Source organism: Pseudomonas sp. 8209, from assembly GCF_028682105.1.
Lineage (GTDB): Bacteria > Pseudomonadota > Gammaproteobacteria > Pseudomonadales > Pseudomonadaceae > Aquipseudomonas > Aquipseudomonas palmensis.
Genome location: NZ_JANIAH010000009.1, coordinates 114558 through 227680 on the forward strand (window position 1 = coordinate 114558; position 113123 = coordinate 227680).

A 113123-nucleotide genomic window follows, 5' to 3' on the forward strand; every position below is an offset into this window, starting at 1 on the left:
CGCGACCAGGAACACCCGGTCTGATAGCGGGTCGCGCCATTCGCCGGCAAGGCCGGCTCCTGCAGGGGACGCAACCGTTGCAGGAGCCGGACTTGCCGGCGAAGCTTTAAGTTTGCCCCGGGCTGTGCACAACCGTACACTGCGCCGCGTTTTGTCCGGGGTTAACCACAATGCTGTTTCTGATCCGCATGCCCCTCCTGGGCCTGCATTTTGTTCTGGTGGGCATACTGGGTGTGCTCATCGGCCTGTGTCGGCCTTTCAACCCCGACAACAGCCGCGTGTTCGCGCGCCTGTATGGCTGGCCCGCCACCTGGCTGATGCGCCTGCAGGTACAGGCCGAAGTCGGCCCGCTGTTCGACCAGCCCCCGGGCTGCGTGATCGTGGCCAACCACCAATCCAACCATGACCTGTTCGTGCTCGGTCACGTGGTGCCGCCGCGCACGGTGTGCATCGGCAAGAAGAGCCTCAAATGGATCCCCCTGTTCGGCCAGCTGTTCTGGCTGGGCGGCAATGTGCTGGTCGATCGCAGCAACGCCTACCAGGCCCGACGCGCCATGCAGACCACCACCCGCACCCTGCAGGAACAGGACACCTCGATCTGGGTATTCCCCGAGGGCACGCGCAACGCCGGCGATCGGTTGCTGGCCTTCAAGAAGGGCGCGTTCCACATGGCCATCGAAGCCGGCGTGCCCATCGTGCCGGTGTGCGTGAGCCGCTACGCCAGGCGCCTGAACCTCAACGGCTGGCGCAAGCAGAAGGTGATCATCCGCTCGCTGGCGCCGATCTCCACCACCGGCATGACCCACCAGGATGTTCCCGCCCTGGCCGAGCAGTGCCGCGAACAGATGCAGCGCTGCATCGACCTGATGGAAAAAGAACTGCAGGCCAGCCGCGCAGTTGCCGATTTGTCGTAGTCATACCAAGCTAGGGGCATGACAACGGGGGAAAGGCACAACCATGGGTCGAGTCGTAGCGGCAGCGGTCTACAGCGCCGGTAGAAAAGTCACCAACATCAGCCTCGACGAGGGCGCCGAGTGGGCCAGCAAACCGGGGCACTTCGTGTGGATCGGTCTGGAAGAGCCCTCCGCGCAGGAACTGGCCAATCTGCAGCGCCAGTTCAACCTGCATGAACTGGCAATCGAGGATGCGCTGGAAAAGCACAGCCGGCCGAAGCTTGAAACCTTCGGCGATGCCTTGTTCATCGTGACCTATTCGCCGGTACGCCAGGACGGCAGGCTGGAGTTCATCGAAACGCATATCTTTGCCGGCAACGGCTACATCATCACCTGCCGCAACGGCCACTCCAAATCCTATGCCCTGGTACGCCAGCGATGCGAGGCCCGGCCGCTGCTGCTCGAGCACGGCGAAGACTTCGTGCTGTATGCACTGCTCGACTTCGTCACTGAAAACTACCAGCCGGTGAGCGAGGCGATTCACAGCGAGATCGAAGAGCTGGAAAACAACGTACTCAGCAGTTCGCTGCAGGAAGACGATATCCGCCGCCTGCACGGCCTGCGTCGCGACATCCTGCGCCTGCGCCGCTATGTGGCACCGATGGTCGAGATCAGCGAAGAGCTGCAGCGCCTGGCCTTCCCGTTCATCGACAAGAACATGCGCCCGTATTTTCGCGACGTGCAGATCCACGTGACGCGGCAGATGGAAGACCTGTCGAGCATCCGCGACATCGCCAGCCAGACCATCGAGATCGGCATGCTGCTGGAGTCGTCACGCCAGAGCATCACCCAGCGCAAGTTCGCCGCCTGGGCGGCGATCCTGGCCTTCCCCACCGCCGTGGCGGGCATCTACGGGATGAACTTTCAGAACATGCCGGAGCTGAGCTGGCACTACGGCTACTTCACCGTGCTGGGGGTCATCGCCCTGGGCTGCACGGCACTGTTCGCCAGCTTCAAGCGCTCCGGCTGGCTGTAGGCCTCAGGCCGCGCTGCCCTGTGGCTTGTGCGCGACAAAGCGCATCATCCACTCGGCCACCGTGGTGCCCTGGTGTTGCTGGTCGAGGCTGGCCACGCCCTTGCTGTAGACCTCCGGGCCCAGGTGCTGCTGGCGCAGCTCGAGCAAGGCACGGGAATAGTCGTGGATGAACTCGGGGTGGCCCTGGAAGCACAGCACCTGGTCGCCAATGTGATAGGCGGCATAGGGGCAGAAGTCGCTGGAGGCGATCACCGTGGCGTTTTCGGGCAGCTGGGTAACCTGGTCCTGGTGGCTGATCAGCAGGGTCAGTTCCTCCACCTGCGGGCTCATCCACGGCGCCTTGGCCGCCATCACGTAGCGGTGGGTTCCCACCCCCCAGCCCTGGTGCGCGCGCTCGCTGCGCCCGCCCAGCAACAGGGCCAGCAACTGGTGGCCGAAGCATACGCCCAGCAGCTTGTCGCCGCGCTTGTAGCGGTCCAGCAGAAAGGTCTTGAGCCTGGCGATCCACGGGTCGTCGCCAAACGAGTCGGCCTTGCTGCCGGTCACCAGGTAGGCGTCGAACACCTCGTCGTCGTCGGGGTATTCACCGTTCATCACGTTGTACACGCGAAATTCGGCGGCAATCGGCTGATGGGTGAACAGGTGCTCGAACATCCGTCCGTAGCCCTGATACTGATCGACCAGCTCGGGTCGCAGGACATCGGTTTCCAGGATGCAGATGCGTAACGACATAGATTTAGTCCCGAACGACATGAGGCACAAAGTGTCGCTAGAGCCTGCCGCGAATGGCGCTCGGAGGCAAGTGTTCACTCGGACGAACGGTCACACTGTGTAGGCCATGCCCCGGAGCGCACGCACGTGTCTAGCTGAAGGGATGGTCGCCGGATGGCCCTTGGCCTCATAGCCGTAGTGCCTTAGAACCCACCATTTAATACGAAAGCGTTCTAAAACACGGGTGACGTTGACCCTAAGGTTAGTTGTATATCGAAGCAAAGCAGGTCCGATGCGGGGGCAACGCGGACATTTCGACAGCGCTCGCGGGTTATCACGGACCCTGGCCAAGGACGCCACACGGCATTCAGGAATAACAACAAAAAGGCAGACCGCCATGTTCAAGCACTCCAAAGTACGTCAAGCCGGCCTCATCCTCTTCGCCACGACGCTGCTGCTGATCGTGCCCAACCTCACACGACTGTTCGGCTGAAGCCCACCCGTTCTGTAACCAGGCATCATCGCAACGCTGGTGTATCCTGCCGGCCTGAATGGTTGGAGAGCACCCGATGCGTCATTGCCTTGCCCTGATCCTGCTGTTGAGCCTGCCCCTGCACGCCGCACAGCTGACCCTGAACCTGGGCGGCGCCGAGCGCCAGTGGAGCACCGCTCAACTGCTGGCTCACCCGCAGGCGCGGAATATCCGCATCGACGGTGACGTTTCCTACAAGAAGACCATGCACTACCGCGCCGTGCCCATGGTGGCGCTGCTGGAGGGCGTAGCCCCCGGCGATCATCTGCAGGCCGTGGCGCTGGATGGCTTTGCCGCCGAACTGCCCGCTGCCCCGTTGCTCGGCAACGGCCCGGCACGCGCCTGGCTGGCCATCGAGGACCCCGCCCACCCATGGCCAGCCCTGAGCAAGGGCAAAGGCAGCGCCGGGCCCTTCTACCTGGTGTGGACCCAACCGCAGGCAGGCCGGATCAGCCCCGAACAATGGCCCTTCCAGCTTGCCACCATTCGCCGCCTGGCCCCTGTGGCATCGCGCTTCCCGGCACTGCTGCCAGACCCGCAACTGCGTGAGGACGACCCGGTCAACCTGGGCTTTGCCGTGTTTCAGAAAAACTGCCTGGCCTGCCACCGACTCAACGGTGCCGGCGATGCGCAGTTCGGGCCCGACCTGAACCTGCCCTTCAACCCCACCGAGTACTTCCAGCCGACGTTCTTGCGCCGTTACATCCGCAACCCGCAAAGCCTGCGCCAGTGGCCACAGGCGCGCATGCCCGGCTTTGCCGAAACGGTGATCAGCGACGCAGAACTGGACCAGTTGCTGGGGTACCTGGCGCACATGGCCAGCCGCAAGCGGTCCGGGGTGGAAGTACCCTGAAAATGGATGGGGGCGGCATGGCCGCCCCGCGGATACACAGGTTCAGGCCAGCAGTCGCTCCTGCTTGACGCCCCAGCCCTGTATCTGGCCGCCCAAAGGGGAAACTGCCAGCTCGAAGTCATGCTCGAACTCGCCAATGCCGCCATAGGTGGCGAACATCAGTTTGCTCAACTCCAGCTGCCACCCCTCGTCGCTTTCGCGTACCTGGGTGTTGATCGATTCACCACGAAACTTGCCTGCGGCCCTGCGCGCCCGCTCCTCGTCCGGGAACACCGCATAGAACTCGATGGGATGGATCTGGGCAAAATCGAAACCGCCTTCTTTCATGCGGCGTAGAACCGTGCTGCTGATGTCCTCATACGGGCTGCTCATGAATCGTCCTCCTCGTCGCGATGGATAGACTTTCAGCGCATTACGCACTGACCCACCCTGCCAAACGTGGGTGGGCAACTCGAGCGGATGTAGCGGATGCAGCGATGGTTTAAGGGAAAAGGGCCGGCTGGGTAAATAACCCGTGACCCTGGCTGCAGACTAGCGCCAATCACAAGGGTATGCCAGTAGCGCGAGCGCTCAGGGCTGTTCTTTGATTTCCTTGATCTCCACGCCGCTGTCCTGCTTCAGCCATTCGGCAGTGGGCATCGACACGCGGCCCTCGAAATCATTGAGGTCCGCCTTGTCCACGACAGGATAGAGGTGGGCGCGAATCACCCGAGCCGCCTCTTCGATACTGGGCTGCTGCTCGGCGTCAAACGACAGCGAGGTCCTTTCGCCTTTCTGGTCAACAAAGGTAATTACCCACGCTTTCATTGGATTCTCCTCAGTAACGCGACTCAGGGTGAATCAGCCTTACCTTCCGTTGACCCCGCGCCTGGGCGGTTGTTCAGTCGGCCTGCGGCGCAAAACGATGGCCGCCCGGCAGCGCCCGGATGCTTTTCAGGGTCTGCAGCATATCGACGCGGGTGCGCTCGAACGCAAGCTGCGGCTGGGAATGATCATCGAGCACCGTCAGCCCTACGCCAGGCTGGTATCCAGTGGGCGGAGCGTCGCCGTCGAGCGTGAACGTTTCGTAATCCACCGGTTTGTGGTACGCATCATAGGCCTTGTAGCGCGCACCGCGAAGGTTGCCGTCGAGGGCGCCGACAAGCACGCGCAGCGGGCCGAAGATATCGGTCTGGACGAGCGTTGGAAACCGCCTGGAGATCACCTGCTCCAACAGCTTCGGCATGAAATCGGCGTCTTTCCTGATCTCGCGCCCCATGCTCAGGCGGTGCAGCAGGTTCGGGTTGCCCACGGGGTTGAAGCCCAGCGTTATCGAATGATGCGGGGCGCCATCGTCGGCAATGAACCCGAACGGCAGGCAAAAGCCGCGCTGCTGCGGGATTTCGTATTGCTCGCGGGTTCGAAAGGCCGCCAGCAAGGCACGTGCCCTGGGCTCGACACGTTCCAGTGAGACCGGTACGCCGGCAGCGTCCGACCCTGCATGAAATACAAAGCGATAGATGCGCTGGTTACGCCAGAGATGGGCCGTCATCTCACCCGGCACCCAGTCGGCGAACGTATCTGCAATCCCCAGGTCCAGAAAGCGCTCTTGCTCGAACAATGCGTCGGTCGGCCACTTGGCCTGTTCCTCGAGATAAGCTGCGCGTTCAGCCTCCAGTTTGACGGTGGGGCGCCCCGTGGCCGAGAACTCGCGGATCATGTCGTTGAGTACGAACAACTCGGTGCTCACCCAGTTGATTCGCGTAATGGTGTCGTCCAGGGCGCGATGCTGTTCAAGCAACGCGGAATAGTCTTCGTCGTCAGCCTTTTTTGCATCGATCTGGGCTTGCAGCGCGTCGATCTGCGCACGTACCACGCGTGTTTGCGCCGAACCGCGATCAGGCCCGTGGATAAGCTGCAGGCGATCGAAGACATTGCGATCCGTCACGGGGCTGACTTCGATCTTCACCAGGTAGGTCTGCTCGGGTGTCACGCCCTCGCCATACATGATCTGCTGGCCACCCGGGGCGATGGTTGGGCGCACGGGGTCGAAGTCCGGCTTTTGCCAGTAGCCCCCGGCAAGGTGCCAGGCAATCTCCTTGGGCACATCGAACTGCACCCGCCCCATGCACTCGGTACGCCAACCCGGCGGCGTCTGGTAATCCGGCTCACCCAGCGCCGACAGGGGCGCTGCCAGCAACGCCAGCCACATCCAGCTCATGTGTAACGACTTCATGTACGTTTCCTTTTCTGTGCCACTTGCGGTGCGTTCGGCAGGGCCTGCACCTGCCCCAGTATCTCGACGGCTTCTGTCTCCAACAGCTTCAGGCTCAGGCCGTCGCGGCTGTGCAACTGGTCCACCTGCAGGATCATCGAAGGAACGGGCGTGGCGCCTAGGTGCGCTGCGCGCAGCTGGAATGTTTCGCGGCGATCCGTTTCGTGTTCGAGGTACCACTTGGTCAGCGTGGTGGTTTGCAGGATGGTCATCTGCCCCAGCCGGAACTGGCGTTCCGGCAGTTGCTCAAGTACGGGGAAATCAGCGCGATCGAGCGACAGGTCGGCGGCCCGCCGGGCCTCGAACTGCTCGCGCAGCGACTGGCTGGCCACCTGAAGGTCGTAGCGGACCGCCTCCTGGTGCCGCCCGAACCACGCGGCGCGCACCACATAGGGGGCTGTGCCGTCATCGGCCAGAAAGCCGAACGGCAGGCATATACCCGGTTGCCGAGGCACTTCGAAGGCGGCGCGTGGACGCAAGGCGGCGAGCACACGGCGCACATGCGGGTCCAGCCGCTGCAGCACCTGCTCGTTGCTCACTCCACGTTCGATGTAACCGAAGTTGAGCTTGTAGACGCGCGACTGGCGCCACAGCACCACGGTCAACCCATGCTCGTTGTACACCGCATAGCCATCCTCCAGGGCAAAGTCCGGCAGGACTTGCCACTTGAAGCGATCGGAGACGGGGTACCCCGCGTCTTCACGGTTGAGCCGCTCAAGCCGCGCCTGCAGCGTGTCCACTGGCCAGCCCTTGCCCGCGAAATCGGCGATCATCGCCTCGAGCGACGCCCGTTCACCAGGGATCTTGTCGATGCGCTCGAAGGTGCGCGCTAGTGCCTTGTACCGTTCGTTCAAGGCGTAGTACTCGCTCGGCTTCTGGGCCTTGAGGTACGGGGTCATCAGGTTCCCGATGCGTGTCTGCTCGGCCATGATGAACTCGCCCTGCGCATTGGCCCGGCTCAGGACCAGACGATCCTTGAGGCGGTCGTACAGCTCACGGGTAGTGAGCGGGCTCACATCGATGGTGACCAGGTGCGATTCCCCGGAGAACTCCGGCGCGCCGTAGTCGGCCTGCCACGTATCGCCACCAGGCATGAAGCGGGCGAACGGCTCGCCCAGGCGAAGACCGCTCATTTGCCACTCCAGGCTGGCCGGTACCACAAAGCGCGAGCGCCCTACACATTCCTGAGCCATCTGGGGCGCAGGCGATACGGCATCAGCCACCGCCTGGATCGAATGGCACAGGCAAACCAGCAACACGAACACACGCACGCAAACATCCTTTTTGCGGGACCGCTGTCGGCCCCTCTTGCTGAGGCGCGTGATTTGAGCACCCACGGCCCGAAAAGCCAAGACCCCGGCAAGCCGGGGTCCTGGTCAGTGCAACAGCCCGTGCGTCATTGCGGCGTGCTGTGGGTCACGCCGGCAGTGTTGTCCAGCAGGCTCTTGGTCGCGGTCTGGATGTAGGACTCCAGCTTGCGGCTCAATTGTGCCTGGTCCGGGCTTTCGATCACCTCGGCCTTGAAGTTGGCCCCAAGCTGGTAACGGTACATGCGCGGCGACATGTCCTTGGACTGGATCAGAATGCGATCGCCCTGCACCAGGCCGACGATCTGCTCACTGCCCGATGGCTTGATCATGCCGATGCCTTCATCGCCGGCCGGCAGGTTGAGCAGGTCACGCCCCCAGCACTGATGACGGGTTTCGCCCCCCAGTCGGCCCATGATGGTCGGCACGATGTCGACCTGGGTGCCCACGGTGTGGCTGACCGCACCGAACTTTTCCTGGATGCCCGGCGCAATCAGCAGCAGCGGCACGTTGAAGCGGCCCAGGTCCAGTTCGGTGACCTGCTGGGCATTGCCGAAGCCGTGGTCGCCGACGATCACGAACAGGGTTTCCTTGAAGTACGGCTCCTTGCGCGCCTTCTCGAAGAACTGGCCCAGCGCCCAGTCCGAGTAGCGCATGGCGGTCAGGTGCTCGTTCAGGCGGCCCTGGTCGGTCACCGGCTGCACCGGCAGGTCCTTGGGCAACGCATACGGAGTGTGGTTGGACAGGGTCTGCAGCAGGGCATAGAACGGCTTCTTGCCATAGTTGTGCGCAAGCTCCTGTGCACCGCGGTCGAACATGTCCTGGTCGGACACCCCCCACGTCGGGTCAGAGAACACCGGGTTGACGAAGTCATTGCGGCCGATGAAGGTGGTCATGCCCTGGTTGCCGAAGAACCCGGACTGGTTGTCCCAGGCGAAGTCGCCGTTGTAGACGTACACGTCGTCATAGTCACGGGCGCTGAGCAGCGCCGGCAGGCCGGACAGCTTGTGGCCGCCTTCCGGCGTCTGCATCAGGTATTCGAAGCCTGGCAGGTTCGGGAAGCAGGCCATGGTGGCGAACATGCCCTGGTGGGTATGGGTGCCGTTGGAGAAGAAACGGTCGAACAGCAGACCTTCCTTGGCCAGCTTGTCGAAGTACGGGGTAATGTTGGTGGTACTGCCCAGCGCGCCCACCGAGTGGCCGGCGAAGCTCTCCATCAGGATTACCACGACGTTCTTGATCGGCAGGCTGTTGGCCGCAGGCGGGGTGAAGTCACGGCGGATCGCCGCGCTGTCGGCATCCACCAGCTGGTCGTGCTCGGTCAGGATCATGTCGCGCACGGTCTGCTGGGCCTGGCTCTGGTCGAGGGTGGCCTTCCAGATGTTGCCGCGGTCTTCGCCAAAACGGCTGTGGGCGGCGTCGATCAGGGTCAGGGTGCCGTTAAGGCCCAGCTGATTGACGAAATTGGAGTCGGTAGTGAACGCGTCCCCCCAACGCATCGGCGGGCCCTGGCGCAAGGTGCCACGGGCGGCGATCACAGCCACCAGCAGGATCACCACGAATACCGCGCCACGCAGGTACCAGGGCGCCACGCTGCGCAGGCCGGCGACGTTGCTGGAGTACTCGCCGCGCGGGCGGGTAAGACGGTCGATGCCCTTGAACAGCAGGCTCAGCACCCAGGTGCCAAAGGCCCAGGCCAGTAGGTAGCGCACCACCGGAAAGCCGTACCAGAGCATGCTCAGAACGGTCTTGGGGTCTTCCTTCACATACTGGAACACCAGGCCGTTGAGGCGCTGGTGAAACTCGCGGTAGAAGTCCATCTCCATCAGGCCGAGGAACATCACCACGCTGGAAGCCAGGGTCAGCCATACGCGAAACAGGCCACGGGCGGCCATGGCGCGAGCGCTGAGGATCGCCAGCAGCAGCGGAATGCTCAGGTACACCACCACGCGCAGGTCGAAGCGCAGGCCGTTGAGGAAGCCTTCGGCGACGGTCGAGAGTGGGGTGTCGCCGATCATGTCGCTGTTGTAGAGCAGCAGCGCCAGGCGCACGAGGCTCAGCATCAGCATGATCACCAGGCCGCACAGCAAGGTATAGGCGAGGTGTGATTTGAGCGTTGGTTGCAGCAACGGGCGCGAAGCGGCTCGCTGATGACTCAAGGCATCCGTGTTAGCCATGGACAGGAAGATCCCTAGGGTTCAGATTTTTATGAGGGCCGGGACATTGCGTGGCCCTTGGACGAACGGAAATTCGCGCGCGGATTGTCAGCAATCGAATGTGAAAATTATGTTGAAAACCGCGCCTCGAACAATAGCTCAGTGTTCGGGTATCGTGTGGGCCAGACATGCCCGGAGCCACTCACCATGTACTTTCGCTACCACCCCAGCCCTATCGACCAGTTGCTGCTGGCCGGTGATGAACAAGGTCTGCACCTGCTGCACATGGACAGCGCCCACCCCTGGCAACTGGCCGAAAGCTGGCAGCCGGCGGGCGCGCAGCTGGATACGGTGGCGCGACAGCTCGATGAGTATTTCGAAGGTCGGCGCCAGCGTTTCGAGCTGCCCCTGGCGCCACGGGGTACCGAATTTCAACGTGCGGTGTGGTGGGCGCTGCAGCAGATTCCGTATGGCACCACCACCAGCTATGCACAACTGGCGCAGCGCGTCGGGCGACCGAAGGCAATACGCGCGGTAGGCACGGCCAACGGCGCCAACCCGGTGGCGGTGATCGTGCCGTGCCACCGGGTGATTGGCAGCGACGGCAGCCTGACCGGGTTTTCAGGTGGCCTGGAGCGCAAGCAGCAGTTGTTGCAGCTTGAGGGCGCCTGGTTGATCTGAGCCGCCGCATCGCCGGGCAGGCCCACGCCCACAAGAGCCTGGACTGGCGCTACAGCCTAACGTTGCCCCGTGGCCCGGCAATCGCCCAGATGATAAGGCCCAGCACCGGCAGCAGCAGGATCAGCAGGATCCACAGCACCTTGGCCCCGCCACTGGCGCCGCTCTTGATCACGTTGATGATCGCCCAGATATCCAGCGCCAGAATGACCAGCCCCACCAACCCATTGAACGTCGACCCCATGGTGATACTCCCATGATTGAAACTGCCTTCAGCGTAGCTGGCTATCGGCCCCATAGCGGCGAACCGCTCGTCGCACACGCCGCGCAGTGATTACACTCGATTGATCGACTCCGTACCACAGAGGCCTCCATGCCACCCGCCCAAAGCTCCGCCAACGCCAACCCGACCTCCCTGCGCAGCGCCTGGCTGCACCAGGTTCAGGCCACCCCATGGCTCAGTGCCGGCCTGGCCCTGAGCCTGCTCGCCGTGCTCGGCCTGCTGGTCGCCAGTGCCTGGAACGCGGTGCACGGCGACAACAAGGACAACCTGCACATGGCCCTGCTCGGCGGCCTGGCAGGGTTTGGCGCCACGGCGCTAGGCGCGGTGCTGGCGGTGGTGCTGCGCGACGTCAGCGCCCGCTCGCAGGATGTGATGCTCGGCTTCGCCGCCGGCATGATGCTCGCCGCCAGTTCGTTTTCGCTGATTCTGCCGGGCCTGGAGGCTGCGCGTGAAATCACCGGCAACGGGCCTTTCGCGGCCTTGACCGTGGTGGTCGGCATGGGTCTGGGGGTGCTGCTGATGCTGGGCCTGGACCGCTTCACGCCCCATGAGCACGAAAGCACCGGCCCCTGCGGCCCACAGTCGGAACGCATCAACCGGGTGTGGCTGTTCGTGCTGGCGATCACCCTGCACAACCTGCCCGAGGGCATGGCCATCGGCGTGGGCTTTGCCAACGGCGACCTCAACGTGGGCCTGCCGCTGACCACCGCCATCGCCATCCAGGACATTCCCGAAGGCCTGGCCGTGGCACTGGCGTTGCGCGCCACCGGCCTGTCCAACCTCAAGGCTGCGCTGGTGGCGGTCGGCTCGGGGCTGATGGAGCCGATCGGGGCAGTGATCGGCCTGGGCATTTCCACCGGTTTTGCCATCGCCTACCCGGTGAGCATGGGCCTGGCGGCCGGGGCGATGATTTTCGTGGTATCCCACGAGGTGATCCCCGAAACCCACCGCAATGGCCACCAGACCTCGGCCACCCTGGGCCTGATGGGCGGCTTCGCGGTGATGATGTTCCTGGATACCGCGCTGGGCTAGACGTGTACCGCGACCCGCAGCGCCTCCAGGGCAGGCGCCGCGGCGATGCCGACCTCGGCGCACAGCTCCAGCACCCGCGGCACGTCGTTGCCGTACACCAGCACCATCTGCAATTCGTCGTCCAGCAACTGGCTGATGTTGACCAGGGTGTAGCCGCCGTTTTCCTTGTTCATGCTGCCCATCTGCACCTGGATGCGGTTGAGTGCCGTGAGCGGCTCGACCTTGACCAGTTGCTTGGGCTTGATGTTGAAGGCAACGTCCTTGCCGAACGAGTCGGTGATCTGCTGGAACAGGTCACTGTAGGTGTCGGCCTGGAACAGCACGGTATCGGGCAGGCTGCCGATCACCACCCACTCCCCCAGCGGAATCGGGAAGGTGTCGTCGTAGTTGATGTCGGGGTTGGCCGCCAGGAACGCCTGCGGGTCGGCATAGGCCTGCGCCGCTTCGTCGGCGATGCGCTCGATTTCGGCGTCCGGAAGGCAGCCGGAGCTGATTTTGCCGATGAGTTCGACCAGTTGGTTTTTCATGCGGGGGCCCTGCGAGGCGAAAAAAGTCGCCAAGGATAGCCGCAAAAGCCCCCTGGCAGTTAGCCGGCCAGCGCCTGCAACTGGGCGACGGTGTCGGGTGCGCCCATGGTTTGCGCGGCAACCAGTGCGGTGGCGCCCTGCGCGTCGCGGTGATTGGGGTTCGCGCCCTTGCCGAGCAAGTAGGTGACGATGGAGGTGCGGTTGAACATCGCGGCCAGCATCAGCGCGGTACGGCCATCGGCAGACGCTCCATCGATCAGCGCGCCCTTCTCCACCAGCAGCTCGATCATCGCCTGGTTGCCCTTGAAAGCGGCACCGGCAATCGGCAACTGGCCCTTGTCATTGGCAATCTGCGGGTCTGCGCCGTGCTCAAGCAGCACCCTCACCGCTTCAAGGTGGCCGTGGTAGCTGGCAAGCATCAGCAGCGTGTCGCCGTTGCCATTGCGAAGGTTGACCGGCAGGCCCTTCTCCAGCAGACGGCCAAGCATGTCGGCGTCCCCCTTGCGCGCCCGATCGAACACTTCTTCGGCAAAGGCTGCGGCTTCATCGTCGTTCATCGGGGTGGGGGTTGGGTGGTCGGTCATCGGGAACCTCCTGGCTGCGGTAGAGCCCAAGTCTTTGTCAGGGAAGGCTTTGGGTCAACCTCGCAAATCCCATGAGGACGACAGAGCAAATCTATTGGCCGCAAGGCACTGCAAAATGCACTGTGCAAATTGCACGACCATGCAGAATGCACGGCACCCCTTCTGTACGCTAACTTTAAGTCATTGTTTTATAAGCTTTTTTTAATCAAGGAAAACTGGCACGGTCGCTGCACCTATCACTTCATGTCTGCCACACAACAGTCAGGAGCTGATATGGACCTCATCCAGCAAAAATTCGCCTCGGTATTTTCCGCCTACGACGTCACCACCCAGGCTCGCCCTGATGGCGGTGTACTGCTGACGTTGCGCGCCGCCGACGGCAAACAGGTCAAGCGCTCGATTTCGTATGGCCAGCTGCACAGTGCCGAGCAACTGTCGTGGGCGATCAGCGCGATCCGCCGCGACCTGGCCGAGCAGGCCAGCGAGCTGCCGGTGATCTCGATGCTGCAAAGCCAACAGCGGTTCGCACTACCGACCTATCGCTGAATCGCGTAGCGGCCTTTGCTGGCAAGCCAGTGCCCACAGGATCATCCTGGTTCCTGTGAGCGCTGGCTTGCAAGCCAGTGGCCTCGGCGTGATCAATCGTCCAATCGCGCGTAACGCTCGGCCAGCTTCTCCCCCGTGAACTGCGCCACCACCCCTTCAGGCCGATTGAACAGTCGCACCGCCACGAAGTGCGGGTTGTCCCCGCCATCGATCCATACCCGCAACCCCGCCGGCACCACGATCAGATCCCCCTTCTCGCACACCACCGCATGCACGTACTCCCCTGCCCGCACGCTGACCAGGCTGCGCCCGGCTGCGAAGAAACGCACCAGGTCATCCGAATACACATGTTCGTCCAGCAGTTCGCTCATCGGATCGCCACTGGCGCTGATCACGTCGACGGCGCGGTAACCGCCTTCGTGTTGCAGCCGGTCGATCTGCACCTGGTAGGCGGCCAGCACACCGGCCTGGCCAGCATCGGCCTGCACAGGCGACTGCGCCGTCCAGCGCTCGAACCTTATTCCCTGCTCGGCCAGTGTCGCGGCGATGTCTTCAAGGTGGGTCAGCACCTTGTTGGGAATGTCCGGGGTGGACTGGTGAAACACGCTCAGGCTGCTCATGGGGCCTTTTCCTCTGTCATTCGAAACGCGATGATAACGGCTGCGACCAGTGCCGCGACGCTGGCAATACTAAAGGTGATGGTGGCGCCCAGGGCGTTCCAGCTGTAGCCCGAATACAGGGCACCCAGCGCACCGCCGGTACCGGCAAGGGCCGCATACAGCGCCTGCCCCTGGCCCTGCTGGCGAGCGCCGAAGCTGCGCTGCACGAAGGCGATGGCGGCCGCGTGAAAACTGCCGAACGTGGCGGCGTGCAGCAACTGGGCGAACAGCAGCACGCCCGGATACTCGGCAAAGGTCCCCAGCAGCCACCAGCGCAAGGCCGCCAGTAAGAGGCTCGCCAACAGCACCCGACGCAACGAGAACCGCGCCAGGATCCAGCTCATGGCCAGGAACATCAGCACCTCGGCCACCACCCCCAGCGCCCACAACATGCCGATGGTGCCGCGGGCATAGCCCAGGCGCTCCAGGTGCAGGGTGAGAAAGGTGTAATACGGGCCGTGACTCAACTGCATCAATGCCACGCACACGTAGAACGCGGCCACGCCAGGGCTGGCCAGTTGCCTGAGAAAGCCGCCACCATCGCTGCGCTCGTGCTGGCCTGGCGGCTGGGCATTGGGCACCCACAGGCTGGCCAGCACGATGCCGGCCATGATCGCCACCAGCGCCACCGGGTAGATGTCCAGGCTCAACCATTCGAACAATCGCCCCAGGGCCACCACGGTGAGGATGAAACCGATCGACCCCCACAGCCGCACCTGGCTGTAGCGCGCAGTCTGACCTTGCAGGTGGGCCAGGGTGATGACCTCGAACTGCGGCAGTACCGCATGCCAGAAGAACGCGTGCAGGGCCATTACCAGCGCCAGCCAGGCGTAGCTCTTGGCCACGAAGATCAACGAGAAGCTGGCCAGGGTGCACAAGGCCCCCAGACGCACGATCAGCAGGCGCTGGCCGCTGCGATCGCCCAACCAGCCCCACAGGTTCGGTGCCACGCAGCGCATCAGCATGGGGATGGCCACCAACTCGCCGATGCGCGCGCTGGAAAACCCCAGGTGATCGAAATACAGCGCCAGAAACGGCGCTGTCGAACCCAGCAAGGCGAAATAGAACAGGTAGAAGCTGGACAGCCGCCAGTAGGGAATCGGCGCCACGGCTCAGCGGGCCGTGGCGTCGACGTCGGGCAGGTGCACTACAGCTGGCCCAGCACCGGGGTGGCTACCCGCACATCGGCGTTCTGGCCGCGGTGGCGCAGCAGGTGATCCATCAGCACGATGGCCATCATCGCCTCGGCGATAGGGGTGGCACGGATGCCGACGCAGGGGTCGTGACGGCCCTTGGTGATGACCTCCACCGGGTTGCCATCCACATCGATGGAACGGCCCGGGGTGGTGATGCTGGAGGTCGGCTTGAGTGCCAGGTGCGCAATGATCGGCTGCCCCGAGGAGATGCCCCCCAGGATGCCGCCGGCATTGTTGCTGAGGAACCCTTCGGGGGTGAGTTCGTCACGGTGTTCGGTGCCGCGCTGGGCCACGCTGTCGAAGCCGGCACCGATCTCCACGCCCTTGACCGCGTTGATGCTCATCAGCGCATGGGCCAGCTCGGCGTCGAGGCGGTCGAAGATCGGCTCGCCCAGGCCGGGCATCACGCCTTCGGCGACCACGGTGATCTTGGCACCCACCGAGTCCTGGTCACGGCGCAGCTGGTCCATGTAGGCCTCCAGCTCCGGCACCTTGTCCGGGTCGGGGCTGAAGAAGGCGTTGTGCTCCACCGACTCCCAGGTCTTGAACGGGATTTCGATAGGGCCCAGCTGGCTCATGTAGCCGCGGATGCGGATGCCCTGGGTGGCCAGGTACTTCTTCGCGATGGCACCGGCAGCCACGCGCATCGCGGTTTCACGGGCCGAGCTGCGGCCGCCGCCACGGTAGTCGCGCTCGCCGTACTTGTGGTGATAGGTGTAGTCGGCGTGGGCCGGGCGGAACAGGTCCTTGATCGCCGAGTAGTCCTTGGACTTCTGGTCGGTGTTGCGAATCAGCAGGCCGATGGCGCAGCCGGTGGTACGGCCCTCGAACACGCCAGAGAGAATCTCGACCTCGTCGGGCTCCTGGCGCTGAGTGGTGTGCCGGCTGGTACCGGGCTTGCGCCGGTCCAGGTCGTGCTGAAGATCGGCCAGCGAAAGCTCCAGGCCCGGAGGGCAGCCATCGACAATGGCGACCAGCGCCGGACCATGGCTTTCGCCAGCGGTGGTGACAGTGAACAGCTTGCCGTAGGTATTGCCGGACATGCAGGGCGCTCCGCGTTCAGCCTGATTTTTAACTGGATGGTAACAAGGCCAACCAGTATACGCAGGGTATACCCTTAGATCACCTCCAGGCGCGAACCTAATGCCGCCGGACGAGTCAAAACGCCACCTCCTCGCTAATGGCCTGATGATGCTGCGCACGTTCGCCCTGTTGTTCCTCCTGTTTACCGGCCTGGCCCAGGCCGCGGCCCCCACGGTACTGCAACGACCGATCAGCCTGGTGACCGACGACGGCACCCTGCAGGGCAGCCTGCTGTTGCCGCGCAGCGACACGCCGCCACCGGTGGTGCTGATCATCGCCGGCTCCGGCCCCACCGACCGTGACGGCAACAATCCCGCCGGCGGACGTATCGACAACCTCAAGCGCCTGGCCCTGCTGCTGGCCAACAACCGCATTGCCAGCGTGCGCTACGACAAGCGCGGGGTGGCCGCCAGCCGCGCGGCAACCCCCGACGAGCGCAACCTCAGCGTCGAGCGCTATGTGGCCGATGCCGTTGCCTGGGGCCATCTGCTCAAGGCCGACCCGCGCTTCGGCCCGCTGATCGTGCTGGGTCACAGCGAGGGCGCACTGATCGCCAGCCTCGCGGCCGAACAGGCCGGCGCCAGCGCGGTAATTTCAGTGGCAGGCAGCGGGCGCCCGGTCGATCAGGTGCTGCGCGAGCAACTGGGTGAGCGCCTGCCGGCGACCGAGCGGGCCCAGGCCGTACGCCTGATCGAGCAGCTCAAGGCCGGCCAGCCCAGCACCCAGGTACCGCTGCACCTGCGCGACGTGTTTCGCCCCAGTGTGCAGCCGTACCTGATCTCGCTGTTTCGCCAGGACCCGGCCGCCGCCTTCGCCCGCCTCCACTTGCCGGCGTTGATCGTGCAGGGGCGCAACGACGTCCAGGTCGAGGTCGAGGATGCCGAGCGCCTGCACGCTGCCAAGCCGGACGCCGAACTGGCACTGATCGACGGCATGAACCACATGCTGCGCATCAGCCCGCGTGAAATGAGCCAGCAGCGCGACAGCTACAACAACCCCGAGCTGCCCCTGGCCAGTGCCCTGGGCGAGCGGATCGTCGAGTTCATTCGTCGATTGCCGGCGGCATGAAGCGAATTGGCGCAAATTGTGTCTCCAGTCTTGCGCAAAGCGGCCGATAAGCCGGTGCAGGCGTCGCCCTTGCGACCCGCCTGCTGTGCACAAAAGGACCGCCGTGATGACTGAAGCCACCCCCCAGGACGCCCCAGACGCGACCGACGAATCGCCAGCCCCGGAAGCGGCCCCGCTGCCCTGGGCGGACGTTGTGCCCGAGCATTTCCAGATGCTGCGCCTGTCCCCGCAGCCCACCGACCGCAACACCGGCGCGCGGCCGCTGCGCTTCGTGCAGTACGGTTATGCCGAACGGCACAACAAGACCCACAGCCTGCTGCGCATGGAAGTGCGCCTGCCTGGGCAGAAGGTGCGCAAGGAGCAGAATCGCCTGGATATCTGGGTGGACCATGAGTTGCACCAGATCAAGATCGGCCCCGACAGTGGCTTGCAGATCGAGCCGGTCAGCCGTGGCCTGGGGCGCTTCCTGTTGTCGCAGGCGGTGCACTGGGTACAGCGCAAGTGGTCGCACTACCGGGTCGAGGGCATGGCCCTGGCCAACAAGGACGCACTCAACGAAGACACACGCCTGCGCCGCGACCAGGTGCTGCGCAGCCATGGCCTGGAGGTCGAGTACGCCGATGCGCAGCACCTGAAGGGGCGCTGCGTGGAAGTCCAGGCAGGTCAGCTCAAGGGTGGCTGGAATACCGACAAGGTGCAGAAGGTAGACATCCTGGATGCTGCGGGCATGCTGCAGCAGGCCGAGCAGAACCTGCAGGAGAAGGAAGCACAACTGCGCGAGCGCGATGAGCGGGTCAACAAGTACCGCCGCGAAGACAGCGGGTTGCGCTTCACCATCACCTGCCTGGTGGCCTTTGCGGTATTCCAGGCCGGGCTGCTGATCTGGATTGCCACCAACCGCTGAAAGCGTTGCGGGTCAAGCCCGCCCCAACACGGCAATGCGGCCCTGTTGGGGCGGGCTTGACCCGCGACAGGCTTGAACCCTGTATCCCTTACACCCGCGAAGCAAACAGCGCCTGATGCTGCCGGCATTGTTCGGCCGTGAGCATGAACACCCCGTGCCCGCCACGTTCGAACTCCAGCCAGGCGAAATCCACCTCCGGGTACAACTGCTCGACATGCACCTGGCTGTTGCCGACCTCGACGATCAGCAGGCCCTTCTCGGTCAGGTGATCCGCCGCCTCGGCCAGCATGCGCCGTACCAGGTCCAGACCGTCATTGCCGCAGGCCAGGCCCAGCTCCGGCTCGTGGTGGTACTCCTGGGGCATGTCGGCGAAATCCTCGGCATCGACATACGGCGGGTTCGACAGGATCAGGTCGAAACGCTGCCCCGGCAACCCCTCGAACCCATCGCCCTGCACGGTGAACACACGTTCCTCAAGACCATGGCGCTCGATGTTCTGGTTGGCCACTTCCAACGCCTCGAACGACAGGTCGGCCAGCACCACCTCGGCCTCGGGGAACACGTCGGCGCTGACGATGCCGATGCAGCCGGAGCCGGTACACAGGTCGAGAATGCGCGCGGGTTCGGCAGCCAGCCATGGCTCGAAGCGTTTTTCGATCAGTTCGCCGATGGGGGAGCGCGGGATCAGCACGCGCTCGTCGACGATGAACGACATGCCACAGAACCACGCCTCGCCAAGCAGGTACGCGGTCGGCACGCGTTCTTCGATACGTCGCTTGAGCAGGCGCTGCAGCTTGACCAGCTCGTCGTCTTCAAGACGGCAATCGAGATAGGCGTCGGCCACTTCCCATGGCAGATGCACCGAACCCAGCACCAGCAGGCGTGCCTCGTCCCAGGCGTTGTCGGCGCCATGCCCGAAAAACAGCCCCTGCTCATGAAAACGGCTGACAGCCCAACGGATGTGGTCGCGCAGGGTGCGCAGGCGGGAAGTGATCACGGGCAGACTCCTTTAAAGACGACCGGCAATTCTAACAGCCTGGAACACAAATGGGCCCGCCAATACGCCTCTGGCCGCAATTGTGCTCATGCCTGCAGGCCGCTATCCACGCTGCATGCACGCTAAGCCATTCACATAAGTCGCCAAGCAGGGGACAATAGGTGAAAAGCCCTATCCAAAGGAGCCCCTGATGTCCGTTCCAACGACGATGTTCCACCTCAGCGGTCGCGGTTATCCGCCGGCCAAGCTGAGCAACGCCAGCCTGGTGATTATCGATGCGCAAAAGGAGTACCTGAGCGGGCCCCTGGCGCTGTCGGGCATGGACGAAGCGGTGGCCAACATCGGCAAACTGCTCGAGGCTGCACGCAAGGCCGGCCGGCCCGTGGTGCATGTGCGCCACCTGGGCACCGTGGGTGGCCTGTTCGACCCACAGGGCTCGCGCGGCGAGTGGATTCCGGGCCTGGAGCCGCAGGGCGATGAAGTCGTCATCGAAAAACGCATGCCCAACGCCTTCAAGAACACCACCCTGCACGAGACGCTGCAGAAGTACGGCCACCTGGACCTGATCGTGTGCGGCTTCATGAGCCACTCCAGCGTCAGCACCACCGTGCGCCGCGCCAAGGACTACGGCTATCGCTGCACCCTGGTCGAAGACGGCTGCGCCACCCGCGACCTGCCGTTCAAGGACGGCGTGATTCCGGCCGCACAGATCCAGCAGAGCGAAATGGCGATCATGGCCGACAACTTTGCCTGTGTTGCACCCGTCAACAGCCTGATCTGACCACCCGACAGGCAAGTGGAACCACTCTGGGGCGTTCGGGTCCAACCCCGGATACCCTTTGAGGAAAGTCGGAATGAAGTTATCCAGTTTCGACGCCAGGCGCCTGCGTCCCCGCGAACAACGCAATTGGGGCGCACGCCTGGCCACGGCGTTCTCGGCACTGCTGGCGATACTCGGCGTGCTCCTGACCATGGCCGGCGTCGCTGGCCTGCTGGGCCATGCCGAGGCGCTGGGCGAGCTCAACAACAATCGCCCCGGCGCTGCCGTGGTGCTGGGCCTGGGCTTGTTGTCGCTGTACCTGGGCGTCTGGTCCTGGCGCCGCAGCCGGTTGCGCCTGCGCCGTGCCAGGGGGCTGAACCTGTCGCCGCACCTGATGAAGAAACACGATTGACTGCAACCCTGTGGGGAGTCGCGTAAACTGCGCCGCCCAGGCGGAGGCTTACATGCAAGACGACGATTTTTCCCTGTTCAAGAGCCAGATGCATGGCGTCAAGCCGATCCGGCATGATCGCGCCGACACCGGCAAACCCAAGGCTGACCGCAAGCAGCTGGCCAGCCTGCGCCAGGCCGCGACCGTGCGCAGCGACCAGACGGTGATCGACGGCCTGTCCGATCAGTTCGTCATCGACGTGGGCCCGGAAGACGACCTGCACTGGAGCCGCGATGGCGTGCAGGAAAGCCAGATGCGCAAGCTCAAGCTTGGCCAGATCGGTTTCGAAGGCAGCCTGGACCTGCACGGCATGACCGTGGAGAAAGCCCGCGAGACCCTCTGGGCATTCCTGGCAGAGGCCACGCGCTTCGAGGTGCGCTGCGTGCGAGTCACCCACGGCAAGGCGGTGCGGCTCGATGGCAAGCGTCCGATGATCAAGAGCCACGTCAACACCTGGCTGCGCCAGCATGCCCAGGTACTGGGTTTTACCTCGTGCCAGGCGCGTCACGGCGGCACCGGCGCGGTGTATGTCATGCTCAAGCGGACCATGCTCGAAGGGCGTGACGAGTAACGCCGCGCTTGCAGCGCCGTCACAGCCGCCGTACCCTTCGCTTTTGCGATAAATCCCACAGGTAGATCCATGTCCCTGGAACAGCACTACACCGCGATTCTCGGCCAACTCGGCGAGGATGTTTCCCGCGAGGGCCTGCTCGATACGCCCAAGCGGGCTGCGAAGGCCATGAAGTACCTTTGCCGCGGCTACGACCAAACCCTGGAAGAGGTGACCAACGGCGCCTTGTTCAGCTCCGACAACAGCGAAATGGTCCTGGTCAAGGACATCGAGCTGTACTCGCTGTGCGAACACCACATGCTGCCGTTCATTGGCAAGGCGCATGTCGCCTATATCCCGAGCGGCAAGGTGCTGGGCCTGTCCAAGGTGGCGCGCATCGTCGACATGTACGCTCGCCGCCTGCAGATCCAGGAAAACCTCAGCCGCGAGATCGCCGAGGCGGTTCAGCAGGTGACCGGCGCGCTGGGCGTGGCCGTGGTGATCGAAGCCAAGCACATGTGCATGATGATGCGCGGTGTGGAAAAACAGAATTCGTCGATGATCACCTCGGTGATGCTCGGCGCCTTCCGCGACAATGCTGCCACCCGCAGCGAGTTCCTCAGCCTGATCAAGTAATCGGCCGAGGTTCTGCGAGCCGACCTGCCCAGGTCGGCTTTTTTCATTGTGAGGAGTTGCCATGATCGTCAAAGCACTGCGGGTTGGCCTTGGCCAACTGATCGTCTTCCTCGACTGGGTCAGCCGCCCGAGCAAGCTCAAGCGTGATGCGGCCGCCCAGGCGAATGTCGAGCAGCAGGCCAAGGGGCTGAGCCTGTATCAGTTTCACGCTTGCCCCTTCTGCGTGAAGACCCGCCGTACACTGCACCGCCTGAACGTGCCGGTGGCACTGCGTGACGCGAAGAACAACGAACAGGATCGCCAGGCCCTGCTGGAGCAAGGCGGCAAGATCAAGGTGCCGTGCCTGCGCATCGAGGAAGACGGCAAGACCACCTGGATGTACGAGTCCAAGGTGATCATCGACTACCTGAACCAGCGGTTCTCGGCGGTCTGACAGCGCTTGGCCGGCAGGGCTGCTCCCTGCCGGCAAAACACCATCAATCGATCATGGGCACATGCCGCGGATGCGAGGCCACGCGTTCCAGCCAGGCGCGAATCTTCGGGTAATCATTCAGCAGGAAGCCGGCTTCGTGGGCCACATGGGTGTAGGCATACAACGCCACATCGGCAATCGAGTACTGGTCACCGACCAGGTAAGGTGTTTCCTGCAACTGTTTCTCCATCACCTTCAGCGCCTTGTGCCCGCCCTTCTGCAACGACTTGTATTCATCGACACGATCTTCGGGCATGCCCAGATAGAACTGGATGAAACGTGCCACGGCAATGTAGGGCTCATGGCTGTACTGCTCGAAGAACTGCCACTGCAGCACTTGCGTACGTAAACGCGGCTCACTCGGCAGGAACAGGCTACCTTCGGCGAGGTAGTTCAGAATGGCGTTGGACTCCCACAGATAACTGCCGTCCTCCAACTCCAGCACCGGCACTTTGCCGTTAGGGTTCTTGACCAGAAACTCAGGGCGCTCGGTCTCGCCATTGAGGATGTTCACGGGACACCATGTGTACGGAATATCAAGCAAGTGCAACATCAGCTTGACCTTGTAGCAGTTGCCCGACTGGTAATCCCCGTAGACCTTGTACATTGTTCCCCCCTCTCCAAAGCTGAAACGAAACCGCCGTCCATAGTTGGCGACTGTACGGTTAAATGCAATGGTTGCTGTATGGCAAAACTCGCCCTATCGCAGCGTAGTCTGAAAAACCCGCTTACACCCGCACAAGGATTACTGCATGCCTGACGCCACCACTGCGCCAATGCGTCCGCTGGCCGACACCTCCCCCTCGGCGGTGGTCGCCGGTTTCATTGCCATGCTCACGGGCTATACCAGCTCGCTGGTGCTGATGTTCCAGGCGGGCCAGGCGGCCGGCCTGACCACCGCGCAGATTTCCTCGTGGATCTGGGCGCTGTCGATCGGCATGGCGGTATGCAGCATTGGCCTTTCACTGCGTTATCGCACGCCCATCACGGTCGCCTGGTCGACCCCCGGCGCAGCCTTGCTGATCACCAGCCTGGGCGGCGTGAGCTATGGCGAGGCAATCGGCGCCTACATCACCTGCGCCGTACTGGTGGTGATCTGCGGGCTCACAGGCAGTTTCGAACGCCTGGTACGGCGCATTCCGGCATCGCTGGCCGCGGCCCTGCTGGCCGGCATTCTGTTCAAGATCGGCAGCGAGATCTTTGTTGCGGCCCAGCATCGGACCGCCCTGGTGCTGGGGATGTTCTTCAGCTACCTGCTGATCAAGCGGTTGTCGCCGCGCTATGCGGTACTGACCGCGCTGGTGGTGGGCACCGCGATCGCCGCAGTGATGGGGTTGCTGGACTTCAGCGGCTTCCACCTGGAGGTGGCGACACCGGTATGGACCACGCCGTCGTTCTCGCTGGCCGCGACCATCAGCATCGGCATCCCCCTGTTCGTGGTGGCGATGACTTCACAGAACATGCCGGGTGTGGCGGTGCTGCGTGCGGACGGGTACCAGGTACCTGCCTCGCCGCTGATTTCAGTGACGGGCCTGGCCTCGCTGCTGCTGGCCCCGTTCGGCTCGCACGGCATCAACCTGGCGGCCATCAGCGCCGCGATCTGTACCGGGCCGCATGCCCATGAAGACCCGAGCAAGCGGTACACCGCGGCGGTCTGGTGCGGGATTTTCTATGGCATTGCCGGCGTGTTCGGCGCCACCCTGGCGGCACTGTTCGCCGCGCTGCCCAAGGAGCTGGTGCTGTCGATTGCCGCACTGGCGCTGTTCGGCTCGATCATGAACGGTCTGACGGTGGCGATGAGCGAGGCCAGGGAGCGCGAGGCAGCCTTGATCACATTCATGGTCACGGCCTCGGGCTTTACGCTGTTCTCGATCGGCTCGGCGTTCTGGGGGATTGTGGCGGGGGTACTGACGCTGATGATCCTGAACTGGCGCAAGGCTGCCTGATCGACACGGGAGGGCCTGGCCCTCCCCTGCCCCACCCGCTAGATAGCGGTGGCACCACCATCGATTGCCAGAGCCTGGCCAGTGGTGAATGCCGCACCGTCGCTGCACAGGTACAGGACCGCTGCAGCGACTTCCTCGACCTTGCCCACGCGGCCGACCGGGTGCATGGCGGCGGCGTATTCAGCCTTGCGTGGATCGGCCTCGTAGGCACGGCGGAACATGTCGGTGTCGATCACCGCCGGACACACCGCATTCACCCGGATCAGTTTCTTGGCGTACTCGATGGCGGCCGACTTGGTGAGCCCGATCACGGCATGTTTGGATGCGCTGTAGATGCTCATCTTGGGCGCAGCCCCCAGGCCGGCGACCGATGCGGTGTTGACGATCGCACCGCCGCCCTGGGCGAGCATCAGCGGCAACTGGTGCTTCATGCACAGCCACACGCCCTTGACGTTGACGCCCATGATCGCATCGAACTCGGCTTCGCTGCCGTCGGCCAGGCGCCCCTGCTCGATTTCTATACCGGCATTGTTGAAGGCGTAGTCCAGACGACCGTATGCCTCGACAGTGCGCGCCATCAACTGCTGCACGTCCTGCTCGCGGGTAACGTTGCAAGGTACGAACAGTGCCTGGCCGCCGGCGGCCTGAATCAACCCGACCGTGTGTTCGCCACCGGCGACGTCCAGGTCTGCCACCACAACCTTCAGGCCTTCGGCGGCAAATGCCAGCGCCGTGGCCCGGCCGATGCCGGCGCCGGCCCCGGTGACCAGGGCAACCTGGCCGGAAAAAGTCATGCTCATCGATAACTCCCGCAACGTAGTGAGGACAATGGCGGGAGTCTAGTCATCGGCGGTGGCTCCTGGGCAGCATCATCAGGCACGCAGTGAACACACCATCGAACCGGGTGATTTTAGCTGCTAGGCTCAATCATCCAGATGGATCAATCACCATTCGCCACAAGGCTGGACCTTGCCGATTTGCCGATGCAGGCCTATCAACAGGGTTTGCCTTCCAGAGAGAACCTTGCCATGACTGACAGGACCAACCGCCGCTTCGTGCTTGCCAAGCGCCCCACCGGCGCAGTGACACGTGATGACTTTACCTTTGAAACCGTGCCTGTGACCGAGCCTGTCGAGGGACAGGTAGTGGTGAAGAACCTGTACCTGTCGCTGGACCCGGCCATGCGCGGGTGGATGAACGAGGGCAAGTCCTACATTGCGCCTGTGGGTATCGGCGAGGTCATGCGAGCACTGGGTGTCGGTGAAGTGGTGGCGTCCAGGCACCCTGACTATGCCGTGGGTGATACGGTGAGCGGAGCCCTTGGTGTACAGGATTACTTCATTGGCGAGCCCAAGGGCCTGCATAAGGTCGACCCTAGGCTGGTACCGTTGCCACGCTATCTCTCCGCCCTGGGCATGACCGGAATGACGGCCTACTTTGCCCTGCTGGAAGTGGGTGAGCCCAAGACGGGCGAAACCGTGGTGATCTCGGGTGCAGCGGGAGCGGTCGGCAGCATTGCCGGGCAGATCGCCAAGCTCAAGGGCTGTCGTGTGGTCGGGATTGCCGGCGGCGAGCAGAAATGCCGCTACCTGGTCGATGAACTGGGCTTTGACGGGGTTATCGACTACAAGGCCGAAGACGTACTGGAGGGACTCAAGCGCGAGTGCCCAAAAGGGGTGGATGTGTACTTCGACAACGTCGGCGGGGACATCCTCGATGCAGTGCTCAGTCGCCTGAATTTCAAGGCGCGGGTGGTGATCTGTGGTGCCATCAGCCAGTACAACAACAAGCAGGCGGTCAAGGGCCCGGCCAACTACCTGTCGCTGCTGGTAAACCGCGCGCGCATGGAAGGTTTCGTAGTGATGGACCATGTGGCCAAGTACGGCACCGCAGGCAACGAAATTGCCGGCTGGCTGGCCAGCGGCAAGCTTAAGAGCAAGGAGGATGTTGTCGAGGGGCTGGAGACCTTTCCCGAAGCGCTGCTGAAGCTGTTCAGCGGGGAAAACTTTGGCAAGCTGGTGTTGAAGGTATAAGGGGAACGACTTCGCCAGCAAGGCTGGCTCCTACAAGGAGGAGCCAGCCTTGCTGGCGAAGGACCGAGTCGCTTAGCCGCGAATTTCGGCTACCACTGCTGCCAGCGCTTGAGCAGGGTCAGCCGCCTGGCTGATCGGGCGACCGATTACCAGGTAGTCGGAGCCGGCGTCCAGCGCCTGGCGCGGGGTAAGGATACGACGCTGATCGTCCAGGGCGCTGCCGGCAGGACGAATGCCCGGAGTCACCAACTGCAACGACGGGTGCGCGGCCTTCAGGGCCGGGGCTTCCAGGGCGGAGCACACCAGGCCGTCCATGCCGGCCTTCTCGGCCAGGGCGGCCAGTCGCAGCACCTGCTCCTGCGGCTCGATGTCCAGGCCAATACCGGCGAGGTCTTCACGCTCCATGCTGGTCAGCACGGTCACACCGATCAACAGCGGCTGTGGCCCGCTGCGCTGGTCCAGCACGTCGCGACAGGCTGCCATCATGCGCAGGCCGCCAGAGCAGTGCACGTTGACCATCCACACGCCCATTTCGGCTGCGGCCTTCACGGCCATGGCGGTGGTGTTGGGGATATCGTGGAACTTGAGGTCCAGGAACACTTCGAAGCCCTTTTCACACAGGGTTTCAACGATGCCCGACGCACTGCTGGTGAACAGCTCCTTGCCGACCTTGACCCGACACAGCGCGGGGTCCAGCTGATCGGCCAGTTTCAGGGCGGCGTCACGGGTAGGGAAATCCAGGGCGACGATGATAGGCGTCTGACAGGCGGACATGGGCAGGCTCTCTGGGCAAGTCGAAATCGGCGCGCATTGTAGCCGATGCGCAGTGCCAATGGGGGCCGGTGATCGCGAATTCGCCCCCAGGTGGTGGGCCTCTTATACTTGAACCATCGACGCTCGTGTCGAGTCCAACATCACAGAGGCGGCGCCATTCGCCGTCGATAAGGAGAAGCTCATGCCCTGGTATGCCTGGTTGATCTTGCTGGTTGCCATCGGCTCGATTGTCGGTGGTTTGATGATGCTGCGTGATACGGCGAAGAAGCTGCCCTTGACCGAAGAGCAACTCAAGCGCGTGCATGAGCGCAATGCCGAAGCCGATGCCAAGGACGCGCAAGACCGATAAGCGTGGCGCTTCCCCGCCTTCTGCAGGCGCCGGGGGCCCATGCCATTTGATGATAAAAACGGATCGAGCATTGCCCGACCCGCCCCTCCTCAGGTCACTTGACCGCCAGTTTGTCCCGGTTGCGCTCGATCAGCGCCTGGCCGATCCCCTTCACCTCCAGCAACTCATCCACTGACTCGAACGCGCCGTTGGCTTCGCGGTAGGCCACGATCGCTTCAGCCTTGGCCTTGCCGATACCTGCAAGCGACGACTGCAGTGTCGCCGCATCGGCAGTGTTCAGGTTGACGGTGGTTGAGGCGAGCGCTGCGCTGACTGTAGTGACTGGCAAGTCGCCTGCGGCCTTGGTGGCCGCCGCAAACGACGGCAGCGAGAACGCGCTGAGCAGCGCGAGCAGCAGAGAAACAAGAAAGGTATTGCGCATAACGGTGGCACTCCTTGGTGTGTGAGCTTGCTAAGGCAGCGATTCCTTGGCTGCCTGTAAAACCTAGCGGGTGGTTGCTCGCACATCCAGAGTCAATAGCAAATCGATTAAAACAAGATGTGAAAAATATGTAAAAATCTGTAGGAAATGTTACATTTCGGCGACCTAATAGCAATTTGCCACAGGGTGTAGTACTGGTGCTTGACGATAGCAAGAGCCTGCTGGATGGTTACCCATTTACCTTTAAACATCAGCGCTCAACCTTCCACCTGAAGGTGCCGTTCAATTCGGTGGTAGCCCAGGCTTTCGAGCAACTGCTCAGCCTGAACGATCTGGCGAAACGCACAAGCGCCCCGATTGCCGGCAGCGCTGGCTCTCTGTTCGCCAAACGTCAAGTACTCGAGACCTTCCCGAAAAAATTCCGCTTTGCCCGCGGTGCGCGCAAACGCTGCGGCATGTACGATTGGCCGATCGAAGAACTGCTCAACACTTCGGAGGCGCATCGCCGCGGCGCGCGCGTCCCAGCCGTGGTGGGCTATGGCTACACCAAATCCAGGCTGGGCCTGGTGAAAGATTTCTTTATCATTACCGAGATGCTGCAGGGCTACACGGATGGTTTCCAGTGGATGCAGTCAAAGCCTGAAGAAATCCACCGAGTGATAGAAGCGTCCTTTGAGTTGTTGTTTTCGCTCAACAGCAACGGCATCTATCATATGGACCTGTGGGCGGCGAATGTCATGATTAGCAACGATGGGACAGCCCCGACCTACGCGATCGATCTAGAGAACTGCTTTGCGCAAAACACTGAGTGTCTTAGCGAAACTCTTGGATTCCAATTCGGATTCTTCTACAGACGCGAGGTTTACAGGTACATCACCGAAGCGGCCTATGACGCCTTGGTCGAATCAGCCCTTGCCGCATACGCTGGTGTTGACCCAAACCGTTTCGAACAGGTGTACAAGCAGAGCAAGCACCTGGACGTGGGCCGCAAGGAGCGTCGTTTTTTCTTCGGCCCGGTTTCGTCACCAACCAGGCCTCGCATCTAAAATGCTTGCTATCAGTGCATGGCAGGCCAGATAACCTTCACCCGAGTACCGAATTGCACCACACCTCCACCAGTGCGCACCTGCGTTCATTTGACCTCAACAACGCAGGGCGCGATTTCATCGTAGGCGACATCCATGGGCACTTCGAGCAGCTCGAGGCGCTACTGTTGCGCCATCGCTTCAATCCCAGCCTCGATCGCGTGTTCTGTACCGGGGATCTCATTGATCGCGGCCCTTTTTCCGAACAGGCCGTGGATTGGCTGAAGCATCCCTGGTTCCATGCGGTGCGAGGGAATCACGAACAGATGGTTCTCGATCACGCAGCAGGCACGGGCGACGCCGCCAGACACGCGCGAAATGGCGGCGCATGGTTCTATCAGCTTGACGCAAAGCGCCAGCAGATTGTGATCGATGCACTCGCTAAACTGCCCATGGCCATTGAAGTTGCAGTGGGTAATCAACGAAAAATCGGCGTGATTCACGCCGAGCTGCCCGGCTGGGAAGACCAACTGGACTGGAACAGCGCTGTGGCACTGCTGTGCTCCGAGCACACCCCCACGCGCCTTGCGGCATACCAGCAAGCCATGTATTCAAGGACCAGGATAACTCGACAGGACCCGACCCCGATCAGCGGAGTCGAGCGTCTGTATGTAGGGCACTCGACCGTACCGGGGATAACGGAACTGGGCAATGTCGTCTATGTCGATACCGGCTGCTCGTTCCCCGATGGGGCTTTGAGCGCCGTGCAACTACGCATAAAAGGCTGAAGCTGCCTATCATGTTGCAGCCCAGGGGATGATAAGCGCCTGGCTACAGGTTCACGGCTCCAGGCGGCGCTGCTGGTGAATCCAGTCGACGATTTCACCATCGGGCGTGTAACCGCTTACCGTTTCGCGCAACAGCTGACGAACTCGCGTGTAATCATCCTCGGCAAGAGCCGCCAACAATACACTAAGGCGCTCCTTAAGCTCGTCCCACGGCAGATGGTCTTCCTGAGCACTCATGATCATCGGGTGGCGGGTAGAGACCACCTCATCGCCTATAAGCAGTTCTTCGTACAGCTTTTCCCCAGGGCGCAGTCCGGTGAACTCGATAGCGATATCTCCGCGAGGATTACCATCGGATTTGATGCTCAGGCCTGAGAGGTGAATCATTTTTTCTGCCAACTCGACGATCTTCACAGGCTCCCCCATGTCCAGCACGAACACATCCCCGCCCCGCCCCATTGAACCTGCCTGGATAACAAGCTGTGCAGCTTCCGGGATGGTCATGAAGTAACGCGTGATCTTGGGGTGAGTGACCGTCAACGGGCCACCGGATTGGATTTGCCTGTAGAACAACGGAATTACCGAACCCGAAGAGCCAAGCACATTGCCGAAACGCACCATAGTGAAACGCGTCTTGTTGACATGCGACACATTGCTGCTGTCTTCGAACAAGACTGGCGCCAGCTCACGACTCAGCGCCTGTAACGTCATTTCGGCCAACCGCTTGCTGCTGCCCATGACATTGGTGGGGCGTACTGCCTTGTCAGTTGAAATCAGAACGAAGTTGGCAACCTGCGCCTGCAATGCTGCTTGAGCGGTATACAACGTACCGATTACGTTGTTCAGCAGCCCTTCCGACACATTGTGCTCAACCATCGGCACATGCTTGTAAGCAGCCGCATGATAAACCGTCTCGACATGCCAGGCCTTCATTACGTCGAGCAACTGCACCGGGTTTCGTACGCTACCAAGAATGGGCAGCAACCGCGTGGATAGCGAACCTCGCGATACACGCTGCTCCAGCTCCGAGAGGATGCTGTACAGATTGAACTCGCTATGCTCGAACAGAATCAGCACCTTGGGCCTGAGCATCAGGATCTGCCGACACAGCTCCGATCCAATCGACCCTCCGGCCCCCGTGACCATGACTACCTTTGCGCTGACGCAACGTTCAAGCAGGTCATCCTGTGCTGGTACGGCATCTCGGCCCAGCAGGTCGGCAATATCCACTTCCTGCAGATCTTCGACTTTTACCCGGCCGCTGGCCAAGTCCATGAAGCCGGGAACGCTGCGCACATGCAGCGAAAGCCCCTCGAGGAAGCCCAGGATTTCACGTCGGCGAGCACGTGTCGCGGAAGGAATAGCAAGCAGCACCTCCTCTACACCGGTTACCTCGATCATTTTCTCGATATTGTCAGGTGTATAGACCGTCAATCCAGAGATCACCCGATCGGCAATACTTGCATCGTCGTCGATAAAGGCCACAGGTCGCATCAGCTTGCCCATGCGCAAAGCGGCAATCAATTGATTGCCTGCGGCGCCTGCTCCGTAGACGGCTACCTTGGGCAGACCACCGTTGCGATTGGTAAAAGGCACATGTTGCGTGGCGGCAAACCAGTCACCAAGAAAATACTGGCGAACGGCCAGGCGCAATCCGCCCACCATTACCAGGCTCAGCCACCAGTAATTGAAAATGATCGAGCGCGGCACGATGCGTGTGTGATCGCTGTACCAGTAAACAATCACCCCCAGCACCAATGCAGAGAGGCTGACGGCCTTGAAGATTGCGACCAATGCGTCATTGCCGAAATAGCGCATCACCGCCCGATACATGCCAAAGTAGACAAACAGGGGGATGGTCACGATCGGGGCGCATGCAAACAGCCACAGGTGCGCCTTGATCGGCGCAACGTACTCATCAATACCCAGCCGGACGATGAACGCCAGCCAAAGCGCAACCCACACCACCAGTACATCCACAAGCATTTGAAGCAGGCGCTTGCGGCGCCTCGGCAGCGCCAACAGTGAGGCTCGTAACTGTTCCATATCACCTTCGAATACTTTGTAACGTGTTGGGCAAGACCATCTGCTTGCACACTGCTGCGGTCAGACTGCTTGAACAGCCCATGGCGCAAAAACGCACCCACAGCTCAGGCCGCAGCGCTGCGTGCCTGCCTTGATTGAGCATAAATCCAGCATGCCCAAACCAACTCAATCCCCTCGCGCGCCCACTGGCTCCGTCGATGACAGGCTCTCCAAGGCCAGCAGCGCCGCGCTCCAGTCTTCAGGGGTATCGATATCAATTGACTCGAGGTTGTCGTAAACCATCATCGGCACCGTGCCGGGCAGCACGAAACGCCTGTGCTCACGTAGCACATCGGGGGCAATCAGGTAGATCGAACCGCTGAGCGTCCAAGCAGGCTCAAGGTCCTGGGACCTCCTGGAGAGATTTTCCCACCCCAGAAAAGGCTCCATGGAATCGCCTTCGAGCCTGAAGCACCAGGCGGGGTGCGTGCTGGCGGCACACACACTGACCAGCGGGCGAGAGACATCTTCCCGGAACAGTGCGACCGCTCGGCGTATCGACTCTGCAGTGCGAAACGGAGATGTAGGCTGCAATAGCAACACTCCATCTACCTGACCATGATCTGACTCATATACGTCGAGAGCATGCAGTACAACGTCGACACTCGTCGCTGTATCCGTGGCCAGGTGCGCAGGCCTCAATCCCGGCACGCTTGCGCCGAAGGCCTGCGCAACAGCGCCGATCTGAGCATCATCGGTCGAAACCAGCACTGCACAGGTCGCGTCGCTTTGCAACGCAGCCTCGATAGTCCAGCCAATTAACGGCCGCCCACCCAGCAACTTGATATTCTTTCCGGGCAACCGCTTCGAGCCGCCTCTGGCCGGTACTACTGCAAGAATCTTCATTGCATTGCCACAAAGCTGGAAAGGATAGAAAGACCTATCTTGCCACTCTTTTCGGGATGGAACTGTGCGCCCCACACATTATTGTGGCCTATCACGGCAGCAACGAAAGTGTCGTCATGCTGGCAATTGGCAATCCGGTGGGAAGGATCGGTAGGAACAGCCATGTACGAATGGACGAAGTAAACCGCACTGTTTTCAGGATTGACCGATGCCAATGGGGTTTGCTCCCAGCTCGTTCGGCCTGACGGGAATGTGAGGCTGGACCAGCCAATATGAGGCACCTTCGAGCGCTGCCCATTGCTGTCGAGGGTAGGGATAGGCTCGACCGCCCCTGGAATCAAACCCAGCCCAAAGGAGTGACCATGCTCGCAGCTGCTATCGAGCAGCAATTGCATGCCCAGGCAGATACCCATCAGCGGCCGCCCGGAGCTTGCGAACTCGATAATCGCCTGGTGCATGCCATTGGCAGTCAGGTTGCCCATGGCATCAGCAAAGGCACCCACACCAGGTAGCAGGACTTTGGTGGAGTCTTTTAACCTGTCTGGATCAGACACCACGTTGACCGTAGCGCCGCAATGCTCGAGCGCCCGTCGGACGCTGAACAGGTTGCCAACGCCATAATCAATAACCGTAACAACTTCACTCATAGGACCGCACCCGTACACCAGCAGCAGAAACGTCACGCCGAATATCAGCGATGCAAGCACGTTGGTAATGCAGGATGTCAGCCATAGCCACGGCGTCCGCCCCCGCCCCCACCACACTGATCGCATGCGCGGAGCTGCCCATGCCGCCACTGGCGATCACGGGAATGTCCACAGCCTCGGTAACAGCCGTGACCAGTTCAAGGTCGAACCCCTTGCGTGTTCCTTCACGGTCCACGGAAGTCAACAGCACTTCGCCAGCACCGAGCCGAGCCGCTTCACGCACCCACTCCAATAGATCCTTGCCAGTGGATTCGCGGCCGTTATCGGTAAATACTTCCCAACGCTGCATACCCACGCTTTTGGCCTCGACCGAAAGTACCATGCACTGGCTGCCGAAACGGCGGGCGATCTCGGTAATCAATCCCGGCCTGGCAACGGCGGCAGTATTGACCGCCACCTTGTCGGCGCCACAACGCAGCAGATGCGCAACGTCATCCACCGACCGTACGCCACCACCGACAGTAAGGGGAATGAACACGTTTCTTGCCGTGTTCTCGACCAACTCACTCAGGCTGTTGCGCCCATAAAGGCTCGCAACGCAATCCATGTAGATAAGTTCATCGATACCCTGCTCGTAATAGCGTATGGCAAAATCGTTAGGCACACCGATTTTGCGTAGCCCTTCGAGGTGAATACCCTTGATCAGGTCCTTGCCTTTTACATCGAGTCGGGCAATAAGCCGGGTGTTACTCATTCAGCGTTGCCCTGCGGAGCCCAAGGGGTGTAGCGAAGTTTCCACTCACCATCGACAACATGCCAAAGGTGCGGCGAGCGGAACTTGTCGCAGGTTGCCAAGAACTCTTCACGCGTCATGCTGATGTAATCTAGAAACTCTTTTTCATAGCGTGAAGGGTATTCCCCCTCATAACGCTGCATCAGCGCGATTGCTTCGTCCTTGTCGATGTGATGATTACGAATCTCTTGGGCGGAATCCATCATCGTACGGCCGACACCGAACTTGATCCAGCGTGTGAAATAGAAGAAACCATCAACCTTGTCATCGAGGCTGTTGTATTTGGAGTAGGTGCCTTCGGTACGTACCGGGTTGGCCTCGAAACCGGTGTGCTCCACCGCGTAGTAGTAGGCTTCCTGAGGGACCCACTTGGTGTAGTACCCCAGGTACTTGAAGTCGATACCTTTCTTCTCGAGTACGTCGGGCGCCATTGGAAGGTAGCTGGCCAGGTCGACCATAGGCACGCCGTCGTCAAGGTATTCACCAATGGCTTTGCCACCCAGGTATACATCGCGAATGTCCTTGTCGCCCAGGTAGTCGAGCGAGAAACCTTCACTTTCCACTTCCTGATTTTTCGCGGCATAGCTGGAGGTCTTGTGAGAAATCTTCTCACCGTACTCACCCGGCATTTCCCCGTAAAAAATCAGTGGAATATTAAACTTGGCGGCCATTTTAGCCACAAATGTCTTCTGGCCGAGGATGAACGGCTGAAACGGGTGTAGCAGGTTGATCGTAGCATTGCGGGTCAGCAAACGATGGATCTTACCGTTGGGCGTGTACAGGAAGTTGTCAAAACCACCAACGTGCAACCAATTCTGAAAGTTCTTCCAGCCGATATCGGTATACAGGTGCGGGGACCAGGTCACGGTCAGTGGATTCATGCCGTACTTGTACTTCAAAAGGTGGGACTGCATCGCGCTGTCCTTGCCACCGCTACCGCCCACGATGCAGTCGTAGGAGCCGTCGTTCTTGCGGTACTGATTGCACAGTTCCACAAGCTCGCGCTCGCGCTCGGCCCAGTCGATTTCACCTGTTTCCTTGAGCTTGTTGAAGTTACAAGCATGGCACACGCCATTTTCGTCAAAGCTCAGTGTTGTCTTGGTTGAGCTATGACTATGCGCATACTCGTTGCTCGACATCGGCTGCTGGTTGGACATGTTGCAGATTTTGCAAAACTTGACATCCCGCGGCAGGCCGTAAAAAACCTCAAGCTCGCCTTTGGGCAGAGAAAACTTCGAAAGATCAAAAGACGCGCTAGGGGAAATCTTCAACGCAACTCTCCAATAAAATTCAACAATTAGACAGGATACTTATTACGAGCCAGTTGCAGGTCGTCAGGACGTCCCACATCAAGCCAAGGCTCGTGCATCGGGTATGCAATCGTACTTTCGCCCTTCTGCTGGACACGCTCGAACAGCGTAGGCATGTCGCATTGACCGCCCACAACCAGCTCGTCAAGTGCTGCAGGGTCCAAGACGTAGATACCGGCATTCACATGAGTTTTATAGATAGGCTTTTCATCAAAACCGACGATTTTGATGCCCTCCGTACGAATCACCCCGAATGGGTTCTGCCACTCATGAAGCCTAACTGCCATTGTTGCCAACGCTCCATGTCTCAGGTGAAAATCAAGAATTTCACCGTAGCGTATATCACTCAATACATCGCCATTCGTTACAAGGAACGGCAGGGTTGGGCGCGGCGACAACAAACTGATAGCGCCCGCAGTGCCAAGAGGTGAGTCCTCATGAAGGTAAGTGATCTTCACCCCCCACTTGTGGCCGTCTCCAAAATAGTCCTCGATCATATGCCCGAGGTAATGCACAGACACAATGAAATTGACGAAACCATCTGCCTTCGCGCGCTCGATAATCAACTCGAGCATGGGCCTGCCGCCCACCGGCAACATGGGCTTGGGACAGTCTTCGGTGAGTGGCAGCAAACGCTTGCCCAAGCCACCGGCCATGATCACCATTGTGTTTTCGCGTTCAGCAGGTTCCAGCACTTCATCCCACAGGTGCAAGCCTACAACGCGACGTTCTGCATCTATGATCGGTAGTTGATGGACCTTGTTGGCTTGCATCAGGTGCAGAACCATATCGCGCGCCATCTCAGGCGGCACAACCAACGGGCTGAGCGCCATGATCTGCTCCACAGGGCTGCCGAGTTCAAGCCCACGCAGCAAGCCGCGCCTGACATCACCGTCGGTGACACTCCCTTGCAGGCGACCTTGCGGACAAACGACGAGCGCGATTTGCAACCCGGAAGCATCCAGGTTGCTGATCGCCTGCTGAATACTCGAGCCCTGGGCAAGCAACACTTTGCGCCAGAGTTGCTGATCTAGTGGTTTCATGTTTTTTCTGGCCGACTCACATATTTCGATTCATGGATTCGTACTGACGCACTCGTTACCACATGACCTGCGGGTAGGTCTTTGACCAAGGTAGCATCCGCTCCGACGATACCGTACTGACCTATCGGTACGCCTTGTATGGTGACGGAGCCGGCTCCGATGAAGGACTCACTTGCCACGCTGACAGCTCCACACAGCACTGCGGATGGGGGACAGGATATGGCTGCCAAGTATACAGTCGTGATCGATCCTGACCCCAACGACAACACCTGGGCATGCCCACCTGCCCCGAGCAGAAGCACCGGACGCGATGTGCCATCCATCAGCGCCGTCGTCATTCAACTGCCTCGCCGGCTCGATAGTCGCGCGAAGCCTCTATACCGACCATTCCCCACAAGGCAGTAGCCGGCAGCCCCCCGCCGCAACGCGCGGTGGCCAGGTCAGTACGAGAAAATCGCTCACCGGCTGCGATATCACGCGTAACCACCACTTGCTGACGTGCGGCTTTACGTGTGTCCCACTCACTGGGCTGCGGTGACTTTGAGGACGAGCCCAGCGCTTGCTCCAGACCGCGGATCTGCGCAACCATCTCGGCGAGCTCGGTCGGCTCCAGAGAAGCCTTGTGATCCGGGCCAGACATCGTTCGGTCCAACGTGAAGTGTTTTTCAATCACTTTCGCGCCGCGGGCGACAGCTGCCAACGGAATCAACAAGCCCTGGGTATGATCAGAGTAACCGACTTCTAGGCCAAAGGCGTGTTGCAGGGTATCCATCGCCCGCAGGTTCACTTCCGTAAGCGGCGTTGGATACTGCGAGGTGCAGTGAAGCAAGGTCACATGCCCCTTCAGGCGCTCCCTCACCTGGGCTTTGCTCCAGCAACGCCAAACCTGATCCATGCCCAGAGGCTCCTGATCATTGACCAAAGCGTGCGCAATGATTGCCAGCCCCTGCTCGACCTCACTCAATGTCGCCATACCAGTGGAAAGAATCAGTGGTTTGCCCGTACGCGCAAACTGCCACAGCAGCGGGCCATTGGTCAGCTCACCGGATGGTATCTTGAAGAACGGTATGTCCAGCGTACACAGAAATTCGAGGCTGTCTGTATCGAAAGCAGTACTGATGAATTCGATTCCCTTGGCCTTCGCATGCGCCTGCAGGTCCGCATGCCAGGCTCTGGGCAATTCCAATTTCTGAAGCATGGCCAACTGACTTTCAGCCGCATCGGTGGTCTTCTGCTGATAAAGCGCCTTGGGTGCAGTGGCCGATGCCAGCTTCCGAGCATCGAAGGTCTGAAACTTTACCGCGTCCGCGCCTGCTTGCGCGGCCAACTCGACCAATTGAAAAGCCAGGTCGCGCTGCCCATTGTGGTTTACGCCGGCCTCGGCGATAACGTATATGCCTTCCTCGTTTAATTTTGTCATACGTCAACTCAAATCATGAAATGACTTGTGAACTGAGACGTCACAAGTTTCGAGGATCTGCACGATCTGCTTGGCAGCATCGCCTTGTCCATAAGGGTTTTCAACTTGCTTGCAAGCGGCTGAAAAAGGTTCACTCAACGCCGTTTCAAGGGCGGCGACGATACACGCTTTTTCCGGTAGGCAATGGACGACGGACTCTGCACACAGACGACCTTGCTGGCGCGCACCGATATTCACGGTCGGCACACCGAAGGACGGCACCTCAATGAGCCCACTGGACGAGTTGCCCACAACCGCTGCGGCCTTGCCCACTACGCTGAGATAACGGCGAAAACCCAGCGACGGGATCGCCAGTACACGACCGGCATTGGAGGCCGCGTAATCTTCAATCATGGGAATGAGACCCCGTCCGCCATTATCGGCGTTGGGATAGGTGAGCACTACACCGTAATCGGAAAATTCGTCCAGTGCTCCCAGTAGCGCAGCGAAACTGGAAACAGGGTCTTCCTCCAGAAGCGTTACCGGATGATAGGTCACCAGCAGAAACGGCGAGTTGAAATCAAACGACAACGTCTCTGCCAGCTCAGGCTCGGACAGAACGGGCGTGCGCTTGATATGATCCAGGCCCACCGCCCCTACATTGAACACACGCTCTGGCGCTTCGCCCATCTGGATGACGCGTTGGCGATAGGGGTGCGCCGCGACGAAATGCAGATAGGCCATCTTGCTTATGGCGTGACGAATCGCGTCATCATAGGCCCCTTCGGTAACCTCACCACCATGCAGATGGGCAACCGGAATTCGCATGATCAAGGCAGCCTGAACGATACTCAGTGCCTCAAACCTATCGCCCAACACCACTAGGACGTCAGGCCGCAGTCGATCAAGTGCATCAGCGAAACCCAGCGTACCCAGGCCCATAGATTTGACCGTACCGACATCGGTGTTGGATGACAACAGCATTTCGACCTTGGCGTCGATGACGAAACCATCGTCTTTAATCTGCTGCCAGGTATTACCAAACTCCGGAGACAGGTGCATGCAACTAACAATAACCTGCAGTTCCAGCGACGAACTGGCCTGGATCTCCTTCATCAGCCAATACAGAAGGCCGTACTCTGCCCTTGTACCGGTGAATACGGCGATGCGCCGACTCATGAAGCTGCCCCGGCGGGCACGCTGCTGGGCAGGTTCACCACCCTAGCCTCAAGCCACTGGGCATTGCTCAAATCCCCGGCGATGCACTCGCGGTAAGCCGGCAGATGATTCATCAGGCGCCATATCGGGCGCGTCATCACACCGCTGTCATTGGTGGCCTTGAGCAGCGCATCCCGTTGCTCCAAATCCTGGCAGACAACCGCATTCAACCAGTAATTGGAACGACAGCCCTCGGGCTCGAGCACAAATTGCAAGTCGCTACCGGCCAGTTCGTCAGCGTAGCGCATCGCCAAAGCGCGCTTGGCCTCTAGGAATGCGTCGAGTTGCTCGAGCTGGGCACAGCCCAAGGCCGCGTTGATATTCGGCAAGCGATAGTTGTAGCCCACTTCATCATGCACGTATTCGTAGGGATGTGGCTGCTTGGCGGTTGTGGTCAAGTGTTTGGCCTTATCCCCGAGAGCCTCGCCTGCCAACAGCATGCCCCCGCCACCGGTGGTGATGACCTTGTTACCGTTGAAGCTCAGGGTGCCGATCAGACCGAAGGTGCCGGTATGCTGCCCCTTGTAGGTGCTGCCCAGCGATTCAGCAGCATCTTCGACCAATGCAAGCCCCCAGCGACGACACACATCGACCAACTCATCCAGGGCAACCGGATGACCGAAGGTGTGCATCGGCAAGCAGGCCCTGATGACTCGTTCATCCTTTTTCAGACGGCACTGGCCGTCGGCATCGATAAACGCCTCGGCCTCAAGCCACACTGCGAGCGCCGATGGAGAAAGCCCCAGAGTTTCGCGGTCCACATCCACAAACACCGGCTGTGCCCCACAATAGGCGATGGCATTGCAGGTAGCCACAAACGTCAGCGACTGGGTAATCACCAGCTCACCGGGTTTGACACCCGCGAGCAACAACGCGATGTGCAGCGCAGCGGTGCCATTGACGGTTGCAACTGCCCGCGGGCTTCCGGTGTAGCTCTGCATGTCACGTTCGAAGCGATCAACAAAGGCACCTACGCTGGAGACAAACGTAGACGTGATTGTATCGGCTACATACTGCTGCTCGTTGCCCCCAAATACCGGCGCGTGCAACGGTATGAATTCATTGGTGCGATATTGTTCGCGTACAAACCTGACAAGCGAGTCGAACATACCGAACCTCAAACGTTATAGATATTGGCTTTGTATTTGGCAAGATTCTGTGGCTGCGAGAACCATTCCACCGTCTTTTCCAGACCCTGGCGAATGGAGTACTCAGGCTTGAATCCGGTCAAACCATGAATCTTGGAGTTGTCACACCACAGACGGAAAACCTCGGACTTTTCTGGACGAATGCGCTGATCGTCCGTCAGAAACTCGACGTCACTGCCCATCAGCTCACGGATCAGACTGAGGGTGTCACCAACGGAAATCTCGAAATTGGAACCGATGTTGACGGTTTCACCGATCGCACGCTCGCAACGCGCAAGCTCAAGGAATCCTCGGCAAGTGTCAGCAACATAGTTGAAGTCACGAGTAGGGGTCACGTCGCCCAGCTTGATCTGCTTCTGGCCGGCGGCGATCTGACTGATGATGGTCGGAATAACTGCCCGAGCAGACTGGCGAGGGCCATAGGTATTGAACGGACGAGCGATGGTCAACGGCAGATCAAAGGCATTGAAAAAGCTCATCGCCATCGCATCGGCACCAATTTTTGACGCACTGTAAGGCGATTGTGCCTGAAGCGGATGTTTCTCATCGATCGGCACATACTGTGCGGTACCGTACACTTCGCTTGTGGACGTGTGAATGATGCGCTTGACGCCGTTCTCCAGCGCAGCCTGGCAGATGTTCAGGGTCCCTTTGACATTGGTATCCACGTAGCTGTCAGGGGCAACATACGAGTATGGAATGGCAATCAGTGCCGCTAGGTGAAAGACAATATCCACATCTTTTGTAATGTGCTTGCAATAGTGAGGATCCCTCACGTCGCCGTTAAGCACCTCAATCTGCGAAAGACAGTCAACGTCTTCAAGCCAGCCCCAATAGTTGAATGAGTTATATTGGGAAAGCGCCTTAACCTTATAACCTTCACGCACCAGCAACTCGGTCAAATGCGAGCCGATAAATCCGTCAGCGCCGGTCACCAAAACTGTAGTCATCGTTAAACCCTTAAAGTCTCTTTCCCTGACACTTGCTCAGGGGCGACAAAGATATGAATGTACCATCGAAGAAGCTCGCCAAGGGACCTTGGCGCAGCGACTCAACTGATCGTAAGATGCTGCCTGATCGGCACCCCATGCGACCCGTCGCCCCTGCTTGCTCGAGAGAGCTCAGCGGCCGGGACGTCCAGGGCCATGTCGCCATGCAAGGCTCACCAATAACCCTGCTGCCGCGGCTCCAGCACCAACGCTGCACAAAGCATCAAAAGCGAGCTTTATGCAGCACAAAATTTTCGAACCACTATACACAAAGACAGAACGCTTCTCCATTGCCCCGCTCTGTCAACCTACCCCACGGAGCGGTAGAGGGCTTACGCGAGAGCAATAGGAGCCCTGGATAACCAGACCCTATACCCCGCCCAGTAGCGATGATTGCCTGAGTAACTGTCCAGTTAAAACAACTATCGACCAGGCTCATCCCAACCAACGAAACATTCACCCAAATGGATCACATCGCTTATCAGACCACCCTCGACGCATCACCGATTGCGCACGACACCCAATATCTGGAACTTCCTAACGCAAGAGCGATTACTTCCACCATGGGGTTTTCGCTAGAAGAACCCCACCGAAGCCGAGCAGGCAAAATGCCGCGATGGAGCCTGCGCACTCGAGCCTAGAGACCATCCACGACCTACCGACCACTTTCAGGCAACGAAGGCGCCTGCGTCTTGGCGACCACAGGCACCGCCATTGAAACCTCTTGTGAAAGATGAAGGCGACGCACGACAAGCACATTTCGCATAATCGCCAGAAAAATGCCGAAGACGCCACCTACTACCAAGCCCATCAATATCACTATCAACTTTTTCGGTTGCACTGGCGCCACTGGTACCACCGCAGGCTGATCAATGCTTACCAATCGCATGCTGCTAGCGTCCGCTCCCATACCCTCAAGTCGCGCTCGCTCGGCACGCAACGACTCGATTCCTTTAAGGAACAGCTCGTCATTATCGCGCTTGCGCAATATTTCAACCTCGCGATTATTGGCGAGCACCAAGAGCTGCTTGCGAATCTGTGCAACCTTGGGATCCGAAAAATCGTCCGACTCGCGACGTCGCATTACCTGACGCTCCGCCTCCAGTGCATCTACACCCATGAAGTACAGAGGGATCTGCTGGTTGGTGACCTCGGTTCGATTGATCGTACCGGAGGAATCGCTATTGGCCATGGAAGAAGGCGTTGAAGGCCTCTTCAAACCCAGGGAGCGCGCTATTGTGATGGCCTCATTCAACTGGGCAATACGATCCTCCCTCAGCAACTTGAGCTGGGCACGCAACGCCTTCAACTCATCCTGCAACTGGGCGCGCTTCAGACGATCAGCCTCTAGCAACTCGGCGATTCGCCCCTGCTTCGTAGCATCATAGTTACTGCGTGCAGCAGCCAGCTTCGCATCTACTTCAGCCAGCCGATTGCTGACGATAACCTTTAGGTCGTCAGAAATGTGTCGGCGCTCGTTATCAATTGCGTACTCAATCAATCCGTTGAGCGCGTCAGGGCCATTGATGCCTTGCGGGTAGCGCATCTGCATACTTACGCTTGTGGAGAACGCGGCGGGCTTCTGAACGTCCGTCTGCACCTTCATCTGCAGATCGCGGTTGAACCTCTCGAATGCGTGCGCTGGTGCACCGTAGGCCCCAACAAACTGCTCTTGCAACTGCGGGTTAGCCTGATAGAAGCCAAGGCGGACCTCATAGGAATCCACAGCAGAGGCAACCCGCATCAGTGCCTCATCCGGCGACAGCGAGTAGACACCTGAACGATTCAACGCATCCAGATCATTCAGTGGAACAGAGCGCAGCACTGCACTGGTTTCATACTCTGGCGTGGCTGTAAAAGCGTAAATGGCCCCCAGCGCAGCGAACACCAGCGAGGAAGCGACGATCAATTTTTTCTGCTGCCAGACCACCTGGGCGGTCGCCAGAAAATCAAATTCACCTTGTGCGATGACCGGGGGTATACGGGAAACACTTGTCACATTTAAACCTGCTCTGGCTGATATACACGTACCGTGTCTGACAGACAAGCACCTATACACTACCGGCGAACTCGCCGAATAGAGCCACTGGGCACACTGCCGCGTCAATTTGCATGCATTGTGCCACCTAATCGCGCCGTGCTCCATACAGGACGCGTCAAGCGCCCTTCACCTAGGAGCGTACGCCGCGATTACTCAACCATACATACTTCAACAGTGCCAAGATCATCCCCAAGAATAGACCAACCAAAACACCCAGCAGGATGATCAACGCCTTCTTCGGACTGACCGGCATATCAGGCGATTCGACCCCTCCATCCTGCCGATAGACTTCTACAGTGGCCGGATCGATAGCCAACGACTGATAGAATTCGAAATCAGCCTGTTGCTCACGCAATTTGGATATAAAAGGATCGTCCGAACTCCGCCGCTCCAAATTATTGATTTCCGCCTCCAGCGCCTCGCTTCCCCGCATATAGGTCAGCGCCCCGTCCATATTTGCAGAAAGCTCCTTGGCGATATCTCCACTGATGATCGGCGGTCTTACCAACCCAATGGACTTGGCGATAATCAGCGCCTCCTTGAGTTGCGCAATTCGGTCCTCTCGCTTGTGCGCCCCAGTCTCGCGCGCCAAGGCAATCTGCCGCTCAAGGTTATTTGCCTTGACCATAGCGTCAGCCTTCACATCCTTGAGCACCTCGCTTTTCGCTCGCTCTCCTGCCATTTGCACATAGCGCATCGCCCACTGTGCAGCCAAGTGCGGGTCAGATAGCTTGACAGCAACAGAGTAACGCCCGGGTGACTCGGGATTCACAAGCTCTAACACCAGCACCTTGCTCATCTGGTTATAAAGGTCATCCTGGGAACGCCGCCCCTCTCGCTGAGCCAACCAAGGCAGGTAATTCGATTCGAAAAACTCACGACGCAATGACTCGGACTGCAACACACGCGAGTACACACCCGCAATGTCTTTTACTGACAGCATCATCAACCCCGAGCTACCACCGCGACCGTAGTTGAGATGAGCAATATCATTCTGGGTGGGAGGCTGCACAAACACCTTGGCTTCGTAGATCGGAGTAACCAGCATGCTGTACGCCACAGCAACTGCCCCTACCAGAAGTGTCGTCACGAGAACCAATAGCCTGTGCCGCCACAATCGAGCCATCAGCTCCACAAGATCAATTTCATCATCTCTAATCACTCGCTCACGGTCGCTGGACATTTATTTTGTGGTTCCCTGGGTCCATTTTCTTTTGAAACCAACCATTTAGATTGGAAGGTCAGTAAACGGCAGATGGCAAAATGATGTCATTGACATATAATTCTTTAATAAATCATAGCTTAGTGACGTTTTTGGCAACCTGCCTGGTGACGACGACATTTTCTTTACGCGCATGCGGCACCGATGCAGAGGCATCTGATAAGGCAACATTCAGATAAGTTCCCAGCGCAAAAGCAAAAGCCACAACACTACTTTCACCCACCTGGCTCACATGCCGACGCACAATGGCAATACTTGGGGCAGTACGTAGCCGGCATCGAGATCAGCATGTGCCAGCATAATCTGCTGCAGCATGACGGTTGAAAGCATGATCAATCGCCAGATGAATGCGAGGTAGACAGCGGGCCCGAGCGGCCATCCCGCGGATACCGATGCGCAAACAAAAAGAGAGCAGAAACAGAGAGGAAGGAGGGCTTGATAATAGGCTGAAACGCCATAGAAAGCGCGGTGATGAGGAATCGAGAGTAAAACATGCGCGGCCCATTCCAGGGTATTCAATGGAGCGCCATTACCCCATAAAAGATCGCCGCCGCCACGTGGCATCTTCGCTCAAAAGCTGTAGGAAGATTCTGCATTTTACAGCCAGGTGGGCTGCGTTACCGACTCATACGCCTAGCACGACTTCTGGCACGCACTGCAACATATGCCCCCATCACCGGCCCAACCAGCAACCCACCCACCAAGGCAACCAGCACCACAACCGACAACGGCAACGCCGGCGCAGCCCACCCAAACAGCACCAATGCCACCGACTGCTGGTTCTCCAGCACAAACAGCAGCACCACCGCCGCAACGGCCAGCACCACCAGCGCCAGCACTACACGCTTGAGGTTACGCATGACTTGCTCCTTGCTCAGCGGCCATCATGCGCCCTCCTCCTCATCGTTGACCCGATCACGCAACTCTTTACCGGGCTTGAAATGCGGCACGAACTTGCCGTCCAGACTCACCGACTGCCCCGTCTTCGGGTTACGACCCAGGCGCGGCGCCCGGTAATGCAGCGAGAAGCTGCCAAAGCCGCGGATCTCGATTCGATCCCCTGTAGCCAGGCACTGGGACATCTGCTCAAGCATGGTCTTGATGGCCAGCTCCACATCCTTCGATGAAAGCAGCCCTTGATGGGTGACAATACGTTCGATCAGCTCCGACTTCGTCATATTTTTCCCTTCTTTATCAAGCAGCTAGATCATTGCTTACTCTGTTTGTAGCACGCCCTAGCTGATTTGAACAGGGTGGTTCTTGACTTAATAAAATTTTCAAGATTTGCACACAAAGGTGACAAGTGAGTGCCGCTGCCCGCAGGTGAGGCGGGGCAAGGGATTGGCGCATTTGCTTCGCCCTGACGTGGACGAATCCGCCCTGGCGGAACACAGGAAGGCATGGGACCCCCTGCAGACTCATCCGCAAACAGACATGAATCGCAGGCACAAAAAAGGGCGACCGAAGTCGCCCTTTTTAATGATCAAGCAGAACTCAGTTCTGTTTGGCCATTGCTTCGCGCAGCAGTGCAGCCATGGTGGTATCGGCGGCAGCTTCCGGAGCGGCTTTCAGGCTCTGGATTGCTTCTTTCTCTTCAGCATCGTCTTTCGACTTGATGGAGAGGTTGATTACGCGGCTCTTGCGGTCAACGCTGATGATCTTGGCTTCAACTTCTTCGCCTTCCTTCAGGACGTTACGCGCGTCTTCAACGCGGTCACGGCTGATTTCGGAAGCTTTCAGAGTGGCTTCGATATCGTCGGCCAGGGTGATGATAGCGCCCTTGGCGTCAACTTCTTTAACGATACCTTTTACGATAGCGCCTTTGTCGTTGACAGCAACGTAGTTGGAGAACGGATCGTCTTCCAGCTGCTTGATACCCAGGGAGATACGCTCGCGCTCTGGGTCAACCGACAGGATGACGGTGTCCAGCTCGTCGCCCTTCTTGAAGCGGCGTACGGCTTCTTCGCCCACTTCGTTCCAGGAGATGTCGGACAGGTGAACCAGACCGTCGATGCCGCCGTCCAGACCAATGAAGATACCGAAATCGGTGATCGACTTGATGGTGCCGGAGATCTTGTCGCCCTTGTTGAACTGGCCAGAGAAGTCTTCCCATGGGTTCGACTTGCACTGCTTGATGCCCAGGGAGATACGACGACGCTCTTCGTCGATGTCCAGAACCATGACTTCCACTTCGTCGCCGACTTGTACGACTTTCGAAGGGTGGATGTTCTTGTTGGTCCAGTCCATTTCGGAAACGTGTACCAGGCCTTCCACGCCTTCTTCCAGCTCTGCGAAGCAGCCGTAGTCGGTCAGGTTGGTGACGCGCGCCATGACGCGGGTGCTTTCTGGGTAACGTGCCTTGATAGCAACCCATGGGTCTTCGCCCAGTTGCTTCAGGCCCAGCGAAACGCGGTTACGCTCACGATCGTACTTCAGTACCTTGACGTCGATCTCGTCGCCAACGTTGACGATTTCCGACGGGTGCTTGATACGCTTCCAGGCCATGTCGGTGATGTGCAGCAGGCCATCAACGCCGCCCAGGTCAACGAATGCGCCGTAGTCGGTGAGGTTCTTGACGATACCTTTGACTTGCTGGCCTTCCTGCAGCGATTCCAGCAGAGCTTCGCGCTCGGCGCTGTTTTCGGCTTCCAGGACACTGCGACGGGAAACGACAACGTTGTTGCGCTTCTGGTCCAGCTTGATGACCTTGAATTCCAGCTCTTTGCCTTCGAGGTGGGTGGTGTCACGCACAGGGCGGACATCAACCAGGGAGCCCGGCAGGAACGCACGGATACCGTTAACGTCGACAGTGAAGCCGCCTTTAACCTTACCGTTGATAACGCCCTTGACCACTTCTTCGGCGGCGAAAGCTGCTTCCAGAACAATCCAGCACTCGGCGCGCTTGGCTTTTTCACGGGACAGCTTGGTTTCGCCAAAGCCGTCTTCGACCGCGTCCAGCGCAACGTGAACTTCGTCACCGACCTTGATGGTCAGCTCGCCAGCTTCGTTGTAGAACTGCTCGAGCGGGATGACGCCCTCGGACTTCAGACCGGCGTGGACAGTAACCCAGTCACCGTCGATATCGACAACGATACCGGTGATGATCGCACCTGGTTGAAGGTTGAGGGTTTTCAGGCTTTCTTCAAAGAGTTCTGCAAAGCTTTCGCTCATTTTAATTCCTGTAGATTAGGGCGAGACATACGCCCATCAGCCACATTCCAGACAATGTGGGTTTCGTTCATATAAAGGGAAAGCCTGCAGGACGTTGACTGGTGCCCCTGCATGCCGCCCTGTATCAGGCGATATCGCGAAGTGCGATCTCGCTTCTGATGCGTTGCAACACCTGCTCGATGGACAATTCCGTGGAATCCAGCTGGATTGCATCGGCCGCCGGCTTGAGCGGGGCCACTGCGCGCTGGGTGTCGCGCTCATCACGCGCACGTATCTCATCTAGCAGACTCGACAGACTAACATCATCGCCCTTGCCCTTCAACTGCAAGTAACGACGACGCGCCCGCTCCTCGGCGCTGGCCGTGAGGAAAATCTTCAAGGGCGCGTCTGGAAACACCACCGTCCCCATGTCGCGCCCATCGGCGATCAGGCCGGGCGACTCCTGAAACGCCCGCTGGCGCTGCAGCAGCGCATCACGCACCGCCGGCAGCGAAGCCACCATCGATGCGCCAGCGCCCACGGTTTCGGTACGGATCACATTGCTCACATCATCCCCCTCGAGGATGATCTGCTGCAACTTGCCCGGCTCGGCGGCGATGAACTGCACGTCCAGATGGGCGGCCAGCTTGACCAGCAGCTCTTCATTGGTCAGGTCGACACCGTGGTTGCCGGCGGCGAATGCCAGGAGGCGGTACAGAGCCCCGGAATCCAGCAGCTTCCAGCCCAGCTCGCGGGCCAGCATGCCGGCAACGGTACCCTTGCCAGAACCGCTAGGCCCGTCGATGGTGATGACCGGTGCCAGCGCGTTCACGACTTGCCCTCTTCAGCTACGCGGATGCCGACTTCGGCACACAGCGCGAGGAAGTTGGGGAACGAGGTGGCGACGTTGGCACAGTCATGGATGCGAATCGGCGCGCAAGCGCGCAGCGAGGCGACGCTGAAGGCCATGGAGATACGGTGGTCGCCATGCCCATGCACTTCGCCGCCACCGATGCTGCCGCCGTCGATGATGATGCCGTCCGGGGTAGGTTCGCACTTCACGCCCAGCGCCAGCAGGCCGTCGGCCATGACCTGGATGCGATCCGACTCCTTCACCCGCAGCTCTTCGGCGCCGCGCAGCACGGTACGCCCTTCGGCACAGGCCGCAGCCACGAACAGCACCGGGAACTCGTCGATCGCCAGGGGCACCAGGTGCTCCGGAATCTCGATACCCTTGAGCCTGGCGCCGCGCACTCGCAGGTCGGCTACCGGCTCGCCGCCGACTTCACGCTGGTTTTCCAGGGTGATATCGCCGCCCATCAGTTGCAGAATGTCGATGACACCGGTGCGGGTCGGGTTGATGCCGACGTGCTCCAGTACCAGCTCCGAACCCTCGGCAATCGAGGCCGCGACCAGGAAGAAGGCCGCCGAGGAGATATCGGCCGGCACCTCGATGTGGGTGGCGGTCAGCTTGCCACCGGACTCCAGCGAGGCGGTAGGGCCATCGACGCTCACGCTGTAGCCAAAACCGCGCAGCATGCGCTCGGTATGGTCACGGGTAGGCGCAGGCTCGGTGACGGTAGTCTTGCCCTGGGCATACAGGCCGGCCAGCAACAGGCAGGATTTGACCTGGGCACTGGCCATCGGCAGTTTGTAATCCAGCGCCTTGAGCGTATGGCCACCGCGGATGGTCATCGGCGGGCGGCCCTCGGCGGCGGTCTCGATGACCGCACCCATTTCGCGCAGCGGGTTGGCCACACGGTTCATCGGGCGCTTGGACAGCGAAGCATCGCCGGTCAGCACGGTGTCGAACGGCTGCGCGGCCAGCAGGCCGGACAGCAGGCGCATCGAGGTACCCGAGTTGCCCAGGTAGATCGGGCCAGGCGGCGGCTTGAGGCCATTGAGCCCCACCCCGTGAATGGTCACGCGACCATGGTGCGGGCCTTCGATGACCACGCCCATGTCGCGGAACGCCTGCAGGGTCGCCAGCGCATCCTCACCCTCGAGGAAGCCTTCCACCTCGGTGGTGCCTTCGGCCAGGGAGCCGAGCATGATCGAGCGGTGAGAAATCGATTTGTCGCCTGGTACGCGAATACGGCCGGACAGGCGGCCACCAGGTTGTGCCAGGAAAATCAGGTCGTTGGAGTTCATAGCGTCCACATAGGCCCGACGGGCCAGGATTTTACTGAAATGCTCGCGGGCAACCCGGGCGCGGGTGAAAACGCCCAGCAGCTGGTGCCCATCCCCTGCATCGACCGCGTCGCGCAAGGCGTCGAGGTCGCTGCGAAATGTATCCAGTGTGCGCAGGACAGCCTCGCGATTGGCGAGGAAGATGTCATGCCACATGACCGGGTCGCTTCCGGCGATTCTTGTGAAATCGCGGAACCCACCGGCAGCGTAACGGAAGATATCGAGGTTTTCATTGCGCTTGGCCAGCGAATCGACCAGGCCGAAAGCCAGCAGATGCGGCAGATGACTGGTTGCCGCCAGCACTTCGTCGTGGCGCTCCACCTGCATGTGCTCGACATCGGCATCCAGTGCACGCCACAGGCGATCGACCAGCGCCAGGGCGGCCGGGTCGGTTTCTGCCAGCGGCGTGAGAATCACCTTGTGACGACGGAACAGGGCGGCATTGGAGGCCTCCACCCCACTCTGCTCGGAACCCGCGATCGGATGGCCAGGTACGAAACGCGGCAGCTTCTCGGCAAAGGCTTCGCGCGCAGCACGCACCACGTTGCCCTTGGCGCTGCCCACATCAGTCAGCACCGCCGCACCCAGGTCAAGCTGCGCCAGGCGCGCCAGGAGCTTTTCCATGGCCAGGATCGGCACCGCCAGCTGGATCACGTCAGCCCCGACACAGGCCGCAGCCAGGTCCTCTTCACAACGGTCGACCACACCCAGCTCGACCGCCAGCTTGCGCGATTGCGGGTCCAGGTCGACACCGACCACCTCGCGGCACAGGCCACTTTCACGCAGGCCCTTGGCGAACGAGCCGCCAATCAGGCCCAGGCCCACCACCACCAGCCGGCCAATGACGGGCCCGCCTTGCTTTACGACTTCAACCACGGAGCAGGACCCTGTTCAGAACATCACGCATTGGCATACCTCAGAGCACCGCCTTCGGATACGAGCCCAGTACCTTCAGGGCCACCGCCTCCTGGCTGATCTGCTCCAGCACCGCCTTGATCAACGGGTCACGATGGTGGCCGACGAAGTCGATGAAGAACACGTAGGTCCACTTGCCGCTGCGCGACGGACGGGTCTCGATGCGGGTCAGGTCGATGCCGTTCTCATGGAACGGTACCAGCAGTTCGTGCAACGCACCCGGCTTGTTGCTCATCGAAACGATGATCGAGGTCTTGTCATCACCGGTCGGTGGCACTTCCTGGTTGCCGATCATCAGGAAGCGCGTGGCATTGTCCGGACGGTCTTCGATTTTCTCCGCCAGGCGTGTCAGACCGTACAGGCCAGCCGCCATGTCACCAGCGATCGCCGCCGAATTCCACTCGCCCTTGACCCGCTTGGCAGCTTCGGCATTGCTCGATACCGCCACCCGCTCGACGTTCGGATAATGAGCATCCAGCCACTTGCGGCACTGGGCCAGCGACTGGGCGTGGGAGTAGATACGGCTGATGCTGTCGGTCTTGGTATTCTCGCCCACCAGCAGGTGGTGGTGAATGCGCAGCTCGACTTCGCCGCAGATCACCATGTCGTGCTCAAGGAAGCTGTCCAGGGTGTGGTTGACCGCACCTTCGGTGGAGTTTTCCACAGGCACCACGCCGAAATTGACCGCGCCGGCGACCACTTCGCGGAATACCTCGTCGATGGCCGCCATCGGCTTGCTGATCACGGCATGGCCGAAGTGCTTCATGGCCGCGGCCTGGGTAAAGGTGCCCTCAGGCCCCAGGTAGGCGACCTTGAGCGGTTGCTCCAGGGCCAGGCACGACGACATGATTTCACGGAACAGCCGGGCCATTTCCTCGTTGCCCAGCGGGCCCTTGTTGCGCTCCATCACGCGCTTGAGCACCTGCGCCTCGCGCTCGGGCCGGTAGAACACCGGCACCTCGCCTTCTGCCAGGGTCGCAGTCTTGACCCGGGCGACTTCCTGGGCGCAGCGCGCACGGTCGCTGATCAACTCGAGGATCTTCTCGTCGAGGCTGTCGATGCGCACGCGCAGGGCCTTGAGTTCCTGTTCGGACATCAGGCGTGTTCCTTCTCGAATTCACCCATGTAGGCCACCAGTGCCTCCACGGCATCCAGGCCCAGGGCGTTGTAGATCGAGGCACGCATGCCGCCCACCGAACGGTGACCCTTGAGGTTGAGCAGGCCACGCTCGTCGGCGCCCGCCAGGAACGCCTTGTCCAGGCGCTCGTCGGCCAGGCGGAACGGCACGTTCATCCAGGAACGGGCATTGCTGCTGATCGGGTTGGTATAGAAGTCGCTCTTGTCGATGAAGCCGTACAGGCGGTCCTTCTTGGCGCGGTTGCGCTGCTCCATGGCAGCGACACCGCCCTGCTCCTTGAGCCACTCGAACACCAGGCCCGAGAGGTACCAGGAATAGGTTGCCGGGGTGTTGTACATCGAGCCGTTGTCGGCCGCGACCTTGTAGTCGAGCATGGTCGGGCAGCTGCTGCGGGCACGGCCCAGCAGGTCTTCACGCACGATCACCACCACCAGGCCGCTGGGGCCGATGTTCTTCTGCGCACCGGCGTAGATCAGACCGAACTGCGACACGTCGACCGGACGCGAGAGGATGTCCGAGGACATGTCCACCACCAGCGGCACGTCACCGGTCTGCGGCACCCAGTCGAACTCCAGACCACCGATGGTCTCGTTCGAGGCGTAATGCAGGTAGGCGGCGTCCTTGGTCAGGTTCCACTCGTTCTGACCCGGGATGGCCAGGTAATCGTAAGGCTTGGCGCTGGCGGCGACATTGATGTTGCCGTAGCGACGCGCTTCCTCGATCGCCTTTTTCGACCAGATGCCGGTCTCGATGTAGTCGGCCGTACCGCCCTCGGGCAGCAGGTTCAACGGGATCTCGGCAAACTGCTGGCTGGCGCCGCCCTGCAGGAACAGCACCTTGTAGTTGGAGGGGATGGACATCAGGTCGCGCAGGTCCTGCTCGGCCTTCTCGGCAATGGCCACGTAGTCGTCGCTACGGTGGCTCATCTCCATGACCGACAGGCCTTTGCCGCGCCAGTTCAGCATTTCTGCCTGGGCACGCTGCAGCACAGCTTCAGGAAGCGCAGCAGGGCCTGCGCAGAAGTTAAAGGCTCGTTTGCTCACATCCACTCTCGCTCTGCTCTTGATGTCTGTGGGAGCAGACACCGCAGTGGCGGGCCTGCCCGCCCCCACAGCCGCTCCCATAGGTTGCGCTACTACAATTTATTCCTGCGGCGTCTCTTCGTCAGCTGCAGCGTCCAGTGGCGACCCTTCGCCGGCGTCCACGTCAGCCTCGGCATCCGCCACGAAGTCTTCGTCGTCTTCCTCGTCGGACGGCTCCTGCACCCGCTCCAGACCCACCAGGGTCTCGTCGCTGGCCAGCTTGATGAGCGTCACGCCCTGGGTATTGCGGCCCAGGCTGGAGACTTCGCCGACACGGGTACGCACCAGGGTGCCCTGGTCAGAAATCAGCATGATCTCCTCGCCTTCCTGCACCTGTACCGCACCGACCAGACGGCCGTTGCGATCGTTGCTGACCATGGCAATGACGCCCTGGCCACCACGCTTGTACTCGGGGAACTCGGCGATGGCGGTACGCTTGCCGAAACCACGCTCGGAAGCGGTGAGGATCTGGCTGCCTTCTTCGGGGATGATCATCGAAATCAGCTTCTGCCCCTCGGCCAGGCGCATGCCGCGCACACCGCGGGCGGTACGCCCCATGGCACGCACGTCGGACTCCTTGAAGCGGGTGACCTTGCCGGCATCGGAGAACAGCATGACCTCGCGCTCACCATCGGTGATGGAGGCGGAAATCAGGATGTCGCCTTCGTCCAGCTCCAGCGCGATCAGGCCGACACTGCGCTGACGACTGAACTGCTCCAGCGGGGTCTTCTTCACGGTGCCGTTGGCGGTGGCCATGAAGATGAAGTGACCTTCGGTGTATTCCTCCACCGGCAGCATGGTGGTGATGACCTCGCCCTCGCCCAGCGGCAGCAGGTTCACCAGCGGACGGCCACGTGCGGCACGCGACGCCTCGGGGATTTCGTAGGTCTTGAGCCAGTACACCTTGCCCTTGCTGGAGAACAGCAGCAGCGTAGTGTGGCTGTTGGCGACCAGCAGGTGCGAGATGTAGTCCTCGTCCTTGACGCCGGTGGCCGACTTGCCCTTGCCGCCACGGCGCTGGGCCTGGTAGGCCGCCAGCGGCTGGGTCTTGGCGTAGCCGCCGTGGGAGATGGTCACCACGCGGTCTTCTTCCGGGATCATGTCACCCAGGGTCAGGTCCAGGCGTGCATCGAGAATCTCGGTGCGGCGCACGTCGCCATATTCGGCGCGGATCAGCTCCAGCTCTTCGCGGATCACTTCCATCAAGCGCTCGGCGTTGTTCAGGATGCGAATCAGCTCGCCGATCTGCTTGAGAATCTCCTGGTACTCGGCCAGCAGCTTCTCGTGCTCCAGGCCGGTCAGGCGGTGCAGGCGCAGGTCCAGGATGGCCTGGGCCTGTTCGGGCGAAAGGTAGTACTTGCCATCACGCAGGCCGTACTGCTCGTCGAGGGTTTCCGGGCGGCAGGAATCGGCGCCGGCGCGCTCGACCATCACCTGCACGGCGCTGGACTCCCACGGCGTGCCGATCAGCGCTTCCTTGGCCTCGGACGGCGTCGGCGAAGCCTTGATCAGGGCGATGACCGGGTCGATGTTGGACAGTGCGACCGCCTGGCCCTCGAGGATATGACCGCGTTCACGGGCCTTGCGCAGCTCGAACACGGTACGGCGGGTGACCACCTCGCGGCGGTGACGCACGAACGCCTCGAGCAGGTCCTTGAGGTTCAGCACCCGCGGACGGCCGTCGATCAGCGCCACGATGTTGATGCCGAACACGGCCTGCAGCTGGGTCTGGGCATAGAGGTTGTTGAGAATCACCTCCGGCACTTCGCCACGGCGCAGCTCGATGACGATGCGCATGCCGTCCTTGTCGGACTCGTCGCGCAGCTCGGTGATGCCCTCGAGTTTCTTTTCCTTGACCAGCTCGGCGATCTTCTCGATCAGCCGCGCCTTGTTCAGCTGGTACGGCAGCTCGGTGATCACGATCTGCTGGCGGCCACCGACCTTGTCGATGTCCTCGACCGTCGAGCGGGCACGCATGTAGATGCGCCCGCGACCGGTGCGGTAGGCCTCGATGATGCCCTGGCGACCGTTGATGATCGCGGCAGTCGGGAAGTCCGGCCCCGGGATGAACTGCATCAGCTCATCGACCGTGATGTCGGCGTTGTCGATCAGCGCCAGGCAACCGTCGATGACTTCACCGAGGTTGTGCGGCGGAATGTTGGTCGCCATGCCCACGGCAATACCGCTGGAGCCGTTGACCAGCAGGTTCGGGATCTTGGTCGGCATGACCGCCGGAATCTGCTCGGTGCCGTCGTAGTTGGGCACCCAGTCGACGGTTTCCTTGTGCAGGTCTGCCAGCAGCTCGTGCGCCAGCTTGGTCATGCGCACTTCGGTGTATCGCATGGCCGCGGCATTGTCGCCGTCCACCGAACCGAAGTTGCCCTGGCCGTCCACCAGCAGGTAGCGCAGCGAGAACGGCTGGGCCATACGGACGATGGTGTCGTAGACCGCGGTATCACCGTGGGGGTGATACTTACCGATCACGTCACCGACCACACGGGCGGATTTCTTGTACGGTTTGTTCCAGTCGTTACCCAGTTCACTCATCGCAAACAGAACGCGGCGATGCACGGGCTTCAAGCCATCACGCGCATCGGGCAGTGCACGCCCGACAATGACGCTCATCGCGTAGTCGAGGTAGGACTGTCTCAGTTCGTCTTCGATATTGACCGGTAGGATTTCTTTGGCCAGTTCGCCCATGAGAAGCCTGATTCCTTTTTCTGGTGAAACCTCGTCACATCCATATGGGACGAACGAAGCTCGCCGCTGCAAGCAGATGACCGGCAGCGACTTACGACAAATCAACGAGTTATGCCATGGATCTGCGCAGTAAAGACCGCCTCGGGAGGCGGTCTTGGAAACCGTCGGATGTTACCACAGTCCCGATAGGCTTGGGAGTATGGCAAACCGCCGCCCGATCTGAGGCCGGCTTGCCGGCAAAGGGCGCGGCGCGGACTTCAATGCAACCGCTTGCGGCACATCAACTGCGCCATCTTGGCCGCGTCCGGACGCTCGACAATGCCCTTTTCGGTCACGATCACGTCGATCAGGTCTGCCGGCGTCACATCGAACACCGGATTGAAGGCCTCTACCCCGGCCCCGACCCGTTCGCCGCCCACCTCCAGCAGCTCGCTGACATCCCGCTCCTCGAGCATCACCTCCTCGCCACTGGCCAGGTTGAGGTCGATGCTCGAACTGGGCGCCACCACCATGAAGCGAACCCCATGGTGCATGGCATTGACCGCCAGCTGGTAGGTGCCGATCTTGCTGACCACGTCGCCATTGGCAGTGATGCGGTCGGCGCCGACGATCACCCAGGTGATGCCCTTGGTCTTCATCAGGTGCGCGGCGGCGGAATCGACGCCGATGGTCACCGGCACCCCTTCACCGGCAAGCTCCCAGGCGGTCAGCCGCGACCCTTGCAGCCAGGGCCGGGTCTCGGCCACGTACACCCGCTCCACCATGCCTTCCAGGTACGCGGCGCGAATCACCCCCAGCGCAGTGCCGAACCCGCCCGTGGCCAGCGCGCCGGCATTGCAGTGGGTGAGGATGGCCTGCTCGCTGCCCTGATGCCTGCGAATCAGCTCGGCGCCCAGCTGGGCCATGGTCAGGTTGGCTTCACGGTCGCTCTCGTGAATGGCCTCGGCTTCGGCCAGCATGATCGCCAGCACGTCATCCCCGGCCTTGATCCGCAACAGCCGCTCGCGCATGCGGTTCAGTGCCCAGAACAGGTTGACGGCGGTGGGACGGGCTTCGCCAAGCAGCTCGAAGTCCTCTTCCAGAGCCATTTCCCAGTCATCGCCATCCGCCAGGCGCTGGCGCAGCGCCAGCACCAGGCCATAGGCCGCACTGATGCCGATGGCCGGGGCGCCGCGCACCACCATGGTGCGGATGGCCTCGGCCACCCCGACGGCATCGGTATACGCCAGCCAGCGCTGCTCGAACGGCAGCGCACGCTGGTCGAGCAGATACAGGGCACCATCCCGCCAATCGATGGCCGTCACCTTCTCCGCAGCCAACAGTCGATCGCGCATGCCTCACCCCGTCATTCGGACATCAAAAGCGCACGATTATAACGAGCCCCAGCCGCGGACGCTCGGGTATACTTCGCCCCCACCTTCCGCGATACCGGGATTTTCGCACATGCCCAAGCCTGCCCCTCCCCTCGACCTGTTGCTCCTGCCCTCGTGGCTGGTGCCCGTCGAACCGGCCGGGGTGGTTCTCAAGGGCCACGGCATCGGTATCCGCGACGGCCTGATCGCCTTCATCGGCCCGCGCGAAGACGCCCTGCGCCTGCAGGCCACCGAGGTGCGCGAGCTGCCCGGCTGCCTGCTCGCCCCCGGCCTGATCAACGCCCACGGCCACGCCGCGATGACGCTGTTTCGCGGCCTGGCCGACGACTTGCCGCTGATGACCTGGCTGCAGGAGCACATCTGGCCCGCCGAAGCCCGCTGGGTCGATGAAGCCTTCGTGCGTGACGGCACCAACCTGGCCATTGCCGAACAGCTCAAGGGTGGCATCACCTGCTTCTCGGACATGTACTTCTTCCCCAAGATCGCCAGCGAATGCGTGCACGACAGCGGCATGCGCGCGCAGATCGCAGTGCCGTTGCTGGACTTCCCGATTCCCGGCGCCCGCACCTTCGACGAAGGCCTGCACCTGGGCGTGGAGCTGTTCGGCGACCTGCGCCACCATCCGCGCATCACCGTGGCCCTGGGCCCGCACGCACCGTACACGGTCAGCGACGCCAACCTGGAAAAGGTCCGGGTGATCGCCGAAGAGCTGGACGCGCCGGTGCACATGCACCTGCACGAGACCGCCTTCGAGGTGCAGCAGTCCATCGACCAGTGCGGCGAGCGGCCATTGGCGCGCCTGGCACGCATCGGCCTGTTGGGCCCGCGCCTGCAGGCCGTGCACATGACCCAGGTCAGCGACGACGACCTGGCCCTGCTGGTAGAAAGCAACACCAGCGTGGTGCACTGCCCTGAATCCAACCTCAAGCTGGCCAGCGGCTTCTGCCCGGTGGAACGCCTGTGGCAGGCTGGCGTCAACGTAGCCATAGGCACCGATGGCGCCGCCAGCAACAACGACCTCGACCTGCTGGGCGAAACCCGTACCGCGGCCCTGCTGGCCAAGGCCGTGTCAGGTTCGGCCAGCGCCCTGGATGCCCATCGCGCATTGCGCATGGCAACCCTCAACGGCGCCCGCGCCCTGGGCCTGGAGGCCGTAACCGGCTCGCTGGAGCTGGGCAAGGCTGCCGACCTGGTGGCATTCGATCTGTCGGGCCTGGCCCAGCAGCCGATCTACGACCCGGTCTCGCAACTGGTGTATGCCAGCGGGCGGGACTGCGCAAGACACGTCTGGGTGGCCGGCCGGCAACTGCTCGATGAGCGCCGCCTCACCCGGCTCGACGAACAGGCCCTGCATGCCAGCGCCTGTGGCTGGGGCCAGCGTATCGGCGGCCAGCACGAATAACCCGTCGGCAGCCACGGCTGCCGACCTGTAGCGAATTATCAAAGTTTCTGAGGACCGTTCCATGAGCAACGTCGACCACGCCGAAATCGCCAAATTCGAAGCCCTGGCCCACCGCTGGTGGGACCGCGAAAGCGAATTCAAGCCACTGCACGACATCAATCCGCTGCGGGTCAACTGGGTCGACGAGCGGGTCAAGCTGGCCGGCAAGAAAGTGCTCGACGTCGGTTGCGGCGGCGGCATTCTCAGCGAGGCCATGGCCCTGCGGGGTGCCACCGTCACCGGCATCGACATGGGTGAAGCGCCGCTGGCCGTCGCCCGCCTGCACCAGCTGGAGTCCGGCGTCGAGGTGGAATACCGGCAGATCACCGCCGAAGCCCTGGCCGAGGAAATGCCCGAGCAGTTCGACGTGGTCACCTGCCTGGAGATGCTCGAGCACGTACCCGACCCCTCCTCGGTGATCCGCGCCTGCTACCGCATGGTCAAGCCCGGCGGCCAGGTATTCTTCTCCACCATCAACCGCAACCCCAAGGCCTACCTGTTCGCCATCATCGGTGCGGAATACATCATGAAGCTGCTGCCGCGCGGCACCCATGACTTCAAGAAATTCATCCGACCGTCCGAACTGGGCGCCTGGAGCCGCGAAGCGGGCCTGAGCGTCAAGGACATCATCGGCCTGACCTACAACCCGCTGACCAAGCACTACAAACTGGCCAGCGACGTCGACGTCAACTACATGATCCAGACCCTGCGCGAGGAATGAGCATGCGTTTGCGAGCAGTACTTTTCGACATGGACGGCACCCTGCTCGACACGGCGCCGGATTTCATCGCCATCTGCCAGGCCATGCTGGCCGACCGCAGCCTTCCGGCAATCGACGACGAACGGATTCGCGAGGTGATTTCCGGTGGCGCCCGAGCCATGGTCGCCGCCGCGTTCGCGATGAGCCCCGAAGCCCCCGAGTTCGAGGCGCTGCGCCTGGAATTCCTCGAGCGCTACCAGAAGGATTGCGCGGTGCACAGCAAGCTGTTCGACGGCATGGCCGAGCTGCTGGCCGACATCGAAAAAGGCAATCTGCTGTGGGGCGTGGTCACCAACAAGCCGGTACGCTTCGCCGAGCCGATCATGCAGCAGCTGGGCCTGGCCGAGCGATCTTCGTTGCTGATCTGTCCGGATCACGTGAAGAACAGCAAGCCCGACCCCGAGCCGCTGATCCTGGCCTGCAAGACCCTGAACCTGGACCCGGCCAGCGTGCTGTTCGTGGGTGACGACCTGCGCGACATCGAGTCGGGCCGCGACGCCGGCACCCGCACCGCAGCGGTGCGCTACGGCTATATTCATCCAGAGGACAACCCCAACAACTGGGGCGCGGACGTGGTGGTCGATCATCCGCTGGACCTGCGCAAGGTGCTCGACAGCGCCCTGTGCGGCTGCTGATCGCCGACACCCGCCAAAAGCTTCGCCGGCACGGCCGGCTCCTGCAACACCGCATCGATTTGTAGGAGCCGGCCGTGCCGGCGAATGCCTCACCACGATCTCGAGGGAATCCCATGTTCGACTACACCGCCCGCCCCGGCCTGCTCAACGGCCGGGTCATCCTGGTCACCGGCGCCGGTCGCGGCATCGGCGCCGCTGCTGCCATGGCCTACGCTGCCCATGGCGCCACGGTACTGCTGCTGGGCAAGACCGAAGCCAACCTCAACGAGGTGCACGACCAGATCACCGCGGCCGGCCATCCGGCACCGGTGGTCGTGCCCTTCAACCTCGAAACCGCCCTGCCCCATCAGTACGATGAGCTGGCAGTGATGGTGGAAAACGAATTCGGTCGTCTCGACGGGCTGCTGCACAACGCCTCCATCATCGGCCCGCGTACCCCGCTGGAGCAGTTGTCGGGCGAGAACTTCATGCGCGTCATGCACATCAACGTCAACGCCATGTTCATGCTCACCAGCACCCTGCTGCCGCTGCTCAAGCTGTCGGAGGATGCCTCGGTGGTGTTCACCTCCAGCAGCGTCGGGCGCAAGGGCCGGGCCTACTGGGGTGCCTATGGCGTATCGAAATTCGCCACCGAAGGCCTGATGCAGACCCTCGCCGACGAGCTGGAGAACGTTGCCCCCGTGCGCGCCAACAGCGTCAACCCGGGCGCCACACGCACCAGCATGCGCGCCCAGGCCTACCCTGCCGAGGCACCGGAGAACAACCCGCTGCCCGAGCAGATCATGCCGGTCTACCTCTACCTGATGGGCCCGGACAGCAAGGGCATCAACGGCCAGGCGCTCAACGCACAGTAGCCCTCAGGCACCGACCAGGGCCGAGCGCGACCGGGCAGTGGAGCCCGGCTCGGCCTGTGGGGACTGCTCCAGCTGCAGACAGCGCTCTAGAAACAGGTACATGTAGTCGTAGCTCTTGCAGATCGCGCGACGCAGCTGGGTCTGCAGCGCCTGTGGTGGGTTGTTGCCCGCCAGCGTGCAGATGATCTCCAACGCCTCCCAAGGGTGCTCGTCGTCATACTGCGCGTGCATCCTCAGCCATTTCATGGCGCGTTTGCGCCCGCTTTCGGGAAAGCCGTTGGCGTAGGTATCCGTCGAACACACCAGCGCCGACCATTCCCCCACCGCGCCTTCGATCGCATAGTTGGTCGCGGCCATGGCCACGATCAGCGAATCGGCCGCACAGGTATGCCAGCACCAGTCACTCAGCGCCTGCAACTCGGTCGGCACGTTCTGCTCGTTCAGATCGTCCAGGCTGACCCCGTGCGCCTGGGCCCAGTGCACCCAGTAGTCGGCATGGTTGAGCTCGACACGGATATTGCGCATCAGCCAGCGACGCGCCATGTCTTCCCCCGGGTGGCGGGCAAAACTGGTCTTGGCCAGGTTCTGCGCCATGTACACCGAAAACTGTTCGACTACCGGCCAGCCGCCGATCAGATACTGGCGCAGGGTGCGCTGGCTCAGCTTGCCGTCGCGCAGGCGGTGATAGATTTCATGCTCTACCACCCGCTGCTTGCTCGCACTGCAATCCTCGATCAGTTTCTGAGCCCAGAGTGGGTAACTTTGCGCGTCCATCAATGGACCCACTCGCTCAAATGCATCAATCACTGTCATATCCCTACATCCTTGTGATTTGAAGTGAACGCTCAGCGAAACGTCCCCGGCGTCCTGAACAGCAAGGGTCGCGAACGGATACGCCGGCGTTGCAAGCTTTCACAGGTGAACACCTGCGGCCGCTCGATCAGGTAGCCCTGGGCGTAATCGACACCAATTTCATGCAGCGCCTGCTCGATCAGGGGCGTCTCGACAAACTCGGCAATGGTGCGCTTGCCCATGACGTGGCCAATATGGTTGATCACTTCGACCATAGCCCGGTTAATCGGATCGTCAAGCATGTCCTTGACGAAACTCCCGTCGATTTTCAGGAAGTCCACGGGCAGGTGTTTGAGGTAGGCAAACGACGACATCCCGGCGCAGAAGTCGTCCAGCGAAAAGTGGCAACCCAGCCCTTTCAATTCGTTGATGAAACGAATGGCGCTGCCCAGGTTGGCAATCGCACTGGTTTCGGTGATCTCGAAACAGATCATTTCAGGCGGTATGGCGTACTCGACGAACTGGCGCTGCAGATAATCCAGAAACTTGTCATCGCCGATGCTGCTGCCCGACAGGTTGATGGCGCACATTGCCAATGGCCCCTTTCGCCCATCGTCCAGCGCCTGGCGAATCACCTTGAACACTCTGTTCACCACCCAGCGATCCAGGGCCGTCATGAGCCCATAGCGTTCGGCGGCCGGGATGAAGCTGTCGGGCAGGATGATGCGCCCGCTCTCATCATGCAGGCGCAGCAGTATTTCCAGATGACCGGCATCCGACTCACCGGCCGCCAGTGGTGCGATTTCCTGGGCATACAGGCAGAAGCGGTCTTCCTCCAGGGCGATGTGCAGGCGCTGGATCCAGGCCATCTCGCCAAAGCGCATGGACAGCTCGGTGTCGTCGGGGTGGTACACCTGCACCCGGTTGCGCCCCTTCTCCTTGGCCATGTAGCACGCCATGTCGGCCGCACGCAGCGAGGCCTCCAGCGTATGGGGTGCCAGTTGCAGGTGGACCAGCCCCACGCTCACGGTGGTCATGAACGGGCGCCCCTTCCACACGAAGTGCAGGCTCTGCACGGTCTGGCGCAGATTCTCGGCAATGCGCTCGGCCTGCTCGGGCAGGCAGTTCTCCAGCAGGATACCGAACTCGTCGCCGCCCAGGCGCGCCAGCGTATCGCCCTCGCGAACGCCCGCCTGCAGCACCGCGCAAATGTGACGAAGCAATTCGTCGCCCGCCGCATGGCCACAGGTGTCGTTGACCAGCTTGAACTGATCCAGGTCCAGAAACAGCAGGGTGTGGCGCGCCGCCTGGCGGCCCAGGTCGCCCAGCGCCAGCTCCAGCCGGTATTCGAATTCGCGCCGGTTGGCCAGCCCGGTGAGGGCATCATGGGTGGCCTGCCACGACAGGTTGGCGATGTACTGGCGCTCCTGGGTCATGTCGTGCAGCACCAGCACGATGCCACTGACCTGACCGTCACTGATGATCGGCGAGCCCACCAGGGCCACCGACACCGTGCTGCCGTCCAGCCGCTGGATCAGCTTGGCGTGCTCGCTGCCGCCCTTGAGGGTACCGCTCAGAATGCGCTCGGTAAGGGACAGGCTGTCTTTTTCGGCGTTGTCGTCCAGCAGGCTGAACAGCGCCGCCAGCGGCAGGCCCTGGGCCTGTCCGGCGCTCCAGTGGGTCAACTGCTCGGCGGCAGGGTTCATGTAGGCGATACAGCCCTCGACATCGGTGGTGATCACCCCATCGCCAATCGACTGCAAGGTGATCTGCGCCCGATCCTTCTCCACCTGCAGGGCACTGGCAAAGGCCTGACGCTGCGCCAATAGCTTGTGCGTGCGCAGGCAGGCCAGCGCAATCAGAAACAGTGCCGTGGCCAGGTTGACCACCAGCAGCAGGCGCAACAGCATGCGCGATCCTTCGCCCAGGGCATCGCTGAACGCCATGGCGGCGGGGGTTACCGCCTCGTTGATCGCGGCGATCTCACCCTTCCAGGCTGCAACCCGCTGCGCAGTGACATTCCCGGTGACGATACCCTGGTGGATCCGGTTGGCCAGCGCATCCAGCTGCTGCAGGTAGTCGTCCCCCACCGACCAGCGTTCGATGGCGCGTTCCATGTAGCTGACATGACGGAAATTCAGGTAGAGCCAGATGACGCTGTCGATGTCATCCGGGTGGTTGCCGCCCCTGAGGATGCCCTGGCGCGCAGCGGCCAGGTCCAGGGGCTTGGCGTCCAGCGCGGTGCGCAGTTGGTGCCCACCCTGGGGGATGGCGATAGCCTGCCGGTACTTCTGGTAGGCCGCCTCGTCGCGGCTGTCGGTATACAGGCTCAGGAAGTAGATGGCGTCCTTCTGCCCCTTGGACCACAGGCTCTCGCCCGCCACATAACCGCGCACGGCCGACAAGGCATAGAGGCTGATGCCCCCCAGCAAGGCCTGGAACAGTACGACCGCCACAAAAGGCCAGATGATGCCCAACAACCTGGGCGCTTCGAGAGTCCGTTTCTGCTTCATGAGGTCCCTTGCAGCAATGCGCAGCCCGATGAGTCTCATCCTGCACAGACACAGCCTAGGCCATTTGCCACCTGCCATCAGGCCCTTTTTCACCTGTACAACAGTTGTACAGTAGAAGGCCCTCAGCTCTGTTGCAAATGCCCATAGAGCTTGGCGTACAACCCGCCCTCGGCGATCAGCTGCTGGTGACCGCCATCCTCGGCGACATGCCCGCCGTCGAACACCAGCACGCGGTCGGCCTGCTTCACTGCCGACAGGCGGTGAGCGATGATCAGGGTGGTACGGGCGCTGAGGAAGCGGCTCAGCGCCTGGTGCAGGTTGTACTCGGTGGCCGCGTCCAGTGCCGAGGTGGCCTCATCGAGAATGACGACCTTGGGCTCGGCCAGCACCATGCGCGCTATCGCCAGACGCTGGCGCTGCCCGCCGGACAGACGCACGCCCGAACGTCCCACCACACTGTCCAGGCCCTGCGGCAGCGCGGCGATGGTGGCGTCGAGCTGGGCAATGCGCAGCGCCTGCCAGCAGGCCTCATCGGTACTCTCGCGGCCCATGGTCAGGTTGGCGCGCACGGTGTCGTTGAACAGCGACGGGTGCTGCAACACCACCGCCACATGCTCGCGCAGGGTTTCCAGGCCGATCTCCTGCAAGGTCGAACCGCCGAAGCGGATGCTGCCGGCCTGGGCGCTGTACAGGCCCAGCAACAGCTGCACCAGGGTGCTCTTGCCGCCGCCGCTGGCGCCGACGATGGCCACCTTCTCGCCGGGTGCGATGGACAGGTTCAACTGGTCCAGCACCGGCTCCTCGCCATAGCCGAAACGCAGCCCGCGCACCTCGATGCCCACGGTGGTCTGCCCCGCGAAAGGGTCGATGCCGCCGGGATACTGCGGCTCGTCGCTGCGCGCCAGCAGCTCGTTGATCCGGCTCAGCGCACCACCTGCCGCGTAGTAGGCGTACTGCAGGTTGAGCAACTGCTCCACCGGGCCGATCATGAACCACAGGTAGCTGAACACCGCCAGCATCTGGCCGATGCTGAGGTCGGAAAACAGCACCGTGAGCATGGCCGCTGCGCGAAAGATGTCGATGCCGAACTGGAACAGCAAGCCACTGGCGCGGCTGCTGGCATCGCTCTTCCATTGCGAGGACACCGCATAGTTGCGCACCTCCTGGGCACGCATGCCCAGGCGCCCGAGAAAGTAGCCCTGGCGGTTGCCGGCACGGATTTCCTGGATCGCATCCAGGGTTTCGGTCAGTGCCTGGGTGAAGCGCGAGGTGCTGTCGTTCTCGAGTTTCTTCAGGTGCTTGACCCGCTTGCCCAACTGCACCGTGGCAAAGATCACCAGCGGGTTGAACAGCAGGATCAACAGCGCCAGCTGCCAGTGCATCCACAACAGGATCGCCGAGGTGCCGGCCAGCGTGAGCATGGCCACCAGAAAGCGGCTGAGGGTTTCACCGACGAACTTGTCCACGGTGTCCAGATCGGTGACCAGGTGCGTGGTAACCGTACCGCTGCCCAGGCTCTCGTACTCGCTCAGGGAGATGCGCTTGAGCCGCTCGATCAGGCGGATGCGCAGCCGGTAGACGATGTCCTTGGCCAGCCCGGCGAACAGCTTGGCCTGCACCACGTTGAAGGCCAGTGCCGCACAGCGCAGCGTCAGGGTGAAGACCAGCATCAGGCCGATGTAGCCGGCCGCCACCTGCCAGCTGGCGGGCAGCAGGTTGTTCATCCACTTGAGCGCCGCATCGCCGTGCCCCAGCAGCACTTCGTCGACCAGCAACGGCAGCAGCAGCGGAATCGGCACACTGCACAGGGCCGCCAGCACGGCCACGCCGTTGGCAGTCCACAGGGCTTTCTTGTGGTGTTGCGCCAGGCGCCGGATCTCGGCCCAGCTCAAGCGATCGACAGGTGCCGGCGTCGGCCCGGGCACCGGGTCGGGGGAGCCAGGCAGGTCAAGCATTGACCGCATGCTCCAGCCAGCGCCCCAGCAGCGGCTGCAGCGCCCCCAGGGCCTGGTAGCCGTTGGTCAGCAGGGCCAGTTGGCCATTGCGCTCGGCGAGCAGGGTCGGGAAGCCCGCGATGCCCAGGTCCTGCACCCAGGTGAAGTCGGCGGCGGTGGCGCTGCGGGTGTCGCCGCTGCTGAAGGCCTCGGCGAAGGCGGCGCGGTCGAAACCGGCCTGCTCGGCCAGCTCCACCAGCTTGACCGGCAGGGTCACGTCTTCGCTGCGCTGGTAGAACGCCTGCTGGATCATCCCCAGCAGCGTCCAGGCCCGCTGCGGGTCGAGGCTGCGTGCAGCCACCAGCGCGCGGCAGGCAGGTTCGGTGTCGTAGACAAAGCCTTCGGGCATCGCGCCCTCGAGCTGGAACGGCTGGCCGGTGGCCTGGTTGACCGCCTGCCAGTGTTCAAGAATGTAGCGCCGGGTGGAGGCATCCAGCGCACTGCTGCCCGAGCGCAGGCCGCCGGGCACCAGGTGGGTGTCCACGCCGGCCTCGCGCGCCTGCCGTATCAGGGCCTCGGCCACGGGTGCGAAACCCCAGCACCAGGAGCACATCGGGTCCATTACATACAGCAGGCGAGCGGTCATCCATCACACCTCGGCTTTGCGATAGTTGTGGCCGATCGGGTGCGGCATGTTGCGGGCCTTGGCCAACTCGATCTGCTTCTGCCGATCGATGGCGCTGCGCCGGGTCTTCTCGCTCAGGCTGTCCCAGCAATGCGGGCAGCTGATGCCTGGCGAATAATGCTCGGAGGCCCGTTCCTCCACGCTGATCGGGGTACGACAGGCGTGGCACTGGTCGTAGTCGCCTTCGCTGAGGTCGTGACGCACGGTCACGCGGTTGTCGAAGACAAAGCAGTCGCCCTGCCAGCGCGTTTCTTCCTGGGGAACCTCCTCGAGGTACTTCAGGATGCCACCCTTAAGATGATAGACCGCTTCGAAACCCTCGCCGAGCATATAGCTGGAGGCTTTTTCGCAGCGGATGCCACCGGTGCAGAACATCGCCACCTTCTTGTGCCGGGCAGGGTCGAAGTTGGCCTTGATGTACTCGGGAAACTCGCGAAAGGTGGTGGTCTTTGGGTCGATGGCGCCCTCGAAGGTACCAATCGCCACTTCATAGTCGTTGCGGGTGTCGATCAGCAGCACTTCGGGGTCGCTGATCAGCGCGTTCCAGTCCTTGGGCTCGACATAGGTACCGACCGTCCGGTTCGGGTCCACGCCCGGCACGGCGAGGGTCACGATCTCTTTCTTGAGCTTGACCTTGGTGCGGTAGAACGGCTGTTCGTCGCAGTACGATTCCTTGTGATCGATGTCCACCAGGCGTGCATCGCTGCGCAGCCAGGCCAGCAGGCCATCGATGCCTTCGCGGGTACCCGACACGGTGCCGTTGATACCCTCTTCGGCCAGCAGCAGGGTGCCCTTGACCCCGTTGCGCTCCATGGTCTCGAGCAGCGGCTCGCGCAGCTCGACGTAATCTTTCAGGGTGACGAACTTGTACAGCGCCGCCACGACGATAGCTTGGGTCATGCCTTGATTCTCCAGGTGGTCACCCTCGCAAAGGGCGGACCGGGTCGACAATAAAAAACGCGCCGACAGGCGGCGCGTTGCGGATTCTAGCAAAAACCTGAAAGGGATTTCAGTGTTTGCTGCCTCCGGCGCAGGTGGGCGAAGCCGGCGCGCTGCCGACTTTCTGCCATTCCTGCGGGGTGTAGGTATGCAACGCCAGGGCATGGAACTGCCCCATCAGGTCACCCAGGGTGGCGTAGACCTTCTGGTGGCGCTTGACGCTGTTCAAGCCATCGAACTGTTCGCTGACCAGCACGGCCTTGTAGTGGGTCTGCTGGCCCCGGCTGTGCATGTGGCTCTCGTCCAGCACCTCGAGGTGTTGCGGGGCGAGCGCCGCCAGGCTCTGTTCGATCTTCTGCTGCATCGACATGCTGGGCTCCGCTTAAGGTTTCTTGGCCGGTGCGGCCGCCTTGCCGGCGGACGGGTCCAGCTCGTTGGTCATGTCGGCCAACAGCTTGTTGACCACCGGCACGGCGCTTTCAAGCTTCTGCTGGGTCAGCTGGGCCGACTGCTGGGTAACGGCAGGCATCTTTTCCAGGACTTTCTTGCCCAGTGGCGACTGGTAGAAGGCGACCAGGTCCTTGAGCTCGGATTCGCTGAAGGTGCTGGTGTACAGCTTGATCATGTCCGGCTTGAGCTTGTTCCAGCCGATGGCCTGGTCCAGGGCGGCGTTGGCCTTGGCCTGGTAGGTTTCAAGCACGGCCTTTTTGGACGCCGGCGCCTTGGTCTGCTCGAAGCGCTGGGCAAACATCTGCTGCACCTGCATGTAGACCGGGGTACCCAGTTTGTCGGCGTGCGCCATCACCAGGAATTTTTCAGCGCTGGCGTTGTGGCTGGCGGTATCGGCGAGTGCCTGGCCGCTGGCGCAGACCAGCGCGACAGCCGTGCAGAGGGCGCGAAGACGGGTCATCGAAATTCCTTAAAATAAAAAGAGGGCGTACCCAGAGTAGAGCATTCTGCGCCGACTGGGGCAGCCTGCTCAAGAGGGACGACAGGCAATGGAACCGCCATGCCGAATCAGGGCCTAAACTGCGCAAACAAGCCATTAAAGGAGTGCGTACCGCATGAGCCGTATCGAAACTGACAGCCTGGGCCCGGTTGAAGTTCCTGACGAGGCCTACTGGGGTGCCCAGACCCAGCGCTCGCTGATCAACTTTGCCATCGGCAAGGAACGCATGCCGCTGGCGGTACTGCACGCGCTGGTGCTGATCAAGAAAGCCGCAGCGCGGGTCAATGACCGCAACGGCGACCTGCCGGCCGACATCGCCCGCCTGATCGAACAGGCCGCCGACGAGGTGTTGGCCGGCGAGCATGACGACCAGTTCCCGCTGGTGGTGTGGCAGACCGGCAGCGGTACCCAGAGCAACATGAACGCCAACGAAGTGTTGGCCGGGCGCGCCAACGAGCTGGCTGGCAAGGGCCGCGGCGGCAAGGTGCCGGTGCACCCCAACGACCACGTCAACCGCTCGCAGAGCTCCAACGACTGCTTCCCGACCGCCATGCACATTGCCGCCGCACAGGCGGTCAACCAGCAACTGCTGCCGGCCATCGCCGAGCTGTCGGGCGGGTTGGCCGAACTGGCCGCACGCCACATGCAACTGGTCAAGACCGGGCGAACCCACATGATGGACGCCACCCCGATCACCTTCGGCCAGGAGGTCTCGGCCTACGTGGCCCAGCTGGACTACGCCCAGCGCGCCATCCGCGCGGCGCTGCCGGCGGTGTGCGAACTGGCCCAGGGCGGTACCGCCGTGGGTACCGGGCTGAACGCACCGCACGGGTTTGCCGAGGCGATCGCCGCCGAGCTTGCCGCCTTGTCGGGGCTGCCGTTCGTCACCGCGCCCAACAAGTTTGCCGCGCTGGCCGGGCACGAGCCGCTGACCACCCTGGCCGGTGCGCTGAAAACCCTGGCCGTGGCCCTGATGAAGCTGGCCAACGACCTGCGCCTGCTCGGCTCCGGGCCGCGCGCGGGGCTGGCCGAGGTGCGCCTGCCGGCCAACGAGCCGGGCAGCTCGATCATGCCCGGCAAGGTCAACCCGACCCAGTGCGAGGCACTGTCGATGCTGGCCTGCCAGGTGCTGGGCAACGACACCACCATCGGCTTTGCCGCCAGCCAGGGCCACCTGCAGCTCAACGTGTTCAAGCCGGTGATCATCCACAACCTGCTGCAGTCGATCGAACTGCTGGCCGATGGCTGCCGCAACTTCCAGCAGCACTGCGTGGCGGGCATCGAGCCAGACCCGCAGCAGATGGCCGAGCACCTGGAGCGCGGGCTGATGCTGGTGACGGCGCTCAACCCGCATATCGGTTACGACAAGTCGGCGCAGATCGCCAAGAAGGCCTACGCCGAAGGCACCACCCTGCGCGAGGCGGCGCTGGAACTGGGGTATCTGACCGATGCGCAGTTCGATGAATGGGTAAGGCCGGAGCAGATGCTCGAGGCTGGCGGCAAAGGCTGAAAAAAGCTCTGCTACGCAGCCCGTCGCGGGTCAAGCCGCTCCCACAAGGCTGATGGAGTGCCCCGCGATGCGGCCAATGATCACTTCTTGTCTTTCTTGAACGCCGTCTCCAGCGCCTCGTTGATGGTGCGCAGCACCTTCACTCGCGCCCAACGCTTGTCATTGGCCTCCACCAGCGTCCAGGGCGCCACTTCGGTGCTGGTGCGGTCGACCATGTCGCCCACCGCCTCGGAATACGCGTCCCACTTGTCGCGGTTGCGCCAGTCTTCCTCGGTGATCTTGAAGCGTTTGAACGGTATCTGCTCGCGCTCCTGAAAACGCTCAAGCTGGGTCTGCTCGTCGATCGACAGCCAGAACTTGACCACCACCACGCCAGCGTCGTGCAGTTGCTCCTCGAAATCGTTGATCTCGCCATAGGCGCGCATCCAGTCGGCCTGGCTGCAGAAGCCCTCGATGCGCTCCACCAGCACCCGCCCGTACCACGAGCGGTCGAACACCGTGAACTTGCCGCGCGCCGGAATGTGCCGCCAGAACCGCCACAGGTAGGGCTGCGCCCGCTCCTCCTCGGTAGGGGCGGCAATCGGCACGATGCGGTACTGACGCGGGTCCAGCGCGGCGGCCACGCGCCGAATGGCACCGCCCTTGCCCGCCGCGTCGTTGCCCTCGAACACCGCCACCAGCGCGTGGCGACGCATGCGCTTGTCACGCAGCAGGCCCGCCAGACGGGCCTGCTCGACAATCAGCTGCTCCTGGTAGTCGTTCTTGTCCAGACGCAGGGTCATGTCCAGGCTGCCCAGCAGGCTACGTCCGTCGATGGATTCGCCCAGCGGCGCGATGTTGGTCTGGCGTCCCAGGGCCTTGGCCTTCAAGGCGTTCTGCAGGCCCTCGAGCAGGATCTTGCCCACTGCCAGGCTGCGGTAGTTCGGGTCCACGCCCTCGATGATGTGCCAGGGCGCATAGTCACGGCTGGTGCGGCGCAGCACCCGTTCGCCGAAGCGCACGAACCGGTCATAGGTCTGCGATTGCTGCCAGTCCAGCGGGCTGATCTTCCAGCTGTGCAGCGGGTCATCCTTGAGCGACTTGAGCCGCGCCTTCATCTGCTTCTTGGACAGGTGAAACCAGAACTTGAAGATCAGCGCGCCTTCGTCGCACAGCATCTTTTCCAGCCGTTCGGCACCGTTGATGGCCTGGTCGAGCACCGCGTCCTTGAACTGGCCATGCACCCGCCCCTGCAGCATCTGGCTGTACCAGTTGCCGAAGAAGACGCCCATGCGCCCCTTGCTCGGCAAGGCCCGCCAGTAGCGCCAGGCCGGCGGCCGGGCCAGCTCCTCGTCGGTCTGCTGGTCGAAGGTGCGCACCTCGATCAGGCGCGGGTCCATCCACTCGTTGAGCAGCTTGACGGTTTCGCCCTTGCCGGCCCCCTCGATGCCATTGATCAGCACGATGACCGCAAAGCGAGACTGCTGCTTGAGCTCGAACTGGGCTTCGAGCAAGGCTTCGCGCAACGCCGGCACTTCGGCGTCATAGGTTTCTTTGTCGATGGCGTGACCAATTTCGGCGGATTCGAACATACCAGGCTCCCTTCTTGGATAAGCAAGACTAGCGGATCACGCAGCCCTTTGTCGCAAGGCGATCGGCTAGAATGCACGCTTCGCTGTTGCCGAGCCGAACATGAACGACACCCCCGCCACCCCGACCCAGTACGCCCAGATCGAGTGGGATGAACAGGGCCGCCCGTATTCACGCCAGTACGACGACATCTATTTCTCCAAGGAGCAGAGCCTGGAGGAAACCCGTCATGTGTTCATCGAGCAGAACGACCTGCGCCAGCGCTTCGCCGCGATGGCCGACGGCAGTTGCCTGGTGATCGGGGAAACCGGCTTCGGCACCGGCCTGAACTTCTTCTGCGCCTGGCAGGTGTTCGCCGACTGTGCACCGGCCGGGGCACGCCTGCATTTCGTCAGCGTCGAAAAATACCCCCTCAGCCATGCCGACCTGGCCAAGGCCCTGGCCCTGTGGCCGGAGCTGACGCCGTTCAGCCAGCCACTGCTGGCGCAGTACGTGGCGGTGCACGAAGGTTTCCAGCAGTTCGTCTTCGACCAGGGTCGGGTGACCCTGACCCTGATGATCGGCGATGCGCGGGAACAGCTGCCGCAGTTGGACGCCCCCATCGACGCCTGGTTTCTCGATGGCTTTGCCCCGGCCAAGAACCCCGACATGTGGACCCCCGAGCTGTTCGCCCAGCTCGGACGCCTGTCGGCGCCGGGTGCCACCCTTGGCACCTTCACCAGCACCGGCTGGGTGCGTCGCGGGCTGATTGCGGTGGGCTTCAAGATGAAGCGCATTCCGGGTATCGGCAAAAAATGGGAAGTGCTGCGCGGCGCATTCACCGGCTGGCCCGCCGAGCAAGCGCCGCTCGCGCCGGTTGCCCCATGGTTCGCGCGCCCCGCGCCGCTGGCCGGCCCCCGCGAGGCGCTGGTGATCGGCGCCGGCCTGGCCGGTTGCGCCACCGCCGCCAGCCTGGCGGCGCGCGGCTGGCAGGTACGCCTGCTGGAGCGCCACGCCGCCCCTGCCGGTGAAGCCTCGGGCAACCCCCAGGGCGTGCTGTACCTGAAGCTGTCGGCCCACGGCACCGCACTGTCGCGGCTGATCGTCGCCGGCTTCGGCTACACCCGCCGCCTGCTCGAACAGTTGCAGCGCGGCACCGACTGGGACGCCTGCGGGGTGCTGCAACTGGCCTTCGACGACAAGGAAGACCAGCGCCAGATCAAGCTCGACCAGGCGTTCAGCGACACCCTGCTGCAGCGCCTCGACCAGCCGCAGGCCGAAGCCGTGGCCGGGGTCGGCCTGCCCAGTGGCGGTCTGTACTACCCCGAGGGCGGCTGGGTGCATCCGCCCGCGCTGTGCCAATGGCAGGCCGGGCAACCGAACATCACCCTGCTGCCCCACCATGACGTGGTACAGCTGCGCAAGGTCGACGGCTTGTGGCAGGCATGGGACGGCGAGCGCCTGCTGGCCAGCGCGCCGCTGGTGGTGCTGGCCAGCGCAGCGGACATCCATCGTTTCGAGCCGTGCGCCGAGCTGCCGCTCAAGCGCATCCGCGGGCAGATCACCCGCCTGCCGGCCACCAACGCCAGCCGCGCGCTGGGCACCGTGGTGTGCGCCGACGGTTACGTCGCGCCGCCGCGCCTGGGCGAACACACCCTGGGGGCGAGCTTCGACTTCCACAGCACCGACCTCGCCCCCACCGCTGCCGAACATGCGAGCAACCTGGAGCTGCTGCGGGAAATCTCCGGCGACCTGGCAGAACGCCTTGGCGCTGCCGAGCTGGACCCGGCCAGCCTGCAGGGCCGCGCGGCGTTTCGCTGCACCAGCCCCGACTACCTGCCGATCGTCGGCCCGTTGGCCGACAAGGCGGCGTTCAACCAGGCGTATGCCGTGCTCGGCAAGGACGCGCGACAGCTGCCGGACACTCCGTGCCCCTGGCTGGAGGGCCTGTATGTGAACAGCGGCCATGGTTCGCGCGGCCTGATCACCGCGCCTCTGGCGGGTGAACTGATCGCCGCCTGGGTCGACAACGCACCCTTGCCGGTGCCGCGCGACGTGGCCGAGGCCTGCCACCCGAATCGTTTCATGTTGCGCGAACTGATACGCGGCAAGGGCAAGCAAGGCTGAAGGCTTATAACAGATTGATCTAAAACTCACAGGATCCGCACCGGTCAGTTCCTATGTGCCCGAATTCAGGGCACCTTCCCCAACGGAAAAACCGGTAAGGACTTATGTGCGGATTAGCTGGAGAGTTTCGTTTCACCCCTGTAGCCAACACACCACGCCCGGCGGACCTGGCCGCGGTCGAACGGATGACCCATCACCTGGCGCCCCGCGGCCCGGATGCCTGGGGCTTCCATAGCCAGGGGCCCATCGCCCTGGGCCATCGGCGCCTGAAGATCATGGACCTGTCCGACGGCTCGGCCCAGCCCATGATCGACAGCCAGCTGGGCCTGTCGCTGGCATTCAACGGCGCCATCTACAACTTCCCCGAGCTGCGCGCCGAACTCGAAAGCCTGGGCTATGCCTTCTACTCGGACGGCGACACCGAAGTGCTGCTCAAGGGCTACCACGCCTGGGGCGCCGATCTGCTGCAGCGCCTGAACGGCATGTTCGCCCTGGCGATCTGGGAACGTGACAGCCAGCAGCTGTTCCTCGCCCGCGACCGCCTGGGGGTCAAGCCGCTGTACCTGTCGCGCACCGGCGAACGCCTGCGCTTCGCATCGAGCCTGCCGGCCCTGCTCAAGGGCGGCGACATCAACCCGGTGCTCGACCCGGTGGCACTCAACCACTACCTGAACTTCCACGCCGTGGTGCCCGCCCCGCGGACCCTGCTGGCGAACATCGAAAAGCTGCCACCGGCCACCTGGATGCGTATCGACGCCCAGGGCCGCGCCGAGCAGCACGTGTGGTGGAACCTGCACTACGGCCCACGCACCGATGAACAGCACCTGACCCTGGAAGACTGGCGCGACCGCGTGCTCGACAGCACCCGCGAAGCCGTTGCAATCCGTCAGCGCGCGGCCGTGGATGTCGGCGTGCTGCTCTCGGGCGGCGTCGACTCCAGCCTGCTGGTCGGCCTGCTGCGCGAAGTCGGGGTCGAGGACCTGTCGACCTTCTCCATCGGCTTCGAAGATGCCGGCGGCGAACGTGGCGACGAGTTCCAGTATTCGGACCTGATCGCCAAGCACTACGGCACCCGCCACCACCAGTTGCGCATCGACGAGCGCGAAATCATCGAGCAACTGCCAGCCGCGTTCCGCGCCATGAGCGAGCCGATGGTCAGCCACGACTGCATCGCCTTCTACCTGCTCTCGCGGGAAGTGGCCAAGCACTGCAAGGTGGTGCAGAGCGGCCAGGGTGCCGACGAGCTGTTCGCCGGCTACCACTGGTACCCGCAGGTGGACGGCGCCAAGGACCCGTACGCGGCCTACCGCGAGGCCTTCTTCGACCGCAGCTACGACGAGTACCGCGACACCGTGCAGCCGGCCTGGCTGCTGGGCAATGACGCCGCCGGCGACTTCGTGCGCCAGCACTTCGCCCAGCCCGGCGCCAGCGCGGCAGTCGACAAGGCCCTGCGCCTGGACAGCACGGTGATGCTGGTCGACGACCCGGTCAAACGGGTCGATAACATGACCATGGCCTGGGGCCTGGAGGCTCGCACGCCGTTCCTCGACTACCGGCTGGTGGAGCTGTCGGCGCGGGTGCCGGCCCAGTTCAAGCTGCCCGATGGCGGCAAGCAGGTGCTCAAGGAAGCCGCGCGACTGGTCATCCCCAGTGAAGTCATCGACCGCAAGAAGGGCTACTTCCCGGTACCGGGCCTCAAGCACCTGCAAGGCGCCACCCTGGACTGGGTACGCGAGCTGCTGCTGGACCCGAGCCAGGACCGCGGCCTGTTCAACCCGGCCATGCTCGACCGCCTGCTCAGCGACCCGCATGGGCAACTGACGCCGCTGCGCGGCTCCAAACTGTGGCAACTGGCCGCGCTGAACCTGTGGCTCAGCGAACAAGGAATCTGATCGATGAAAGCCCATGCCTCACCCTATGGCCAGCGCCTGCTGCGCGGCCAGGTGCCGTCCTATGAACGCCTGCAGGCGCAACTGGCCGGCGACGGCAGCGACCCGCACGACCAGCCGCGCTGGTTGCATTGCGGTTGGGGCCGGCTGCTGATCGGCCACACCTACCCCGACCCGGCCAGCCTGGCGGCGGCCCTGGCCAAGGAGCAGCCCGGCGAGCGCGATATCGCGCTGTACGTGGCCGCCCCCCAGCAGGTACTGGCCCAGGCGCCGCAACAGCTGTTTCTCGACCCCTCCGACACCTTGCGCCTGTGGTTCAGCGACTACCGCCAGGCGCAGCGAGTGTTTCGCGGCTTTCGTATCCGCCGCGCACAGAGCGACAGCGACTGGGCAGCCATCAACGAGCTGTACGTGGCCCGTGGCATGCTGCCGGTCGACCCGGCGCTGATCACTCCGCGCCACCAGGGCGGCCCGGTGTACTGGCTGGCCGAAGACGAGGACAACGGTGCGGTGATCGGCAGCGTGATGGGCCTGAATCATCAAAAGGCCTTCGACGACCCGGAGCACGGCAGCAGCCTGTGGTGCCTGGCCGTGGACCCCAACTGCACCCGGCCCGGGGTCGGCGAAGTACTGGTACGCCACCTGATCGAACACTTCATGAGCCGCGGGCTGAGCCACCTCGACCTGTCGGTGCTGCACGACAATCGCCAGGCCAAGCGGCTGTACGCCAAGCTGGGCTTTCGCACCCTGCCCACCTTCGCGGTCAAGCGCAAGAACGGCATCAACCAGCCGCTGTTCCTGGGGCCGGGGCCGGAGGCCGGGCTCAACCCCTATGCGCGGATCATCGTCGAGGAAGCCTACAAGCGCGGCATCGATGTGCAGGTGGACGATGCCACCGCCGGGCTGTTCACCCTCAACCACGGCGGACGCCGGGTGCGCTGCCGCGAGTCGCTCAGCGACCTGACCACCGCCGTGAGCATGACCCTGTGCCAGGACAAGAGCCTGACCCACAAGGTGCTCGAAGCCGCCGGCCTGAGCCTGCCGGCGCAACAGCTGGCGGGCAACGCCGCCGACAACCTGGCCTTTCTGGAAGACCACGGCGCGGTGGTGGTCAAGCCGCTGGATGGCGAACAGGGCAACGGCGTGGCGGTCAACCTGACCTGCCTGCAAGACCTGGACGCCGCCATCGAGCACGCGCGCCAGTACGACAGCCGCGTGTTGCTGGAAAGCTTTCATGAAGGGCTGGACCTGCGCATCGTGGTCATCGGCTACGAGGTGGTGGCCGCCGCGATTCGTCACCCGGCCTCGATCGTCGGCGACGGCCAGCACGCCATCGGTGCGCTGATCGAAGCCCAGAGCCGCAGGCGCCAGGCCGCCACCGGTGGCGAAAGCAAGATCCCGCTCGACGCCGAGACCCAGCGCACCCTGCACGCCGCCGGGGTCGACTACGACACCATTCTGCCCGCCGGCCAGCGCCTGGCCGTACGGCGTACCGCCAACCTGCACACCGGCGGCTGCCTGGAGGACGTCACCGCACGCCTGCACCCGACCCTGGTGGATGCCGCCGTGCGGGCCGCCCGCGCCCTGGACATTCCGGTGGTCGGCCTGGACCTGATGGTCAAGGCCGCCGACCAGCCCGACTACGTGTTCATCGAAGCCAATGAACGGGTCGGTCTGGCCAACCACGAACCCCAACCCACTGCCGAACGCTTCGTCGACCTGCTGTTCCCGCACAGCCGGCCGGTGCCGTGACAACGCCCCACGAGGAGTCCGCATGCCTGATCAATTGCCCGAACCGGACCTGACCTATCTGCAGAAGGTCCTGCTGGAAATGCTCGCCATCCCCAGCCCCACCGGCTTCACCGACACCATCGTGCGCTACGTGGCCGAGCGCCTGGAAGAACTGGGTATCCCCTTCGAGCTGACCCGGCGCGGCACCATCCGCGCCACCCTCAAGGGCCGCAAGAGCTCGCCCGACCGCGCCGTTTCGGCGCACCTGGACACCATCGGCGCCAGCGTGCGCACCTTGCAGGACAACGGCCGCCTGGGCCTGGCCCCGGTCGGCTGCTGGTCGAGCCGTTTCGCCGAGGGCAGCCGGGTCAGCGTGTTCACCGACACCGGCGTGTTTCGCGGCAGCGTGTTGCCGCTGATGGCAAGCGGGCACGCCTTCAATACCGCGGTCGACCAGATGCCGGTGAGCTGGGAGCACGTCGAGCTGCGCCTGGATGCCTACTGCACCACCCGCGCCGACTGTGAAACCCTGGGCATCGGCATCGGTGACTTCGTGGCCTTCGACCCGTTGCCCGAGTTCACCGAAAGCGGCCATATCAGCGCCCGTCACCTGGACGACAAGGCCGGCGTCGCGGCGCTGCTGGCCTCGCTCAAGGCCATCGTCGAAAGCGGCATCCAGCCACAGATCGACTGCCATCCGCTGTTCACCATCACCGAAGAAACCGGCTCGGGGGCCGCCGCCGCATTGCCGTGGGACGTCAGCGAATTCGTCGGCATCGACATCGCCCCGGTCGCCCCCGGCCAGCACTCCAGCGAACACGCGGTCAGCGTGGCCATGCAGGACTCCGCCGGCCCCTACGACTACCACCTGTCGCGCCACCTGCTGAGCCTGGGCCGCGAGCACAACCTGCCGGTGCGCCGCGACCTGTTCCGCTACTACTTCAGCGACGCGCATTCGGCGATCACCGCCGGGCATGACATCCGTACCGCGCTGCTGGCGTTCGGCTGCGACGCCACCCACGGCTACGAGCGCACCCATATCGACAGCCTGGCTGCCCTCAGCCGCCTGCTCAGCGCCTACCTGCTCAGCCCGCCGGTGTTCGCCAGCGATTCCAAGCCCACCGGCAGTTCGCTGGAAAGCTTCAGCCACCAGCTGGAACACGACGCACAAATGGAAAGTGATACCCGCGTACCGGCGGTGGACAGCCTGGTTGGCCAAAAAGGCTAGCCACATGCAGGCCACATGCAGGAAAGGTTTCGCGTAGCATGTGCGAAACCTTTCCTGATTCTGTAGCTTTTTTATGTTGATACCCTACGACCAGCTCGAAGCCGACACCCTCACCCGCCTGATCGAAGACTTCGTCACCCGCGACGGTACCGACAATGGCGACGACACCCCGCTGGAAACCCGTGTACTGCGCGTGCGCCAGGCGCTGGCCAAGGGGCAGGCGGTGATCCTGTTCGACCTGGACAGCCAGCAGTGCCAACTGCTCGCCAGGCATGAAGTGCCCCGCGAGCTGCTGGACGATCAGTGATCAGGCGCCCAGGCCGCCCTTGCCCAGTTGCTCGGCGATACGCCGATAGATTTCTGCACGGTGCACCTCCACATCGCGTGGTGCGCAGATGCCGAAACGCACCGTGTTGCCGTCTACCGACAGCACCTTGATCTTGATGTCGTCATCGATGGTGATGACCTCGCCGACTTCGCGCCCTATGACCAGCATTCTCCAATCCTCCACATCAGGGGAGAGTGAAGACTGAACCGGGTGCTGAAACGGTTCAACGCTCTGACAGGCAAATAGACAATTCCCACAACTTTGCGGGAATTTGCCTACAAGATCCTACCCGCTCAGCTGTTTTGCAAACGTGGTCCGATCACGATGATGGTGGCGCCGATCACGCACAGCAGCGCACCGAGCCAGTCGCTGCCCATCGGCCGGGCACGCTCCACCACCGCCAGCCACAGCAGCGAAGTGACGATATAGATGCCGCCATAGGCGGCGTAGGCGCGCCCGGCGTAGGCCGCCTCGACGCGGGTCAGCAGCAGGCCGAACAGGGTCAGGCTGAGCAGCGCGGGGGCGATCCACCAGCCGCTCTTGCCCAGCCGCAGCCACATGTAGAAGGCATAACAGCCGGCGATCTCGAACACCGCCGCCAGAAAGAACCACACATAATTCATCACGTCCGCTGCTACCCGCGCAAAAGCGCCTAGCATACCGTAGCGAACAGCCTACGCCTGCGTCTGACGCCCCTTGGCACGCATTCGCACGGCCATCTCGGCCATTTCGTCATACAGCGCCTGCGGGTCGCGCTGCTTGAGCTGCCAGGCCAGGCACCCCTGCTCGTGGGGCAGAATCATGAAGTCACCGCGCGCCACCCCCTCGTAGATATAGCCGGCAATGTCGCTGGCGCTGATCGGCGAGCTTTCCAGCAGTTTGCCCACCTGGGCCTTCATTGCCGGGGTGGGGCCGCGGAACGAATCCAGCAGGTTGGTCTGGAAGAACGACGGGCACACCACGTGCACCGCCACCTGCTGCTGGCGCAGCTCCACCAGCAGGCTTTCGGACAGCGCCACCACCCCGGCCTTGGCCACGTTGTAGTTGCTCATGGCCGGCCCCTGCATCAGCGCCGCCATGGACGCGATGTTGATGATGCGGCCCTTGCTGCGTTCGAGCAGCGGCAGGAACGCCTTGCAGCCCTTGACCACGCCCATCAGGTTGATCGCGATCTGCCAGTCCCAATCTTCCAGCGACAGCTCGGCAAAAAAACCGCCCGACGCCACCCCGGCGTTGTTGACGATCACATCGATGCCGCCGAGCTTTTCTTCGCAGGCCTGGGCCAGGGCGGTGAGCTGGCTGTAGTCGCGCACGTCGCAACGCTGGACGAAGCCCTCGCCGCCCGCCTCGCGCACCAGCGCGAGGGTCTGCTGCAGGCCGGCCTCGCCGATGTCGCTCAGGGCCAGTTGCCAACCCTCGCGGGCCCAGCGTAGGGCAATCTCGCGGCCAAGGCCGGACCCGGCGCCAGTGATCATCATGCGGTTTTGCATAGCCGGATGCCTTGTTCCTGAAGTTGAAGGCCAGTGTAGCGAAGGGTGCAGCGACGCCCACGCTGTATCAGGATGCTGAATGGCGCGGGCAAACACATATCGAACTAAACTTTTAGTTGCCTGTGGGAGTCCGAATTAACAGGCGGACATGAACGTCATGACCGAAGAGATGGATCGCAACTGCACACGCTGATTACCGTACTCAACAAAAGGACTCTGCCATGGGCACCATACTTATCATCATCCTGATTTTGCTGTTGATCGGTGGCTTACCCGTTTTCCCGCACTCCAGAAGTTGGGGCTACGGCCCGTCCGGCATCATTGGTACCGTGCTGATCATCCTGTTGATCCTGTTGTTGCTCGGCAAGATATAGAAACCCGGGGGTGCAATGGCCCCCACATAAAAAAACGGCCCGAAGGCCGTTTTTTTATTGCTCAGGACTCAGTGCGAAACAGCACCGCTTGCCCCCAGGCCGGTTTGCGACCGGACAAACTGCGGGAAGAACAGCGCACGCTCGTCATCCGCTGCCTTGGACTTGTCGGTAACCGAGAAGAACCAGATACCGGCAAAGGCAATCAGCATCGAGAACAGCGCCGGGTACTCATACGGGTAGATGGCTTTCTCGTGACCCAGGATCTGCACCCAGATGGTCGGACCGAGCACCATCAGGCCCACCGCACTTACCAGCCCCATCCAGCCGCCGATCATGGCGCCACGGGTGGTCAGCTTCTTCCAGTACATCGAAAGCAGCAGTACCGGGAAGTTGCAGCTGGCCGCGATCGAGAACGCCAGGCCGACCATGAACGCGATGTTCTGGCTTTCGAACAGGATACCCAGGCCGATGGCCAGCACACCCAGTGCGACGGTGGTGATCTTCGACACGCGGATCTCGTCCTTGTCGTTGACCTTGCCCTTGCGCCATACGCTGGCATACAGGTCATGGGACACCGCCGAGGCACCGGCCAGGGTCAGGCCGGCAACCACTGCCAGGATGGTGGCGAAGGCCACTGCCGAGATGAAGCCCAGGAAGATGCTGCCGCCCACGGCGTCGGCCAGGTGCACCGCAGCCATGTTGTTGCCGCCCAGCAAGGCGCCTGCTGCGTCCTTGAAGTCCGGGTTGGTGCTGACCAGCAGGATCGCGCCGAAGCCGATGATGAAGGTCAGGATGTAGAAGTAGCCGATGAAGCCGGTTGCATACAGCACGCTCTTGCGCGCTTCCTTGGCGTCGCTCACGGTGAAGAAGCGCATCAGGATGTGCGGCAGGCCAGCGGTACCGAACATCAGCGCCAGGCCCAGCGAGAACGCGGAGATCGGGTCTTTGACCAGGCCGCCCGGGCTCATGATCGCCTCACCCTTGGGGTGAACCTTGATCGCCTCGGAGAACAGCGCATTGAAGTCGAAGTTGACGTGCTTCATCACCATCAGCGCCATGAAGCTGGCACCGGACAGCAGCAGCACCGCCTTGATGATCTGTACCCAGGTGGTTGCGAGCATGCCGCCGAACAGCACGTACATGCACATCAGGATACCCACCAGGATGACCGCCACGTGGTAGTCCAGGCCGAACAGCAGCTGGATCAGCTTGCCGGCGCCGACCATCTGCGCGATCAGGTAGAACGCCACCACCACCAGCGAGCCGGAGGCCGACAGGGTGCGGATCTGCTTTTGCCCGAGGCGATACGAGGCCACGTCGGCAAAGGTGTACTTGCCCAGGTTGCGCAGGCGTTCGGCGATCAGGAACAGAATGATCGGCCAGCCCACCAGGAAGCCGATCGAGTAGATCAGGCCATCGTAGCCGGAGGTGTATACCAGTGCGGAAATACCCAGGAAGGAGGCTGCCGACATGTAGTCGCCGGCAATCGCCAGGCCGTTCTGGAAGCCCGTGATTCGCCCGCCTGCGGCGTAGTAGTCAGAGGCCGACTTGTTACGCTTTGAAGCCCAGTAGGTGATGCACAGGGTGGCACCGACGAAGGCGACGAACATCAGGATCGCCGAGACGTTCAGGGGTTGTTTGTGCACCTCGCCGGTCAGGGCGTCGGCGGCCCAGACGGCAGGCGCGAAAGCGCCAAAGGCCAGTGTTGCCAGTAGACGCCGGATCATTGCTGAGCCTCCTTCAGGATCGCGTTGTTCAGCTCGTCGAACTCACCGTTGGCACGACGTACGTAGATGCCGGTCAGCACGAAAGCCGAAACGATCAGACCCACACCCAGCGGGATACCCCAGGTAATCGAGGAGCCGGGGCTGAGCTTGGCACCCAGAATCTGCGGGCCGTAGGCAATCAACAGGATAAAGGCGGCGTAGAGGCCGAGCATGATCGCCGAGAGAATCCAGGCGAAGCGTTCACGTTTTGAAACCAGCTCCTTGAACCGCGGGCTGTTTTGTATCGAGAGATAAATGCTGTCGTTCATTGTTTTTGTCCTCGCAGCACAGATTGGGTAGTACCACGCCACTTTATGCTGCCTTGGGACGCACTCCAGACGACCTTAGTCTTAGATGTAAAACTCTTTTACCGGCTACGTAACAGCCGCCCATGCAAAGGGCCGCGCGGTGGCAAAACACCGCGCGGCCCTGGAAGGTGCCAGATAGAGGCCTCAGGCCATTATTTTGCGGTCCACTCGGCGACCCGCTCGGGGTGCTTGGCGACCCACTCCTTCGCCGCAGCGTCCGGCTTTGCGCCTTCCTGGATGGCCAGCATGACTTCGCCGATCTCGTCCTTGGATTGCCACGAGAACTTCTTCAGGAACGCTGCGACTTCCGGCGCCTTCGTATCGAGTTCCTTGCTGCCGATGCTGTTGACCGTCTCGGCGGCGCCGTACACGCCTTTGGGGTCTTCGAGAAAACGCAGCTTCCACTTGGCGAACATCCAGTGCGGCACCCAGCCGGTGACCACGATGGGCTGCTGCTTGGCGTAGGCGCGCCCCAGTTCAGAGGTCATGGCAGCGCCGGAGCTGGCCTGCAGCTTGTAGCCGGCAAGGTCGTAGTCCTTGATCGCCTGGTCGGTCTTGAGCATCACCCCGGACCCGGCGTCGATGCCGACGATCTTCTTCTTGAAGCCGGCATCGCTTCCGAGGTCGGCGATCGACTGCGCCTTGACGTATTCGGGCACGATCAGGCCAATCCTGGCGTCCTTGAAGTTGGGGCCGTAGTCGACCACGTTGTCCTTGTTCTTGGCCCAGTATTCGCCATGGGTCACCGGCAGCCAGGCCGACAGCATCGCATCGAGCTTTCCGGTGGCCACCCCCTGCCACATGATGCCGGTGGCCACCGGCATCAGCTTGACGTCATAACCGAGCTTCTGCTTGATCACCTCGGCCGCCACATGGGTGGTCGCCACGCTGTCGGACCACCCATCGACGTAGCCGATGCTTACTTCCTTGGCCATGGCCAGGCTGGTGCCCATGGCCAGTATCAGGGCAGTGCCCGCCCCCAGGAGTCGTCGCATTTTCATCAAGGCATCCCCTCGTCACGTCACGGAACCTGCATCATCAACCGCCACTGGCGGCCAACCTGCTCTGTCAGCGACGTCGAAACATCGAGAAACGACATCACAACGCCAGCCAGGCCCGCTACCGGCCGGCATTTGCAGGTAGTATTGGCGGCTTTGTTTCCTGACCGGTCCGCGCCATGCCCTCGACTGCCCGCTTCCCGCTGCTGCCCTACCTGTTTGCCTGCCTGCTTGGCCTGTTCGCGTTGGGCGGGCTCTGGTACGGGCTCGGCAAGCCGGTATCGCTGCCGGACGCCGCCAGCCCCACGCACAAGCTGCAATGCGTCTCCTACACGCCCTTCGACAAGGACCAGTCGCCGTTCGACCAGCCCTTCACCCTGCGCCCGGAGCGCGTGGAGGCCGACCTCGCCCTGCTTGCACAGCGCTTCGAATGCATCCGCACCTACTCGATGACGGGCCTGGAAGCGATCCCGCAGCTGGCGCGCAAGTACGGCCTGAAGGTGATGTTCGGGGCCTGGGTGAGTGCCGACCCGCTGGTCACGGCCAAGGAGATCAAGGCCCTGATCGCCACCGCCAATGCCAACCCGGACATCACCCGCGCCGTGATCGTGGGCAACGAGGTGCTGTTGCGCAAGGAAGTGACGGGCGATCACCTGGCCGATCTGATCCACCAGGTGAAAAGCCAGGTGCAGGTACCGGTGACCTACGCCGACGTGTGGGAGTTCTGGCTGCAGCACCCACAGATCGCGCCGCAGGTGGACTTCGTGACCATTCACCTGTTGCCCTACTGGGAAGATGATCCCAAGGGCATCGACGATGCGCTGGCCCACGTTGGCGAGATCCGCCAGGTGTTCGGCAACCGCTTCGCGCCCAAGGACGTGATGATCGGCGAAACCGGCTGGCCCAGCGAAGGGCGCCAGCGCGAAACCGCCCTGCCCAGCCGGGTCAACGAAGCGCGCTTCATTCGCGGGTTCGTCGCCATGGCCGAGCAGAATGGCTGGCATTACAACCTGATCGAAGCCTTCGACCAGCCGTGGAAGCGCGCCAGCGAAGGCGCGGTGGGCGGTTACTGGGGGCTGTACGATGCCGACCGGCAGGACAAGGGCATACTCGAAGGCCCGGTGAGTAACCTGCCGTTCTGGCCGCAGTGGCTGGGCATCGGCGTGCTGCTGTTCGCCGCCACCCTGGCCCTGGCCGGGCCGGTGCGCGGCGTGCGTGGCGCCCTGGCGCTGCCCTTGCTGGCCGCACTGGGGGCCGCCAGCCTGGGGTTGTGGGGCGAGCTGGTACGGGTCAACAGCCGCTTCGTTGGCGAGTGGTTGTGGGCCGTGCTGCTGGCGGGGCTCAACCTGGTGGTACTGGCCCATGGCGCGCTGGCGCTGGCACAGCGCAGTGGCTGGCGTGAGCGCCTGTTCGCCTGGCTGCAGGCGCGTGCCGGCTGGTGGGTGATGGCGGCCGGCTTCGCGGCGGCGGTGAGCATGCTGGCGCTGGTGTTCGACCCGCGCTACCGCAGCTTCCCGAGCCCGGCGCTGGTGCTGCCGGCGGTGGTGTACCTGCTGCGACCGGTGCGGGTAGCACGCGCCGAGGTGGCCTTGCTGACCTTCATCGTGGGCGCCGGGATTGCGCCGCAGCTGTTCATCGAGGGCTTGAGCAGCCAGCAGGCGCTGGTGTGGGCCCTGGTGAGCGCGCTGATGACCGCGGCGCTGTGGCGCTGCCTGCGGATCAGGCAGGGCTGAGCGTCGGCTCTTCGACGGCAAGGCCGGCTCTGCAGGGAGACGTTGAACCCGGTAGGCGCCGGCCTTGCCGGCGAACGATACAGCGTGAGCCTCAGGCCGTGCGCCGCACCAGCCGCAACCCCGCCAGCACCAGCGCGAACGCCGCCAGGCTCACGGTGTACAGCGCCAGTGCCGGCAGCCCGAACACCAGTGACAGCACCGCCAGCCACCAGCCGGCCCGACGCGGCACCAGCGTCGCCACCACGGCCAACCCCAGGGCGACCCAGCCCAGCACCCGCAAGTGGATCATCAGGCCCAGCGTGGCGCGCAACTGGCACTCCCAGCTCACCTGGGGCGAGCTGCACACACCGACCCACCTGACATCCTCCATGAAGCCGTAACGCACCCCATAGCAGGCCGCAGCCCACAGCGACAGGCACACAAGCAAGGCAATCAGCGGCAAACGGCGGGACATGACAACTCCGGAAACAGGAAAACGGCGCCCAGCATAATCCCCCACCGGGCCTGTGCAAGGCAAAAGCGGCGGCCTGAGCTACTTTTATCAGCAAAGAAACAAAACCCGCTGTTGCCCTGGCACTGGCCCGCACGGCAACATCGGGGACGGTAAATGCCGGGGCACAAGGCAACTTTGCCGATAGCACGAGTGTCCTAGCCTGCAGTACACACTTTGCCTTGCCTTTCCTGGGGATCCGTCATGCTTCGATCACTGCGCCTTGCTGCCCTGCTGGGTGGCCTCTTGATGAGTGCGGCCGCGTCTGCGGTGGATGTCGATGCGGCCACCTATGGCTACCCGCTGACCAATCCCTTCGAGGCGACGATCGCCTCCACACCGCCCGACCTGCGCCCCGAACTGCCGACCGACGATGACATCGATCAGTCCGACTACAGCCTCAACCTGCGCCCCGAACGCGAGTTCACCCTTCCGGACAACTTCTGGGCGGTCAAGAAGCTGCGCTATCGCCTGGCCCGACAGGACCACGAGGCGCCGCTGATCTTCCTGATCGCCGGTACCGGCGCGCCCTACACCAGCAGCCTCAACGAGTACCTCAAGCGCCTCTACTACAAGGCCGGCTACCACGTGGTGCAGCTGTCCTCGCCTACCAGCTTCGACTTCATCAGCGCCGCCTCGCGCTTCGCCACCCCGGGCGTGAGCGCCGAAGACGCCGAAGACCTGTACCGGGTGATGCAGGGCGTGCGCGCCCAGCACCCGCGCCTGCCTGTCAGCGAGTACTACCTCACCGGCTACAGCCTCGGTGCCCTCGACGCAGCCTTCGTCAGCCACCTGGACGAAACCCGGCGCAGCTTCAACTTCAAGCGCGTGCTGCTGCTCAACCCGCCGGTCAACCTCTACACCTCGATCAGCAACCTCGACAAGCTGGTGCAGACCGAGGTCAAGGGCGTGAACAACAGCACCACCTTCTATGAACTGGTGCTGACCAAGCTCACCCGCTACTTCCAGCAAAAAGGCTACATCGACCTCAACGACGCACTGCTCTACGACTTCCAGCAGTCGCGCCAGCACCTGAGCAACGAGCAGATGGCGATGCTGATCGGCACCTCGTTCCGCTTCTCGTCCGCCGATATCGCCTTTACCTCCGACCTGATCAACCGCCGCGGCCTGATCACCCCGCCCAAGTACCCGATCACCGAAGGCAGCAGCCTCACGCCGTTCTTCAAGCGTGCGCTGCAATGCGACTTCGACTGCTACCTGACCGAGCAGGTCATCCCCATGTGGCGCGCCCGCACCGATGGCGGCAGCCTGCTGCAGCTGATCGACCAGGTGAGCCTGTATGCCCTCAAGGACTACCTGCAAAACAGCCCGAAAATCGCCGTGATGCACAACGCCGACGATGTGATCCTGGGCCCCGGCGACATCGGCTTTCTGCGCAGCACCTTTGGCGACCGCCTGACCCTGTACCCGCATGGCGGGCACTGCGGCAATATCAATTACCGCGTCAACAGCGACGCGATGCTGGAGTTTTTCCGTGGTTAAAAAACTTCTGATCGTGACGGCGTTGCTCGCCGCAGGCCTGGTACAGGCCGATGAGATCCCGGCGCGAGCCAGCGTGATCGAAGCCGACGGCTTCACCGATCCGCTCAAGGAACTCAAGTTCAACCCCGGCCTGGACCAGCGCGAGTTCGAGCGTTCGACCCTGACCGCGCTGAACGTCTACGACCCGTTCGAGTCGGTGAACCGTCGGCTGTACCACTTCAACTACCGCTTCGACCAGTGGGTGTTCCTGCCGGTGGTCAATGGCTACCGCTACATCACCCCAAGCTTCGTGCGCACCGGGGTCAGCAACTTCTTCAGCAACCTGGGCGATGTGCCCAACCTGCTCAACAGCCTGCTGCAGTTCAAGGGCAAGCGCTCGATGGAGATCACCGCGCGCCTGCTCTTCAACACCACCCTGGGCGTCGCCGGCCTGTGGGACCCGGCGACCAAGATGGGGCTGCCGCACCAGAGCGAAGACTTCGGCCAGACCCTGGGCTTCTATGGCGTGCCGGACGGCCCGTACCTGATGCTGCCGATCCTGGGCCCGTCGAACCTGCGCGACACCGGCGGGCTGGTGGTCGACTACAGCGCCGAGAACTGGATCAACTTCCTCAACATGGCCGAGGTCAGCAGCGACAACCCGGAGGTCTGGGTACTGCGCGCCATCGACAAGCGCTATACCACCAGCTTTCGCTACGGCCAACTGAACTCGCCGTTCGAGTATGAAAAGGTGCGCTACGTGTACACCGAGGCACGCCGCCTGCAGATCGCCGAGTAGCGTTCAGGGCCGGGGCAGCGGCAGGCCGAGAAAGCGGCACAGCTCGCCCTGCTTGGTCAGCGCGTCGCGCCGGCCCAGTTCGATCAGTTCGCTGCAATAGCCGGCTTCGAACAACAGGTAGCTGAGCACCCCGGCGCCGCTGGTCTTGGTCGCCCCCGGGCCGCGCAGGAACATGCGCAGCGCGGCGGGCAGTTCACGCCGATGGCGGGCGGCAATCTCGTCCAGCGGCTGGCTGGGCGCAACCACCAGCACCTCCACCGGGGCCAGGCCCAGGCGCCGGGGCTGCACGTCGCTGGGCAGCAGGTGGCTCAGGTGGTTGAGCCGCTGCAACAGCTCCAGGTCGTCTTCCAGGCTGTCGATGAACGTGCTGTTGAGCAGGTGCCCGCCGATCTGCGCCAGGCTCGGCTGCTTGCCGCTGAACACCCGCTCGCGTGGATCACCCGGCGTCGGCCCCTGGGGGTTGCCACTGACCCCCACCACCAGCACGCGGTTGGCGCCCAGGTGCAGCGCCGGGCTGATCGGCGCCGACTGGCGCACCGCACCGTCACCATAGAATTCGTGGCCCAGCCTGATCGGCGCAAACAGCAACGGGATGGCCGAACTGGCCAGCAGGTGCTCGACGCTCAGGCGGGTCGGCATGCCGATGCGTCGATGGCGCAGCCACGGGTCGATGGCGCCCTTGCCCTGGTAGAAGGTCACCGCCTGGCCCGACTCGTAGCCGAACGCGGTCACCGCCACCGCGCGCAGGTGCTGCTGGTCGATGGCATGGCCGATGCCGTCCAGGTCCAGGTGCTGGTTGAGCAGTTTGCGCAGCGGCGAGCTGTCGAGCAGCGCCACCGGTACCTGGGCCCCCAGGCCCAGCAGGCTGTGGCCGACGAAGCGGCTGGCCTGGCGGATCACCCCGGGCCAGTCGCTGCGCAGTACCTGGTGGCTGCGAAAGCCCTGCCAGAAGCCGGTGAGGCGGCGGATGGCGTCGGCAAAATGCATCGCACCGCTGGCCAGGGTCACCGCATTGATGGCCCCGGCCGAGGTGCCGACGATCACCGGGAACGGGTTGCCGGCGCCGGCGGGCAGCAGGTCGGCGATGCCGGCGAGCACGCCGACCTGGTAGGCGGCACGAGCGCCACCGCCCGAGAGGATCAGGCCGGTGACCGGTTGGGGTGCTGGCATGGGGTACTCCCTGAAGTCTGTGTCGCCGCCTTCGCCGGCAAGGCCGGCTCCTACCGGTACCGCACACCTATGTAGGAGCCGGCATTGCCGGCGAAAGCCACACCGCGATTCGTCCTAGTACAGCTTGGGCGCCCCCGGCGGGCGCGACTTGAAGCGTCGGTGTGCCCACAGGTACTGCTCGGGGCATTCACGCAGCACCGACTCGATCCACTGGTTGATGCGCAGACAGTCGGCCTCTTCGCTCTCCCCCGGAAAATCCTGCAGCGGCGCATGGATCACCAGCCGGTAGCCACTGCCGTCCGCCAGGCGCTGCTGGGTGAACGGGATCACCCGCGCCCGCCCCAGGCGGGCGAACTTGGTGGTGGCGGTCACGGTAGCCGCCTCGATCCCGAACAGCGGCACGAACACGCTCTGCTTGGCGCCGTAGTCCTGGTCGGGCGCATACCAGATGGCGCGCCCCGAGCGCAGCAGCTTGAGCATGCCGCGCACGTCCTCGCGCTCCACGGCCAGCGAGTCGAGGTTGTGCCGCTCGCGCCCACGGCGCTGCACGAAGTCGAACAACGGGTTCTTGTGCTCGCGGTACATGCCATCGATGGTGTGTTCCTGGCCCAGCAGCGCCGCACCGATCTCCAGCGTGGTGAAGTGCAGGGCCATCAGGATGGCCCCCTGCCCGTCACGCTGCGCCGCCTGCAGGTGCTCCAGCCCCTCGATGTGCGCCAGGCGCGCCAACCGGGCCTTTGGCCACCACCAGCTCATGGCCATTTCGAAGAAGGCGATGCCGGTGGAGGCGAAGTTTTCCTTGAGCAGACGGGTTCGTTCGACAGACGGTAATTCGGGGAAGCACAGTTCCAGGTTGCGCGCAGCAATGCGTCGACGGTCACCGGCAACACGGTACATCAGCGCGCCCAGCAGGCGGCCCAGCACCAGCAAAGCCCGGTAGGGCAGCTGCACGATCAGCCACAGCAGGGCCAGGCCCAGCCACAGCGGCCAGAAGCGTGGATGAAGAAAATAAAGGCGAAAACGCGGGCGATCCATTAAACATTCCGCAAAGACGATGGCCGGGCATTCTACAACGGTTCGCTGCGGGTTGCGGCTAACCGGCGTTCTCGTTATAAGTCTGAGCACTTTTTCGTAACAAGCTGCCTTATGCCAACCATGAGCCAAACCCAGACGCCAGACCAAGCCCCCGTGTTCCAGCTCAAGGGCAGCATGCTCGCCATCACGGTGCTCGAGCTTGCGCAGAACGACCTCGAAGGCCTCGATCGGCAACTGGCGGCCAAAGTCGCCCAGGCCCCCAACTTCTTCAGCAACACCCCGCTGGTGCTGGCGCTGGACAAGCTGCCGGCCGGCGAAGGCGCGGTCGACCTGCCCGGGCTGATGCGCGTATGCCGCCACCATGGCCTGCGTACCCTGGCCATTCGCGCCAGCCGTATCGAGGACATCGCCGCCGCCATTGCCATCGACCTGCCGGTGCTGCCGCCGTCCGGTGCCCGCGAACGTGCGCTGGAGCCTGCGGTGGAGGTGCCACCGGCGCCCAAGCCCGAGCCGGCCCCGGCCCCGCCGCCGGAGCCTGCGGTAAAACCGACAAAAATCATCACCTCGCCGGTGCGTGGCGGCCAACAGATCTATGCTCAGGGCGGCGACCTGGTGGTACTGGCTTCGGTCAGCCCCGGTGCGGAACTTCTGGCCGATGGCAACATCCATGTTTACGGCGCGATGCGCGGTCGCGCCCTCGCCGGTATCAAGGGCAACACCAGGGCACGTATTTTCTGCCAGCAGCTGACCGCCGAAATGGTCTCGATCGCCGGGCAGTACAAGGTGGCCGAAGACCTGCGTCGCGACCCGTTGTGGGGGGCCAACGTGCAGGTCAGCCTGTCCGGTGACGTGTTGAACATCACCCGTCTTTAACGGATACTTGCCGCCATTTTCAGCGCAACTTTTCCATATGTTGCCGGTTTGAATATTTCTGGGACCTCAACGTCCTTTTTCTTTAGGGGTGATACACCTTGGCCAAGATTCTAGTGGTTACATCCGGCAAGGGTGGTGTGGGTAAGACCACCACCAGCGCCGCTATCGGTACCGGCCTCGCACTGCGCGGCCACAAGACGGTCATCGTCGACTTCGACGTCGGCCTGCGTAACCTCGATCTGATCATGGGCTGCGAACGCCGCGTGGTGTACGACTTCGTCAACGTGGTCAACGGCGAAGCCAACCTGCAGCAGGCCCTGATCAAGGACAAGCGCCTCGAGAACCTGTACGTGCTGGCCGCCAGCCAGACCCGTGACAAGGATGCGCTCACGCTCGAAGGCGTGGAGCGGGTCCTGATGGAGCTCAAGGAGCAATTCGAATACGTGGTCTGCGACTCGCCGGCCGGTATCGAGAAAGGCGCCCACCTGGCCATGTACTTCGCCGACGAAGCCATCGTGGTGACCAACCCGGAAGTCTCCTCGGTACGTGACTCGGACCGCATGCTGGGCCTGCTGGCCAGCAAGTCGCGCCGTTCCGAACGCAACGAAGACCCGATCAAGGAACACCTGCTGATCACCCGCTACCATCCAGAGCGCGTGAGCAAGGGCGAAATGCTCGGTGTCGAGGACGTCAAGGAAATCCTCGCCGTCGCGCTGCTGGGCGTGATCCCCGAATCCCAGGCGGTGCTCAAGGCATCCAACCAGGGTGTGCCGGTGATCCTCGACGACCAGAGCGATGCCGGCCAGGCCTACAGCGACACCGTCGACCGCCTGCTGGGCAAAACCGTGGAACACCGGTTCCTCGATGTACAGAAGAAGGGATTCTTCGAGCGCCTGTTTGGAGGCAACTGACCAATGAACCTTTTTGACTTCTTTCGTGCCAACAAAAAAGTAAGCACCGCGTCGGTCGCGAAAGAGCGTCTACAGATCATCGTGGCGCACGAGCGCGGCCAGCGCAGTACTCCGGACTACCTGCCAGCCTTGCAGAAGGAACTGGTCGAGGTGATCCGCAAGTACGTCAACATCGGCTCGGATGATGTGCACGTCGCTCTGGAGAACCAGGGCAGCTGCTCCATCCTGGAACTCAATATCACCCTGCCCGATCGTTGATCGGCGCACAGGGGTAACCTGCCACGGCGGCGGCCGGGCCCGGGCTCATACAGCCCGGGCCCGGCCGCCGCCGTTGGCGTTTGCAGAGAACACGCAATGCCGCTGTCCAACGTTCACATCCTTCACCAGGATGCCGCCATCCTGGTGGTCAACAAGCCGACCCTGCTGCTGTCCGTGCCGGGGCGCGCCGACGACAACAAGGATTGCCTGATCACCCGCCTGCAGGAAAACGGCTACCCCGACGCCCTGATCGTGCACCGTCTGGATTGGGAAACCTCGGGGATCATCCTGCTGGCGCGCGACGCCGACAGCCACCGCGAGCTGTCGCGCCAGTTCCATGACCGTGAAACCGAGAAGGCCTACACCGCGCTGTGCTGGGGCCAGCCTGCGCTGGACAGCGGCAGCATCGACCTGCCGTTGCGCTACGACCCGCCCACCAAGCCACGGCACGTGGTGGACCACGAGCAGGGCAAGCATGCGCTGACCTTCTGGCGCATCGTCGAGCGCTGTGGCGATCATTGCCGGGTGGAGCTCACGCCGATTACCGGGCGTTCGCACCAGTTGCGCGTGCACATGCTGTCGATCGGGCATCCGCTGCTGGGGGATCGACTGTACGCCTACCCCGAGGCCCTGGCGGCGCATGAGCGGTTGTGTCTGCATGCCAGCATGCTGAGCTTCACCCACCCGGTGAGCGGCGAACGACTGCGCTTCGAGTGCCCGGCGCCGTTCTGATACACCGCGGCGCGGCCATCGCGGGTCAGCCCGCTCCCACAACGATCACCCTGAACGCTGTGGGAGCGGGCTTGCCCCGCGATAGGGCCCACGCAAATCCGTGATCAATACGTTAAACTCGCGCCACTGCTGTCTGGAGTGACCTATGCGCGATGCACTGAACCAAGGCCTGATCGACTTTCTCAAGGCCTCCCCCACGCCGTTCCACGCCACCGCCAGCCTGTCGCAGCGCCTCGAGGCCGCCGGCTACCAGCGCCTGGACGAACGTGACAGCTGGGCCACCACGCCCGGCGGACGCTACTACCTGACCCGCAACGACTCCTCGATCATCGCCATCAAGCTCGGCCGCCATTCGCCGCTGCTCGACGGCATTCGCCTGGTCGGCGCCCACACCGACAGCCCCTGCCTGCGCGTCAAGCCACAGCCCGAACTGCAGCGCCAGGGCTTCTGGCAGCTGGGCGTGGAAGTCTACGGTGGCGCCCTGCTGGCGCCCTGGTTCGACCGCGACCTGTCGCTGGCCGGGCGCGTGACCTTCCGCCGTGACGGCAAGGTCGAAAGCCAGCTGATCGACTTCAAGCAGCCCATCGCGGTGATCCCCAACCTGGCGATCCACCTCAACCGCAGCGCCAACGAAGGCTGGGCGATCAACCCGCAGACCGAGCTGCCACCGATCCTGGCCCAGGTGGCCGGTGACGAGCGCGTCGACTTTCGCGCCCTGCTCACCGAGCAACTGGCCCGCGAACATGGCCTGAACGCCGACGTGGTGCTGGACTACGAGCTGAGCTTCTACGACACCCAGGACGCCGCCGTGGTCGGCCTGCATGGCGACTTCATCGCCGGCGCGCGGCTGGACAACCTGCTGTCGTGCTACGCCGGCCTGCAGGCCCTGCTGGCCGCCGACAGCGACGAGACCTGCGTACTGGTGTGCAACGACCACGAAGAGGTCGGCTCCAGCTCCGCCTGCGGCGCCGACGGCCCGATGCTGGAACAGACCCTGCGCCGCCTGCTGCCCGACGGTGACGATTTCGTCCGGGCCATCCAGCGCTCGCTGCTGGTGTCGGCCGACAATGCCCACGGCGTGCACCCCAACTACGCCGACCGGCACGACGGCAACCACGGGCCCAAGCTCAACGCCGGCCCGGTGATCAAGGTCAACAACAACCAGCGCTACGCCACCAACAGCGAAACCGCCGGTTTCTTCCGCCACCTGTGCATGGCCGAGGAAGTGCCGGTGCAGAGCTTCGTGGTGCGCAGCGACATGGGCTGCGGCTCGACCATCGGCCCGATCACCGCCAGCCACCTGGGTGTGCGCACGGTGGACATCGGCCTGCCGACGTTTGCCATGCACTCGATCCGCGAGCTGTGCGGCAGCCAGGACCTGGCGCACCTGGTCAAGGTGCTGACCGCGTTCTACCTGAGCCGCGATCTGCCCTGACCTGACAGGCCTGCGCCCACAGCACTGCGGTGATCGCCAAACAGGCGCCGTACCTGTGGGCGCTGGCTTGCCAGCGAAGAGGCCACGACTGACCCCCATCAACCCGCGCGCAAACATTTGGCGCTATGCTTGCCCATCATTACACCTCCTACAGCATAAGGACCTTGCGCATGTCCGAGTTTCAAACGATGTTCCTCCCGGTGATCGCCGGGTTGATCCTGCTCACCGTCGGCTTCAGCATGCGCGAGCGCAACAGCGGGGTGCTGATGATGTGGATCGGCATGCTGGGCATCCTGGGCATCATGGTGTGGAAGATCCTCGAGAAACTCACCTGACAAATGCTCTACACTCGGGCGATTGAGTGTTCGAGGTTGATCGTCCGGTGCCTGCCTTCCTGCGTTTCCTGTCCCTGCTGCTGATTCTGTTCCTGCCCCTGGGCCACGCACACGCGGCCGGCCTTCCGGGCCTGCTTGGCGGTTCGAGCAAACCCCAGCCCGAGGCGACTGAACCCCTCGCGCAATCGCTCGACGATGTCATCAAGAACCTCGAGAACGACCAGCAACGCAGCAAGCTGCTGGCCGACCTGAAGAAGCTGCGCGACGCCACCAGGCAAGCCCAGCCCAGTGCCGAGCAAGGTGTGCTGGGCCTGATCGGCACCACCTTCAACGAACTGGAAAAGCAGTTCAGCGGCGAGGCCAGCCCGTTCAACCGCTGGAGCCGCGAACTGGAACTGGCCCAGATCGAGCTCAGTGCGCGGGTGGTGCCGGTGCATGAATGGCCGACGATCCTGTTCGGTTTCGCCGCCATCATCGCGCTCTGGAGCCTGCTGGCCTACGCGCTGAACTGGGTCAGCCACCAGGTACGCCTGCGCTTCGGCCTCACCGAAGAGCTGCCGCAACACCCGCGCACCTGGGACCTGGTGCGCTTCGCCCTGCGCAAGCTCGGGCCTTGGCTGGTGGCGCTGATCATCACCGTGTACCTGAGCTTTGCCCTGCCCTCTTCGCTGGGCAAGTCGATGGCCATGGTACTGGCCTACGCCCTGGTGGTCGGCACCTGCTTCTCGGCCATCTGCGTGATCGCCTTCTCGCTGCTCGATGGCCCGCACCGCCACCGCGCCCTGTACATCCTGCGCCACCGCGCGTTCCGTCCGCTGTGGCTGATCGGCAGCTTTGCCGCCTTCGGCGAGGCGATGAACGACCCACGCATGGCCGCCGCCCTGGGCGACCACCTGGCGCACACCCTGGCGACCCTGGCCAACATTCTGGCGGCGCTGTCCACCGGGCTGTTCATCCTGCGCTTTCGCCGCCCCATCGCGCACCTCATTCGCAACCAGCCGCTGTCTCGGCGCCTGACGCGCCGCGCCCTGAGCGACACCATCGAGATCCTCGGCACCTTCTGGTACCTGCCGGCCCTGGTGCTGGTGGGCATTTCGCTGTTCGCCACGTTCGTGTCCGCCGGCGACACCAGCACGGCCCTGCGCCAGTCGCTGATGTGCACGGTGCTGGTGGTGATGTGCATGGTGGTCAATGGCCTGGTGCGCCGCCATGCGCTCAAGCCGCAGCGGGCCAACCGGCGCCAGGCGGTCTACGCCGAACGCCTCAAGAGCTTTGGCTACACCCTGGTGCACCTGCTCATCTGGCTGGTGTTCATCGAGCTGGGCCTGCGTGTATGGGGCTTCTCGCTGATCGGTTTCACCGAGGGCGAAGGCCACGAGGTGGCGGTGCGCGTGTTCGGCCTGGCCGGCACGCTGATCGCCGCCTGGCTGGTGTGGATCCTCAGCGACACCGCCGTGCACCACGCACTCACCCGCTCGCGCAAGGGCCTGGCCAATGCCCGTGCGCAAACCATGATGCCGCTGATCCGCAACGTGCTGTTCGTGGCCATCTTCATCATCGCGGTGATCGTGGCCCTGGCCAACATGGGCATGAACGTCACGCCGCTGCTGGCCGGTGCCGGTGTGATCGGCCTGGCCATCGGCTTTGGTGCGCAATCGCTGGTGGCCGACCTGATCACCGGCCTGTTCATCATCATCGAGGACTCCCTGGCCATCGATGATTATGTGGATGTAGGCGGCCACCTGGGGACCGTCGAAGGCCTGACCATCCGTACCGTGCGCCTGCGCGACATCGACGGCATCGTGCACACCATCCCGTTCAGCGAGATCAAGAGCATCAAGAACTACTCGCGCGAATTCGGCTACGCGATCTTCCGCATCGCCATCCCCTACAACATGAGCATCGACAAGGCCATCGGCCTGGTTCGCGACGTGGGCCAGAAGATGCGCAGCGATCCGCTGCAACGGCGCAATATCTGGTCGCCGCTGGAGTTCCAGGGGGTGGAGAGCTTCGAGTCCGGCTCGGCGGTGCTGCGCGCGCGCTTCAAGACCGCGCCGATCAAGCAATGGGAGGTGTCGCGGGCATTCAACCTGGCGCTCAAGCGCCAGCTCGACGAAGCCGGGCTGGACCTGGCTACCCCGCGTCTTTCGGTGCAGGTGGTGACCGCCGGCGGTGGCCCCGCGCAGGACACCGCCCCCGCCGACAGCAACGCCTAGCCCGCCTCGGCCACGATGCGAATCGCATCGTGGCGCCAGTACTCCAGGTCGCAGTCGATCAGCCGCCCGTGCTGGTCGCTGTTGACCCGGGTGATATGCAGGCCGGCACTGCCGGCCGACACCTTCAGCGCCATCGCCGCCGCCACCGGCAACGCGGTGGGCAGCGTCTCGAAACGCACCCGGCCATAGGCGATGCCGTAGTGCAGCGCGTACAGCTCGGTCAGCGACTGGCTCAGGTCGAAATCCAGAATCCCGGCAAAGTACTCGGGGTTGAGGTAGTGCTCGGCATAGAGCACCGCGCGCCCATCGATACGCCGCAGGCGGCAGATCTGGATCACGCTGGACAGCGCCGGCAATTGCAGGCGCGCACAGATCGCCGCCGGCGCCGGCTGCAGGCGGGCCGACAACAGTTCGGTAGCCGGCTGTCGGCCCTGGTCGCGCACCATGGCGTGGAAGTGGCTGCGCTCGATCAGGTCATAGCTCAGGCGCTGGGGCGCCACGAACCAGCCACGGCGTTCCTCGCGGTAGATCAGCCCGCAGGCCTCCAGTTGCACCAGCGCCTCGCGCAGGGTGATGCGCGTGGTATCGAACACCTCGCTGAGCTTGCGTTCGGCCGGCAACTTGCAGCCGGGCGCCAGCAGGCCATGCTCGATCTGCTCTTGCAGGGCATTGCATATGGCTGTTACTGCACGCGTGGGCAGTCGATGCATGAAGGGTTACCTATCTGGACTAGTCCAGCCTGGTGCGTGTGCCAGAACGGCGCAGCGACGATGGCCGGGCGGAGTAACCAAAGCCTAGGCAATCCACATGAACGGCACATGACAGCGCGCCGGACGGTCACGCACAGGCCCGGTCGAGTGCGGTCAAGGCGTTGCGGATCAAGCACTTGAAACTGGTCTACGCTCTATTTTCAGGGCCGCTGCACACACCTGGCGCGGCGCCTTCGACATCAAACTGTCATGCAACCGGCCTACCTTGGCTCGGGTATTGCTGACCTAGACCAACCGAATCGAAACCCTCTCAGCGTTTTGCACGGCACCCATCAAGGAGCTTCGGATGAAACAGCTTTTTCTGGCCTCACTGTTAGGCACCAGTATTGCCCTGTGCACCTCGGCCATGGCCGCGGACACCGACCTCAAGGCCCTCGAGGACGCCGCCCGCAAGGAAGGCGTCGTCAACAGCGTCGGCATGCCCGATGCCTGGGCCAACTGGAAGGGCACCTGGGCGGACCTGGCGAGCAAGTACGGCCTCAAGCACATGGACACCGACATGAGCTCGGCCCAGGAAGTGGCCAAGTTCGATGCCGAGAAAGACAACGCCAGCGCCGATATCGGCGACGTCGGCGCCGCCTTCGGCCCCATTGCGCTGGCCAAGGGCGTGACCCAGCCGTACAAGCCCAGCACCTGGGAGCAGATACCGACCTGGGCCAAGGACCAGGACGGACACTGGGCACTGGCCTATACCGGCACCATCGCCTTCATCATCAACAAGCAGCTGGTCAAGGAAGAAGACATTCCCAAGACCTGGCACGACCTGGAAAAGGGCAAGTACAAGGTCGCCATCGGTGACGTCGGCACCGCTGCCCAGGCGGCCAACGGCGTACTGGCTGCAGCCATTGCCTACAAGGGCGACGAGTCCAACATCGAGCCGGGCCTGCAACTGTTCACCAAGCTGGCCCAGCAGAAGCGCCTGTCGCTGGCCAACCCGACCATCCAGACCCTTGAGAAGGGCGAGATCGAGGTCGGCGTGGTGTGGGACTTCAACGGCCTGAGCTACCGCGAGCAGATCGACCCGAAACGCTTCGAGGTGCTGATCCCGTCCGACGGCTCGGTGATGTCCGGCTACACCACCATCATCAACAAGTACGCCAAGCACCCGAACGCCGCCAAGCTGACCCGTGAATACATCTTCAGCGATGCCGGGCAGACCAACCTGGCCATCGGCCATGCGCGGCCGATTCGTGCCGAGCACCTGAAGCTGCCGGCGGACGTGCAGGCCAAGCTGCTGCCCAACGAGCAGTACGCGCCGGCGCAGCCGATCAAGGATGCAGCGGCATGGGAAGCCACCTCCAAGGCCCTGCCGCAGAAGTGGCAGGAGCAGGTCATCATCGAGATGGAGTGAAACCATCGCGGGTCAGGCACGCTCCCACAAGGAGCGGGCTTGACCCGCGATGTGGTCATCGCTGTCACCGGAGCCACCCATGAACCACAACGTCATCCTCGTCATCCTCGACGGCCTCAACCACCAGGTGGCCCACCACGCCATGGGCCACCTGCATGCCTATGTAGAAGCAGACCGCGCCGCCCTGTACCGCCTGGAATGCGAGCTGCCGGCACTGTCGCGACCACTCTACGAATGCATCCTCACCGGTGTGCCGCCGATCGACAGCGGCATCGTGCACAACAACGTCACGCGCCTGTCCACCCAACGCAGCATTTTCCACTACGCCCGCGACGCCGGGCTGAGCACCGCCGCCGCGGCTTACCACTGGGTCAGCGAGCTGTACAACCGCTCCCCTTTCGAACCGCTGCGTGACCGCCACACCCATGCGCCGAAACTGCCGATCCAGCATGGCCTGTTCTACTACGCCGACCACTACCCCGACTCGCACCTGTTCGCCGACGCCGAGTACCTGCGGCGCAAGCACGCACCGAATTTCCTGCTGGTGCATCCGATGAACATCGACGATGCCGGGCACAAGCACGGCCTGGACAGCAGCCAGTACCGCAACAGCGCACGCAGCGCCGATATCCTGCTGGCCGACTACCTCAGCACCTGGCTGCAGGACGGCTACCAGGTGCTGATCACCGCCGACCACGGCATGAACAACGACCGCTCGCACAACGGCGTGTTGCCCGAGGAGCGCGAAGTGCCGCTGTTCGTGTTCGGCGACCGGTTCAGCCTCGACCCGGCCGCCAAGCCCCTGCAGACCGAACTGTGCGGCACCGTATGCGAACTGCTCGGCATCCCCCACGACAAGCCGGTATGCCGGGAGCTGCTCTCGTGAACTCGATCACCCGTGGCAAATGGCTGGCGCTGTTGTGCCTGCTGCCCTTCGCGGTATTTTTCATCATCTTCCAGATCGCCCCGCTGACCTGGGTGGCCGTGCACAGCCTGCAGGCCGAAAGCGGCTGGGGCCTGGACAATTTCAGCAAGGTGCTGGGCTCGAAGTTCTACCGCCAGGCCATCCAGCACAGCCTGGAGATCAGCTTCTGGTCGAGTCTGTTCGGCATCCTGATCGCCATCCTGGGCAGCTATTCGCTGCGCAAGGTGGACTCGCGCCTGCGCGACTTCGTCAACGCCTTCGCCAACATGACCAGCAACTTCTCCGGCGTGCCGCTGGCCTTCGCCTTCATCATCCTGCTCGGCTTCAACGGCGCGCTGACCCTGCTGCTCAAGCAGGCCGGGATCATCGAGGACTTCAACCTCTACTCCAAGACCGGGCTGATCATCCTCTACACCTACTTCCAGATCCCGCTGGGCGTACTGCTGCTGTACCCGGCGTTCGACGCCCTGCGCGAAGACTGGCGCGAATCGGCCGCCCTGCTGGGCGCCAGCGCCTGGGACTACTGGCGCCTGATCGGCCTGCCGGTGCTGACCCCGGCGCTGCTGGGCACCTTCGTGATCCTGCTGGCCAACGCACTGGGCGCCTACGCCACGGTGTACGCACTGACCACCGGCAACTTCAACGTGCTGCCGATCCGCATCGCCGCGCTGGTGTCCGGCGACATCTCGCTGGACCCGAACCTGGCCAGCGCGCTGGCCATGATCCTGGTGGGGCTGATGACCCTGGTCACGCTGGTGCACCAGTGGCTGTTGAAGAGGAGCTACCATGTCTCGCGCTGAATCGGGCCCGGCCGGGCTCTACCACCGCGTGGTGGTGTACGTGCTGTTCGTGATCCTGCTGCTGCCGCTGGCCGGCACCCTGCTCTATTCGTTGTCCACCAGCTGGTCGGCGAGCCTGCTGCCCAGCGGGCTGACCTTCAAGTGGTACCTGGCGCTGTGGAGCGAGCCGCGTTTTCTGGCCGCCTTCGGCCAGTCGCTGCTGGTGTGCGTGGGCGCGCTGGTACTGTCGGTGCTGCTGATCCTGCCGCTGCTGTTCGTGGTGCACTACCACTTCCCCAGGCTCGACGCACTGATGAACATCCTCATCCTGCTGCCCTTCGCGGTGCCGCCGGTGGTGTCGTCGGTGGGGCTGCTGCAGCTGTATGGCTCGGGGCCGATGGCGATGGTCGGCACGCCGTGGATTTTGATCGGCTGCTATTTCACCGTGGCCCTGCCCTTCATGTACCGCGCCATCACCAACAACCTGCAGGCGATCAACCTGCGCGACCTGATGGATGCCGCCCAGTTGCTGGGGGCCAACACCTGGCAGGCCGCGTTTCTGGTGGTGCTGCCCAACCTGCGCAAGGGCCTGATGGTGGCGCTGCTGCTGTCGTTCTCGTTCCTGTTCGGCGAGTTCGTGTTTGCCAACCTGCTGGTGGGCACCCGCTACGAGACGCTGCAGGTGTACCTGAACAACATGCGCAACAGCAGCGGGCACTTCAACAGCGCGCTGGTGATTTCCTACTTCCTCTTCGTGCTGGTGCTGACCTGGGCAGCCAACCGCCTGAACAAGGACAAGACCTGAAATGAGCTTCGTCAGCATCCAGAACCTGCAAAAAAGCTACGGCGCCAGCGCGGTGTTCAACGACATCAACTGCGAGATCGGCCGCGGTGAGTTCGTCACCCTGCTCGGCCCCTCCGGCTGCGGCAAGTCCACCCTGCTGCGCTGCATCGCCGGCCTGACCGCTGTAGACAGCGGCAGGATCCTGCTCGACGGGCAGGACCTGGTACCGCAGAGCCCGCAAAAGCGCGGCATCGGCATGGTGTTCCAGAGCTACGCGCTGTTCCCCAACATGAGCGTGGAACAGAACGTCGCCTTCGGCCTGCGCATGCAGAAGATCAAGGGCCAAGACAGCCGCCCACGGGTACTCGAGGCGCTGCGCATGGTCGAGTTGCAGGACTTTGCCAGCCGCTACCCGCACCAGCTCTCCGGCGGCCAGTGCCAGCGCGTGGCCCTGGCCCGCTCGCTGGTGACCCGCCCACGCCTGTTGCTGCTGGACGAGCCGCTGTCGGCGCTGGATGCACGCATCCGCAAGCACCTGCGCGAACAGATCCGCCAGATCCAGCGCGAGCTGGGCCTGACCACCATCTTCGTCACCCATGACCAGGAAGAGGCGCTGACCATGTCCGACCGCATCTTCCTGATGAACCAGGGCCGCATCGTGCAGAGCGGCGATGCCGAATCGCTGTACACCGCGCCTGTGGATGCCTTCGCGGCCGGCTTCATCGGCAACTACAACCTGCTCGATGCCCAGAGTGCCAGCCGCCTGCTGCAACGTACGGTGAACAGCCGCCTGGCAATCCGCCCCGAAGCCATCGCGTTGAGCCTGGAAGGCGAACGCGAAGGCCTGGTGCGCAGTCACAGCCTGCTGGGCAACGTGATCCGCTACCGCATCGAAGCGCGTGGTGTGGAGCTGGTGGTGGATGTGCTCAATCGTTCAGCCGCCGATCTGCATGCGGACGGCGAGCGGGTATCCTTGTCCATCGATCCCACCGCCCTCTGCGAAGTTGCCTGAGGGCCGAACAGGAGTTTTGTTGTTATGGCTTTAGCGATTTTCGATCTGGATGAAACCCTGATCCACGGCGACTGCGCCTCGCTGTGGAGCGAGCAGATGGTGCGCCTGGGCTGGGTGGACGGTGAGTCGTTCCTGCGCAGGGACCGTGAGCTGATGGAGGCCTACGGCAAGGGGCACCTGGCGATGGAAGACTACATGGCGTTCAGCCTGGAGCCGCTGATCGGGCGCACACCAGAGGAAGTCGATCATCTGGTCGAGCCGTGGGTGGAAGACTTCATCGAGCCGATCATCTTCAGTGAGGCCACCCGCACCATTGCCGAGCACCGCAAGGCGGGGGATCGAATTCTGGTGATCTCGGCCTCGGGTGTGCATCTGGTGGGACCGATTGCCGCGCGCCTGGGGATCGACGAGTACCTGGGCATCGAGCTGGAAGTGGAAAAAGGGTTCTACACCGGCAAGACCGTGGGCACCCTGACCTACCGCGAAGGCAAGATCACCCGCTTGCTGGAGTGGCTGGACCAGCAGGAAGAGAACCTGGAAGGCGCAAGCTTCTATTCCGATTCGCGCAATGACCTGCCGTTGCTGCTGAAGGTTGACCACCCGTATGTGGTCAACCCGGACCCGGTGCTGCGCGAGCATGCCGAGAAGAATGGCTGGCCGATTCTGGCCTGGGCCTGAAAAAAATTCGCCGGCAAGGTCGGCTCCTGCAGGAGTCGGCCTTGCCGGCGAACAGGGCCCTATACCAGGCTGTCGTCGATCACCAGCACCAACTTGCCCGATACCTGGTTGCCCGCCAGTTCGGCATACGCCGCCTCGGCGTCCTTCACCGCATAGCTGCCTACCAGTTGCGGCTTCAAGCGCCCTTCGGCGAACAGCGGCCACACCTGTTGGCCCAGGTCACTGAGCAGGTCGGCCTTGAACTGGTCATCGCGATTGCGCAGGGTCGAGCCGGTCACCTGCACCCGCTTGGCCAGTACCTGGGCCAGGTCCAGCTCGGCCTTGCGCCCGCCCATCAGGCCGATGATCACCCAGCGCCCGTCACGGGCCAGCAGTTTGAGGTTGAGCGCCGCATAGTTGGCCCCCACCGGGTCCAGGATCACATCGAACGGGGCGAAGTCGTTCAGCGCCTCTATATCGTCACCGCGCACCACGCCACCGCTGGCGCCCAGCGCCTGACAATAGGCCAGCCGCTCGGCCGAGCCCACGCTGACCCAGCTGGGGCTGCCGAAGGCCTTGCACAGCTGGATGGCCGCCGACCCCACGCCGCTGGCGCCGGCATGCAGCAACACCTTCTCGCCCGGCTTGAGGCCGCCCAGCTGGAACAGGTTGAGCCAGGCCGTGGCGTATACCTCCGGGATCGCAGCCGCCTGCTGCAGGCTCAGGCCCTCGGGCACCGGCAGCACGTGGCGCGCATCGACCACCACCTCTTCGGCCATGCCGCCACCGGCCAGCAGTGCGCATACCCGGTCGCCCACCTGCCAGGACACCCCGGCTCCCACTTCGCTGATCACCCCGGCACATTCCAGGCCCAGGAACTCGCTGGCGCCCGGTGGCGGCGGGTACAATCCGGCACGCTGCAACAGGTCGGCGCGATTGAGCCCGGCCGCTGCCACGCGGATGCGTACTTGACCTACATCGCAAGTTGGACTTGTCGTCTCAACCCACTCCACATGTCCGTCAACGCCTTGCAATGCCTTCACAGTGCCTCCATAGTTGAGTCATGACTGAGCCTGGCTGCCTTGGCACCAGGCTTTTTGCATTATGCGTCCGGCTCCATGGAACCGGCGAATTCAAAGACGGCCTAATATGCGTGATCAATTGCCCCTACGTCGAATCAGCATGAAGCATCTCCTGCCCAGCACTGCCCTCGCCCTGATGATCGGCCTTGGCAGCTTGCCGCTGGCCGGCGCCGCTTCGGCCGCCAACAGTTGGGACAAGTTGCAACCAGACCGCGATGAAGTGGTCGCCAGCCTGAACGTGGTCGAGTTGCTCAAGCGCCACCACTACAGCAAGCCGCCACTCAATGATGCGCGCTCGGTCATCATCTACGACAGTTACATCAAACTGCTCGATCCCTCGCGCAGTTACTTCATGGCCAGCGATATTGCCGAGTTCGACAAGTGGAAGACGCAGTTCGACGACTTCCTCAAGAGCGGCAACCTGGACCCGGGCTTCACCATCTACAAACGTTATCTTGATCGCGTGAAATCGCGCCTGGACTTCGCCCTGGCCGAGCTGAACAAGGGCGTCGACAAGATCGACTTCACCACCCAGGAAACCCTGCTGGTCGACCGCAAGGACGCTCCGTGGCTGCAGAACCAGGCCGAGCTCGACGACCTGTGGCGCAAACGCGTCAAGGACGAGGTGCTGCGCCTGAAGATCGCCGGCAAGGAACCCAAGGCCATCCAGGAACTGCTGACCAAGCGCTACAAGAACCAGCTCGCGCGCCTGGACCAGACCCGCGCCGAAGATATCTTCCAGGCCTACATCAACACCTTCGCCCAGTCGTACGACCCGCACACCAACTACCTGTCGCCCGACAACGCCGAGAACTTCGACATCAACATGAGCCTGTCGCTCGAAGGCATCGGTGCGGTGCTGCAAAGCGACAACGACCAGGTCAAGATCGTGCGCCTGGTGCCGGCTGGCCCTGCCGCCAAGACCAAGCAAGTGGCCCCGGCCGACAAGATCATCGGCGTGGCCCAGGGCGACAAGGAAATGGTCGACGTGATCGGCTGGCGCCTGGACGAAGTGGTCAAGCTGATCCGCGGCCCGAAGGGCTCCGTGGTGCGCCTGGAGGTCATCCCGGCCAGCAACGCGCCTAACGACCAGACCAGCAAGATCGTCTCGATCACCCGCGAAGCGGTCAAGCTCGAAGAACAGGCCGCCAAGAAGTCGGTGCTCAAGCTCAAGCAGGACGGACGCGACTACAAGCTGGGCATCATCGAGATCCCGGCCTTCTACCTCGACTTCAAGGCGTTCCGCGCCGGGGATCCGGAGTACAAGTCCACCACCCGTGACGTGAAGAAACTGCTCACCGAACTGCAGAAGGAAAAGGTCGACGGCGTGGTCATCGACCTGCGCAACAACGGCGGCGGCTCCCTGCAGGAAGCCACCGAGCTGACCAGCCTGTTCATCGACAAGGGCCCCACCGTGCTGGTACGCAACGCCGACGGCCGTGTCGACGTGCTCGAAGACGAAAACACCGGCGCCTTCTACAAGGGCCCGCTGGCGCTGCTGGTCAATCGCCTGTCGGCCTCGGCCTCGGAGATTTTCGCCGGCGCCATGCAGGACTACCACCGTGCCCTGATCATCGGTGGCCAGACCTTCGGCAAAGGCACCGTGCAGACCATCCAGCCGCTCAACCATGGCGAGCTCAAGCTGACCCTGGCCAAGTTCTACCGGGTTTCCGGGCAGAGCACCCAGCACCAGGGCGTGTTGCCGGACATCGACTACCCGTCGATCATCGACACCAAGGAGATCGGCGAGAGCGCCCTGCCCGAAGCCATGCCGTGGGACACCATCCGCCCGGCCATCAAGCCGGCCGTCGACCCGTTCAAGCCGTTCCTTGCGCAACTCAAGGCACGCCACGAAAACCGCAGCGCCAAGGACCCGGAGTTCGTCTACATTCGCGATCGCCTGGCCCTGACCCAGCAGTTGATGAACGAGAAGACCGTCAGCCTCAACGAGGTGGAACGCCGCGCTCGCCATGCCGACATCGAAGGCAAGCAGCTGGCGCTGGAAAACATCCGGCGCAAGGCCAAGGGCGAAGAGCCGCTCAAGGAACTGAAGAAGGAAGACGAAGACGCCCTGCCGATCGAGCCGGATGACACCAAGCCGGAAGATGACGCGTACCTCGCCGAAACCGGGCGCATCCTGCTGGACTACCTGGGGCTGAATTCCTCGGTGGCCAAGCACTGAAAAGATAATGGCAAAATAATGTGACGGTGCCCTTTTCGGGTCATCAAACAGTCATCATTCTGTCGTGAAATAAGGGACTGGGCGCCGATGGCACCAGTCCCTTTTTTTCAAGGTAGCCCTGCCATGACCGTGACCGAACAGCTCAGCGCGTTGAGCTCCATCCTGGCTCAAAGCGGCTTGCACAGCCTGTTCCAACCCATCGTCTGCCTGTCCGAGCGACGCATCCTCGGTTATGAAGCCCTCAGCCGCGGCCCGTCCAACAGCCCACTGCACTCCCCCATCAACCTGTTCGCCGTGGCCCGCCATGCCGGCCGCCTGACCGAACTGGAGGTGGCCTGCCGCGAAAGCGCGTGCCGGCGTTTCAGCCAGCAGCAACTGGAAGGCAAGCTGTTCCTCAACGTGTCGCCCGAGTCGTTGCTCGAGCCGCAATACCAGTCCGGGCGCACGCTCAAGCTACTGCAGAGCCTGGGCATCCCACCCAGCCGGGTGGTCATCGAGTTGACCGAACAAACCCCCACCGACGACTTCCAGCTGCTGTTCAACGCCCTGCACCACTACCGCGACATGGGCTTTTCGATTGCCCTGGACGACCTGGGCGCCGGCTATTCCAGCCTGCGCCTGTGGTCGGAACTGCGCCCGGACTACGTCAAGATCGACCGGCATTTCATCGACGGCATTCACCAGGATGCGGTCAAGCGCGAGTTCGTCGGCTCGATCCTGCAGATCGCCAAGGCGTCGCGGGCCAAGGTGATTGCCGAGGGCATCGAGCTGGCCGAGGAGCTGGCGGTGCTCACCGAGATGGGGGTCGACCTGGTACAGGGCTACCTGCTGTGCCGGCCGCAGGAGCAACCGCCCCGCGACGCTACCGCCATGCTGCCGTCAGCGACGCACAGTGGCGCGGTGGTGCTGGGTGAGGACGGCCGCGATCTGAGCGCGCTGCTCAACGAGCAACCGGCCGTGAGCGGTGATACGGCGACCCTGGAGGTACTGGCGCTGTTTCGCCGCCAGGCCAACCTCAACTCGCTGGCTGTGCTCGACCATGCACAGCGCCCCTGCGGCATCGTGCACCGCCATTCGCTGTCCGACGCGCTGCTCAAGCCGTTCGCCACCGACCTGTATGCGCGCAAGCCGATCAGCCGGCTGATGAACGAGGACTTTCTGGCGGTGGAGCTCAACCAGTCGCTGCAGAAGGTCAGCCGCCTGCTGACCAGTCGCGCGCGCCAGCGCATCGAGGAAGACTTCATCATTACCCAGAACGGTCGCTACCTGGGCCTGGGGCGGGTGATCGACGTGCTCAAGCTGATCACCGAACAGAAGCTGCAGCAGGCCCGCTATGCCAACCCGCTGACTCTGTTGCCGGGCAACGTGCCGATCCAGCAATGCCTGACCCGCTTGCTGCAGCAACAGCGCGAGGCGGCGATCTGTTATGTGGACATCGACAGCTTCAAGCCCTTCAACGACATCTATGGCTATGCCAAGGGCGACGAAGTGCTGTTGAGCCTGGCCCAGTGCCTGAGCGAACGGGTCGACCCCAGCCGGGACTTCGTCGGCCATATCGGTGGCGACGACTTCATGCTGGTACTGGGTTCGAAGGATTGGGAGCAGCGCCTGAACGTGCTGCTGGACGACTTTCAGAATGCCTGTCGGCGCTTCTACCGCGCCGAGCACCTGGAGGCCGGGTGCTTCATCGCGCACAACCGCCTGGGCCTGCGCCAGGAATTCCCGTTGCTGTCACTCTCGATCGGTGTGGTGCAACTGCATGCACATACCTGCGCGCAACTGGATGCCGGCCAACTGGCCGACCTCGCCTCCCAGGCCAAGCACCATGCCAAGGATGTGCCCGGGCACAGCCTGTACCTGATCGATACGGCGCTGGCGCCTCAGGCCTGTTCGGGATAGGTGTACTCGAACACCCGCACCACTTCCGAGGCATGCCAGGATGCTGCGGCCATGCCGTCCGATGGCCCGGAAAACCGCCCCAGGCGCTCGACGCATTCGAAAAAGCCGGTACGTGGCAAACGGCTGGCCCCCTGGCTGATCACCAGCGAGCTGCGCAGTGGCTGCTCGGCGCGTGCATCGATCACCGCCAGGTACTCAAGCGCGGCGGTCAGGGTCTGCATCGCCGGGCTTGGCAGCTCCAGGCGTTCGAGCAAGGCACGGTAGGTCAGCAGGTGACGTTGCCGGCGTGCCACGTCCAGCTCGCCCAGCAGCCCCTCCCATTGCTGACGGCTGATCCGCACGCCGCTCACGACGGCTCGCTCCAGCCTGCCACGCCCAGCTCCCAGGCCAGGCTGCGGCGAATCGCGGCATCCGGCTCGCGCTCACCGCTTTCAATCAGCGCCAGGTACACCGGACTGATGCCCACCTTGCGCGCCAGCTGCTCGGCAGCCAGGCCCTTGGCCTCACGCAAGGCGGCCAGCTCGCCCAATGTGGGCAGGCTGGCCGGCGTGGGTGCAGCGGCGCTGGCGTTGACGCCTGCCGGCTGCGCCGTGGCGGCCGGTTGACCTGCCGCCTTCAACAACGCTTGATAGTGCTGCCAGGGCACGACCGCGTACTCGGGTTGACCGTCTCGGCTGATAACCTGAATACCCATTACAACCCCCTTGTAAGAACCTGCGCATGTAATCGCTCGGTATAGCGCTTATGCCAAATATAGTACCAGCCGGCGCAGTATTGCAGGGTGTAACCGGATTTAGCGCTTTCCCTGCTCCAGGCGCAACGCTTCTGGGGTGTCGGGCAGGCGCTCGACCACGCGCAGTTTCTCGGGAGACTGACGATTGCGCCAGGCGCGAAAAGCCGCCAGCTCGCTGTCGAACGTCTTCAGCACCCAGGCCAGTACGGCGAGATCGTCGAGCAGCCCGATGCCGGGCAGCCAGTCCGGGATCGCGTCCAGCGGGCTGACAAAGTACAGCAGGCCAGCGACGATGGTCAGTAGCGCCCTTGAGCTGATGGCACGGTACTCGCCACGCCACCACGCCACGCACAGCGCCTGCAGCAGGCGTACGTCATCCTTGAGCTTGCCCAGGCTCGGGCCCTTGCGCGCCACGGCGAAGATCAGCGCTGGCAGGCGCCCCCGGCTCAACAGGCGCTCGGCCAGCGGCAGGAAACGGGCAAAATTCCAGGGTGCTTTCATACCACCTCCAACGGCAGGGCCGGGAAGGTTATCCACAGTATTTGTGGATAACCTTGTGAACAGAGGCCATTTTCAGGCTCGGCGTGCCCGCCAGGCAAGGGCCTGGGTCAAATCGGGCGTTTTTTACACACCTGTTTCATTACGCGGTCACTTTGCGAAAGCCGTCACAGTTGCGCACGCCACCAAGGTGTGACGTCAGATCGCTCCCACGGTTCAGCCCGATCCATAAACGACAACGCCCCGTCGAGACGGGGCGTTGTGCACACAGCGGGACGCTTACTTCTCAGCAGCGTCTTCTGCTGCCTTGGCCGGGTCCTTGATGGCGATCAGTTCCAGATCGAACACCAGTACCGAGTTGGCCGGGATCATCGGGCTAGGGCTCTGTGCGCCATAGGCCAGGTCAGCCGGGATGAACAGCTTGACCTTCTCGCCCACGTGCATCAGTTGCAGGCCTTCGACCCAACCCGGAATCACGCCGCTGACCGGCAGGTCGATCGGGCTGCCGCGCTCGACGGAGCTGTCGAACACCTTGCCGTCGATCAGCTTGCCTTCGTAGTGAACAGTGACCACGTCGGTAGGCTTGGGCTGGGCGCCTTCGGCCTTCTTCACGATCTGGTACTGCAGGCCCGACGCGGTGGTGACCACGCCGTCCTTCTTGCCGTTTTCTTCAAGGAACTTCTTGCCGGCGGCGGCCGACTCTTCGCTCATCTTGACCAGGCGTTCTTCAGCACGCTTCTGCAGCGCGGCGAAGGCTTCGACCAGGTCTTCGTCCTTGATCTTCTGTTCCTTCTTGCCGACAGCGTCCTCGATGCCCTGGGCCACGGCCTTGGAGTCGAGATCGTCCATGCCTTCCTGTGCCAGGCTCTTGCCCATGTTCAGGCCGATACCGTAGGAAGCTTTCTGTGCCGGGGTCTTCAGCTCGACGCTGGTCTGCGAATCGCAACCCGCCAGTACCAGGCTAACCAGGGCAACCGCAGCCGCCAACCGATGCTGTTTCATGCTATTTCCTTGTTCATGCGCCAAAAGGGCAATCGAGTAAAGCCGCGAGCTTATCAGGCGGCCACGACCAATGGCTACCGGCATGAGAGCGACAAAAGGTCGAGAAGTTCAGCCAGGTGAAGGCTTCTTCATGCAGCCGATAAGCCAGTGGCCAGTATTGCAGCCAACGCCCCGGATCTGGATGAAATCTACGGGTAGTGTCCTTCGCGGTACTGCCCCGCCACTTCGCGCAGCACCTGGCACAACCACTGGGCCGGCAGGGCCTGTGGCAGCGCGGCATTGCTGCAGATACCCACCGAGCCACCGGGTTCGCGCACGCCCAGGTCGAGCTCGCACAGCTCGCCCCGCTGCAGGTCGACCCGCACCGCATCACGCGGGGCCACCCACACCGCATCGCTGCCCAGCACATAGCGCCGGCTCAGTGCCGGGGAAAGCGTTTCCAGACGTTGCTGCGGTTGTTCGATGGCGCATTGCACGAACAGGCTGTCGGCATGCTTGCGAATGGTGGTGCCGGCCAGGGGCAGTACCAGCGGGTACTGGCCCACCTGGTTGCGCTCGATCGGGCTGCGTGCCAGCAGCGGGTGGCCGGGGCGCACCACCAGCGACATCGACTCGCTGTACAGATGCTCGAACAGCAGGCCCTGGATCTGCGGGCTGTCGGTCATGCGCCCGATCACCAGGTCCAGCTCCCCCACGTGCAACTGCGCCAGCAGGTGCGCACTGGGGCCGGTGGCAACGCTGACCACCAGGGCCGGGTGGCGCTGGTGCAGGCGGCAGATCACTTCGGGGATGAGCAGGCTTTCGACGGTCGAGAGCACACCGATCTTCACCTGCGGCGGCGCGTGTTCCTCGCCGCGCAGGGTACTCACCCCTTCGCGCAGGGCCTGTACGCACGGGCCGGCGTAGCGCATGAAGCGCACCCCGGCCGCAGTCAGCTCGACACCCTGCTTGCCGCGCTCGAACAATCGCGTCTGCAGCAGTTCTTCGAGCTCCTTGAGGGTCTTGGAAATCGCCGGCTGGCTGATGGCCACGGCGTCGGCGGCCTTGGCGAAACTGCCTTGACGGGCGATTTCGAGAAAGCACAGCAGGTGACGGAACTTGATGCGGGTATCGAGGTTCATGGCCGGAGTTTATCGCAACCGCAGCCCCTTTGCGGCGCCGGCCTCGAACAACACACAAGCTATATGCTATATATACGCTTCGTATACAGAGTGAGTATTGCCATGGGTATCGTCAAGATCGATGACGCGCTGCATGAAGACCTGCGCATTGCCAGCGGCGCGGTGTCGCGCTCGATCAACGCGCAGGCCGAGTACTGGATTCGCATCGGCATGCTGGCCGAGCTCAACCCGCACATGACCTACCAGGAACTGTTGCGCCAGTTGCTGCGCCAGGAGCAGGCCAGCCTCAGGGAGCTGATCGCATGAGCGAGGTGATCCTGAAGAACCCGCAGCAGCTGGCCTTGATGCGTACCGCCGGGCAATTGCTGACGCGGGTGTTCGAGCACCTGGACGGCTTTGTCGCGCCAGGGGTCAGCACCTTGCAGATCAACGACCGTGCCGAGGCGTACATCGTCGATGTGCTCAAGGCGCGTCCGGCCAGCAAGGGGCAGTACGGGTTCAAGTATTCGCTCAACACCTCCGTCGACCATGTGGTGTGCCACGGCGTGCCAAGTGCCGACGAGGTGCTGAAGGCGGGGTCGATCATCAATGTGGACATCACCCTGGAACAGGGTGGTTACATTGCCGACTCGTCGAAGATGTATGCGGTGGGCGCCATTGCCGACGAGGCGCGGCAATTGGTCGATACCACCTATGCCGCGTTGTGGGCGGGCATTCGCCAGGTGCGGCCCGGGGCCACGCTGGGTGATGTGGGGCATGCGATACAGCGGCTTGCCGAGGGCGCGGGTTACAACGTGGTGCGTGAGTACTGCGGGCACGGCATCGGCAGGCAGATGCACGAGGCGCCGCAGGTGCTGCACTACGGACACCGCAACAGCGGGCTGGTGCTCAAGCCGGGCATGGTGTTCACCATCGAGCCGATGATCAACCAGGGTGGGCGTGGGGTGCGTACGCTCAAGGACGGGTGGACGGTGATCACCCGGGACCGCAGCCTGTCGGCACAGTGGGAGCATACGGTGGCAGTGACGGCGCAGGGGGTCGAGGTGTTGACCTTGCGTGAGGAAGAGCGGGGCATGGTCGGGTGACTGGCTCACCATCGCACTGGTGATCGGGCTTTTGATGTTCCGGTTCTTCAGGGGGGCTTGTGGGGCGCTTGGATCACCGCCCGTGCCGGATAATCTCTCGGCCCCCTTCCCGGGGAGCGACGGTTGTAAGGTTAGCGAGCTTATCCAGCATGGACAGAGACGCCGAAGGCCCCTTCCGCTCT

At 62.7% G+C, this 113123-nt stretch carries 113 protein-coding genes (1 of these 113 only partly in view); 50 read left to right on the forward strand and 63 right to left on the reverse strand.

Annotated elements, in window-relative coordinates; translation table 11 throughout:
* The 3 genes from NP552_RS20015 to NP552_RS20025 all read left to right on the forward strand — a co-directional run.
* Positions 1 to 24, forward strand: the 3' portion of a protein-coding gene (locus tag NP552_RS20015; protein WP_274097077.1) for a crotonase/enoyl-CoA hydratase family protein. It extends 666 nt beyond the left edge of the window; the window shows 24 of its 690 coding nt (coding positions 667-690); its start codon lies off the left edge, out of view; it ends in the stop codon at positions 22 to 24.
* 146 nt (positions 25 to 170) lie between these two features.
* Positions 171 to 914, forward strand: a complete 744-nt coding sequence (locus NP552_RS20020; protein WP_043862724.1) for a lysophospholipid acyltransferase family protein — start codon at positions 171 to 173, stop codon at positions 912 to 914.
* Between the two features lie 43 nt (positions 915 to 957).
* A complete protein-coding gene (locus tag NP552_RS20025) occupies positions 958 to 1929 on the forward strand; it encodes a magnesium and cobalt transport protein CorA (protein ID WP_043862723.1) in 972 nt (323 codons plus the stop codon).
* Between the two features lie 3 nt (positions 1930 to 1932).
* Here NP552_RS20025 and NP552_RS20030 read toward each other — a convergent pair whose 3' ends face one another.
* Positions 1933 to 2661 (reverse strand): amidotransferase, encoded by a 729-nt coding sequence (locus NP552_RS20030; RefSeq protein WP_043862722.1) that lies wholly within the window; start codon positions 2659 to 2661, stop codon positions 1933 to 1935.
* Between the two features lie 548 nt (positions 2662 to 3209).
* On the opposite strand from NP552_RS20030, the gene NP552_RS20035 reads away from it, so the two are divergent.
* On the forward strand, positions 3210 to 4025 hold the full coding sequence (locus NP552_RS20035) for a c-type cytochrome (RefSeq protein ID WP_116055133.1): 816 nt from the start codon (positions 3210 to 3212) through the stop codon (positions 4023 to 4025).
* Positions 4026 to 4067: 42 nt separating this feature from the next.
* On the opposite strand, the gene NP552_RS20040 is transcribed toward NP552_RS20035, so the two are convergent.
* The 5 genes from NP552_RS20040 to NP552_RS20060 form a co-directional block, all read right to left on the reverse strand.
* Positions 4068 to 4397 carry a ribonuclease E inhibitor RraB gene (locus NP552_RS20040; RefSeq protein WP_043862720.1) on the reverse strand — a complete coding sequence of 110 codons (330 nt, stop codon included), beginning with the start codon at positions 4395 to 4397 and terminating at the stop codon, positions 4068 to 4070.
* 198 nt (positions 4398 to 4595) lie between these two features.
* Positions 4596 to 4832 carry a hypothetical protein gene (locus NP552_RS20045; RefSeq protein ID WP_043862719.1) on the reverse strand — a complete coding sequence of 79 codons (237 nt, stop codon included), beginning with the start codon at positions 4830 to 4832 and terminating at the stop codon, positions 4596 to 4598.
* Between the two features lie 73 nt (positions 4833 to 4905).
* Positions 4906 to 6240, reverse strand: coding sequence for a T6SS immunity protein Tli4 family protein (locus NP552_RS20050; RefSeq protein WP_274097078.1), 1335 nt, complete (start codon positions 6238 to 6240; stop codon positions 4906 to 4908).
* A complete protein-coding gene (locus NP552_RS20055) occupies positions 6237 to 7412 on the reverse strand; it encodes a hypothetical protein (RefSeq protein ID WP_274097079.1) in 1176 nt (391 codons plus the stop codon). Before NP552_RS20055 ends, NP552_RS20050 begins: the two co-directional genes overlap by 4 nt.
* Positions 7413 to 7675: 263 nt before the next feature.
* Positions 7676 to 9763, reverse strand: a complete 2088-nt coding sequence (locus NP552_RS20060; RefSeq protein ID WP_043862717.1) for an LTA synthase family protein — start codon at positions 9761 to 9763, stop codon at positions 7676 to 7678.
* A gap of 186 nt (positions 9764 to 9949) precedes the next feature.
* On the opposite strand from NP552_RS20060, the gene NP552_RS20065 reads away from it, so the two are divergent.
* A complete protein-coding gene (locus NP552_RS20065; protein WP_274097080.1) occupies positions 9950 to 10423 on the forward strand; it encodes a methylated-DNA--[protein]-cysteine S-methyltransferase in 474 nt (157 codons plus the stop codon).
* A 49-nt stretch (positions 10424 to 10472) separates the two neighbouring features.
* On the opposite strand, the gene NP552_RS20070 is transcribed toward NP552_RS20065, so the two are convergent.
* Positions 10473 to 10664 (reverse strand): PLDc N-terminal domain-containing protein, encoded by a 192-nt coding sequence (locus NP552_RS20070; RefSeq protein ID WP_043862715.1) that lies wholly within the window; start codon positions 10662 to 10664, stop codon positions 10473 to 10475.
* A gap of 129 nt (positions 10665 to 10793) precedes the next feature.
* Here NP552_RS20070 and NP552_RS20075 point away from each other — a divergent pair, with 129 nt between their 5' ends.
* The gene (locus NP552_RS20075) at positions 10794 to 11735 is read left to right on the forward strand and encodes a ZIP family metal transporter (RefSeq protein ID WP_043862714.1); all 942 of its coding nucleotides are present in this window, start codon (positions 10794 to 10796) and stop codon (positions 11733 to 11735) included.
* On the opposite strand, the gene NP552_RS20080 is transcribed toward NP552_RS20075, so the two are convergent.
* Complete coding sequence (locus tag NP552_RS20080; RefSeq protein WP_043862713.1) at positions 11732 to 12262, reverse strand: hypothetical protein; 531 nt, start codon at positions 12260 to 12262, stop codon at positions 11732 to 11734. The genes NP552_RS20075 and NP552_RS20080 overlap by 4 nt on opposite strands.
* 59 nt (positions 12263 to 12321) lie before the next feature.
* Positions 12322 to 12846, reverse strand: coding sequence for an ankyrin repeat domain-containing protein (locus NP552_RS20085; RefSeq protein WP_054915837.1), 525 nt, complete (start codon positions 12844 to 12846; stop codon positions 12322 to 12324).
* A 273-nt stretch (positions 12847 to 13119) separates the two neighbouring features.
* On the opposite strand from NP552_RS20085, the gene NP552_RS20090 reads away from it, so the two are divergent.
* Complete coding sequence (locus NP552_RS20090; RefSeq protein ID WP_043862711.1) at positions 13120 to 13392, forward strand: DUF3509 domain-containing protein; 273 nt, start codon at positions 13120 to 13122, stop codon at positions 13390 to 13392.
* A 92-nt stretch (positions 13393 to 13484) separates the two neighbouring features.
* Here the strand turns inward: NP552_RS20090 and NP552_RS20095 are convergent, their stop codons facing one another.
* Genes NP552_RS20095 through aroC form a run of 3 tightly spaced genes read right to left on the reverse strand, consistent with a single transcriptional unit; the run spans position 13485 to position 16290 of the window.
* On the reverse strand, positions 13485 to 14012 hold the full coding sequence (locus NP552_RS20095) for an acireductone dioxygenase (protein WP_274097081.1): 528 nt from the start codon (positions 14010 to 14012) through the stop codon (positions 13485 to 13487).
* Entirely contained in the window at positions 14009 to 15160 is a 1152-nt protein-coding gene (locus NP552_RS20100) for an MFS transporter (protein ID WP_043862709.1), read from the reverse strand. The genes NP552_RS20095 and NP552_RS20100 overlap by 4 nt, the downstream gene beginning before the upstream one ends.
* Positions 15161 to 15198: 38 nt before the next feature.
* Complete coding sequence (aroC, locus tag NP552_RS20105) at positions 15199 to 16290, reverse strand: chorismate synthase (RefSeq protein ID WP_043862708.1); 1092 nt, start codon at positions 16288 to 16290, stop codon at positions 15199 to 15201.
* Between the two features lie 145 nt (positions 16291 to 16435).
* Between aroC and NP552_RS20110 the strand changes: the two genes are divergently transcribed.
* Both NP552_RS20110 and NP552_RS20115 read left to right on the forward strand, forming a co-directional pair.
* Positions 16436 to 17398 (forward strand): alpha/beta hydrolase, encoded by a 963-nt coding sequence (locus NP552_RS20110; RefSeq protein ID WP_274097082.1) that lies wholly within the window; start codon positions 16436 to 16438, stop codon positions 17396 to 17398.
* Positions 17399 to 17504: 106 nt separating this feature from the next.
* On the forward strand, positions 17505 to 18302 hold the full coding sequence (locus NP552_RS20115) for a hypothetical protein (protein WP_054915840.1): 798 nt from the start codon (positions 17505 to 17507) through the stop codon (positions 18300 to 18302).
* Between the two features lie 88 nt (positions 18303 to 18390).
* On the opposite strand, the gene prmB is transcribed toward NP552_RS20115, so the two are convergent.
* Complete coding sequence (gene prmB / locus NP552_RS20120) at positions 18391 to 19299, reverse strand: 50S ribosomal protein L3 N(5)-glutamine methyltransferase (RefSeq protein ID WP_054915841.1); 909 nt, start codon at positions 19297 to 19299, stop codon at positions 18391 to 18393.
* Positions 19300 to 19489: 190 nt separating this feature from the next.
* Between prmB and NP552_RS20125 the strand changes: the two genes are divergently transcribed.
* The 5 genes from NP552_RS20125 to NP552_RS20145 all read left to right on the forward strand — a co-directional run bounded on the left by NP552_RS20125 (position 19490) and on the right by NP552_RS20145 (position 22129).
* Positions 19490 to 20080: a cysteine hydrolase family protein gene (locus NP552_RS20125; RefSeq protein WP_054915842.1), complete on the forward strand. Its 591-nt coding sequence runs from the start codon at positions 19490 to 19492 to the stop codon at positions 20078 to 20080.
* Between the two features lie 73 nt (positions 20081 to 20153).
* Positions 20154 to 20471 (forward strand): hypothetical protein, encoded by a 318-nt coding sequence (locus NP552_RS20130; protein ID WP_043862703.1) that lies wholly within the window; start codon positions 20154 to 20156, stop codon positions 20469 to 20471.
* Between the two features lie 52 nt (positions 20472 to 20523).
* A complete protein-coding gene (locus NP552_RS20135; RefSeq protein WP_043862702.1) occupies positions 20524 to 21081 on the forward strand; it encodes a Smr/MutS family protein in 558 nt (185 codons plus the stop codon).
* A gap of 69 nt (positions 21082 to 21150) precedes the next feature.
* Entirely contained in the window at positions 21151 to 21696 is a 546-nt protein-coding gene (folE, locus tag NP552_RS20140; protein ID WP_054915843.1) for a GTP cyclohydrolase I FolE, read from the forward strand.
* Between the two features lie 61 nt (positions 21697 to 21757).
* Positions 21758 to 22129, forward strand: a complete 372-nt coding sequence (locus NP552_RS20145; protein ID WP_043862700.1) for a glutathione S-transferase N-terminal domain-containing protein — start codon at positions 21758 to 21760, stop codon at positions 22127 to 22129.
* A gap of 43 nt (positions 22130 to 22172) precedes the next feature.
* On the opposite strand, the gene NP552_RS20150 is transcribed toward NP552_RS20145, so the two are convergent.
* Positions 22173 to 22775 carry a glutathione S-transferase family protein gene (locus NP552_RS20150; RefSeq protein WP_043862699.1) on the reverse strand — a complete coding sequence of 201 codons (603 nt, stop codon included), beginning with the start codon at positions 22773 to 22775 and terminating at the stop codon, positions 22173 to 22175.
* 145 nt (positions 22776 to 22920) lie between these two features.
* Here NP552_RS20150 and NP552_RS20155 point away from each other — a divergent pair, with 145 nt between their 5' ends.
* Positions 22921 to 24114, forward strand: coding sequence for a benzoate/H(+) symporter BenE family transporter (locus tag NP552_RS20155; protein ID WP_274097083.1), 1194 nt, complete (start codon positions 22921 to 22923; stop codon positions 24112 to 24114).
* A gap of 38 nt (positions 24115 to 24152) precedes the next feature.
* Here NP552_RS20155 and NP552_RS20160 read toward each other — a convergent pair whose 3' ends face one another.
* The gene (locus tag NP552_RS20160) at positions 24153 to 24914 is read right to left on the reverse strand and encodes an SDR family oxidoreductase (protein ID WP_253087202.1); all 762 of its coding nucleotides are present in this window, start codon (positions 24912 to 24914) and stop codon (positions 24153 to 24155) included.
* A 228-nt stretch (positions 24915 to 25142) separates the two neighbouring features.
* On the opposite strand from NP552_RS20160, the gene NP552_RS20165 reads away from it, so the two are divergent.
* Complete coding sequence (locus NP552_RS20165; RefSeq protein ID WP_253087203.1) at positions 25143 to 26147, forward strand: NADP-dependent oxidoreductase; 1005 nt, start codon at positions 25143 to 25145, stop codon at positions 26145 to 26147.
* 72 nt (positions 26148 to 26219) lie between these two features.
* On the opposite strand, the gene pyrF is transcribed toward NP552_RS20165, so the two are convergent.
* Positions 26220 to 26921: an orotidine-5'-phosphate decarboxylase gene (pyrF, locus tag NP552_RS20170; RefSeq protein WP_054915847.1), complete on the reverse strand. Its 702-nt coding sequence runs from the start codon at positions 26919 to 26921 to the stop codon at positions 26220 to 26222.
* Between the two features lie 181 nt (positions 26922 to 27102).
* Here pyrF and NP552_RS20175 point away from each other — a divergent pair, with 181 nt between their 5' ends.
* Positions 27103 to 27270: a DUF2897 family protein gene (locus NP552_RS20175; protein ID WP_078479756.1), complete on the forward strand. Its 168-nt coding sequence runs from the start codon at positions 27103 to 27105 to the stop codon at positions 27268 to 27270.
* Between the two features lie 94 nt (positions 27271 to 27364).
* Here the strand turns inward: NP552_RS20175 and NP552_RS20180 are convergent, their stop codons facing one another.
* Positions 27365 to 27691 (reverse strand): ComEA family DNA-binding protein, encoded by a 327-nt coding sequence (locus tag NP552_RS20180; RefSeq protein WP_043862694.1) that lies wholly within the window; start codon positions 27689 to 27691, stop codon positions 27365 to 27367.
* 197 nt (positions 27692 to 27888) lie between these two features.
* Between NP552_RS20180 and NP552_RS20185 the strand changes: the two genes are divergently transcribed.
* Both NP552_RS20185 and NP552_RS20190 read left to right on the forward strand, forming a co-directional pair.
* Complete coding sequence (locus tag NP552_RS20185; RefSeq protein ID WP_258659541.1) at positions 27889 to 28737, forward strand: lipopolysaccharide kinase InaA family protein; 849 nt, start codon at positions 27889 to 27891, stop codon at positions 28735 to 28737.
* 53 nt (positions 28738 to 28790) lie between these two features.
* Positions 28791 to 29504, forward strand: coding sequence for a metallophosphoesterase (locus NP552_RS20190; protein WP_235384284.1), 714 nt, complete (start codon positions 28791 to 28793; stop codon positions 29502 to 29504).
* A gap of 51 nt (positions 29505 to 29555) precedes the next feature.
* Here the strand turns inward: NP552_RS20190 and NP552_RS20195 are convergent, their stop codons facing one another.
* The 22 genes from NP552_RS20195 to mtnA all read right to left on the reverse strand — a co-directional run bounded on the left by NP552_RS20195 (position 29556) and on the right by mtnA (position 56754).
* Positions 29556 to 31550, reverse strand: a complete 1995-nt coding sequence (locus NP552_RS20195) for a polysaccharide biosynthesis protein (protein WP_054915849.1) — start codon at positions 31548 to 31550, stop codon at positions 29556 to 29558.
* A 165-nt stretch (positions 31551 to 31715) separates the two neighbouring features.
* Positions 31716 to 32435: an acylneuraminate cytidylyltransferase family protein gene (locus tag NP552_RS20200; RefSeq protein ID WP_054915850.1), complete on the reverse strand. Its 720-nt coding sequence runs from the start codon at positions 32433 to 32435 to the stop codon at positions 31716 to 31718.
* Positions 32432 to 33082: an imidazole glycerol phosphate synthase subunit HisH gene (gene hisH, locus NP552_RS20205; RefSeq protein WP_274097084.1), complete on the reverse strand. Its 651-nt coding sequence runs from the start codon at positions 33080 to 33082 to the stop codon at positions 32432 to 32434. Before hisH ends, NP552_RS20200 begins: the two co-directional genes overlap by 4 nt.
* Positions 33075 to 33836 carry an imidazole glycerol phosphate synthase subunit HisF gene (hisF, locus tag NP552_RS20210; RefSeq protein ID WP_258659548.1) on the reverse strand — a complete coding sequence of 254 codons (762 nt, stop codon included), beginning with the start codon at positions 33834 to 33836 and terminating at the stop codon, positions 33075 to 33077. Before hisF ends, hisH begins: the two co-directional genes overlap by 8 nt.
* Positions 33833 to 35146, reverse strand: coding sequence for an N-acetyl sugar amidotransferase (locus tag NP552_RS20215; RefSeq protein WP_258659549.1), 1314 nt, complete (start codon positions 35144 to 35146; stop codon positions 33833 to 33835). Before NP552_RS20215 ends, hisF begins: the two co-directional genes overlap by 4 nt.
* Positions 35147 to 35172: 26 nt before the next feature.
* Positions 35173 to 36228, reverse strand: coding sequence for a nucleotidyltransferase family protein (locus NP552_RS20220; RefSeq protein ID WP_258659552.1), 1056 nt, complete (start codon positions 36226 to 36228; stop codon positions 35173 to 35175).
* Positions 36229 to 36562: 334 nt separating this feature from the next.
* Positions 36563 to 37648, reverse strand: a complete 1086-nt coding sequence (gene neuB / locus NP552_RS20225; protein WP_258659556.1) for an N-acetylneuraminate synthase — start codon at positions 37646 to 37648, stop codon at positions 36563 to 36565.
* A 3-nt stretch (positions 37649 to 37651) separates the two neighbouring features.
* Positions 37652 to 38806, reverse strand: a complete 1155-nt coding sequence (neuC, locus tag NP552_RS20230) for a UDP-N-acetylglucosamine 2-epimerase (protein WP_274097085.1) — start codon at positions 38804 to 38806, stop codon at positions 37652 to 37654.
* Positions 38803 to 39954 carry a LegC family aminotransferase gene (locus NP552_RS20235; protein ID WP_274097086.1) on the reverse strand — a complete coding sequence of 384 codons (1152 nt, stop codon included), beginning with the start codon at positions 39952 to 39954 and terminating at the stop codon, positions 38803 to 38805. The genes neuC and NP552_RS20235 overlap by 4 nt, the downstream gene beginning before the upstream one ends.
* A gap of 8 nt (positions 39955 to 39962) precedes the next feature.
* A complete protein-coding gene (locus tag NP552_RS20240) occupies positions 39963 to 40943 on the reverse strand; it encodes an NAD-dependent 4,6-dehydratase LegB (protein ID WP_043862684.1) in 981 nt (326 codons plus the stop codon).
* Between the two features lie 694 nt (positions 40944 to 41637).
* Positions 41638 to 42981 carry a Wzz/FepE/Etk N-terminal domain-containing protein gene (locus tag NP552_RS20245; RefSeq protein WP_258659562.1) on the reverse strand — a complete coding sequence of 448 codons (1344 nt, stop codon included), beginning with the start codon at positions 42979 to 42981 and terminating at the stop codon, positions 41638 to 41640.
* A 172-nt stretch (positions 42982 to 43153) separates the two neighbouring features.
* The gene (locus NP552_RS20250) at positions 43154 to 44206 is read right to left on the reverse strand and encodes a Wzz/FepE/Etk N-terminal domain-containing protein (RefSeq protein ID WP_274097087.1); all 1053 of its coding nucleotides are present in this window, start codon (positions 44204 to 44206) and stop codon (positions 43154 to 43156) included.
* A 267-nt stretch (positions 44207 to 44473) separates the two neighbouring features.
* Positions 44474 to 44764 (reverse strand): hypothetical protein, encoded by a 291-nt coding sequence (locus tag NP552_RS20255; protein WP_274097088.1) that lies wholly within the window; start codon positions 44762 to 44764, stop codon positions 44474 to 44476.
* A gap of 98 nt (positions 44765 to 44862) precedes the next feature.
* Positions 44863 to 45105, reverse strand: coding sequence for a lipopolysaccharide assembly protein LapA domain-containing protein (locus NP552_RS20260; RefSeq protein WP_043862682.1), 243 nt, complete (start codon positions 45103 to 45105; stop codon positions 44863 to 44865).
* Between the two features lie 24 nt (positions 45106 to 45129).
* Positions 45130 to 45423, reverse strand: a complete 294-nt coding sequence (gene ihfB / locus NP552_RS20265) for an integration host factor subunit beta (RefSeq protein ID WP_043862681.1) — start codon at positions 45421 to 45423, stop codon at positions 45130 to 45132.
* A gap of 316 nt (positions 45424 to 45739) precedes the next feature.
* Entirely contained in the window at positions 45740 to 47416 is a 1677-nt protein-coding gene (rpsA, locus tag NP552_RS20270) for a 30S ribosomal protein S1 (RefSeq protein ID WP_043862680.1), read from the reverse strand.
* 124 nt (positions 47417 to 47540) lie between these two features.
* Positions 47541 to 48227 carry a (d)CMP kinase gene (cmk, locus tag NP552_RS20275; RefSeq protein WP_043862679.1) on the reverse strand — a complete coding sequence of 229 codons (687 nt, stop codon included), beginning with the start codon at positions 48225 to 48227 and terminating at the stop codon, positions 47541 to 47543.
* Positions 48224 to 50461, reverse strand: a complete 2238-nt coding sequence (locus NP552_RS20280) for a bifunctional prephenate dehydrogenase/3-phosphoshikimate 1-carboxyvinyltransferase (protein ID WP_043862678.1) — start codon at positions 50459 to 50461, stop codon at positions 48224 to 48226. The genes cmk and NP552_RS20280 overlap by 4 nt, the downstream gene beginning before the upstream one ends.
* Positions 50462 to 50501: 40 nt before the next feature.
* A complete protein-coding gene (pheA, locus tag NP552_RS20285) occupies positions 50502 to 51596 on the reverse strand; it encodes a prephenate dehydratase (RefSeq protein WP_043862677.1) in 1095 nt (364 codons plus the stop codon).
* Positions 51596 to 52681: a 3-phosphoserine/phosphohydroxythreonine transaminase gene (gene serC, locus NP552_RS20290; RefSeq protein WP_043862751.1), complete on the reverse strand. Its 1086-nt coding sequence runs from the start codon at positions 52679 to 52681 to the stop codon at positions 51596 to 51598. Before serC ends, pheA begins: the two co-directional genes overlap by 1 nt.
* Positions 52682 to 52780: 99 nt before the next feature.
* Positions 52781 to 55420 (reverse strand): DNA gyrase subunit A, encoded by a 2640-nt coding sequence (gene gyrA / locus NP552_RS20295; RefSeq protein WP_054915857.1) that lies wholly within the window; start codon positions 55418 to 55420, stop codon positions 52781 to 52783.
* Positions 55421 to 55677: 257 nt separating this feature from the next.
* Positions 55678 to 56754 (reverse strand): S-methyl-5-thioribose-1-phosphate isomerase, encoded by a 1077-nt coding sequence (mtnA, locus tag NP552_RS20300; RefSeq protein ID WP_078479774.1) that lies wholly within the window; start codon positions 56752 to 56754, stop codon positions 55678 to 55680.
* Positions 56755 to 56863: 109 nt separating this feature from the next.
* On the opposite strand from mtnA, the gene NP552_RS20305 reads away from it, so the two are divergent.
* The 4 genes from NP552_RS20305 to NP552_RS20320 all read left to right on the forward strand — a co-directional run bounded on the left by NP552_RS20305 (position 56864) and on the right by NP552_RS20320 (position 60483).
* Positions 56864 to 58195 (forward strand): TRZ/ATZ family hydrolase, encoded by a 1332-nt coding sequence (locus NP552_RS20305; protein WP_254996388.1) that lies wholly within the window; start codon positions 56864 to 56866, stop codon positions 58193 to 58195.
* 61 nt (positions 58196 to 58256) lie between these two features.
* Complete coding sequence (ubiG, locus tag NP552_RS20310) at positions 58257 to 58955, forward strand: bifunctional 2-polyprenyl-6-hydroxyphenol methylase/3-demethylubiquinol 3-O-methyltransferase UbiG (protein WP_043862673.1); 699 nt, start codon at positions 58257 to 58259, stop codon at positions 58953 to 58955.
* 2 nt (positions 58956 to 58957) lie between these two features.
* Positions 58958 to 59629: an N-acetylmuramic acid 6-phosphate phosphatase MupP gene (gene mupP, locus NP552_RS20315; protein WP_043862672.1), complete on the forward strand. Its 672-nt coding sequence runs from the start codon at positions 58958 to 58960 to the stop codon at positions 59627 to 59629.
* A gap of 113 nt (positions 59630 to 59742) precedes the next feature.
* On the forward strand, positions 59743 to 60483 hold the full coding sequence (locus NP552_RS20320; RefSeq protein ID WP_274097089.1) for a YciK family oxidoreductase: 741 nt from the start codon (positions 59743 to 59745) through the stop codon (positions 60481 to 60483).
* Between the two features lie 3 nt (positions 60484 to 60486).
* Here the strand turns inward: NP552_RS20320 and NP552_RS20325 are convergent, their stop codons facing one another.
* The 7 genes from NP552_RS20325 to NP552_RS20355 form a co-directional block, all read right to left on the reverse strand.
* Entirely contained in the window at positions 60487 to 61290 is an 804-nt protein-coding gene (locus NP552_RS20325) for a TenA family transcriptional regulator (RefSeq protein ID WP_054915876.1), read from the reverse strand.
* Between the two features lie 38 nt (positions 61291 to 61328).
* Entirely contained in the window at positions 61329 to 63788 is a 2460-nt protein-coding gene (locus NP552_RS20330; protein WP_274097090.1) for an EAL domain-containing protein, read from the reverse strand.
* 122 nt (positions 63789 to 63910) lie between these two features.
* Positions 63911 to 65743: an ABC transporter ATP-binding protein gene (locus NP552_RS20335; RefSeq protein WP_043862669.1), complete on the reverse strand. Its 1833-nt coding sequence runs from the start codon at positions 65741 to 65743 to the stop codon at positions 63911 to 63913.
* Positions 65736 to 66368, reverse strand: a complete 633-nt coding sequence (locus NP552_RS20340) for a DsbA family protein (protein WP_043862668.1) — start codon at positions 66366 to 66368, stop codon at positions 65736 to 65738. The genes NP552_RS20335 and NP552_RS20340 overlap by 8 nt, the downstream gene beginning before the upstream one ends.
* Positions 66369 to 66371: 3 nt before the next feature.
* Complete coding sequence (trhO, locus tag NP552_RS20345) at positions 66372 to 67307, reverse strand: oxygen-dependent tRNA uridine(34) hydroxylase TrhO (protein WP_274097091.1); 936 nt, start codon at positions 67305 to 67307, stop codon at positions 66372 to 66374.
* Positions 67308 to 67416: 109 nt separating this feature from the next.
* Positions 67417 to 67716, reverse strand: coding sequence for a BolA family protein (locus NP552_RS20350; protein WP_043862666.1), 300 nt, complete (start codon positions 67714 to 67716; stop codon positions 67417 to 67419).
* Between the two features lie 12 nt (positions 67717 to 67728).
* Positions 67729 to 68256, reverse strand: a complete 528-nt coding sequence (locus NP552_RS20355; RefSeq protein ID WP_043862665.1) for a DUF2059 domain-containing protein — start codon at positions 68254 to 68256, stop codon at positions 67729 to 67731.
* Positions 68257 to 68410: 154 nt separating this feature from the next.
* Between NP552_RS20355 and NP552_RS20360 the strand changes: the two genes are divergently transcribed.
* Complete coding sequence (locus tag NP552_RS20360; RefSeq protein ID WP_078479778.1) at positions 68411 to 69805, forward strand: class II fumarate hydratase; 1395 nt, start codon at positions 68411 to 68413, stop codon at positions 69803 to 69805.
* An 80-nt stretch (positions 69806 to 69885) separates the two neighbouring features.
* On the opposite strand, the gene pap is transcribed toward NP552_RS20360, so the two are convergent.
* Positions 69886 to 71376 carry a polyphosphate:AMP phosphotransferase gene (gene pap / locus NP552_RS20365; protein ID WP_274097092.1) on the reverse strand — a complete coding sequence of 497 codons (1491 nt, stop codon included), beginning with the start codon at positions 71374 to 71376 and terminating at the stop codon, positions 69886 to 69888.
* Positions 71377 to 71476: 100 nt separating this feature from the next.
* On the opposite strand from pap, the gene mnmC reads away from it, so the two are divergent.
* From mnmC to NP552_RS20390, 5 genes are all read left to right on the forward strand, one after another.
* A complete protein-coding gene (gene mnmC / locus NP552_RS20370) occupies positions 71477 to 73480 on the forward strand; it encodes a bifunctional tRNA (5-methylaminomethyl-2-thiouridine)(34)-methyltransferase MnmD/FAD-dependent 5-carboxymethylaminomethyl-2-thiouridine(34) oxidoreductase MnmC (protein WP_116055190.1) in 2004 nt (667 codons plus the stop codon).
* A gap of 104 nt (positions 73481 to 73584) precedes the next feature.
* Positions 73585 to 75372, forward strand: coding sequence for an N-acetylglutaminylglutamine amidotransferase (locus tag NP552_RS20375; protein WP_088514039.1), 1788 nt, complete (start codon positions 73585 to 73587; stop codon positions 75370 to 75372).
* Positions 75373 to 75375: 3 nt separating this feature from the next.
* The gene (gene ngg / locus NP552_RS20380) at positions 75376 to 77121 is read left to right on the forward strand and encodes an N-acetylglutaminylglutamine synthetase (RefSeq protein WP_058541030.1); all 1746 of its coding nucleotides are present in this window, start codon (positions 75376 to 75378) and stop codon (positions 77119 to 77121) included.
* A 22-nt stretch (positions 77122 to 77143) separates the two neighbouring features.
* Complete coding sequence (locus NP552_RS20385) at positions 77144 to 78328, forward strand: osmoprotectant NAGGN system M42 family peptidase (protein WP_043862659.1); 1185 nt, start codon at positions 77144 to 77146, stop codon at positions 78326 to 78328.
* 73 nt (positions 78329 to 78401) lie between these two features.
* Entirely contained in the window at positions 78402 to 78635 is a 234-nt protein-coding gene (locus NP552_RS20390; protein WP_043862658.1) for a YheU family protein, read from the forward strand.
* Here NP552_RS20390 and csrA read toward each other — a convergent pair whose 3' ends face one another.
* From csrA to NP552_RS20405, 3 genes are all read right to left on the reverse strand, one after another.
* The gene (gene csrA, locus NP552_RS20395) at positions 78636 to 78824 is read right to left on the reverse strand and encodes a carbon storage regulator CsrA (RefSeq protein WP_043862657.1); all 189 of its coding nucleotides are present in this window, start codon (positions 78822 to 78824) and stop codon (positions 78636 to 78638) included.
* Between the two features lie 125 nt (positions 78825 to 78949).
* Positions 78950 to 79282 (reverse strand): YnfA family protein, encoded by a 333-nt coding sequence (locus tag NP552_RS20400; RefSeq protein ID WP_054915866.1) that lies wholly within the window; start codon positions 79280 to 79282, stop codon positions 78950 to 78952.
* Between the two features lie 48 nt (positions 79283 to 79330).
* Entirely contained in the window at positions 79331 to 80146 is an 816-nt protein-coding gene (locus tag NP552_RS20405; RefSeq protein ID WP_213606106.1) for an SDR family oxidoreductase, read from the reverse strand.
* A gap of 221 nt (positions 80147 to 80367) precedes the next feature.
* Between NP552_RS20405 and NP552_RS20410 the strand changes: the two genes are divergently transcribed.
* Complete coding sequence (locus NP552_RS20410; RefSeq protein WP_010224169.1) at positions 80368 to 80520, forward strand: DUF3309 family protein; 153 nt, start codon at positions 80368 to 80370, stop codon at positions 80518 to 80520.
* Positions 80521 to 80588: 68 nt separating this feature from the next.
* Here NP552_RS20410 and NP552_RS20415 read toward each other — a convergent pair whose 3' ends face one another.
* The 3 genes from NP552_RS20415 to NP552_RS20425 all read right to left on the reverse strand — a co-directional run bounded on the left by NP552_RS20415 (position 80589) and on the right by NP552_RS20425 (position 83595).
* The gene (locus NP552_RS20415) at positions 80589 to 82247 is read right to left on the reverse strand and encodes a cation acetate symporter (RefSeq protein ID WP_043862654.1); all 1659 of its coding nucleotides are present in this window, start codon (positions 82245 to 82247) and stop codon (positions 80589 to 80591) included.
* Positions 82244 to 82555 (reverse strand): DUF485 domain-containing protein, encoded by a 312-nt coding sequence (locus NP552_RS20420; RefSeq protein ID WP_043862653.1) that lies wholly within the window; start codon positions 82553 to 82555, stop codon positions 82244 to 82246. Before NP552_RS20420 ends, NP552_RS20415 begins: the two co-directional genes overlap by 4 nt.
* Before the next feature lie 191 nt (positions 82556 to 82746).
* A complete protein-coding gene (locus tag NP552_RS20425) occupies positions 82747 to 83595 on the reverse strand; it encodes a glycine betaine ABC transporter substrate-binding protein (RefSeq protein ID WP_054915868.1) in 849 nt (282 codons plus the stop codon).
* A gap of 176 nt (positions 83596 to 83771) precedes the next feature.
* Between NP552_RS20425 and NP552_RS20430 the strand changes: the two genes are divergently transcribed.
* The gene (locus NP552_RS20430; protein ID WP_088514036.1) at positions 83772 to 85325 is read left to right on the forward strand and encodes a glycoside hydrolase family 17 protein; all 1554 of its coding nucleotides are present in this window, start codon (positions 83772 to 83774) and stop codon (positions 85323 to 85325) included.
* Positions 85326 to 85416: 91 nt separating this feature from the next.
* On the opposite strand, the gene NP552_RS20435 is transcribed toward NP552_RS20430, so the two are convergent.
* Positions 85417 to 85779, reverse strand: coding sequence for a hypothetical protein (locus tag NP552_RS20435; protein WP_043862650.1), 363 nt, complete (start codon positions 85777 to 85779; stop codon positions 85417 to 85419).
* A 240-nt stretch (positions 85780 to 86019) separates the two neighbouring features.
* Between NP552_RS20435 and NP552_RS20440 the strand changes: the two genes are divergently transcribed.
* Both NP552_RS20440 and NP552_RS20445 read left to right on the forward strand, forming a co-directional pair.
* Positions 86020 to 87318 (forward strand): serine/threonine protein kinase, encoded by a 1299-nt coding sequence (locus NP552_RS20440; protein ID WP_043862649.1) that lies wholly within the window; start codon positions 86020 to 86022, stop codon positions 87316 to 87318.
* Positions 87311 to 88096 (forward strand): MlaA family lipoprotein, encoded by a 786-nt coding sequence (locus NP552_RS20445; RefSeq protein WP_054915870.1) that lies wholly within the window; start codon positions 87311 to 87313, stop codon positions 88094 to 88096. The genes NP552_RS20440 and NP552_RS20445 overlap by 8 nt, the downstream gene beginning before the upstream one ends.
* Positions 88097 to 88099: 3 nt before the next feature.
* Here NP552_RS20445 and NP552_RS20450 read toward each other — a convergent pair whose 3' ends face one another.
* On the reverse strand, positions 88100 to 89266 hold the full coding sequence (locus NP552_RS20450) for a patatin-like phospholipase family protein (protein WP_043862647.1): 1167 nt from the start codon (positions 89264 to 89266) through the stop codon (positions 88100 to 88102).
* Positions 89267 to 89380: 114 nt separating this feature from the next.
* Complete coding sequence (locus NP552_RS20455) at positions 89381 to 90301, reverse strand: lipid A biosynthesis lauroyl acyltransferase (protein WP_043862646.1); 921 nt, start codon at positions 90299 to 90301, stop codon at positions 89381 to 89383.
* Between the two features lie 120 nt (positions 90302 to 90421).
* On the opposite strand from NP552_RS20455, the gene minC reads away from it, so the two are divergent.
* The 7 genes from minC to NP552_RS20490 all read left to right on the forward strand — a co-directional run bounded on the left by minC (position 90422) and on the right by NP552_RS20490 (position 97061).
* Positions 90422 to 91174 carry a septum site-determining protein MinC gene (gene minC / locus NP552_RS20460; protein ID WP_370409160.1) on the forward strand — a complete coding sequence of 251 codons (753 nt, stop codon included), beginning with the start codon at positions 90422 to 90424 and terminating at the stop codon, positions 91172 to 91174.
* A gap of 98 nt (positions 91175 to 91272) precedes the next feature.
* Complete coding sequence (gene minD, locus NP552_RS20465; RefSeq protein WP_043862644.1) at positions 91273 to 92085, forward strand: septum site-determining protein MinD; 813 nt, start codon at positions 91273 to 91275, stop codon at positions 92083 to 92085.
* Between the two features lie 3 nt (positions 92086 to 92088).
* Positions 92089 to 92343 carry a cell division topological specificity factor MinE gene (minE, locus tag NP552_RS20470; RefSeq protein WP_019693048.1) on the forward strand — a complete coding sequence of 85 codons (255 nt, stop codon included), beginning with the start codon at positions 92089 to 92091 and terminating at the stop codon, positions 92341 to 92343.
* A gap of 96 nt (positions 92344 to 92439) precedes the next feature.
* Positions 92440 to 93075 carry an RluA family pseudouridine synthase gene (locus NP552_RS20475; protein ID WP_054914663.1) on the forward strand — a complete coding sequence of 212 codons (636 nt, stop codon included), beginning with the start codon at positions 92440 to 92442 and terminating at the stop codon, positions 93073 to 93075.
* 145 nt (positions 93076 to 93220) lie between these two features.
* A complete protein-coding gene (locus tag NP552_RS20480) occupies positions 93221 to 94510 on the forward strand; it encodes a M18 family aminopeptidase (protein WP_054914664.1) in 1290 nt (429 codons plus the stop codon).
* Positions 94511 to 94680: 170 nt separating this feature from the next.
* Positions 94681 to 94845 (forward strand): hypothetical protein, encoded by a 165-nt coding sequence (locus NP552_RS20485; RefSeq protein ID WP_167400231.1) that lies wholly within the window; start codon positions 94681 to 94683, stop codon positions 94843 to 94845.
* Positions 94846 to 94892: 47 nt separating this feature from the next.
* Entirely contained in the window at positions 94893 to 97061 is a 2169-nt protein-coding gene (locus NP552_RS20490) for a mechanosensitive ion channel family protein (RefSeq protein ID WP_054914665.1), read from the forward strand.
* Here NP552_RS20490 and NP552_RS20495 read toward each other — a convergent pair.
* Complete coding sequence (locus tag NP552_RS20495) at positions 97058 to 97771, reverse strand: UTRA domain-containing protein (RefSeq protein ID WP_043859984.1); 714 nt, start codon at positions 97769 to 97771, stop codon at positions 97058 to 97060. The two genes, NP552_RS20490 and NP552_RS20495, sit on opposite strands and share 4 nt — an antisense overlap.
* A 346-nt stretch (positions 97772 to 98117) precedes the next feature.
* On the opposite strand from NP552_RS20495, the gene NP552_RS20500 reads away from it, so the two are divergent.
* From NP552_RS20500 to NP552_RS20525, 6 genes are all read left to right on the forward strand, one after another.
* Positions 98118 to 99182, forward strand: a complete 1065-nt coding sequence (locus tag NP552_RS20500) for an ABC transporter substrate-binding protein (RefSeq protein WP_043859983.1) — start codon at positions 98118 to 98120, stop codon at positions 99180 to 99182.
* Positions 99183 to 99261: 79 nt separating this feature from the next.
* Positions 99262 to 100068, forward strand: coding sequence for an alkaline phosphatase family protein (locus NP552_RS20505; protein ID WP_054914666.1), 807 nt, complete (start codon positions 99262 to 99264; stop codon positions 100066 to 100068).
* Positions 100047 to 100907 (forward strand): ABC transporter permease, encoded by an 861-nt coding sequence (locus NP552_RS20510; protein WP_177332933.1) that lies wholly within the window; start codon positions 100047 to 100049, stop codon positions 100905 to 100907. The genes NP552_RS20505 and NP552_RS20510 overlap by 22 nt, the downstream gene beginning before the upstream one ends.
* Positions 100894 to 101691 carry an ABC transporter permease gene (locus NP552_RS20515; RefSeq protein ID WP_054914667.1) on the forward strand — a complete coding sequence of 266 codons (798 nt, stop codon included), beginning with the start codon at positions 100894 to 100896 and terminating at the stop codon, positions 101689 to 101691. Before NP552_RS20510 ends, NP552_RS20515 begins: the two co-directional genes overlap by 14 nt.
* A gap of 1 nt (position 101692) precedes the next feature.
* A complete protein-coding gene (locus NP552_RS20520) occupies positions 101693 to 102682 on the forward strand; it encodes an ABC transporter ATP-binding protein (RefSeq protein WP_043859980.1) in 990 nt (329 codons plus the stop codon).
* Between the two features lie 24 nt (positions 102683 to 102706).
* Positions 102707 to 103360, forward strand: coding sequence for an HAD family hydrolase (locus tag NP552_RS20525; RefSeq protein WP_043859979.1), 654 nt, complete (start codon positions 102707 to 102709; stop codon positions 103358 to 103360).
* A 59-nt stretch (positions 103361 to 103419) separates the two neighbouring features.
* Here NP552_RS20525 and NP552_RS20530 read toward each other — a convergent pair whose 3' ends face one another.
* On the reverse strand, positions 103420 to 104382 hold the full coding sequence (locus NP552_RS20530; protein ID WP_043859978.1) for an NAD(P)H-quinone oxidoreductase: 963 nt from the start codon (positions 104380 to 104382) through the stop codon (positions 103420 to 103422).
* A 139-nt stretch (positions 104383 to 104521) separates the two neighbouring features.
* Here NP552_RS20530 and NP552_RS20535 point away from each other — a divergent pair, with 139 nt between their 5' ends.
* Together NP552_RS20535 and NP552_RS20540 are read left to right on the forward strand one after the other, a co-directional pair.
* Positions 104522 to 106603: a carboxy terminal-processing peptidase gene (locus NP552_RS20535; RefSeq protein ID WP_274097093.1), complete on the forward strand. Its 2082-nt coding sequence runs from the start codon at positions 104522 to 104524 to the stop codon at positions 106601 to 106603.
* Positions 106604 to 106726: 123 nt separating this feature from the next.
* A complete protein-coding gene (locus NP552_RS20540) occupies positions 106727 to 108502 on the forward strand; it encodes a GGDEF domain-containing protein (protein WP_274097094.1) in 1776 nt (591 codons plus the stop codon).
* Here the strand turns inward: NP552_RS20540 and NP552_RS20545 are convergent.
* From NP552_RS20545 to pcaQ, 5 genes are all read right to left on the reverse strand, one after another.
* Positions 108484 to 108852 carry a hypothetical protein gene (locus tag NP552_RS20545; RefSeq protein ID WP_116055198.1) on the reverse strand — a complete coding sequence of 123 codons (369 nt, stop codon included), beginning with the start codon at positions 108850 to 108852 and terminating at the stop codon, positions 108484 to 108486. The two genes, NP552_RS20540 and NP552_RS20545, sit on opposite strands and share 19 nt — an antisense overlap.
* Positions 108849 to 109196, reverse strand: coding sequence for a helix-turn-helix domain-containing protein (locus tag NP552_RS20550; RefSeq protein ID WP_274097095.1), 348 nt, complete (start codon positions 109194 to 109196; stop codon positions 108849 to 108851). Before NP552_RS20550 ends, NP552_RS20545 begins: the two co-directional genes overlap by 4 nt.
* Positions 109197 to 109295: 99 nt before the next feature.
* Positions 109296 to 109736, reverse strand: a complete 441-nt coding sequence (locus tag NP552_RS20555) for a YkvA family protein (RefSeq protein WP_043859973.1) — start codon at positions 109734 to 109736, stop codon at positions 109296 to 109298.
* Positions 109737 to 110012: 276 nt separating this feature from the next.
* Positions 110013 to 110735, reverse strand: coding sequence for an FKBP-type peptidyl-prolyl cis-trans isomerase (locus tag NP552_RS20560; protein WP_054914671.1), 723 nt, complete (start codon positions 110733 to 110735; stop codon positions 110013 to 110015).
* A 188-nt stretch (positions 110736 to 110923) separates the two neighbouring features.
* The gene (gene pcaQ / locus NP552_RS20565) at positions 110924 to 111856 is read right to left on the reverse strand and encodes a pca operon transcription factor PcaQ (RefSeq protein WP_043859971.1); all 933 of its coding nucleotides are present in this window, start codon (positions 111854 to 111856) and stop codon (positions 110924 to 110926) included.
* A gap of 102 nt (positions 111857 to 111958) precedes the next feature.
* On the opposite strand from pcaQ, the gene NP552_RS20570 reads away from it, so the two are divergent.
* Both NP552_RS20570 and map read left to right on the forward strand, forming a co-directional pair.
* Entirely contained in the window at positions 111959 to 112162 is a 204-nt protein-coding gene (locus NP552_RS20570) for a ParD-like family protein (protein ID WP_043859970.1), read from the forward strand.
* Positions 112159 to 112941, forward strand: a complete 783-nt coding sequence (map, locus tag NP552_RS20575) for a type I methionyl aminopeptidase (protein WP_043859969.1) — start codon at positions 112159 to 112161, stop codon at positions 112939 to 112941. The genes NP552_RS20570 and map overlap by 4 nt, the downstream gene beginning before the upstream one ends.
* Positions 112942 to 113123: the final 182 nt, after the last annotated feature.

Coding starts and splice junctions, on each gene's coding strand:
- NP552_RS20195 (WP_054915849.1), bottom strand. CDS start 31,550: ATGGAACAGTTACGAGCCTCACTGTTGGCGCTGCCGAGGCGCCGCAAG.
- pap (WP_274097092.1), bottom strand. CDS start 71,376: ATGTTCGAATCCGCCGAAATTGGTCACGCCATCGACAAAGAAACCTAT.
- NP552_RS20110 (WP_274097082.1), top strand. CDS start 16,436: ATGATGCTGCGCACGTTCGCCCTGTTGTTCCTCCTGTTTACCGGCCTG.
- NP552_RS20415 (WP_043862654.1), bottom strand. CDS start 82,247: ATGATCCGGCGTCTACTGGCAACACTGGCCTTTGGCGCTTTCGCGCCT.
- NP552_RS20235 (WP_274097086.1), bottom strand. CDS start 39,954: ATGTTCGACTCGCTTGTCAGGTTTGTACGCGAACAATATCGCACCAAT.
- aroC (WP_043862708.1), bottom strand. CDS start 16,290: ATGTCCGGCAATACCTACGGCAAGCTGTTCACTGTCACCACCGCTGGC.
- NP552_RS20340 (WP_043862668.1), bottom strand. CDS start 66,368: ATGACCGCTCGCCTGCTGTATGTAATGGACCCGATGTGCTCCTGGTGC.
- NP552_RS20080 (WP_043862713.1), bottom strand. CDS start 12,262: ATGAAAAACCAACTGGTCGAACTCATCGGCAAAATCAGCTCCGGCTGC.
- neuC (WP_274097085.1), bottom strand. CDS start 38,806: ATGAGTCGGCGCATCGCCGTATTCACCGGTACAAGGGCAGAGTACGGC.
- NP552_RS20160 (WP_253087202.1), bottom strand. CDS start 24,914: ATGAGCATGACTTTTTCCGGCCAGGTTGCCCTGGTCACCGGGGCCGGC.
- NP552_RS20070 (WP_043862715.1), bottom strand. CDS start 10,664: ATGGGGTCGACGTTCAATGGGTTGGTGGGGCTGGTCATTCTGGCGCTG.
- NP552_RS20220 (WP_258659552.1), bottom strand. CDS start 36,228: ATGAAACCACTAGATCAGCAACTCTGGCGCAAAGTGTTGCTTGCCCAG.
- NP552_RS20165 (WP_253087203.1), top strand. CDS start 25,143: ATGACTGACAGGACCAACCGCCGCTTCGTGCTTGCCAAGCGCCCCACC.
- NP552_RS20480 (WP_054914664.1), top strand. CDS start 93,221: ATGCGCGATGCACTGAACCAAGGCCTGATCGACTTTCTCAAGGCCTCC.
- NP552_RS20075 (WP_043862714.1), top strand. CDS start 10,794: ATGCCACCCGCCCAAAGCTCCGCCAACGCCAACCCGACCTCCCTGCGC.
- NP552_RS20180 (WP_043862694.1), bottom strand. CDS start 27,691: ATGCGCAATACCTTTCTTGTTTCTCTGCTGCTCGCGCTGCTCAGCGCG.
- NP552_RS20035 (WP_116055133.1), top strand. CDS start 3,210: ATGCGTCATTGCCTTGCCCTGATCCTGCTGTTGAGCCTGCCCCTGCAC.
- NP552_RS20455 (WP_043862646.1), bottom strand. CDS start 90,301: ATGGATCGCCCGCGTTTTCGCCTTTATTTTCTTCATCCACGCTTCTGG.
- NP552_RS20020 (WP_043862724.1), top strand. CDS start 171: ATGCTGTTTCTGATCCGCATGCCCCTCCTGGGCCTGCATTTTGTTCTG.
- mtnA (WP_078479774.1), bottom strand. CDS start 56,754: ATGCGCGATCGACTGTTGGCTGCGGAGAAGGTGACGGCCATCGATTGG.
- NP552_RS20085 (WP_054915837.1), bottom strand. CDS start 12,846: ATGACCGACCACCCAACCCCCACCCCGATGAACGACGATGAAGCCGCA.
- NP552_RS20535 (WP_274097093.1), top strand. CDS start 104,522: ATGAAGCATCTCCTGCCCAGCACTGCCCTCGCCCTGATGATCGGCCTT.
- NP552_RS20385 (WP_043862659.1), top strand. CDS start 77,144: ATGCCTGATCAATTGCCCGAACCGGACCTGACCTATCTGCAGAAGGTC.
- NP552_RS20360 (WP_078479778.1), top strand. CDS start 68,411: ATGAGCCGTATCGAAACTGACAGCCTGGGCCCGGTTGAAGTTCCTGAC.
- map (WP_043859969.1), top strand. CDS start 112,159: ATGAGCGAGGTGATCCTGAAGAACCCGCAGCAGCTGGCCTTGATGCGT.
- NP552_RS20330 (WP_274097090.1), bottom strand. CDS start 63,788: ATGAAGCAGAAACGGACTCTCGAAGCGCCCAGGTTGTTGGGCATCATC.
- NP552_RS20055 (WP_274097079.1), bottom strand. CDS start 7,412: ATGAGCGGTCTTCGCCTGGGCGAGCCGTTCGCCCGCTTCATGCCTGGT.
- NP552_RS20095 (WP_274097081.1), bottom strand. CDS start 14,012: ATGAGCAGCCTGAGCGTGTTTCACCAGTCCACCCCGGACATTCCCAAC.
- NP552_RS20430 (WP_088514036.1), top strand. CDS start 83,772: ATGCCCTCGACTGCCCGCTTCCCGCTGCTGCCCTACCTGTTTGCCTGC.
- NP552_RS20390 (WP_043862658.1), top strand. CDS start 78,402: ATGTTGATACCCTACGACCAGCTCGAAGCCGACACCCTCACCCGCCTG.
- NP552_RS20440 (WP_043862649.1), top strand. CDS start 86,020: ATGCTTCGATCACTGCGCCTTGCTGCCCTGCTGGGTGGCCTCTTGATG.
- pcaQ (WP_043859971.1), bottom strand. CDS start 111,856: ATGAACCTCGATACCCGCATCAAGTTCCGTCACCTGCTGTGCTTTCTC.
- ngg (WP_058541030.1), top strand. CDS start 75,376: ATGAAAGCCCATGCCTCACCCTATGGCCAGCGCCTGCTGCGCGGCCAG.
- rpsA (WP_043862680.1), bottom strand. CDS start 47,416: ATGAGCGAAAGCTTTGCAGAACTCTTTGAAGAAAGCCTGAAAACCCTC.
- NP552_RS20350 (WP_043862666.1), bottom strand. CDS start 67,716: ATGTCGATGCAGCAGAAGATCGAACAGAGCCTGGCGGCGCTCGCCCCG.
- pyrF (WP_054915847.1), bottom strand. CDS start 26,921: ATGTCCGCCTGTCAGACGCCTATCATCGTCGCCCTGGATTTCCCTACC.
- NP552_RS20560 (WP_054914671.1), bottom strand. CDS start 110,735: ATGAAACAGCATCGGTTGGCGGCTGCGGTTGCCCTGGTTAGCCTGGTA.
- NP552_RS20040 (WP_043862720.1), bottom strand. CDS start 4,397: ATGAGCAGCCCGTATGAGGACATCAGCAGCACGGTTCTACGCCGCATG.
- NP552_RS20495 (WP_043859984.1), bottom strand. CDS start 97,771: ATGCATCGACTGCCCACGCGTGCAGTAACAGCCATATGCAATGCCCTG.
- NP552_RS20475 (WP_054914663.1), top strand. CDS start 92,440: ATGCCGCTGTCCAACGTTCACATCCTTCACCAGGATGCCGCCATCCTG.
- NP552_RS20025 (WP_043862723.1), top strand. CDS start 958: ATGGGTCGAGTCGTAGCGGCAGCGGTCTACAGCGCCGGTAGAAAAGTC.
- NP552_RS20515 (WP_054914667.1), top strand. CDS start 100,894: ATGTCTCGCGCTGAATCGGGCCCGGCCGGGCTCTACCACCGCGTGGTG.
- ubiG (WP_043862673.1), top strand. CDS start 58,257: ATGAGCAACGTCGACCACGCCGAAATCGCCAAATTCGAAGCCCTGGCC.
- NP552_RS20125 (WP_054915842.1), top strand. CDS start 19,490: ATGTCCGTTCCAACGACGATGTTCCACCTCAGCGGTCGCGGTTATCCG.
- NP552_RS20065 (WP_274097080.1), top strand. CDS start 9,950: ATGTACTTTCGCTACCACCCCAGCCCTATCGACCAGTTGCTGCTGGCC.
- NP552_RS20050 (WP_274097078.1), bottom strand. CDS start 6,240: ATGAAGTCGTTACACATGAGCTGGATGTGGCTGGCGTTGCTGGCAGCG.
- NP552_RS20060 (WP_043862717.1), bottom strand. CDS start 9,763: ATGGCTAACACGGATGCCTTGAGTCATCAGCGAGCCGCTTCGCGCCCG.
- NP552_RS20355 (WP_043862665.1), bottom strand. CDS start 68,256: ATGACCCGTCTTCGCGCCCTCTGCACGGCTGTCGCGCTGGTCTGCGCC.
- NP552_RS20200 (WP_054915850.1), bottom strand. CDS start 32,435: ATGAAGATTCTTGCAGTAGTACCGGCCAGAGGCGGCTCGAAGCGGTTG.
- NP552_RS20030 (WP_043862722.1), bottom strand. CDS start 2,661: ATGTCGTTACGCATCTGCATCCTGGAAACCGATGTCCTGCGACCCGAG.
- NP552_RS20045 (WP_043862719.1), bottom strand. CDS start 4,832: ATGAAAGCGTGGGTAATTACCTTTGTTGACCAGAAAGGCGAAAGGACC.
- folE (WP_054915843.1), top strand. CDS start 21,151: ATGTCCCTGGAACAGCACTACACCGCGATTCTCGGCCAACTCGGCGAG.
- NP552_RS20555 (WP_043859973.1), bottom strand. CDS start 109,736: ATGAAAGCACCCTGGAATTTTGCCCGTTTCCTGCCGCTGGCCGAGCGC.
- NP552_RS20520 (WP_043859980.1), top strand. CDS start 101,693: ATGAGCTTCGTCAGCATCCAGAACCTGCAAAAAAGCTACGGCGCCAGC.
- NP552_RS20505 (WP_054914666.1), top strand. CDS start 99,262: ATGAACCACAACGTCATCCTCGTCATCCTCGACGGCCTCAACCACCAG.
- ihfB (WP_043862681.1), bottom strand. CDS start 45,423: ATGACGAAGTCGGAGCTGATCGAACGTATTGTCACCCATCAAGGGCTG.
- NP552_RS20435 (WP_043862650.1), bottom strand. CDS start 85,779: ATGTCCCGCCGTTTGCCGCTGATTGCCTTGCTTGTGTGCCTGTCGCTG.
- NP552_RS20540 (WP_274097094.1), top strand. CDS start 106,727: ATGACCGTGACCGAACAGCTCAGCGCGTTGAGCTCCATCCTGGCTCAA.
- NP552_RS20130 (WP_043862703.1), top strand. CDS start 20,154: ATGAAGTTATCCAGTTTCGACGCCAGGCGCCTGCGTCCCCGCGAACAA.
- NP552_RS20485 (WP_167400231.1), top strand. CDS start 94,681: ATGTCCGAGTTTCAAACGATGTTCCTCCCGGTGATCGCCGGGTTGATC.
- NP552_RS20500 (WP_043859983.1), top strand. CDS start 98,118: ATGAAACAGCTTTTTCTGGCCTCACTGTTAGGCACCAGTATTGCCCTG.
- NP552_RS20570 (WP_043859970.1), top strand. CDS start 111,959: ATGGGTATCGTCAAGATCGATGACGCGCTGCATGAAGACCTGCGCATT.
- hisF (WP_258659548.1), bottom strand. CDS start 33,836: ATGAGTAACACCCGGCTTATTGCCCGACTCGATGTAAAAGGCAAGGAC.
- hisH (WP_274097084.1), bottom strand. CDS start 33,082: ATGAGTGAAGTTGTTACGGTTATTGATTATGGCGTTGGCAACCTGTTC.
- NP552_RS20410 (WP_010224169.1), top strand. CDS start 80,368: ATGGGCACCATACTTATCATCATCCTGATTTTGCTGTTGATCGGTGGC.
- neuB (WP_258659556.1), bottom strand. CDS start 37,648: ATGACAAAATTAAACGAGGAAGGCATATACGTTATCGCCGAGGCCGGC.
- gyrA (WP_054915857.1), bottom strand. CDS start 55,420: ATGGGCGAACTGGCCAAAGAAATCCTACCGGTCAATATCGAAGACGAA.
- NP552_RS20550 (WP_274097095.1), bottom strand. CDS start 109,196: ATGGGTATTCAGGTTATCAGCCGAGACGGTCAACCCGAGTACGCGGTC.
- NP552_RS20240 (WP_043862684.1), bottom strand. CDS start 40,943: ATGACTACAGTTTTGGTGACCGGCGCTGACGGATTTATCGGCTCGCAT.
- NP552_RS20425 (WP_054915868.1), bottom strand. CDS start 83,595: ATGAAAATGCGACGACTCCTGGGGGCGGGCACTGCCCTGATACTGGCC.
- NP552_RS20135 (WP_043862702.1), top strand. CDS start 20,524: ATGCAAGACGACGATTTTTCCCTGTTCAAGAGCCAGATGCATGGCGTC.
- NP552_RS20335 (WP_043862669.1), bottom strand. CDS start 65,743: ATGCTTGACCTGCCTGGCTCCCCCGACCCGGTGCCCGGGCCGACGCCG.
- NP552_RS20375 (WP_088514039.1), top strand. CDS start 73,585: ATGTGCGGATTAGCTGGAGAGTTTCGTTTCACCCCTGTAGCCAACACA.
- minE (WP_019693048.1), top strand. CDS start 92,089: ATGAACCTTTTTGACTTCTTTCGTGCCAACAAAAAAGTAAGCACCGCG.
- NP552_RS20175 (WP_078479756.1), top strand. CDS start 27,103: ATGCCCTGGTATGCCTGGTTGATCTTGCTGGTTGCCATCGGCTCGATT.
- NP552_RS20450 (WP_043862647.1), bottom strand. CDS start 89,266: ATGCCAGCACCCCAACCGGTCACCGGCCTGATCCTCTCGGGCGGTGGC.
- NP552_RS20405 (WP_213606106.1), bottom strand. CDS start 80,146: ATGCAAAACCGCATGATGATCACTGGCGCCGGGTCCGGCCTTGGCCGC.
- NP552_RS20260 (WP_043862682.1), bottom strand. CDS start 45,105: ATGCGTAACCTCAAGCGTGTAGTGCTGGCGCTGGTGGTGCTGGCCGTT.
- csrA (WP_043862657.1), bottom strand. CDS start 78,824: ATGCTGGTCATAGGGCGCGAAGTCGGCGAGGTCATCACCATCGATGAC.
- NP552_RS20525 (WP_043859979.1), top strand. CDS start 102,707: ATGGCTTTAGCGATTTTCGATCTGGATGAAACCCTGATCCACGGCGAC.
- NP552_RS20320 (WP_274097089.1), top strand. CDS start 59,743: ATGTTCGACTACACCGCCCGCCCCGGCCTGCTCAACGGCCGGGTCATC.
- trhO (WP_274097091.1), bottom strand. CDS start 67,307: ATGACCCAAGCTATCGTCGTGGCGGCGCTGTACAAGTTCGTCACCCTG.
- mnmC (WP_116055190.1), top strand. CDS start 71,477: ATGAACGACACCCCCGCCACCCCGACCCAGTACGCCCAGATCGAGTGG.
- NP552_RS20250 (WP_274097087.1), bottom strand. CDS start 44,206: ATGTCCAGCGACCGTGAGCGAGTGATTAGAGATGATGAAATTGATCTT.
- NP552_RS20150 (WP_043862699.1), bottom strand. CDS start 22,775: ATGTACAAGGTCTACGGGGATTACCAGTCGGGCAACTGCTACAAGGTC.
- pheA (WP_043862677.1), bottom strand. CDS start 51,596: ATGTCCGAACAGGAACTCAAGGCCCTGCGCGTGCGCATCGACAGCCTC.
- minC (WP_370409160.1), top strand. CDS start 90,422: ATGAGCCAAACCCAGACGCCAGACCAAGCCCCCGTGTTCCAGCTCAAG.
- NP552_RS20420 (WP_043862653.1), bottom strand. CDS start 82,555: ATGAACGACAGCATTTATCTCTCGATACAAAACAGCCCGCGGTTCAAG.
- NP552_RS20090 (WP_043862711.1), top strand. CDS start 13,120: ATGGACCTCATCCAGCAAAAATTCGCCTCGGTATTTTCCGCCTACGAC.
- mupP (WP_043862672.1), top strand. CDS start 58,958: ATGCGTTTGCGAGCAGTACTTTTCGACATGGACGGCACCCTGCTCGAC.
- NP552_RS20145 (WP_043862700.1), top strand. CDS start 21,758: ATGATCGTCAAAGCACTGCGGGTTGGCCTTGGCCAACTGATCGTCTTC.
- NP552_RS20510 (WP_177332933.1), top strand. CDS start 100,047: ATGCCGGGAGCTGCTCTCGTGAACTCGATCACCCGTGGCAAATGGCTG.
- NP552_RS20155 (WP_274097083.1), top strand. CDS start 22,921: ATGCCTGACGCCACCACTGCGCCAATGCGTCCGCTGGCCGACACCTCC.
- NP552_RS20115 (WP_054915840.1), top strand. CDS start 17,505: ATGACTGAAGCCACCCCCCAGGACGCCCCAGACGCGACCGACGAATCG.
- NP552_RS20305 (WP_254996388.1), top strand. CDS start 56,864: ATGCCCAAGCCTGCCCCTCCCCTCGACCTGTTGCTCCTGCCCTCGTGG.